This is a genomic window from Gemmatimonadota bacterium, assembly GCA_016712265.1.
Classification (GTDB): domain Bacteria; phylum Gemmatimonadota; class Gemmatimonadetes; order Gemmatimonadales; family Gemmatimonadaceae; genus RBC101.
In genome coordinates, this window is the sequence record JADJRJ010000031.1 from 1094303 (window position 1) to 1209645 (window position 115343).

A 115343-nucleotide genomic window follows, 5' to 3' on the forward strand; every position below is an offset into this window, starting at 1 on the left:
GCGCGCCGAGACGATCGCCACCCTGATGCAGGGGCTCACGACGTCGATGATCGCCCTCAACTACGACAAGGGGTATGTCGTCGATGAGAGCAGCGACCTGGCGAACCTGCAGTACTCGACGCGAAAGCAGTTGCGCGATGCCGCAGTCGCCAAGCTGCAGGCGGCGGCGACGCTGGCGCCAACACGTTCACGACGCCGGCAGGTTGGACCAACGGACGTTCGTACTCCAACTTGCAGATCCAGCGCATCGCCAACACAGCGGCCGCGATGACCCTGGCGATGTATCCGCGGAATGCGGCGGAGAACGCGGCGGTGAACTGGGGACAGGTCGCGACCTTTGCGACGAATGGCATGTCGTCCTCACCAATGCGGGCGCGAGCTTCGATTTCGTCTTCACCGGGGACGGATGCTCGTCCTGGTGCAATGAGCTGCTCCTGTGGTTCGACGGCATCGACGGCGGGCGCGTGCACACCCGGGTCGCCAACATGCTGGACCCGGCGACCCAGCGTCATCCGTGGCCGTCGACGGGCAACCCACCGCCCAATTCGCCGGACAAGCGGCTCGGTGACGGCTCCTTCGGCGACGAGACCCTCGTCGACGGTGGTTTCGGAACCAACCCGCGCACCGATGATGGCGGCTCCGATTTCGCGTGGTCCGGCATTGCGCCGTTCCGCCCGGATCGTGGGTCGTATCACCAGTCGAACATCGGTCACATGCGGTACGACCTGTCCGGCAATCAGGATCCGACCGGTATTTACGGCGGCTTTGGCCCTGCGCCCGTGCTCACGGCCACACTGAACGACCTGTTGTGGGCGGAGGCACTCCTGCGTTCCTCGGGGAGCACCGCCAACGCCGTGACCTTGATCAACCGGACCCGCGTTGGTCGTGGCGGCCTGCCCGCCGCGCTGGCCTCCGAGTCGCAGGCGCAGCTCCTCACGAAGCTGCAGTACGAGCAGGAAATCGAATTGATGGGTATTTCTTCACTGCCGTATTACAACCGTCGCCGCATCGACGGGCTCCTGCCGGGGACGCCGCGCGAAATGCCGGTGCCGGCCCGTGAGCTTGGCGTGCTCGGTCAGGCCCTGTACACCTGGGGCGGCACCAACCCGGCGGCGTCCCCGACGCCTCCGTGATGCACGACCGCTAGATGAGTGTTGCGAGGGCGTCGGCGAAAGCCGGCGCCCTTCGCATTTACGGCGCAGCTCGCCGCTGAGCGGTACGCCGCGCTGCGCTGTCCAGGCTGAGCATGCGCGCGTTCACGGTGCGGGCCCGGTCCAGCAACGAGTCGGTCGAGGCCGTCACGCGCGCCAGGGAGTCATCGAGCGCGGAGATCGAGTCCACGACGGCGCGCAGGGTGTCCACGCGCCCCTCCAGGCGAATAACGCTGGGGTTGGGGGGCGCAGGGCGCTCCGCCGCCAAGGCGGGGGCCGGCGGTCCTCCAAGGCGGCCGAGGCGCGCGATGATGGTGCCGACCCCAACCATGGCGACGAGCAGCACGGCGACCGCGCCGATTCCCGCAGCGCGGAGCGCGCGCTCCGTCACCGGAAAACTCTGCGGGGCTTCGCTGTCGTGCGAAACGACGAGGAGGGTCCAGCGGCGCACGGTCGGGATGGTGTCCCGGCTCGGACCACCCGGCCGGGAAGGGAAGAGGCATTGCGCCAGGGGGATCCGCAAGGACTTGCATCACGGCTGCCTCGGACCCACTCGCCACCTTCCGGGACGAAACGGCCGAGGTCGGCACGTTAGCTTCCGGATCGCCGACCTTCGTGCGCGCGCCGGCGCCGCCGTGTGCCCGCGCAGCGACCAGACCCCCGGACTCCATGGCCAAACACGTCGAACTCACCCTGCCCGACGACGCGCGCAAGCTGGCACTCAACTCCCTTCGCGAGTTTGCCTCGCAGCACCTGGACGAGGAACTGACCGAGCTGCAGGCCGTCCTGCTGCTCGATCACATCCTCGTGGACATCGGACCAGCGATCCACAACCAGACACTGCAGCACGCCCGCACCTTTGTCGAAGAGCGCGCCGCTGACCTTGACGCGGCCTTGCACCGCGCGGAGTTCCCGGTCACGGCGCGGCGGAGGCGTTAGGCATGCGCCGACTGGTCCAAGGCGCCGCGGCCCGAGGCGCGATGCTTGTGTTCGGCATATCCCTCACCGCCGGTGTTGCGGGGGCTCAGGGCGACACCCTGACGGTGGCGCGTGCTGCCCCCGCGTCCGCCGTTGCCTTCACCCGCGCCGACCTCAAGCGGCTGTCGGCGGACACCGTGCGCTGGGCGCCGCACGGTCGACCAGCGCGAGTGTATCGGGCCGTGACCCTCGCCGAGATCCTGCGGTCGGCCGGTGCCCCGCTGGACTCCATGCGGATCGGGCGGCGCGGATGGGTCATCCTCGCCGAAGCGCGCGACGGGTACGTGGTGGCGTTCTCCGCGGCGGAACTCGAGCCAGGACTCGGGCCGACGCGCGCCTGGCTCGCGTACGAACGGGTCGACGGTCCGCTGGACGCCGGCGAGGGACCGTTCAAGCTCCTCGTGCCCAGTGACGGTCGTCCGCCGCGGTCCGCGCAGCAGATCGTGCGGCTTCGGGTGGTCGCCCTCGCCCCGGGGGACAGCACGCCGCCGCCGGATGTGCTGGGCGACTTCGTCGATGACTACGGCAACACCTTCAGCCTGTCGCCGTCTCGGTTCCTCCAGCGTCCCGGCAACACGTACCACATCGAGGAGTGGCACCCGGGCGCCCAGTTCTTCGTGGCGCGGAACGACAGCGCGAACGTCGCTGATGCCGGAAAATGGACCCGAGTCGATTGGGTGATGCTGCCGGGGATGGAGCCGTACCGCTGGGGATTCTGCCTTACGGCCTATCGAGCGCGCACCCGTGAGGCAGCCCGGGAGACCGCATCGGCCGATCGCGCGTCGCCACGCACGGGGTGCAACGGTTTTCCGTTCTCGAGAATGCGGCCTGTGCCCGGTGGCGGATAGCGCTTGTTGGTGCTGCGACCCCGGGAGGAAGTGGGCCCGCCGCGACCTCCCAGCAGGGCCGCTACTGGGTGGCGGGTGTCTCGGTACCGTCGTTCCCTGCGGCAGGCGGCTCGCCGGTCGCATCGTCCTGGGGCGCGGTCTCGTCTGAGGCGCCTTCCTCGGCCCGTCGACGGGCCTTGGCCTCCTTCTTGGCCTTGCGTTCCTGTTCCTTCCGACGTTTTTCGAAGCCGTAATTGGGGGTGCGGGCCACCGGGGTCACTCGGGTCGCGGGGAGTCAAGCGGTCGCGCGGTTCCGGACGCTCCGGGCGCACTCCGCAACCTAGTCAGGTCCGGGGGGATGTGGAGTCGCGGCGCAGGAGCATCGGACGGGAGGCGCGCCAGGCGGGGGGCCTAACGAGTCCAGATGCCGATCAGTCCGCAGGCGCCCGAGGTGGCGTTGAGGCCGGCGGGGACGCGGCTTGGGCCTCCGTAATACTCGACGGCCGCGATCTCGCCCGGTTGGAGCGAGTTCACGTCAAACGCCGGCTGACCGGGAGCGCCATTGAACACCATGATCCCGTCCAGCAGCACGTTCACCAGGCAGATCGCTGGAGAGAGCCCGCGACCGCAGACCTGTGTTTGACTGGTCCGGGTCAATGACCCGCTGAAGCGGGTCGTCGCAATGAAGGCTTGCAGCCCGCATGGGCTGGAGACAACCCGCAGGCCCGGGACCCGTTGCCCGAGGATCTCGGCCGTGCGCGGGCTCCGCGCGTCGTCAAAGACGCCGCGGAGGAGAAAGGTGCCGATCCCCATCTTCCTGCGTTGGTAGAAGTCGTACAGCTTGCCGCGCGCGAGGGGATCGACCGCCGAGTCACGGACGGCGACCTCCTCCAACATCGTCGGTACCCGCTCAAGAGCGTACTCAACCACCTCGGCGGTGACCGGCGCCTCGGTTGTGAGGGAGCGAAAGCCCGGTCGGCGGATGGTCAGGACATGGGGCCCGTTCATTGGGACGCGAAAGGCGAAGGCGCCGGTCGCGCTCGTGCGGGTGGAGGCCGCGCCTCCGTTGATGATCACCTCCGCGTCGGCGATCGCGGTGTGCGTGGCATCGTCCAACACCACGCCGCGCACGTCCTGGCCGCGGACAGTTGCGGCCAGGACGGCAAGGGCGAGCACTGCGGGACGCACGGACATACGAGGCGGTTATCGGGAGCGCCTGCCTGTTGAATGTAACGCGCCGACCGCAGCGCGGTGCCGTCGCCGGCCTCGGCAACGGGTGTGGTGCCGTCACGGACGCACATCGGAGGCGCAGGGCTTACTTCAAGTGGTGCATTGCACCCGGTGAGTCGAGGGGAGTCGCGTGTCATCAGTACGGCGATCCCTTTCGGAGTGCGGTGCTGCCAGCGAACCGCGCACTGCCAATGTCGTGCGACGCAGCGGTCCGTTTACCTCGTGCATTGGTCCCGTCGACCTTCGCAGCGTCAGGTCTATTGGTCGCAGCGCTGCCGTGACGTGGCGCAGTGTTCCCGACCATCAGCGCGAAGTCTCGGAAATCCGCGACGCGGTCTCTTCGCGCAGTGCCTTGGGCCCGGCGAGTCGCGCACCGTCGCCGTCATTCGTCGCAGCGGTCCCTTCACGTTGCGCATTGGTCCCGGCGATCCGCGCAGTGTCATGTTTCTTCGTCGCAGCGGTCCCTTCACGTTGCGCACTGGTCCCGGCGATCGGCGCAGTGTGATGTTTCTTCGTCGCAGCGGTCCCGTCATGTCAGGCAACGTTCCCGTCTTTCTACGCAGTGTCCTGAGCGTTCGGCGCACTGGGGCCTTCACGTCGCGCAATGGCCCCGTTGCGTTCGTCAGTTTTTGCGGCGATCCGCGTAGCGTCGCGTTCAATCGGCGCGGCGATCCCTTCGCGTGGTACCCCGGTCTCGGCGATTGGCGCGCGGTCGCGGTTGCCTGGCGCAGCGCGCTCTTCACTCGGTGCCCTGGTCCCGGTGATCCTCGCAGAGTCGTGTGCGATGTGTGCGGAGGGTCGTTCACGGCGTGCGCTGGTCACGGCAAACCGCGCAGTGCCACCTTCAGTCGGTGCAACGGTCCCTTCAGGTTGTGCAATGGTCCCGGCGAACCACGCGGCGCATCATTGAACGTGCGGAGAGGTTCCTTCACTCTCGGCTCTGGCGCGGGTAATGCGCGCCGTGCGGCGTGCATTCCATGCACGGGCCCGTTCACGCCGTGCGGTGGCTCCGGCGATCGGCGCAGAGCCGTGTGCGTTGAGCGCCGTGGCTCCTTCATGCACTGCCATGGTGCCGGCGATCATGGGACGGCGACGTGTGAATCGCGCAGTCCCTGGTTCGTATCGCGCGGAGCCTCCGGAACGGCGCGCGCGATGTCATGCGATCTGCGCGGCGTCGCCGGAAGTTTCCGCCGAACGTCGGTCAATGGTCGCACAATGGCATTCAACGGATGCGCAACGACAGGCAACGGGCGCGGCTGGGGCGATCGGGCCGTTCAGGTTTGTCCACTTGCGCCTGGGCACCAAGAGCGTGCAGCCGGGACTTGAGCAATTGCGCGGTCCCAGCGGCGAACGGAACCGAACACCGGCGCGTGACCGGGCACGGCACAAACGGGTCCGACACTCTGACCGGATTGCCGCTGGCGTAGCGAGAGCGGTTGAGGCAGTCGGCGAGGCCGAGGGGACTTCTTGCATGAAGCGCCTCGCGACCCGCATGCCATCGAGTTGATGATCGCGACTTCAGCCGCGGGCACAACGGCCACGGGCGCCGCCGACCATGCGAACCAGGTTGGCTCTTCGGCCATGCTGTCGAGCAGTACGTTGCTGTCGACCGGTACGCGGCTACGACCTACTCCCCTCGTATGAGGGCCAGGATCTGCTCGGTCGTAAGTGGCACACTGCCGCGGCCGCGGAGGTGTGCGACCACCTTTTCCCCGCGCCGCGCACTCCGCCGCATCTTCCGCAGGACGGCGTAACCATCAGCGAGCACGATCTCCACGGTGGTGTTGGGGAGCAGGCCCAGCGCCTCGCGCACTGCGACGGGAATCGTGATCTGTCCTTTCGCCGAGACCTTCATCCGGCCTCTCGGGCATTACCTACTTGTGCAATACCGAGCATCCGAGTGGGAAACCGGTAAACGTGACGGGACGGCCCCTCGACCAGCGATCTTAACGCGAGCGCGTCTCGGCGGGCACCTATCCGTAGACGTCCTTTCGATCGCCCACCGCGCGGATCTCCACGACGAGGACTCCGTCATCCACCTGGTACACGACTCGAAAATTGCCGACGCGAAGGCGCCAGAGGTCGTGTCCGCCACGCAGCTTCTTGCAGCCCGCCGGGCGGGGATCATCCGCGAGGGCTTCAATCCGCGGGAATATGCGCTGCACCGCCGCGTCTGGGAGCGCCTCAAGCTCCTTGCGAGCGGAGCGAACGAATCGAACCGAGTACTTAGCCACCCCGTTTGAGGCGGCCGGAGCGCGTCAGGCGCGCGCGTACCGCGGCCAGCGACTCTTTTGGCTCGTCAGCTCGGCTGCGCGCGATCGCGACGTCGGCAAACTCCTCCCACAGCGCGCGATTCCGCCTGAGGTCGATGAGGACCGCGGTGCGCTGTCCTTTCGCGTCGCGCAGGTACTTCACTCCTCGAAGCGCTTTCATCCCAAGAACATTATAGGAGGAACTCGCCGTTGCCTATGCCTCCCTTGACGCGCCCTGGCTCCGGCGGCGCCATCACAGTCGCCGCCCGGACGTCAATCCGACTCGCCCCCGGCCCTTTCCGGGGCGGGTTCATTCGCTCAGACCGTCGACTTCAGGAGCAGTGATCTGAGCCACCTTCCACGCAACCCGCTACTCCTGTTGGAGAGCCACGAGCGGCGACACCCGCGATGCACGCAGGGCCGGAACCGCGGCAGCCGCAATTGCCGAGAGTCCAAGCACGGCCAGGGCGATCGAGAGCGACGGGAGGTCCACGGCCCCCAGGCCGTGCAACTGCGACTTGAGCAACTGAGCGGCCCCGAGGGCGAGAGGGACACCGATGGCAACGCCAAGTCCCACCAGCCGAAGTGCGCTGGCCAGGACCTGCCGCAAGACCTGCCCACGCGAGGCACCGAGCGCCGCACGCAACCCCAGCTCACCGGTCCGGCGTGTGACCGCGTAGGACATCACCCCGTACAACCCAATGGAGGCCAGCAGCAGGGCAAGGAGGCCGAACCCACTCGCCAGGCGGGCGAGGAGGCGCTCGCCCCCAACCGACTGTTGCATCAGCACCGACAGCGCGCTGGCCTCCTCGATCGGCAGGAGGGGGTCCACCGCGAGGACGGCGGCGCGGAGCTGCGGGAGAAGTCGCGCCGGGTCGCCTACGGTGCGTACCTCGAACGAGAGCGCCGTCGGGTCGCCGGACGCGCCCCGGATGGCCGGCAGGTAGAAACGACGCTGCACCTCGCCCGCGAGCTCATGGTCCCGGATGTCGCCCACTACGCCGACGATCTGGACGGTGCTGGAATCGTTGAGCTGGAGCGTCCGGCCGATGGGGTCGGCGTCGCCAAAGAAGAAGCGCGCGAAGGTCTGGTTGACCATCACGGCCGTGGATGGCCCGGCGAAATCCGCCGCTGTGAACTCACGACCGCGAAGCAGCTGCGCACCGAGCGCGCTGACGTAGCCGGGGCCGACGAGGTCGTAAGCGGCCGTGGTGTCGTCCTCGGCCTTCGCCGTGAACCCCGGCACCTGGAAGCTTTCCCCGCCCTCGGTGCCGCTGAAGATGCCGTTCTCGGACCAGGTGACGGCGGCGACCCCCGGAACCTGCCCCAGGCGTGCGGTCACCTCACGGGTGAAGGTCTCGAGCCGATCGCCTTCGTATCCACGGGCGCGCGCGTCCACGTCGATGATGGCGAGGTGATCGCGGTCCAGCCCGGTCGGCACGTCCATCAGGTTGTCCAGGCTGCGGACCAGGAGCGAGGCGCCGGTGAGGAGGACCAGCGAGAGGGCCACCTGCACGGCGATAAGCGCATGCCCCGAGGCGAGGCGGCCGGCACGCTGGCCTAACGAGCCACTCATCGACCGCGCGCTGCCGCGCAACGCGGACGCAAGGTCCACGCGTGCGCTGCGCAGGGCCGGCGCGAGGCCAAAGAGCACGGCCGCCACGAGGGACAGGCCGATGGTGAAGGCGAGGACCATCCCGTCGAGCCGGGTGTCGACCGGGATCGGGGTCGGGCGGTCGTTGGCCATGGTGACGAGTGCGCGACTCCCCCACTGGGCGAGCGCCAGGCCGGCGAGCGCACCCATCGCCCCCAGGACCAGGCCTTCGGTGAGCAGTTGCCGCACCAGCCGTCCCCGCCCGGCGCCAATCGCCAGGCGGACGGACATCTCACGCGTGCGGGCGAGCGCCCGGGCGAGGAGGAGGTTCGCCACGTTCGCACAAATCACCAGGAGCAGAACGCCGACGCCGAGCATCATGGTGATGAGCGCCCCGCCAAACGAGTCCCGCACGCGGGAGAAGCCGCGCGCTCCGTTCCCCACCGGGACGACCACTTCCTCCACGTCCTTGGCGTTCCCGATGCCGGCGGTCGTGAAGAAGGACTTCATTTCCTGCTGGACCTGGCTCGTCGCCTGGGCCATCGTCACCCCCGGTGCCAGTCGGCCGAGCAGGAGCAGCCAGTAGGCGTCGGACTCCTGGATCCACGGACGATGCGGACTCAGGACGGCCTGCATGCCGAGCGGGAGCCACAGGTCCGCCGACTGGCCGATCACCTCGCCGGTAAACCCTTCCCTGGTGATCCCGATGATCGTGAAGCGGGCCCCATTGATCAGCAGGTCGCGGCCGACCGCTCCAGGGTCCGACGCGAGCTTGCGCGTCCAGTAGGCGTGACTCACCACCACGACCGGCGAACCACCGACGTTGCGGTCTTCGCTGCCATCGAACGTGCGCCCCCGTGCGGCGGGCACGCGCAGGACCTGGAAGTAGCTCGCGCTGACGAAGCGACCACGCGGACTGTCGGGCTCCGCCTGCGACGACTCCGTCCGCACCTCGAGCCGATCGGCGCGGCCACTCGCGGCGAGCCCGCTGAAGGCGGAGGCGTTGCTGGCCAGGTGGCGATAGCCGTCCCAGGTAAACATGTCTCCCAGCGGGCCAGTCGAATGGGCCACGGCACCGACCATGCCCGGGTCGCCAACCGCGACCAGCGACCGGGCCCCGGGAACGGGGAGCGGGCGCAGGAGGACCGCGTTGACCAGGGAGAAGATGGCGGTATTGGCGCCGATGCCTAACGCGATCGTGAGGACGACGACGGTGGCAAACCCGGCGTTGCGCCGTAACGTGCGCAGGGCGTAGGCGATGTCCTGGCGCAGTTCGCCGAGGAAGGAGGCGCGGGACATGGTGGTCAATCGCTCATGGTCGTGGGTGATGCAGGCCAGGCGCACCCGGTCGAGGTCGCCAAACGCCTGCAGGGCCTGCGTGCGTGCATCGGACGGGGACAGCCCCGCCGCGATCAGCTGGTGCGTCCGCATCTCGAGATGGAAGGCGAGTTCGTCTTCCACCTCACGGGCGACCGATCGCCGGCTGGAGATCCCGATGACGCGGCGCATCCCGTAGCTAGGCTGGGCGGGGTGCGGTCATCGACAACGCGCGCGTCACCGAAGCGACATACCGTTCCCAGGCCGTCGTCTCGGCGCGGAGTTGCTGACGCCCGGCGCGGCTCAACTGGTAGAAGCGCGCCTTCCGGTTGTTTTCCGAGTATCCCCACTCGGAGGTGAGCCACCCCTGTTTCTCCAGCCGATGGAGGGCGGTGTAGAGCGGCCCCTCCTCCACGAGCAGGTGTTCATCTGTCGCCGTGCGGACCCACTCGGCCACGGCATAGCCATGGCGCGGGCCCCAGGACAGGGCCTTCAAGATCAGGAGGTCGAGTGTGCCGCGGAGCAGTCCGCCGTCTGGATCAAGCATCGGTTCCCCTCTGTGTTAGAGGGGAACGTAACCAAGGGCACCCGGGTTTCATGTCGGGTTCTATGTCGGGTTCCACCACTGCCCCGGCGGATGAGGGGGGGCGATATTGGTCGCCGTCGCGGGCCGCCCCGCGTCAACGACTGCTGTCAGCCTTCGTCCCCACGCCGTCATTTCGTGCCGCCGGCTCGTCGCACCGATCCTGACTTGCTGCGCCGCCTCCTGCGGGCGAGGGACCGCATGGACGCCGCGTCGCACGAGGCGTGGCCGGTCCGCCGCCTTGCACAGGTCAGTGGAACCTCGGAGGCGCACTTCGCCCGGTCCTTCAAGGAGGCGTTCGGCCTTCCACCCCATCGGTACTTGCTGACGCGACGGATCGAGCGGGCCACGGCGTTCCTGAGGGACACGGACCGGTCGATCACCGAGATCGCGATGGAAACCGGGTGGAGCAGCCTGGGGACCTTTGGCCGGATTTTCCACGACATCGTCGGCGAGAGTCCCGGCGCCTACCGAGCGCGCGTCCAGGAGGAGGCGCACGAGCTGACGCGCGTTCCGCATTGCTTTGTCAGCGCGGCGCACCGACCGGGCCTCATCATCGCAGTTTCGGAGAAGCGGCGGCGCGCCGGCACGCAGTAGGATGGGGCTCCCTCAACCAGCGCGAGATCTAGATGAGCCAAGGCATTGCCGTCGTCGGCCTGTACGTGCGCGACCAGGAGGAAGCCCTGCGTTTCTACGTCGACCTGTTGGGCTTCCGCGTCCACACGGATGCGAAGAACGGCGACTACCGATGGTTGACTGTGCAGCACCCGGAGCAGCCGTCGTTCCAGCTCGGCCTCTTCGCGCCCCAGCCGCCAACGATGGACGAGGCGACCGCGGCGACGGTCCGGGAGATTGTCGCGAAAGGGGCCATGCCACCGCTCGTCCTGATGGTGGGTGATTGTCGTGCCGTGTACGCGCAGCTGCGGGACCGGGGCGTTGAGTTCACGCAGGAGCCGGTGAGTCGGTACGGCAGCGTGGACGCCGGCTTTCGCGACCCGTCGGGTAACGGCTGGAAGATGATCCAGGCGAGGTCCGCATGATCCGGCGCCGTGGCTACGGGCTCGCGAGGGCGCGAGCCACGGGACTCCGCATCGCGCGCCAGGCCGGCCACGCACAGCTGACCACCGAAACCACCACGGCCACTCCGAGCCAGGTCCCGACATGCGGCGCGTAGGGGACCAGATGCACGGGGACGCGGAACATGATGCGGCTGAATGCCTCGCCTAACGCCAGGCTGAAGGGCAGGGAGAGCGGGATCGCGACCACCCACCCGAGGAGGGCGATGACCAAACCTTCGACCTGCACGAGCCCGAAGATGGCTCCGTGGCCGGCGCCAATCGCGCGCATCACGCCGATCTCACGGGTGCGTTCGAGGACCGCGAGGGCCATGGTGGACGCGAGCCCCATCCCCCCGACGAGGATCATCACCCAGCCCATGGCGCCGAGAAATTGCACCACCATGAGCAAGTGGTCCTCGGTGACACGCCGCGATTCCTCGATGCGCTGGGTGGAGGCGACGGGGATCCCCGCCGCCTCGAGCGCCGTCCGCACCCGGGAGATCAGGTCGACCTGGAGCGCGAGCCCCGTCAGCTCCGTTGCGACAACCATGGTGCCGCGCAGGGTATCGCCCCGCACCTCGGCGAGGGCCGCTGTCGTTGTGTAGGCTTGCGGCGCGGGCCCGCCCTCGAAGAGCCCGGTCACCGTCCACCACGCCGTGCGACCATTGATGGTGAGTGACAGGGAGTCGCCGCGCATGAGGTCGGGGAGCACCCGCAGGGTGGAGCGCGACACCACGAGCGGGTGAGCCACGCGCGCGCAGGGTGCCTCGGGGGCAAACGGCGCGCAGCCTCCGCGAATCATGGTGAGGGCGAGCAGGTCGCCGCCGGTAACCCCCACCACCGGGAGTTCCTCCACGCCACCCACCGGCGTTGGCACCGACGCCCGTGCACCGCTCCAGGATTCAGCCCCACGCACGCCGTCGACGGCGCGCACGACGCGCTCCACCTGTTCGGCTGGTTGCGGCTGTGCCAGTCGCACGCTGAAGGCATACCGCTGGCTCCCATAGATGAGGTCCATCGATCCGATGACGGCGCGACGCAGGTTGCCGGTCGCGACAAACACGGCACCGCCGGTGGCGAGGGTCAGCATCGTCAGCAGCATGCGGCGGCGACGTCGAAAGGCGTTGCGCAGCGAGAGCGCCAGCACCCGCGACCATCCCCCGAGTACCGGGAAGGACGCGGCGTGCACGCCGTCCACGAGCCCGAGGTCCCGCAGTGCCGCGGCCACCGGGATGCCGACGCCGTGCCGGACCGGCAGCCACGCCGCAGTCAGCGGTAGGCCGAGGCCAACGATGAGCAGCAGCGTGACGGACCACCACGGCACACCAAACGCCGAGATGTCAAAATTGAGCATGTCGCCACGGAGCGTGGCATACCGCCGCCCGGCGACCAGCGCCACGGGGAGCGCCATCGCCGTGGCCAGCGCCCCGATGAGCGCGCCAAACGCGAGGTAGATCGCCCGCAGCTGCGGTTCATCGGCACCGAGGGTCTTCATGATGCCCACCTGGCGCACCTCGCCCACCAACATCGCCGTGAGCAGGTTCACGATGAGGAAGGCGCCGACGAGCAGGGCGAGGAGGCCGAAGGCCCCCTGTGTCATGAGCATCGAGTCCATCTGCGCGGCATGGATATGCTCACCGGGCTCGGGGACCTCGACGTCACGTACGGTCAGGCTCGCGGCTTCCACGCGTCGCCGCACCTCGGCGGCCACGCCGATCACGTGCGCTCGCGTTGGCGCCGGATCGGAGACGAGGAGTTGCAGCTCGTCAGGCAGGGCCGGGAGGCCGAGTTGCGCGAGGGTTCGGGTCGATGCCCACGCGTACACGACGTGCTCCATCCACCCGGGGGCGAGCCCCACGTCGCGCACGATGCCCGCGATGCGCACCCGCCGCTGGGCGCTGTCTGCGCCGATCACCGTGACTGATTCGGCCACCGCGGCACCGGCGAAATCCACCGATGAGCGCTCGATGGCGATCTCGCCGTCCGGAGGGGGCCACGCACCGCCGGCTGCGGACAACTTGCCAATGGAGACATGCGACGGGTCCTCGACCGCGAACAGCACCACACTCTGCCAGGTGCCGCGGACCTCCATCGGGATCCCGAGGGTCCTGCGGGCCTGGACCGCCCGGACCCCTGGGGTCGCGCGGGCGATCGCCATGGCGTCGGCGGTGACGGCGTCCATGCGCAACGTGGCGGCGGCCGGCTCCGAGGCGTAAAATCCCTCCACCGTGGCGCGTCGCACGAGGGCCCACGAGATGAGCACCGTGCCGGCGCCGGCGAGCGAGACGGCCATCGCCACGGCCACGAGGAGCGTGCGCGGCAGGTGCAGCGTCGCGTCGCGCAGGACCTTGCGCCATCGCGTATCAACCACGGCGCGTATCCTCCGCGATGCGGCCGTCGACGAGCGTGATGATGCGCGAAGCCACGTCCATGGCGCGCCGGTCATGGGTGACCATCACGATGGTGCGGCCGGCGGCACCTAACGAAGCCAGGAGGTCGAGCAGGGAGCGGGCCGTGCGCGAGTCGAGGTTGCCCGTCGGTTCGTCGGCGAGGAGGAGCGCCGGGTCATTGGCCAGGGCGCGGGCCACGGCCACGCGCTGCTGCTGGCCACCGGAGAGGCGCGAGGGCAGCTTGTCGGCCTGGTCGGCAACACCGAGTTGGTCGAGGAGCGCGAGGGCTCGCGCGCGGCGTTCCTTGCGGGGCCAGGTGTCGCAGAAGTCCATGGGGAGCTGGACGTTCTCGCACGCGGTCAACGTTGGGATCAGCTGGAAGAACTGGAAGACCAGCCCCAGCGCACGTCCTCGCCACCGGGACAACTCGCGTTCGCTCTGGGTGCCCAGGTCAACGCCAGCCACCTCTACGGAGCCAGACGACGGTCGGTCGATCCCGGCGAGCAGACCCAGGAGGGTCGACTTGCCGCTGCCGGACTCGCCGATGATCACGGTGAAATCCCTGGCTTGCAGGTCAACGGTCAGGTCGGTCAATGCCGGAAAGCGTCCCGAACCCACGGGGTAGTCCTTCGAGACGTGTCGGAGAGAGGCGGCGAGGGTCACGGGCTAAATGGACGAGGAGGTGCGCGGCATGATCGGTGGCCCCCCGTGCGGCGGCCACTGGTTGGGCGGTTATTCACCCGTCCCAAACGCCCGCTGGGCGAACGCGAGCACCACCACGCGTGTCGAGGCGGTAGCGTGCAGTCGTCCTCTCCCCCCGCCATGCGTATTCTCTCAGGGCTCGTCCTCGCCGCCTCCCTCGCCAACGCCCAGCACCCGGCGCGCCCGGCCGCACCGCCGGCGTCGACCGTGTCGCGGGAGGTCTCGCAGTTCGACTTCCTCGTGGGGCACTGGGAGCTGACCGTTCGCCCGAAGGTCTCCGGCCTCGCGGCACGCATCCATGGAGCGCCGCGGCTACTCGGCAGCTGGAAAGCGTGGAAGGTGCTCGACGGTAATGGCATCGAGGATGAGCTGCGGATCGTGGACGGCTCGGGGAATCCAACCGCGCTCTCCCTCGCGGTTCGGGTGTGGAACGCCACGGACCGTCGATGGGTGACGACGGCCGTTGACGGACAACGTGGCCGGATCACAACGGGCACGGCTATGATGGCGCAGGGGCGAATGGAGCTGACGGGCAAGGGGAGCGAGCCCGGGTCGCTCACGCGTTCGCGCTTCACGGACATCACCCCGACGTCATTCAAGTTCGTGCAGGATCGTTCGAGCGACGACGGGAAGAGCTGGGACGAGGCAGCGCTCGTCATCGAGGCCAAGCGTATCTCGGCGACCGCCCCGAGATAGAAGAGCGACCCGCTGGCGCCGCGGCGTCTCTGTCGGCTTCCGCTGCAGGCTCCGCCTCTCGACCTTTCGTCATGTCGCGCACCTGGCTCTGGCTACAGATCATCATCGGGTGGCTCCCGGTCTGGGGGCTGTTCGCCCTGCTGGTCGTGACGGCGCATGGGATCCCCTGGCCCGAGGCCGCGGTGATAGGTGGCCGCATGGTCCTGGCGGGTGTGCCGATCAGCCCACTGGTCTCGATGGTCGTTCGTCGTTTGCCCTGGCCGCAGCCGATGCAATTGCGATTCGTCGTGTCGCACCTGGCCGCGGCCGCGGGATATGCGTTTTGCTGGTTTGTGACGAACAGTCTGATCGAGAGCCTGCTCCGTTGGCAGCCGGTGTTGGTGATTGGGTATGCGCTCGGTCCGTTCCTGATCATGGGGGTGTGGTTGTACGTCATGCAGGCGGGGATCGGCTACGCATCGGCAGCCACGTCGCGAGCCGGACGGGCGGAAGCGGCGGCGGCCGAGGCCCAGCTCGCGGCGCTACGCGGTCAACTCAATCCGCACTTCCTGTTCAACGCGCTGCACACCGTCGCCCAGTTGGCGCCGATGGCACCGGAGCGCGCCGCGCGTGCCGCCGAGGATGTGGCGGGGTTGTTGCGAACGTCGTTAGGCGCGCACCGGGACCTGGTGACTCTCGCCGATGAATGGGCCTTTGTGCGTCGGTACCTCGATATCGAGCGGATCCGGTTTGGCGATCGGCTGCGCGTGGAGGCGGACGTGTCGCACGAGGTGCAAGGCTGCGAAGTCCCGGCGTTTGCGCTGCAGACCCTCGTCGAGAATGCGGTGCGTCACGGGGCCGGGCCTCGGGTGGAGCCCACCACGCTCACCATTCGCGCCTCGCGCGACGGGAGAGAGCTGGTGCTCGCGGTGATGGACGATGGCGCGGGGACAACCACGGCGCAGCTGGCGTCGTCGACCGGGACGGGGCTCCGGCGGCTGCGCCAGCGGCTCGATGTGCTCCACGGCGCAGCCGCCACGCTGGAGGTGCTTCCGCTGGACCGTGGCGTCCAGGCCACCCTCCGCCTGCCCGTGCACCCATGAGTGGCTCGCGGGCGACGCTGGCCCCCATCACGGTGGTCGTGGCGGACGACGAGCCGGTCGCGCGCGAGGGACTGCGTCGCGCTCTGGAAGCGTTCAGCTGGGTGCGGTGGATCGGGGAGGCGGGGTCGGGGACGGCCGCCGTGGAAATGGTCGATCGCCTCAAGCCAGACCTGCTCTTTCTCGATATCGAGATGCCCGGGGGCACCGGGCTCGACGTGATGCAGCGACTCACGCACCATCCGATGGTGGTCTTCACGACCGCCTATGCCGAATACGCCGTGACCGCGTTCGAGTTGGGGAGCCTCGACTACCTGCTCAAGCCCTTTGGACCTGAACGGCTGCAGTCGGCCATGGAGCGAGTGCGCGCCGCCGTGGGTGAGCCCCGGGAGTCACCCGTGGAGCGGCTCGCGGCCGCGCTGGGTACCGGTCCGATCACGCGGCTCTTCGTCCGATCGGGGAACGCGGTCCTGCCGGTCGCGGTCGATGCGTTAGTGCATCTGGAGGCGTGGGGCGACTACGTCATCGCACACACGGCGACCTCGAAGTACGTGATCCACGTGTCGCTCCAGCGCCTGGAGGAGCGGTTGGATCCGTCGTGCTTCGTCCGTGTGCACCGGTCGCACCTGGTGCACCTCGCGTGTGTCGCGGCATTCCGTCCGGAGGGCGGTGGGCTGGTGGCGGAGCTCACGACGGGGGCGCGCGTCCCCGTGAGCCGCACCCACGCGCGGGCGGTGCGGCGGCTCGCGCGATGATCCAGGGTGCTGGGCCCTCGCGGTGATGGCGGATTCGCTGCCATCATTGGTGACATGCGACGGCATTTGCGTCGACCGATCACACGAGGCGATGGGGACCGAATTGGACCTGGGGATCCGGAAGTACCATGAGGCGCTCGGCGCCAACGACCGGGAGATCTGCGACCTGCTCGCCAGGGAAATCGGCCGCAGCCTGGTCGGCGCCGAGGGCAAGGTGTGGCATGCGCATCCGGTCTGGTTCCTCGACGGCAACCCGATCGTGGGCTACAGCCTCCAGAAGAAGGGCGTTCGCCTGATGTTCTGGAGCGGGGCCGACTTCGGTGAGCCGGCGCTCAACGTCGTGGGGAAGAAGTTCAAGGATGCCTCGATCTTCTTTACGGAGGCTTCCCAGGTCAACCGGAGCGCGGTGCGGCGATGGTTGAAGGCCGCACGGCGTATCCAGTGGGACTACAAGAACATCGTGCGGCGCAAGGGGAAGCTGGAGCGGTTGCCGTAGCGTTTGGCTCCGTGTGAACGGCCGTAGCCGCTCACCCCTTGGGGAACATCGCCGCGCCCTTCGCTACGCGCCACCCCGCGCAGTCCAACCCGGCAAGGTCAGCAAACCGTTGGTCGCCTAACGACGACGGTGCCCCCAGGGCCGCCCACAGCTCAGCGGCCTTGGTCGGCATGAACGGCGCAACCGCCACACACTGGCGCGCGAGGTGACGGGCCAGCGCGGCCATCGTCGCGGCCAGCTCGTCGGCGAGCGCCGGGTCCTTCGCGAGCTTCCACGGGGCCTGGCGATCCACATACTCGTTGCCGCGCGCCACGGTGGACCAGATCGCTTTCAGTCCCTCGTGGAGCAGGTACCCTTCGCGGCCGTCCATCGCGGCGTGATACGCGTCGTAGTCCGCGAGGTCCTGTGTGTCGAGCGCCGTGGACGGTGCCGAAGGCACCGTACCTCCATGGTACTTCTCGATCATCGCCAGCGTGCGCGACGCCAGGTTCCCCCACGCGTTCGCGAGGTCGGCATTGTAGCGCTCCTCGAACCGCTCCCAGGAGAAGTTACCGTCCGCATCAAACGGCACTTCGCGCATCAGGAAATAGCGGAACGCATCCACGCCAAAGCGGTCGATCGCCTCGCCCAACTCCAGCTTGACTCCCGCCGACTTGCTGAAGCGCTCGCCACCAAGGTTGACGAAGCCATGGACCCACACCTGCTCTGGCAGGGGAAGCCCCGCGGCCTGAAGCATCGCCGGCCAAACGATGGAGTGAAGCCGATTGATGTCCTTCCCGACCACGTGCAGCTGCGCCGGCCATCGCGCCTCGTATCCGGCGTCGGGAAAGCCGGTCGCGGTGAGGTAGTTCGGGAGCGCATCAAACCACACCCACGTCCCCTGCTGTTCGCCGCTGGAGGACGCGACGGGGAAGGGAATCGCCCAGGTCAGGCGGGAACGGGTGATCGACAGGTCTTCCAGCCCCTGGTCCAACAGCGCCAGCATCTCATTACGACGCGAATCAGGGCGCAGGAAGCGTGGGTGCGTCGTGATACGCTCACGCAGGACGTCGGCGTACTTCGTCAAGCGGAAGAAGAAGTTCTTCTCCTGCGTCCACACCAGCTCGCGGGTCGGATGGGTCACGCACCGCCCATCGACGATCTCCGCCTCACGCTTGAACAGCTCACAGCCCACGCAGTACCACCCCTCGTAGGCCTGCTCGTAGAAGTCGTCCGGATTGCGCTCGTGGATGCGCTCGATGAGCGCCCGCACGCCGACCTTGTGCGGGGCGTCCGTGGTACGGATGAATTGGTCAAACGAGATCTCGAGCCGCGCCCACATCGCGCGGAACCGCACCGCGAGTTCATCGACAAACGCCTGGGGAGCCACGCCACGGTCCGCCGCGGTCTGCGCAACCTTCTGCCCGTGTTCGTCGAGCCCGGTCAGGAAGTGCACGTCGTAGCCCGCGAGGCGATGATACCGCGCGATCACGTCGGTGCCGATCTTCTCGAAGGCGTGCCCCAGGTGCGGGTCGCCGTTCGCGTAGTCGATCGCCGTGGTGAGGTAGAACCGCGGTGCGCTCACGTGCTGCTCCCTCCGTCTCCGGTGGATGACCCGGGCGGGCCCGGTCGCCGCGTCCCGCGACGGCCACGACGCCTCCGGTTTTGCCGCTCGTCGTTTGTAGATCCCTCGCTCCCCCCGTCGGGCGGTGGCGTGATGGGATCCGCGGCACCACGCACGTCGCGCGGTGGGCGAGTGGCGTTAGGCGCTGGAACGCCCGGGCGTTCCGGGCGTCGGGGACCGCGCCCGCCGCGGTCGCCGCGTCGTGCCTCTGGCGCGGCGGCGTCCTTCACGGGAAGCCGGCGGCCTTCCCGCGTTGGCGCTGGCGGCGCTGCCTCCGGGAGCCAGGCGGGCATCTCCGCAGTGTCCTGCAGCCGAAGGACCTCATCGCTGATGCCCTCGTCGCCGGGGGGGGGCGTCCTCATCAGCCGCCTGCGCACTGGCGGGGGCGTTCTTCCACTCGCGGCGCAACTCCGCCAGCGGCACAATGCGCGTCTCCCCCTCGACATTGCGCAGGGTGACCCGCTCACGGAAGATGTCGTTCGCGACGACCTTTTCCTCCCCCTTTCCCGTCTCGATGATCTTCCCTTCCTTGGGAAAGCGCTTACGCTGCTGCACGTAGAAATCGTGTTCATACCGCAGGCAGCACATCAGCCGGCCGCAGGCACCCGAGATTTGGGTGGGATTGAGCGACAACCGCTGGTCACGCGCGACACCAAGGTTCACCGGGCGCAGGTCAGGAAGCCACGATGCCGAGCAGTACTCGCGACCACACCGGCCGATGCCGCCCAGCCGCTTGGCCTCGTCGCGCACGCCGATCTGCTTGAGCTCGATCCGGGTGCGAAACGCGGCGGCCAGGTCGCGGACGAGGTTCCGGAAGTCGACGCGCTTTTCGGCCGTGAAGTACAGCGTCAGCTTGCGACGATCCCATCGCCATTCCGCGTCCGTCACCTTCATCGCCAACCCGGCTGCGCGCGCCTTTTCCGCAGATTCGCGTCGGGCAACGTCATCCTCCGCGCGCAATTCTTCAACACGCTTCACTTCGTTGGATGTTGCCCGACGCCGGACGGAGAGCGTCACCCCGCCCTCCGGGGCGTGGGGCACTCCGGCCAGCCGCTTTTCGGCCAACTCCCCGGTGGCGTGCACATAGCCCAGGTCCTCGCCGCGGTCGGCCTCGACGATCACGGGGGCGCGCAACGGCAGGGCCTCCTCACCCTCCCAGGTGAAGAACTCCTTTCGGCTTCCCTTGAAGAGGACCTCAACGATCACGACGTCGTGGCGGATGGAGGGTAAGGTCGCGGCCTGGTTCGAGATCGCCGCCGCGCCGAGCCAGGGGACAGGGCGCGAGCGGCCCTGCGCGACGGGCCAGCGGCGAATCGACGAAAGCTAACCGGGGCGCCCGTTCCCTGGCGTGGTGCCGGGCAACAGTTGGCCGCCCTATTCCGTGAACTGCCCCATCTTGAGGAACTTCTCGCGTCGCCGACGCACCAGCTTCTCCGGCTTCAGCTTGCGCAGCTCCTCGAAGTTCTTGATCAGGGCTTCCTGCAACGCCGCGGCGGTCGCTTCGTGGTTGGTGTGCGCCCCCCCCGAGGGTTCGGGGACCACCTCGTCGATGATCCCAAGCTCCAGGAGGTCCGGGGCCGTGATCTTGAGCGCCGTGGCCGCGCGCTCGCGCATCTCCGGGCTCTTCCCGTCCTTCCACAGGATCGCCGCGCACCCCTCGACCGTGATCACCGAGTAGACGGAATTCTCCAGCATCAGCACGCGGTCCGCGATGCCTAACGCCAGTGCGCCGCCGGATCCGCCTTCGCCGATCACCGTCGCGACGATCGGGACCTCAAGGGAGCTCATCTCGAACAGGTTGCGGGCGATCGCCTCGGCCTGTCCGCGTTCCTCCGCGCCCAGCCCGGCCCACGCGCCCGGCGTATCGATGAACGTGAAGACCGGCACCTGGAACTTCTCGGCCAGCTTCATCAAGCGCAGCGCCTTCCGATAGCCCTCGGGATGCGGCATCCCGAAGTTGCGGCGGAGGTTCTCCTTGGTGTCGCGCCCGCGCTGGTGACCGATCACCATCACGGTCTCCCCGTCGAGTCGCGCCCAGCCACCGACAATCGCCGCGTCCTCGCGAAAGAGCCGGTCCCCGTGCAGCTCGACAAAGTCCGTGAAGCAGAGGCGCAGGTAGTCCAGCGTGAACGGGCGCTTGTTGCTGCGTGCCACCTGCACGCGTTGCAGCGGCGTGAGGTTGCGATAGACCTCGCCGCGCAATTGAGACAGCTTCTCCTGGAGCGGCGCGATTTCCTCGTCGACGCTCAGGTGCTGATCGCCGGCCGTGCGCCGCAGCTCATCGATCTGTTTCTCCAGCTCGAAGATCGGGCGTTCGAACTCGAGTGTCGGTGTATTCGCCATGTCGGGTTACCCTCCCACGCGGATCAATCGCACCCGGTCCTGCCCCAGCAGCGAGCGCAGCTCGCCCAGTGCCGCTCCAGACGCCGCGACCTTCATCGTCCGCGACCGCAGCCGCACTGCCCCCCCATTGTCATCCGACCAACGTACCTCAACCGGCGCCGTTCCGGGATGCCCCTCGAGCACGGTGCGGATATCCGCGAAGACTCCCGGTGTAAGGTCGGCGACAGGTGCAGCCCCAGGAGCCGCGGCTGCCCCCGCTCCTGCCAGGACCAGCTCCACCGCGACCTGGCCCGCGAGACGGAGCTCCTCAAATCGCTGGACGGAGTCCACAATGAAGGTGGGGTTGTCTGCTCCCTGGTCGCGTCGACCGTAGGCCCCCTTTATGAGGAGCGGCACATCCGGGCGAATCTTGTCCTGAAGGGCCGCCCAGGCCTCGGGAAAGACCAGCAATTCCGCCGTGCCGGAAAAGTCCTCGACCGTGATTCGTGCAAACTCGTTCCCGCTCTTCTTGGAGACCTGCCGCTTGATCGCTGACACGACGCAGCCGAGGGTCATACTCCCCTCCTGCCAGGTTCCCAGCGCGCTGACGAGGTGCGAGGCAAACAACTCACACTCCGCACGGTAGGGTTCCAGCGGGTGCCCGGAGATATAGAAGCCCAGGATTTCCTTCTCACGCGTCAGTCGCTCGGACTCCGACAGTGGCGCGATGTTCGGGAGCGTTGGGGCATGCGCCGGTGCTCCGCTCGCCGCGACCTCCCCAAACAACGATCCTTTCTCGCCAACCACGGTGAACTTGTACCCCGACTCGTTCACGTCGGGGGGGAGCACGGTGAGGCCGAGTTCGCGGGCCTCATTGATGAACTTCACCACGGAGTCGGTGTCGCCGATCGAAGACGACAGGAGCGCCGCCATGAACTCGGCCGGAAAATGGGCCTTGAGCCACGCGGTGTGGTACGAGATGACCGAGTAGGCCACCGAGTGCGACTTGTTGAAGCCGTACCGGCCGAAGGTCTCGATCTGGGCGGCGATGTCCTCGATGATCCGACGGTCGTGGCCCTTGCCGACCGCCTTCTCGGTGAACTTGCCGAGTTCGACCTTGATCAGGTCCGCGTCCTTCTTGCCGACCGCCTTGCGGAGCACGTCGGCTTCGGCGAGCGAGATCCCGGCGAGGACCTGCGCGATACGCATCACCTGTTCCTGGTAGGTGATGACGCCGTAGGTGGGCTCGAGGATCGGCTCGAGTTCCGGCAACTGGTAGACGACCGGTTCCTCCCCGCGCTTGCGCCGCTGGTAGACCTTGTGCATGCCAGCGTCCAATGGACCTGGGCGCATCAGGGCGTTCGAGGCGACGAGGTCGTCAAACCGGTCGCAGCGCATGGCGCGCAGCATGTCGGTGGCCAGCGGCGACTCGAATTGAAAGACGCCGACCGTCCGCCCCATGCGGAGCATTCGATAGGTCTCGGGATCGTCGAACGGGACCGTGTCCAGGTCGGGGACCGTCTTGCCCCCGGCACGAATTGCTTCGAGGGTGTCGTGGATGACGGTGAGGGTGGTCAGGCCCAGGAAGTCCATCTTGAGCATCCCGGCCTTCTCGAGCGCGTTCATGTCGTACTGCGTCACGATCACGCGTTCGCCGTCGCTCCCCCCCGATCCCTTGGTCTCCTGCGTGCAGACCGGTACGTAATCGTCCAGCGGTCCCGGCGCGATGACGACACCCGCGGCGTGAACCCCCGTGTGCCGAGACAAACCTTCCAGTGCTACCGCATAGTCCAGGAGTTGCCGGTAGCGGGGCTCGCTGTCGTAGAACTTCTTGACGTCGGCGATTTTCTCGATCGCCTCGCGCACCGTCAGCGAGAAGTTCGGCTGGTTGGGGACGAGTTTGGCCAGCGCGTCCGTCTCGGCCGGCGTGAAGCCCAGGACGCGCCCCACGTCCTTGATCGCCGCGCGCGACTTCATTGTCCCGAACGTCACGATCTGCCCGACCGCGTCCTTTCCGTACTTGTCCCGGACGTATTCGATGACCTCGCCGCGCCGTTCGAAGCAGAAGTCCACGTCGATGTCAGGCATCGAGACGCGTTCCGGGTTCAGGAAGCGCTCGAACAGCAGGTCATACTTGAGCGGGCAGACATCCGTGATGCGGAGCCCGTAGGCGACGAGCGAGCCGGCGGCCGAACCGCGCCCCGGGCCCACCGGGATCCCCCGGTCGCGTGCGGCCCTGATGAAGTCGGCGACGATCAGGAAGTACCCGGCGTATCCGGTCCGCGTGATGACGCCGAGTTCATAGGACAAACGCTCGGAAACATGTGCGGGCAGCGGGTCGCCGTAGCGGGCCTTGGCCCCGGCCGTGGCCAGCTGCACCAGCAGGTCGTTTTCGGTGTCGATCCCGCGCGGGAGCGGGAAGGCGGGCACGTGGTACTTCTTGCCGAACGTGATGTCGCACGCGTCGGCAATGGCGAGGGTGTTGGTAAGGACCTCGGGGTTGTTCGGAAAGCGGGCGGCCACTTCCGGGGCGCTCTTGAAGTAGAGCCCCTTGTCGTAGTGCATCCGCTCCTTGTCTTCGCGATCCTTGCCCAGCCCGATGCACAGCAGCACGTCGTGTGCGTCGTGGTCGCTGGCACCGAGGAAGTGCGAGTCGTTGGTCGCGATGACCGGCACCCCCGTGCGGCGCGCCAAGTCGAAGATTCCTGCGTTGAGGGTCGCCTGCCCCCCGGAGTCGTGCGCCTGCACCTCGAGGTAGTAGCGATCCCCGAAGACCTCGCGATACCAGTCGGTCACCGCCGCGGCACCCGCCACGTCCCCGTTCTCGAGGTGCGTGGCCACCTCACCGGCGAGGCACGCCGACGAAACGATGAGCCCCTCGCTGTAGGCCGCCAGCAGCTCGCGATCGATCCGCGGGCGCGTATAAAAGCCCTCCGTGAAGCCTAACGACGATAGCCGGATCAGGTTCTGGTAGCCCTTGAGGTCCCGGGCCAGCAGCACCAGGTGGTAGTAGGGCTTCTGGCCGAGGGCGCCGCGGGCCTTCAAGCGGCGGTCGCCGGGGGCGACGTAGGCCTCCATGCCGATGATGGGCTTGATCCCGGCCTTTCGCGCCTTCTCCTGGAACTCCCACGCCGCGTGCAGGTTGCCGTGGTCGGTGATCGCCAGCGCCGGCATCTCGAATTCCTTCGCGCGCCGGATCAGGTCATCGATACGGTTCGCCCCGTCGAGGAGCGAGTATTCGGAGTGGCAATGCAGGTGGACGAAGGACATGCTCTCAGTGGAAGACGGCAGACGGCAGGTTTCAGACGGCAGACGGCAGTCAGGTGCTGGTCGCACGTTGCTCGCTCGTTACGAACGCCCGATAGGGGCGCCGGGGCAAGGTCTTGCGAACGAGGCGGAGGCATCTCCAGGAGGTGTGGGATGGTGCGAGACGGCGCCCTCGTGACGTCGCGCCCCGGAGCGGGGAACAGCGCGTGCTGCTCGTGCCGCCCGGGCTGCTCGTGCTTCTCGTACTTCATCCGTTTATCGTCCCCCCATGTCCCCCCGTCCGCGCGATCTGGTACGCGCCTCGCTCCTCCTCGTCGCCGTCGTCGCCCTGGCGTTCCTGGCGTCCCCGATGGGTCGCTACCTGACGCGCGCGGCATGGGAGGAAGCCCGCATCCTGCGGAATCGCCGATCGATCGTCGCCCTGGTGGCGGATACCGCCGTGTCCGCACCACTTCGCCAGCGCTTGCAGCTGGTCCTGGACGCGCGCCAGTTCGCCGTCGACTCCATCGGACTGGTCGCGAAGGAGAGCTTCACGACGTACAGCGCCCTCGCGCGTGACACTCGTCCTGGTCCTGAGCGCGTCCCGGCGGGACACGCTCGCCGCCCACACCTGGTGGTTTCCGGTCGTCGGGCGCTTTCCCTACAAGGGATACTTCGACTTTGCAGAGGCGCAGCGCGTGGCCGCCGAGATGCGCGATCGGGGGTACGACACCTACCTGCGCCCGGCGAGCGCCTTCTCCACCCTCGGTTGGTTCAACGACCCCCTGCTCTCGACGACGGTGCGCCAGCCTCCGGAAGCGGTCGTGAACACCGTGGTGCACGAGCTGCTGCACAACACTGTCTTTGTGCGCGGGCAGGTGGTGTTCAATGAAAGCTTCGCGAGCTTCGTCGGCGCACATGGGGCGATGGCGTTCTATAGAAGCCGGGGTGACACGGCGGCCGTGCGGCGCGCCCGGGACGATTGGGAGGACGACAAGGCGCTGGCCGCCTTCTGGTCCGCGACCGCGCGGTCCATCGATTCCGTGCTGGCCATTCCCGGCCGTGACTCCGTCGCGCGTATCGCGGCGCGCGACACGGTGTACGCCCGCATGCGCACCTGGCTGATCGACGAGATCGCGCCACGGCTGCGCCTGGTTGACACCACACGCCTGCGCACGATCCAACTCGATAATGCAGCCCTGATCGCGCGACGGACCTACGCGTCGGACCTGGCCCTGTTCGATGAGCTCCATCGCAAGGCCGGTGGCGATCTCCGGCGGACGATCGCTGTGATTCGGTCACGGGCCGCCGACGCGGGGGATGCGTTTGCGGTGGTGAGGGGATTGGTGGGCGCTGGCTCGTGGTAGCGGGAGCCGTGTGTGTGAGGCTGGTGCTTGACACCGGCCACGCGCTCCCGCGCGCCATCGGTCTGCGGTCTGCGGTCTGCGGTCAGCCGTCAGTCTTGAACCGCCCCCGCATCAGCGCCCGCAGGTCAACACCGGCCGCGGGCTCGGGGGCTGTCTGCTGGAGTCCATCAAACTTCGGGACCACTCGCTCCATCAACGACCGCACCTCTCGATCGAGGAATCGCGAGAGCTGGTCAATCGAATAGTCGGCCCCGCGGCGCGAGTTGTACGAGTTGAGCGGGTACGTCACCGCGAGGTGGTTCCGGGCTCGGGTCATGGCCACGTACATCAGGCGGCGCTCTTCCTCCAACTCCTCTTCGTTGCCGATCGAGCGCGAGAGGGGAAACCAGCCATCAACCGCCCAGATCAGGAAGACGGCGTCCCACTCCTTGCCCTTGGCGCTATGGACGGTGCTCAGCACGAGGGCATCCGTCTCGTCGTCCTCGGTGCCTCTGCCGAGGTCTTGCGTGGATTGCGGGGGCTCCAGGGCGAGAGCCGCGAGAAAGGCGCCGCGTGACGGAAAGCCGGCGGCGATCCCCTGCAGTTGCTCCAGGTCGTTGAGCCGTGGCTCGGGGGTGTCGTACTTCTCGCGGAGCAGGTCGTCGTAGAGGGCGCGAATGCGGGCGATATCGCGTCCGACGTGCCCATCCCCTTCGGGGGCCTGGCGCAGGCGGGTGAGCAGGGTGCCTAACGACCGTTGGGCTTCCCGGGCACGGGAGGGAGCGGGGAGGTCGGCAAAGTCGTCGATCAGCCACCCGCGCTCCGACAGCTGGCGCATGAGGTCGCGCGCCGTGACCTCCCCGATCCCCGGGAGCAGGTTGAGGATCCGGTACCAGCTGACCTCATCGCGCGGGTTCTCGAGCACGCGAAGGAAGGCGAGCACGTCCTTCACGTGTGCGGCCTCGAGGAACTTGAGCCCGCCCCACTTGTCGAACGGGATATTGCGGTTGGTCAGCTCGATCTCGAGGTCGGCCGACATGTAGCCGGCCCGGAAGAGCACCGCCATCTCGCGCAGTGGCATCCCCTGTTCGTGCAGCTCGAGGATCCGCTCCACCACAAAGCGCGTCTGCTGTGGTTCGTCCTGCACGGCGACGAGCCACGGACGGTCGCCCCCGGTGCGCCGTGTCCAGAGGTTCTTGGTGAACCGCTCGGTGGCACGCGAGATGAGCACGTTGCTCACGTCGAGGATCGGCTGGACGGAGCGGTAGTTCTCCTCGAGCGTGACGATGGTCGTGCCGTCGAAGGTGCGTGGGAAGTCGAGGATGTTGCGAAACGACGCTCCGCGGAACGAGTACACGCTCTGGGCGTCGTCACCGACCACCGCGATGTTGGCGTGGCCGCGGCACATGCCCTTCAGGATGCGCGCCTGGAGGGTGTTGGTGTCCTGGTACTCGTCGACCAGGAGGTGGTCGTAGCACCCGGCAATGCGGCTGCCTAACGCGTCCGATCCCTCCAGCATCGCGAGCCAGAACAGGAGCAGGTCGTCGTAGTCGACCAGGTTGCGGGCCGCCTTGCGTTCCGTGTAGTCGGCGAAGATGCGCTCGATGGCGGCCTGGTAGTCGACAAACGCGGGATAGCCGGCGCCGAGGATGGTCGGGATGTCGAGGTCGGTGTTGACGTGGCGGGAGTAGATGTGGTGGAGGGACTCCTTCTTGGGGAAGCGCTTCTTGCGCGCCTCCACGCCCCCATGCTCGGCCCGCGAGAGGTGCATGAGGTCCTCGGCGTCGCCCTGGTCCATGATCGTGAAGTCGGCCGCGACACCGGCCGATGGACCGAAACGTCGCAGGAGGCGGTGCCCGGTGGCGTGGAAGGTGCCGCCGTGGACCTGCCGCCCGGCGCTCCCCACGAGGCGTTCAACGCGCGAGAGCATCTCCTCGGCGGCGCGCCTGGTGAAGGTGAGGAGGAGGATCCGCTCGGGTGGGGTGCCGCGCTGGAGGAGGTCGGCGACCCGATAGGTGAGGGTGCGGGTTTTCCCGGTGCCGGCCCCGGCAATGATCAGGAGGGGCCCGGTGCCGAAGGTGGCCGCCGCCGCCTGCTCGGCGTTGAGCTCGTCGCGCAGGTCTCGTGGCGCGCGGTGGGACTCGCGCGACGGGAGGGGGTAGCGGCGTGGGAGCTCGGAATCGGCCACGGGACAACTATAAGGGAGGGTTGCGGGGGTGGTGGTACCTCCGCAACGCATCGCCCGTGCCGCCCGTGCCGCCCGTGCCGCCCGTGCCGCCCGTGCCGCCCGTGCCGCCCGTGCCGCCCGTGCCGCCCGTGCCGCCGCCCGCCGTCTGCCGTCTGCCGCCCGCCGTCTGCCGTCCGCCGCCTGCCGTCCCCCGTTGCTCCCGGTCGTCCTGACTCGTCGTAGGGGGTCGGAGAAGCGCCTCTGGCGCGGAATGGGGGTCGGTCATACATTCGCGCCGCATTTTGCGACACCGTGACCGAATTGCGGAACCGCGCACCCCGGACGTAGGCGTGATTTGGGTCACGGAAAGGGGCAGGACCCCGTGGGAGTCGACGGGGGCGCACCACCCGAAAGGGGCAGGGCGAGGTACTGGGCTAAGTTGGCTCGGTGTTTCGCCTTGACCCCATTTCGGGCAATCGGTAGCTTTGCGGGCTTCGGGTCGACTGGAGTCTGTTTGGCGCCCGAGAAAAACTGATGGTGACCGATGGGAGTGAGGTGGGGTCTCCAGTCCAGACGGAGGCCGCGCTGCGCCTCCCGTCGGCGCTTGTCCGTCGGCGCGGAAGCGGTAGCCAGCAGACGCAGTGAAGTCAGCAGTTGTCGGTCAGTGGTACCGGATGTTTCCCGTGTTGTTCAACCGAAGTTCACGTAGCACAACCTCACTCTGCAGAAGGGGGAAAGAAATGCAGAAACTCTCTCGGTCGCTCATTGCACTCGGCGGGCTCGCTGCCCTTGCCGCTTGCGGTGACGACGTCTCCATCACCCCGCCGACGCCGACTCCGGTCGCCGTTGTTGGCGTAACGGTGAGCCCCGCGTCGTTGTCGCTGAAGGTTGGCGAGAGCGCCACGTTGGGCGTCTCCGTCGAGGCCACTGGCGGCGCTGGTACCAGCGTCACCTGGGCGTCCTCGAACAACGCAGTGGCGACCGTGTCGGCCACTGGTGCCGTGACGGCTGTCGCGGCTGGTAACACGACGGTTCGCGCGACCTCGACGGTCGACAACACGAAGTCGGGCGCGGCGCAGGTGACCGTGACGGCTCCGGCAGTTCGCAGTGTGGTCGTTTCGCCGGCGACGGTGAGCCTCCAGGTTGGTCAGTCGGTGACGGCGATTGCGACGGTTGATCGCGATGCCGGTGCATCGGGCGCCGTGACCTGGGCCTCCTCGAACGCGGCGGTTGCCACGGTCACGTCGGCCGGTGTCATCGCCGGTGTGGCGCAGGGTACGGCGGTGATCAGCGCGACCTCGACGGCTGACGCCACCAAGGCGGGCGCGTTGTCGGTGACGGTCGTCCCGGTCCCGAACACCCTGATCGCCCTCTCGGTTGCCCCGACCAACGCCAACCTCGGCGTCGGCAGCACCGTGCAGCTCGTCCCGAGCGCCACGACGGCTGGCAATGCGGCGGTGACCTACACCTACGCGTCGTCCAACGAGACGGTCGCGACGGTCAGCACCTCCGGCCTCGTCACGGCGGTTGGCAACGGCACCGCGGTCATCACGACCACGGCGGCGACTGCCACCAACAGCCTCTCGGTCGCCACGACGATCAACGTCGCGAGCGCCTCGGTCTCGATCAGCACGATCACCACGGGTGGCCTTGGAACTCCGGTCAACCTGGCGAACGTCGCCGGCCAGATCGAAGTCACCATGAACGTCTCCGCTGGCAACCAGACGCTGGACTCGGTCCGCGTGAAGCTTGGTTCCCAGGCGGCCGCTTCGCAGGGCTTCACGGTCAACGGTGCGCCGAATGCGCCTGTGACCCTGTCGATCAACACTGCGGAGTACGCGATCAACGCCGACTCGACCTCGACCGTCCGCTACCTGAACGGTTCGACGGGCGTCCAGGCTGAGCTGTTCGTGCGTGGTGCCTCGGGCCCGACGGCCTCGAACACCATCACGATCAACCTGAACAACACCGACACGTTCCATGCCCGTTGGGCCCTCCCGACCACCTCGGCGATCGCTCCGGCGACTGGCCTGCAGTGGTACGGTGGTCCGAGCACGACGACGACGATCAACGCGATCCCGGTCATGTACTCCGGGAACACGATCACGTCGGCCACGCTCCACATGGACGACTTCTCGGTCGCTGGTAACGCGTCGCTCTGCGGCGCTGCGGTGACGGACGCTGCTGCGCCGTTCACGGCCAGCTTCGCTTGCACGGGCATCACCAACACGACGGTGCAGCCTGGCGTTGCGGCTTCGCTCCGTGGCGATGGCAACCCGGGTCCGGCCGCCGTCGGTGGTAACTCCGCCGCTGGCTTCCACACGGTGCTGTTCGCCAACGCTGGTCCGCTCGTCCAGGGCGCCGCGATCCCGGTCCGCATCGACGTCGCGGGTCCGGCCACGGCCACCTACGCGTGGGTCGCCGGTACGACCTTCGATTACTGGGCGAACGCGAGCTTCCGCTTCGACACCAGCACCAGCGGTATCTTCTCCCGCGCTCGTGCGGCTGACGGCGGCGTTGGTGCCTCCGCTGCCTCCACGGACGTGTACGAGTTCGAGGATCGCGCCGTCTCCGGCACTGCCTGGGCCGTGCACACCGCGAACACGAACAACATCCCGGAGAACGCTGCCGACTTCACGGTCAATGCCTACAACGGCCGTGTGACGGAAATGGATCTCCTCGGCAACGCCACGATCACGTACCTCGGCAACACCACGACCTCGCCGGGCCAGAACTTCGGCGTGGACACGACGATGCCGACGTTGACGTACCTCACGACCGCGCTCGAGCCCCGTATCGCCCTCCCGGCGACGGACACGCTCGGCAACACCAAGATCCTCACGAACGATGGCAACATCGCGAACACCACTCGTGCGGACTCGGCGTACTTCGGCGTGCGTTACACCGATACCCGTTCGGGCTTCAACCTGAACAACGGTACGGAAGCGCAGTACATCCGCATCACGCGCATCGGCCAGCCGGGCGCTCCGGGTGCCAGCACCTGCGTCCTGGGTGTTGTCTCCAGCAGCGTTTGTAACTTCGCTCGCCGTGTGGGCGTCGTGGACGCCACGGACCTCACCCAGCGTCGCGACACCACTGGTGTCTACGGCTCTGGCGTGAACTTCTCGGGTGGTGGCACCGGTGACCTGTACACGCCGGCCACTGCTGGTGACTCGGCCGGTTACTACACGTACGAGACGTACGTTGTTGACCGCGCTGGCAATGCCACCGCGACGATCAGCAAGACGGTCGCCGTCGACGTTGACGCGCCGCTGGCTACTGGCCTCAACCCGGCCGCTGCTGGCCTGGTCGCTGGTTCGGCCAACGTCTGGTTGCCGATCGGCGCCGACGAACTCGAAGTGCTCGATGCCGCGTTCGGGTTGCGTTATCCGAACATGGCCGACGGTACGGCGCAGGATACGATCTACTTCGATCGCAAGTTCATCACCGACTTCAAGGCCGGCTTCTCCGGTCTGCCGCTCGCGGGCCTGGTTGGCCCGGGTCAGACCTACGGCAACAGCGGCATCACGCTCCCGGTGAACTTCTTCCGTGGCGTTGATACCGTGCTTGTCGCGGACTCGACCGCTCCGCTCACCGTGTCGGCGACCTACAAGCCGACCACGGCGATGGCCGAGATGTACGACATCCGCTCGTTCACCTCGAGCTCGGTGGTGTACCCGAACCTGTCGTCCGGCTTCTACAGCACGGTGATCCTCCCGAGCCAGGTTTCTAATGGCGCGGTGGTCTCGCTGGGTGCCGCCGGTTCGCAGTGGTATGTCTTCGGTACTGGTACGACGGGCAGCACGATTCAGGCGGAAGTCCGTCAGACCACCGTCATCAACAACGCTCCGTTCACCCAGGTCGCGTTCTTCCGCGCTCCTGCAGGTGGCACCGGGCGCTGGATCTACCTCGGGACGGTCGCGACGGCCAGCCCGAACGATCAGGGTGGCAATCGCTTCTGGCGCTACACGCTGTCCGGTGTTGCTCCGAGCCTTGCGACGGGCGATCGCATCCGCGCCATTGGTATCACGGCGTCGGGTGACGGCCTCTCGACGCAGACCCACGTCCAGCCGTAAGCAGTAACGCTCCACAAGTGGTAAGCAGCGGGCTCCGCCGAAAGGCGGGGCCCGCTGTGCGTTGGGCCCTTGGTGGGCTCCGGAGGCCCGCTATCGCGCCGCCACGCTGCCTTCGGGTGGCGTCGGGCCGCAATACGCCAGAGCAGTACCGCCTGACGGCGGGTACATGCGAAAAGGGCCGCCCCTCAGGGGGGCGGCCCTTTCGCAGTCTCTCTGTACCGTCAGCTACTTCTGCGTCGAGTCCGGCTTCGCAGAATCGGGCGCAGCGGGGATCGGATCCGACGGAGGCACCGGAACTACCTTTGCCGCGGCAGCGGCTGCCGCATCGGCAACGTCCCTGGCACGCATCAGGATTCCGTACTTGGACGTGACATCGTCCATGTGCCCCCAGCCCCATCCCTCGAGCTTGCCATTCACCACCACCACCGGGACGAGTTCCTTGTCCTCGACCTCCGGATCGGCCCAGAGACGGCGGTTCCCAGCATCAAACATGTAGATGTCAAACTCGCGTCCGTCGACGAGGAACCGCTTGCGGTTGTACACGTTCTGGATGGTGTCCCCACGCGGGGCGACTCCATCGGCCAGGATCCGCAGCGTCGAGTCGCGCGAAATCCCCTCATCGAGGGCGCGGATGTGCTGATCGCCACACGCGGCGGCGGCCAGGGCGGCTGCGGTGGCGAGGCAGGAGCGTTGTCTGCTGTTCATAGGGTCGGTCAAGGACTGGTACGAGGGCCACAATCTAGCAGTGGCCTTGGGTACACGCAGCCGACCGCGGTGTTTCCGATGGCGGCTACCCCCTGAAGCCAGCGGCCGTCATAGAGACCGGGGTGAGCTCGAAAACCCGCCCAAATGCCACTGCAATCGCCTCTCGGACGACGGTGGGCTCGACACGCATGGGCGCCAACTCGGTGGCCGCTGAGGTCATCTGGACGTCTGCAATGCCACAGGGAACCATCAGGTCGAAGAACGAGAGGTCGGTGCTGACGTTGAGGGCGAATCCGTGCCACGTCACCCAGTCCCGGGCATGGACGCCAATCGACGCGATCTTCCGTAGCCAACGGTCACCATCGGCACCGACCCAAACACCGGTATATCCGGGGTTCCGTCCTGCGGCGATCCCGAAGGTGGCGAGGGCGACGATGAGCGACTCTTCCACTTGGCGGAGGTACCAGTGGAGGTCCTTGCGGTGGCGCTTGAGGTCGAAAACCGGGTAACCGACCAGCTGTCCGGGGCCATGGTAGGTCACGTCGCCGCCGCGCTCGACCTCGAACACCTCGACGCCTCGCGCCCGCAACAACTCGGGCGTCGCGACGAGGCTGGCCTGCTTGGCGGCGCGACCGAGCGTCACGACATGCGGGTGCTCAACGAGCAGCAACACGTCCTGATCGATCTCGCCCGAGATCCGGCGACGGGCGACGTCCCGCTGCAGCTCCAGCGCCGCGGCGTACGGCATGGTGCCGAGGTCGGAAACGAGGAGGGAGGGGAGGGACATCTCAGCGTCGGTCATGGGCCCCGGCTTTCGCCGGGGACCCATGCGGTCAGGCGTGCAGCATCTTCCCCATCGAGTCGAGCACCGCCTCGGCCACCGCTTCCGACAGGGTCGGGTGCGCATGGATGGCGAGGTCGATCTCCTCGACGGTGTACTCGTTCTCGCGCGCGACCAGCAGTTCGTGAATCAGTTCCGTCGCGTGGGCCCCAACGATGTGAGCACCGAGGATTTCCCCATACTTCGCGTCGCGGATGATCTTGACGAACCCATCCGTTTCACCGGCCGTGCGGGCGCGACCGTTGGCCGAGAAGGGGAACTTGCCGACCTTGTAGTCGAGCTTCTTCTCCTTGCACTGCGCCTCCGTCAGCCCAATCGAGGCGACTTCCGGGTGGCAGTAGGTGGCGTTGGGGATGTTGCCGTAGTTGATGGCATGGGCATGCTGCCCGCCGAGGAGGTCGGCGAGGATGTGCCCCTCGCGTGAGCCCTTGTGGGCGAGCATGGGTGCGCCGATCACGTCGCCGATGGCGTAGATCCCCTTGGCCGTGGTCTCGTAGCTCTTTGGGTCGGCCTTGATGAAGCCGCGTTCGGTAAGCTGCACGCCAGCTTCCTTGAGCCCGAGCTGCTCAACGTTAGGTGCACGGCCGGCGGCGACGAGGACCTTCTCGACCTCGAGGGTTTCCTTCTTCCCGTTTTCCTCGACCGAGAACGTGACGGAGTCCTTGCCGACCTTCACATCGGAGAGCTTGGCCCCGAGGTGAAGCTGGATCTTGCGCTTCTTGAAGGCGCGGCCCAATTCGGCGGAGCAGTCGGCATCCTCGAGCGGCAGCAAGCCGGGCATCACCTCGATCAGGTGCACCTCGGAGCCGAACGCGTTGAACACGTCGGCGAACTCACAGCCCACCGCGCCCGCGCCGACGACGGCAATCGACTTGGGGGCCTTTTCCAGGACCAGGGCCTCGTCCGACGAGATCACGGTCGTCTTGTTGAGTTCGAGCCCAACCTGGGGGAGTCCTTTCACGCGTGAGCCGGTGGCAATCACCACGGCCTTCTTGGCCTCGTGGGTCTCCGTCTTTCCATCGGCCCCGGTGACCACGACCTTCTTGCCGCCGCCGAGCTTGGCGACCCCCTTGATCCAGGTGACCTTGTTCTTCTTGAACAGGAACTCGACCCCCTTGGAGTTTTGCGTCGAGACGTTGCGCGAGCGCTTCATCGCCACGCCGAAGTCGAGCTTCACCTCGCCGACAGTGACCCCGAAGTCGGCCGCATGTTTCACCTGGTTGGCGACGGCCGCGGAGGCGAGGAGGGCTTTGGCGGGGATACATCCCCACAGGACGCAGGTCCCGCCGAGGGCCTCGCGCTCGATGACCGCAGCCGAGAGGCCGAGTTGCCCGCAGCGAATGGCGCCGACGTAGCCGGCGGGTCCACCACCAATGAAAATGACGTCGTACGAAGCCATGACGAGAAGAGGTCGAGAGTCGGGGTCAGGTGCCGCTGGAAACTAATCGCGGCCCCATGGGTATCGGCCTCTCCCCTCGGGAATCGTCCTCCGCCTCACCGCCCCGCGTCCGAGCGCGGGGCAGCCCTTCGTCGGCCCGATCTAGCGTCGGTCGGGGGCTACGCGAACCCGGCGCGTCTGGCTGCGCACGCCATCCGACTCCGTAATCTCCAGCTCTGTGCCGGTCGTCATGACCAGTGCACTGGTGCCGCGGGCGAGCGAGAGGATGTCGCCGGTCCGGGCGTCGCGAACGAGGACTCCGGTGACGGAGTTATCGCCGCCTCGGACGCGAACGCCACGGCCTTCCCGCTCGATGGTCGGTCCGTCGGTCGCCTGGCGAGCAGCGGATGAGGCGCGTCGTTCTGCCTGACGCCCGTTCCCCGAGACCCTGATACGGGAGAGGTCCAGGTCCCGCAGCATGTCGGCGGGGATGACGAAGGCAAAGTGCCGAGCCGTCGGATCCGGACTGTCGCCAGGTACCTGGACGTCGAAGGCGAGGTTGAGGATGGACTCACCAGCGGGGCCGAAGGCCTCGAGGCGGTAAGGACCGGCGCGTTCCGGAAGGGCGGGCGGGGCGTTGACCTCGAAGGCGGGCTCAAGGATCAGCTGCCCGCGCTGGATGCGCCCCCACACGAGCAGCCCGCGCCGTGGGTTGGGGTTGCCCCCAAGAACGCGTGCGCTGCCCGAGAATCCGTTGGTGGTGCGGTAGTTGAGCACCGCGTTGTAGGTATAGTCGGAGATCCAGATGTTCGAGCAGTAGCCCATGAGGTCGGCCATCGACGGGGCCTTGAGGGCGGCGCTGGTCAGGGAGTACCCGTAGTGCCCGATGCTGCCCCCCGAGTGCGGGTAGGACGGATCCGGGTTCCCGGCGCCTCCGCAGGGGGCGTGAAACCGTCCGAAGTTGTGCCCCAGCTCGTGGGCAACCACTTCCGATGCACTCGGCAAGTGGTCCCAGGAGAGGGTGGCACGGCCCGGGACATACCCGAGGCCGGCGATGCCGGAGGTGTAGTTCACGCGGGCAATGCCGGCGTAGTAGCGGGTGGAGCCATCCGCCGTTCGGAGGGCATTCAGCTCGGACAGGACCTGGCCCCAGGCGCCGTTGCCGTCGTCGGCCTGCAGCACGGGCGCATTCGTCGTATAGGCGGCCCGCACGTCGATGTTGGTGGTCCCGATGGGGAACATGGCGAGCGAAGCCGAGAGGTAGGAGCCCGCGTTGCCCGCATTGACTCCCCCGGTGGTGCCATTGACGCTCTGGGTGACCGGGACCAGCCGCACATCAAAGGACGGCAGCGTCCGCACATCCATGGTGGCTGCGGCTCCCGAGACCGGGTACGTGTTGTCGCTCTCGGACGACTCGACGACGGCGTTGGTGGGATCGACGTCGGCGAGGATCTTGAGCCCCGGCTGCATCAGGGAGCCCGGGATGAGCGTGTTCCACGAGTTTGTCAGCGGGGATTGGCTGATACTCGTCGGCACGGCGGAGGACGGGGCGGCAATCGTGACGGTCGAGTGGAGCGTGGTGCCCTGATAGAAGCGGACACGGACGGCCGCCGACGTGGTATTGCTGGTATTGGCCTTGGCAAACACGCGCAGGAGGCCGTCCTTGCCCGCGACCAGTGGTACGCCGCCCGCGTAGGTCTGCACGACTTGCTGCACGTGCATGCCGTCGATCGAGAGGTTGAGGGCCGCGGGTGGTGGTGGGGGCCCGCCACTCGTGGTGTAGGTGACCGTGATGTTCGAGGTGACGCCGCCACCGACGGTGGCCAGCGTGCTGGCCGGGGTGACAGTGTAGGTGCTGGCACCGACCGTGACCGGTGCCGCGACCAGGGTGTACACCCCCTGAAGCAGACCGTTGAGTGTTGTGGATTGCGTGAGCACCTGTGAGAATCCGCCGGGCCCGGTCATGGTCACGGCGGCGCTCGTTCCTCCGGGGAGCCCAGCGATCGTGACGTTCAGGGCGCCGGTGGCCGTCACGTAGTTGACGGTGGCCTGCAGGGCGACCGTGGAAGCGACGACATTGAGGGTTTGCGAGGCGGGATTCGGCGCCCAATAGGAGTTGCCGCTTTGGGCGATCGCCGCGGAGAGCGTGTAGGCCCCTGGTGTGAGACCGGTGATGAGCGCCCCTTCCGTGAAGGGGCGGCTAAAGCCGCCAGGGCCGGTAAGCGTGAGGGTGGCGGGAACGCTGATTGGCAGGCCGGTCACGGTGAGGCTGACGAGGCCTGACGCGAGGGCATACGCGACGCTCGCCTGGGAGGGCGTGGCGCTGGCGGCGATGGTGACCTGCTGGCTTGCGTTCGAGCTTGCGTATACGTGGACGCCGGCCGGGGTGGCGCCAGCACTAATGGTGTAGGTGCCCGGCTTGAGTCCCGTGAGGGTGGACGTCGTCGCCACGGTCGCGCTGTAGTTCTCCGGCCCCGACACGGTCACGTTGGCCGGGATCGACTGCGGCAGGCCGTTGATCACGACCGACAGGGAGCCGCGCGTAATGGCGTACCGCACGGCCGCTTGCGCCGGCAGGCTCGACGCGGCGACAACGACGGTCAGGGGTCCGGTGCTCGGCCCCCAGGTGACTCCCGCGATGGCCACGGTGATGGGCGTAACGAAATAGGTGCCTGGGGCGAGGCCGAGGATGGTTTCGCTGGCCGTGAGCGTCCGCAGGAAGTTGTCCGGGCCGGTCACGCGCACCTGGGCGGAGGCACCGTTCGGGAGTCCGCTGACGTCAACCGCCAGGCGTCCGGTGGCGATCGCATACGTCAGGGTGGCGGGCATCGGCTCGAGCGAGGCGGCGACCACCAGTTGTTGGGCGGCACCGGCCTGGTATTGGTCGGGGCCGACGGCGACGGACGCCGCTGCAACGGTGTAGGTGCCCGGGGCGAGGTTGGTCACCGTCTCGCCGGACTGGACGGTGCGGCTGAAGGCGTTGGGGCCGGCCAGGGTGGCGGTGGCGGCAGCTCCACCCGGGAGGCCGGTGATGGCTACCGTGACGGCGCCCGTGGCCAGCTGCCAGGTGTGGGCGGCCGGCACCGGTGTCGTGCCCGCGGTGACCTGAACGGTCACTGGTGCGGTCGATGCCGTCCAGGTGTGCCCTTCGGCGGCGACGGGGGATGCTGTCACGGTGTAGGTCCCGGGGGCCAAACCACCCACGCGACCGGCGGCGTTGACGGTACGCGCGTAGCCGTTCGGGCCCGTGATGCCGACGATGGGGGCGGCCCCAGTGGGCAGCCCGGTGGCCTGAACGGCCAGGGCGCCGGTGGCGATGGTCCACGCGACGGTCGCCGTTGCGGACCGACCGGCACCGACCGTCACGCTTTGCGAGGCCGTGGTGGTGGCGTATCGGTCGTCACCGTCGACGACCTCGGATGCAACGATGGTGTAGGCCCCCGGGGCGAGGTCACTCAGGGTTTCGGTGGCAGCGACGGTGCGCGAGAACCCAGAGGGGCCGGAGACGATCGCGTTGCCGGCGGCGCTGGCGGGAAGACCACTCAGGGTGACGGTCAGGGTGCCGAGTCGATTCCCGCTTCCCCCACCGGCTGGTCCGCCCTCGCTGCCGCCGCAGGCGGCGAGCGTGGTCAAGGCGAGAAGGCGGAGGGCGAAGCGGGAGATTCGAGTCGTGGACATCATCGGCGCACGCGGAGGCAGTCCACGAAAGACGCCTCGCAAGCGGCTCCAGCAACGGCTGAGCCCGGCGTGTGACGGGCATCACATCGGTTGTTGGTCCGGGCGCGCGCCGCGGTCGAGACGAAGCACGGGAAGTACCCCCGTGCTGCTCGTGCCGCGTCTGAAGAAGCCGCGAACGACAAAGGCCCCAGCGTTCGCCGAGGCCCAATGTCTACCGTCGTCCGCCCACTGCCGTCTGCCCGTCCTAGTACGCCAGCATCAACGGATTCTCGATCAACCGCCGCAGCGTCTGGAGGAACTTCGCCCCAAGGGCTCCATCGATCACCCGATGATCACAGCTCATCGTGATGCGCATCCGACGGCGAACCTGCACCGCACCGTTCACCACGACGGCCTTGGCCTCGATCCCACCAACGGCAATGATCCCGGCCTCCGGGGGATTGATGATCGCCGTGAACTGGTCGATGCCAAACATCCCGAGGTTCGAGACGGAGAAGGTGGAGCCGGTGTATTCCTCGGGCTTGAGCTTGCGGTCACGCGCGCGGGCGGCGAGGTCGCGCGACTCCGCCGCGATCGCGCTCAATCCCTTGAGATGGGCGTCAAAAATCACCGGAGTGATCAAGCCATCGGGGATGGCCACCGCCATGCCGAGGTGTACCCGATCCCAGTACCGGATCGCGTCGCCCAGCCAGTGGGCGTTGCATTCCGGGTGTTGGTGCAGCGCCGTGGCGACGGCCTTCAGGACGACGTCGTTGAAGGACACCTTGTACGCATCCCCGAGTTCCGCCATCGCCGCGCGCATCTCGGCGACGCGCTCCATGTCGACCTCGGCGGTGAGGTAGAAGGTCGGGACCGGGCCGATCGATTCGGCGAGGCGGCGTGCAATTGTCTTGCGGATCTGCGTCAGGGGCACGTCCCGGTGCCCCGGCCCTGCGGGGGCCGCAGCGCGCGCCATGGCCGCGACAGGGGCGGCCACGGATGGGGATGTGGTCGGCGCCGTGTCGATATCGCGCTTGACGATGCGTCCGCCGGGGCCGGACCCCTGGAGGGTGCCGAGGTTGATCCCGCGTTCGGACGCCAGACGTCGGGCGAGCGGTGAGGAGCGCTGTCGTCCCGTGGGGGCGGCTTCCGGTTGCGGGGGGGCTGTGGGCGTTGCCGGGGCGACGGCGGTGGGCGCGACGGCGCTCGGTGCGGCTGGAGGGGGCGGGCTCGCGATGGGCGCTGAGCTGCCGACCAATGCATCGATGTTCTCGTCTGCGCCGGCGATCACCCCGATGAGGGCACCGACCGGTGAGGTGGTGCCATCGGCAAGGAGTCGTTTACGCAGCACGCCCTCCCCGCGGGCGACGAGTTCCATGATCGCCTTGTCGGTTTCGACCTCGGCGAGCACGTCGCCATTCTTGATGGCGTCGCCCTCGTTCTTGAGCCACTTGACGAGGCGGCCTTCCTCCATCGTGGGAGAGAGGGCCTCCATGAAGATCTTGGTAGCCATGAATGCTGGTCGCTGGTGGCGTGTAGCTGGATCTGGTAGCTGCGTGTTGCCTTCTGTTGCTCGTGCCGGGTGCTGCGCCCAAGACTGGTTGCGTGCCTGGTGCTGGAGGCGGCACCCGCGAATCGCCGTTTGCCGTCTGCCGTTAGTCCAGGTACATCACCTTGCGTACGGCGGCGACCGTCTTGGCGAGATCGGGTTTGGCCGCCTTTTCGATGTTCTTTGCGTAGGGCATGGGGACATCGGCCTGGTGAACGCGCACGACCGGGGCGTCGAGGTCGTCAAAGCAATCGCGCTGGCAGTAGTCCACGATCTGCGCGCCGACACCGCAGAACTCCCATCCTTCTTCGAGTACCACGACGCGGTTGGTCTTGCGAACCGAGGTGGTCAGGGCTTCGGTGTCCAGCGGGCGGATGGTGCGGAGGTCCAGGACGTCGAGTTGGATGCCATCCTTCGCCATCGTGTCGGCCACCTGCAGCGCGAGGGGGACGGACTTGCCGTAGGTCACGAGCGTGCAGTCGGCACCTTCGCGCTTGAGGTCGGCCTTTCCGATCGGGACGATGTAGTCCCCATCCGGGACCTCGCCCTTGTGGTTGTACATCATTTCGCCCTCAAAGAAGACCACCGGGTTGTCATCCCGGATGGCGGCCTTGAGCAACCCCTTGGCGTCGTACGGCGTGCCAGGGGAAACCACCTTGAGGCCCGGGATGTGTGCGAGCCACGATTCAAAGGCCTGGGAGTGCTGGGCGGACAACTGGAGCGCGGCGCCGTTGGGGCCGCGGAACACCATCGGCATGTGGTACTGGCCGCCGGACATGTAGAGCATCTTGGCCGCCGCATTCACGACCTGGTCGATGGCCAGCAGGGCGAAGTTCCAGGTCATGAACTCGATGACCGGGCGCAGTCCGACCATCGCGGCGCCGACGCCCACGCCGGCGAACCCCAGCTCGGTAATGGGGGTGTCGACGACGCGCATCTCGCCGAACTCCTGCAGGAGTCCCTTGGAGACCTTGTATGCTCCCTGGTAGACGGCGACTTCCTCGCCCATGAGGAAGACGCGGTCATCGCGCTGCATCTCTTCGCGGAGCGCCTGGTTGAGGGCGTCGCGGTACGTGATGATCGGCATCAGGTTGTCGTCTCCACCAGGACGTCCTCGTACAAACTCTCCAGTGCTGGTTCCGGGCTCGCCTCGGCGAAGTCCCAGGCGTCTTGCACCACGGCGCGGACCTCGTCATCCATCGCGGCCATGCGGGCGTCGTCCACCTCGCCGAGCGCCTCCATGTGCTGCCGCAGCACGTTAATCGGGTCGCGCTGCATGTACTCCTCGAGTTCCTGCTTCGAGCGATAGGTCCCGCTGACGGCATCCGACATCGAGTGCCCCATGAACCGGTAGGTCCGGACCTCGAGCAGCGTGGGCATCGACTCGGCGCGGGCGCGCTGGAGCGCCTCACCCATCGCCTGTCGCACGGCAAGGACGTCCTGACCGTCCACGACGCCGCGCGGCATGTCGTACGCCGCACCGCGCTGGTAGATGTCGTGGATGGCCGACGCACGCTCCAGCGCGGTGCCCATCCCGTAGCGATTGTTCTCGATGATGTACACCACCGGGAGCTTCCACAGCCCGGCCATGTTCAGGGCCTCATGAAAGGCCCCGGTGTTCACCACCGACTCGCCCATGAAACACGCGATGGCCTGATCGCCGCCGCGATACTTGATGGCGAAGCCGACCCCGGTGGCGATGGGGACGTGGCCGCCGACGATGCCGTGCCCGCCGAGGAAGTTCGTGTTCCGGTCGAACAGGTGCATCGATCCGCCCTTGCCGCGCACGCACCCGTCGCTGCGGCCGAACAGCTCGGCCATGACGGCGCGTGGCGTGATGCCGCGCGCGAGTGCCTGACCATGGTCGCGGTAGGTGGTGATGACGTAGTCGTCGGGGCGCAACATGGAGATCACGCCGGTGCCGCAGGCTTCCTGCCCGATGTACAGGTGGCAGAAGCCGCCGATGCGGCCGAGCGCGTACGCCTCGGCACAGCGTTCCTCAAATCGGCGTTGCAGCAGCATCGAGCGCAGGAGCTCCCCGCGCGTCGCAGCGTCGGTGGCGCCCGCGGTGCTGCCTGCCGGGGCGTCAGCTTTCTTCTTGGCCATTGGTGGTGTGGGCAACGATCCGTGGTTCTCCGCGGGATGGGTGTCCCGGGGAGGTGCAACGGAGCGGTGCGGTGCGGCCTATTGCCGCAGCGGCATCGCGGTCCGGTGGTGCGTGCTGGACTGCCGTATGGCGAACGAGGAAGCGGTACGCTTCCCTAGGTCGCCATCCCTGCCGCCTGGACCTGCTCCCAGGCGTGATAACTGGAGCGAACGAGCGGCCCCGCTTCCACGTGCCGGAATCCCATGGCGAGCCCCGCGTCGCGGAGCTGCCGGAACTCTTCCGGGTTGTAGTATCGGTCGATTGGGAGATGGGCGTCGGACGGGCGGAGGTATTGCCCGAGCGTGAGGATATCCACGTCCACTTCCCGAAGGTCGCGCATGACCTGCAGCACCTCCTCGACGACCTCGCCCAATCCGAGGATGATCCCGGTCTTGGTAGGGATCGCCGGCGCTATGCGCTTGGCGGTGCGGAAGATGTTCATCACCCGTTCGTAGCGGCCGCCCGGACGGGCACGCTTGTAGAGCCGCGGAACGGTCTCGGTGTTGTGGTTGTAGATCTCCGGTCCGGCGTCCAGCACCTTCCGGATCGAGTCTTCGTTCCCTTGGAAATCGGGGACGAGCACTTCGACCGAACATCCCGGGACCCTCTCGTGGACGAGACGGATGGTCTCGGCGAAGATGTGCGCCCCGAAATCCGGAAGGTCGTCCCGGTCGACCGAGGTGATCACGACATGTCGCAAGGACATCTGTTCTGCGGCGGACGCGACGCGGGCAGGCTCCTCGATGTCGTAGACGGGGGGCCGCCCATGGCTGACGGCGCAGTAGGCGCAGTTGCGGGTGCAGACGTCTCCAAGAATCATGAAGGTCGCCGTGCCGTGTTCCCAGCACTCACCCACGTTGGGACAATGCGCCTCCTCGCACACCGTGTTGAGCTTGAGTTCGCGCATCAAGCCCTTGAGGCGTATGTAGTTAGCTCCGCCTGGCGCCTTGACTTTCAGCCAGGGCGGCTTGCGTTCCGGCAACGGGACGGCGCGTTTCCGTCCCAGGATCTGATAGAGCTGTTCGGCCATTCTGGGATCTCAATGCGGCCCGGACTCCACGAGTTTCGGGCGCCAAGGGCGGGAATGTAGCCGCCGCGACACGCTCGGCGCCATTGGATAACCGCCTACCCGACGGCCGGGGGTTACACTGGAGAGGTACGAGCCTGGCGGGGGTTTGTGAAACGGAGCAGGGGGGTGGCGCGTATGCCCTTCTGTTGAGGGAATGGCTCCGGGTAAGACCGGAAAAACGAATTGCACGAGGGTGGTACGATGCTCCGCACAGTGTTCATGATCGGCTTGTTCGCCATTGGAGGGTTGTTCCTCCTCAAGGTGCTTTTTGGTGTGTTTGCGGTGTTTTTTGCCCTGCTGATCTCGCTGCTCAAGATGGCGATCTTCGTCGGGCTGGTCGGCGCGGCGATTTACCTGGTGGTCCGGATCCTGAGTCCGGATACCGCGCGCCGGATGCGGGAGAAGTGGGCGGGGATGGAGGGGTAGGAAAGCGGGGCTGTTGTCGGTGGCTTTTCGCTGCGACTGGTTGCCCGGGGCTGGAGCTGGGCTTTAGCTCCCGTCCCTCGTGCTCCGCACCTTCGGCTCGGTGACCGGGTGCCTGGTAGCACGGCGCTCCTCGCTCACGCCGGGCGCGCGAGTTCCTCGACGATCGCCCAAGCGAGCAGCGGCACCATGATCTCGTGGTGGCCGGTCAGCTCGTAGCCGTGGCCGCCTTCCAACGTGGGGCGCTGCACCACGTTCATCCGCGGCCGATAGTGCCGCTGCATATCCAGGTCGCAAGTGGTGAACCCGGTGGGTCGTCCGGCGCCGAGGTTGCGGGCGACGGTCAGCGCCTTGAGAAAGACCTCGGGCATGATGACGGCGCTGCCCAGGTTGAGCACGACGCCGCCTTCATGCAGCCCGTCGAGGGCGGCGGCCAGTCGCCGGAAGTCGCGATGTGAGGTGTCGCCGATGGCGGCTCCACTAGCGGCCGGGTGCTGGTGGATGATCTCCGCGCCTAACGCGGCGTGCACACTGGTCGTGACCCCCAGGCGTCGGGCCCCCAGCAGGACCGACAGTTCGGCGTTGACGAGGTCGGTGCGGGCTTCGAGGGCGCGGGCGACCGATTCGCCCATCCCCCACCCCTCCGCCATTCCGCGGACGAAGGCGTCGTTCAACTCACGTCCCGTCTCCTCCGCCATTCCGAACGTGCCGTCGCGCAGGCCGGCGGCCACATCCTCCGAGGTCGCCCCAAAGCGCGCCATCTCGTAGTCGTGGATCGCGGCGGACCCGTTCATCCCGATGTGGGTGATGACCCCGCGTTGCATGAGATCAATCAGGACAGGCGCCAGCCCCGTCTTGACGATGTGCCCGCCGAGCATGGCGACGACGGCGCGTCCGGTCCGGGTCGCCTGGGCGACGTCGCGGGCGACCTGGCGGAAGTCGCGGGCGACGAGGATGTCGGGGAGGGCGTCCAGAAAGGCGCCGAACGTGCGCTCCGCGTCGGGGACGGCGCGGGAGAAGTCGGTGGCGCTGACCTTGTTGGGCCGGGCCCGGACGGGAACGGTGCGAACCCGCGCGAGGTCGGCCTCGGGGGTGCCTAACGCGGTGTCGCGTTGGCGGGCGCGTGGCGGGCGGATGTGAGGTACAGGTTGAGGGAACCGATCTTCGTCTTTGACTTCATCTGCACCATCATGCGCTGCGCATCGTCGGTGAGCCAGATGCGCGCTTCACCCTTCTCCGAGAAGATGCCCTTCGACTTGATGACGGGCTGGATCACGACGGTCTGGAAGGTCCCCGCCGGGACCTTGATGGTCTCTCGACCCAGTACCTTGATGACCACCGGGTTGCGATCCGGCCGGAAGTAGCGATCGAACGAGTAGGTGTGCCCGGCCTCAAGTGGCAGCGTGCGGACGAAGTACAGGAAGGCGCCATCGTCGAGCGGCGCGGCGACGCTGGGCTGTTCCGGGGCATCGCCCTCACGAAAGGCCTGCCGTTCGGGGAACATCTCGTACCGGCGCTCGCGCACCTTGCCGCCCTCCTCCAGGTCCTGGACGAAGCGGAGCGAGTAGAGACCGTCGCGGGCGAACCAGCTTTCGAGGACGTCGTCCACCCGGTAGAACGGCACGCCGCCGCGCACGCGAAACCGCGTGTGCCAGGCCTCGATGCCGCGGATGGTCTCCAGGCCCAGGGTCTCCATGGTGCCTTCGCCGACCTTGATCTTGCCGAACTTGAGGTCGTAGGTAAAACGCTCGCCTAACGCGAACGGCACCGGCGTGCCGGCCTCCGCCGCCGGTGGCTGCGCGGCGAGTCCGGCGGGCAGGAACGCGAACAGGGCCACGAGCGAGAACCGCATCCTACGGCTTGGCGGGCAACTCGTTCAGCGAGCGGCGTCGCGCCGACCGGCCATACGTGAACAGCGCCCACGCATCGGACATGGGACGCAGGCGGGAGTCGCGCATGCGCAGGTCGTAACGCGGCTCGAGGGGGAGCAACTCCACTCGTCGCGCGTGGGGCACCGACGAGAGCAACACGTCGACATTGGTTGCCCAGCCGGTGCCTGCGAGCATCGGACCATCGCCTGCCGCCTTGAGGGCGTCCCGAAGCACCGAGACCCGATACAGGCGGAACGAGCCAAAGGGATCAGCGATTCCCGCGGTGCGGACAAACGGGCGCAGGGCGAACGGGGCGAGGCGTCGCAGTCGGCGCACCGGCACCGGCGTGGCGAGGGGTGCCGGCGCAGCGACTTCCCCCACGACGATGTCGGCACCACCCTCGAAGCGCTTCACGAACTCCGGAATCAGCTCGGGGCGATCGGTAAAGTCCCCCTGGAGGGTAATCACGGCATCCCGTCGGGCGTACTTGGTCCGGGCCGAAGCTGCCATGAACAACTCGGTCAGGGCGGCGGCATACCCAACGTGCTTGTCCCCGCCGAGGATCGTGAGGGGAAGCACCGACTCGTATCCGGCCAGCGTCTCCGCGGTCGCGTCCGTGCTGCCGTCGTTGAAGACGATGATCTCATACTCCCGCGCGTAGTCCTGGAACACGGCGCGGAGTTTCCAGAGGAGCACCCCGATGGTGGGGGCCTCGTTGTGGACGGGAATGCAGATGTAGAGCACGAGGGAAGGGTAATCGGCCAGACCCAAGGGGGGAAACGCAAGCGCCCCGCGGCTTTTACCCGCGAGCTGCGCCAGAGGTCTGGGCCGCCAAAACCGCACGATAGATGGACTCGTTGCCATCAACCATGGCATCCACGCCAAAGCGGGCGGCTTGACCGGGTCCGGCCTGACCGAGCGCACTGCGGACGGCGGGCTCCTCGATGAGTCGCGAGGCGGCGGCGGCAAAGGCCGTGACGTCGCCCGCCGGGACCAGGAGGCCCGATGTCCCCGCCGAGATCAACTCGGGGAGCCCGCCGACTGCGAAGGCAACCGGGGGGACACCGAGCGCCATGGCGTCAATCACCGAGGTCCCGAGCCCTTCAGCCGCAGACGGGTGCCACAAGACGTCCAGCCCGGCCACGGCGGGCCCGATGGCGTCGACAAAGCCTGCACGAAAACACGGCACGCCGCTCACCTCCTCGAGCCCTGCGCCCCGACCCCCAAGGAGGACCAGCCGACAGCGCGACCGTGCCGCAGGGCTCAGTTGGTGGGTGATCTCCTGCAGTAGCGATGTGCCCTTCTCGGAGGTCATGGCGCCGACCAGTCCGCAAATCACGGCGTCGCGCGGCCATCCGAGCTCGACGCGCCAATCGCGGGGCGGCTCCGGGCGCGGCGCCGGTACGCCCGAATACACGACGTCGATCCGATCCTCGGTCACGCCTCCTTCGACGAGCGCGCTACGGACAGCCTGAGAAATCGCGATGAACCGCGACACGCGTCGTCCGTACTTCAACCGCCCGCGAGGGACGAAGACCACGCGGCGGGTCACCACGAGGGGGATGCGAGGGAGGCCGAGCAGTGCGACCAGAGCGAGGGCGTGCGACCGCGCGTCGTGCGCGTGGACCACGTCCGGACGCCAGGCCTTGATGTGTGCGCGAAGCCGACGGGCGGCCCCGAGGTCCCAGTCGCCGCGCATGCGAAGCGACGATGCGGCCATGCCAGCGGCGCGAAGCCGCTTGACCAGGGGCGAATCCGCCTGGGCGATAACGAGTGGCTCCCCCCCGCGATCACGCTGTCCCCGCGCCAGGAGGAAGACCTGACGTTGGCCCCCCCGCCATTCGCGACCGGCATCGACATGCAGGAGGCGGAGCGGGGCGAGGGGTGCGAGTGGAGCAGCCATGTCGGAAAGGTGCGAGCGATCACGCGTTGCGGCAACGCGCGTTTCAAGTCTCCGTGGTCGCGCGTCGATACGACGAGCAGGAGGGGCGGGGCCGGTGGCGCATGGAACCTTGGAGCACGCCCCCACGCCTGGTGTACGGCAGCGCAGGTACGGGTCACCCACACAGTCACGGAGGATCACCATGTTGCTGGGCTCGATTCGCCAACGCCTCACCCGCAACGATGCGGAGCTGGCTCTCCAGCTGCTCGTGCGCCTCGATCCTGCCGGCGAACCCCAACTGCGCAAGGCGGTGCGGGATCGCGGGATCGACGTGTTGATCGACGACCCGCGACTGGGTGACGCGCTGCGCTCGCAGGAGACGGGGGCGCTCGCGTCACTTCCCCTCATGATCTACGTGCTCGTGCGCCGTGCGCTGCGCGAGGTGCGCGAGGACGACCGGACCGCCACCGACTTCGTGTCGTCCATTGTGCTGCATTTCGGCCTTGGGGATCGCGCGCGGCGCATCCGCGAACACGACGACGTGACGTACGGCACGCTCGCCGACCTGGCGGTCGATGCGGAGTGCGGGGATCCCACCCGCGCGTTCCTGGCGCGCGCACACATGGGGCACTACGCCCTGTGGCTGGCCGGCCTGTTTCCCGACCGGATCGAGGCGCAGCGGCACCGTCGCGGAGGCCCCGGCCTGGACTACTTCGACGAGATGGGACGGCGCGGCTACGAGATGGCGGCGCACCACCGGTTGGCGCACGCTCACGGCGTGGAGCACGTCTTTGAGCAGGCGGCCGAACACTTCCCGCAGTGGCGCCTTGCGCTCAATCGGCTCAGCGACCGGGTCTTCTTTCCGCATTTCCACTCGGCCGACAAGTTGATCCGCCAGGTGATGTGGAGCTGATCCGCGGGCGCCGCACCAGTTGAGCGGGCCGGAGAGGTTCTTCGAAAAGTCGGTGCGGGGCGGTGCCTCACCGGGGCGACCCATCTCGTGGGCGCGGCTGGTCGGCGCTATCATTTGCGCATGTTCGACGACGTCAAACAGGCGCTGCACGACCTGCTGCATGGCAACGTCTCTCCGGGCGACCGGCGGGAGGCGCTGCACCAGATGCGCGAGACCCTGGTGAGGGCCCGGATGGCGGTGGACGACCTCCGCGCCGGTCTTCGCCAGACGGAGGCACGGCTGGGGCGGGAGCGCACGGAACTGGAGACGGTGCAGCGGCGGCGATCGCTGGCCGAAGGGATCGGGGACACCGAAACGGTGGCCGTGGCGCAGCGGTTTGAGGCTCAACTCGTCGAGAAGGTGGCGCTGCTCGAGAAGCGGCTCGACGTGGAGCGTGGCGAGCTGGCCATGGTCGAGCGTGATGTCGAGGAGATGACGACGCAGTTCAAGGCGGCTCAGGCTGGGGTTGGGTCCGGGCTTCGTTCGGGGGCAGTCGACGAGGCGACGGGGGCGGATCCACTGTCGCGCGATGCCGCGCTGGACACGGAACTCGACGGCCTCGGGCGCGCGCAACGGCGCGCCACCCACGAGGCGGACGCGGACGCGAAGCTCGCGGAGCTGAAGCGCCGCATGGGGCTGTAGCTGCGCACCGTGGTGGCCGGCGCCCTGGCGCTGGCGTGCCCTCTGGCCGCGGTCGCGCAGGGCCGGACGCAGGTCCGGTGCGCGGGCCAGGTGATCACCGACGTGGTGGTGCGGACCGAGGCACCGTCGTTTGGGGCGTCGATGGACCGCCTTCCCTGGCTGGGCCGCGCAGTGACACATGTCCATCGCACGACCTCGGCCGGGGTGATTCGCGCCCTCCTGGTCCTCAAGCCTGGCGATCGCTGTACACCACTGCGTCGATCGGAGAGCGAGCGGTTGCTGCTCGCAATGCCGTTCATCGCGGACGCCTCGGTCACGGCCTACCCTGACGGGGCGGGCGTGCGAATCGAGGTCATCACGGTCGATGAACCACAGGTGGTGCTCGATGCCGGGATCAAGGGAGTGTCGCCCTTTGTGTCGCGTTTCACCCTGGGGAGCGCCAACCTTCTCGGGAACGCCGTGTACGCGTCGGGGCAGTGGCGTGATGGAGGCTTCTACCGCGATGTCTTCGCCGGGCGATACACGAACTACCAGCTCTTTGCCAAGCCGTACCAGCTGGACCTGCGAGGCGGGCGTCGTGAGCTGGGGTACGATTGGTCAGGCCAAGTGGCCTTTCCGTTCCTTACGGACGTGCAACGCGTGGCATGGCGTCTGTCGACAGGCGGCAGTCAGGAGTACACTCGGTTCTTTCGCGGGGGCGAACGGCCCGCCTCGATCCCGGTGCGTCGCGAGTTCATGGAGGGGAGCGTGATCGGGCGGATCGGGCCGTCGGCGCGCATGGGGTTGATCGGGACGCAGTTCTCGGTGGAGGACGTGGAGCCCGGACAAACACCTGTCGTCATCACCCCCGGGGGGATCGTGGCGGACACGACCACCGCGCTCATGGGCCGATATGCGCCGTTCCGCAGCGTTCGGTTGAACGCGCTGCTGGGGTTTCGTCGTGTACGGTTTCGTCGCGTGACGGGGTTCGATGCGTTGAATGCCCCGCAGGACCTGCGCACCGGGGTGCAGCTGAGTTCCACGATTGGCCGCAGCCTGCCGACCTCGCGCGGGGCCTCTCGCGGGGAGTCGTACGTGGGGAGTGAGCTGTACGCGGGGATTGCCGGGGCGCGCACGTTCGCGGCGATCGACGCTGATGTGGAGGCGCGTCGCAGTGACACCGGGGAGTGGAACGACCTGGTGACGAACGGCCGTGCGGCGGGGTACCTGCGCCCGCATCCGCGTCACCTGGTGACGGTGGACCTGAGCTGGTCAGCGGTGCGGGACTCGCGCACGCCGGTCCAACTGACGTTTGCCGACCGGCGTGGTGGGTTGCGCGGCTACCATCGTTCGTGGCTTGGTGGCGGGAGCCGCGTGATCGCCCGGGCGGAGGAGCGGTGGAGGATCGCCAACATCCGCGGGGCCGCTGCGGTTGGCGTGGCGGCATTCGTCGACGCCGGGATCATCGAGTCGGACGGGTCGCCGTTAGGCACGTCGAGCGGGTGGCGGCAGTCGGTCGGTCTCTCGCTGATCGCCGCAGCTCCGGCGCGTTCGCAGCGGATGTACCGCGTGGACTTCGCCCTGCCGACCAACCGCCGCGACGGCGCGCGCTTCGAGCTGCGCCTGACGAGTGAGGACCGCACCCAACAGTTCTGGCGACTGCCCAACGACATCCGCTCCGCGCGGGAGCGCGTGCTGCCGCAGTCGGTGTTCCGCTGGCCGTAAGTCGTCCCGGTCGCGGGGGCCGGATGCCCCCGCCACGGACCGCGCGGACCCGTTACGCCTTGGCCTGGCCCCCCGCCTTGTCCGCCATCATCCGGCGAATGGGCACGATGAGCAGGGCCAGGACGGCAGCTGCCAGGAAGAGGGCGAACGCGGTGCGCCGGAAGAGGTCGGGCATGGCGTTCAGCTGGTTGGGGTCCACGTCGCCCCCGACGATGCCGGCGAACAAGTTGCCTAACGCGATCGACGTGAACCAGACCCCCATCATCTGGCCGACGAACCGCTTGGGGGCCAGGAGGATCATGCTGCTCAACCCCACGGGCGAGAGGCACAACTCCCCGATCGACTGGAGGAAGTAACTCGCGGTCAGCCACCACACCGAGACCTTGAGGGTCCCGCCGCTGGCGGCGACCCGGTCGGCCGCGTTCACCATGAGCCAGAAGCCGAGTCCGGCGCCGATGAGGGCCACCGCGAACTTCGTGGGGCTCGAGGGGTTCCGTCCCTTCGCCCCCAGGCGTTCCCACACGATCGCAAGGACCGGAGCGAACAGGATGACAAACAGCGAATTCAGCGATTGCAGCCAGGAGACGGGCATGTCCCAGCCAAACAGGGAACGGTCGGTGAAGTCGGCGGCGAACAGGTTGAGCGACGTGGGCGCTTGCTCGAAGGCGCCCCAGAAGAACATGGAGAAGACAAACAGCACCATGATCACCGCGACACGCTTCTTCTCATCGGTCGTGAGTCCGGCGAAAAGGAACATGTAGGCGAAGTAGAGCGCCGACATCGTGAGCATGATCGTGCTCATCTGCCCCGCGATCACCACCGGGTCCGGCCGGAAGACGCCGAACATGGCCAGGATTACCACGAGGAAGGCCAGCGCAAACACCGCGAGGGAGATGGTGCGCGCCCGCGCCTGCTCGGCCGGTGTGCCCGAAGGATGCAGGCCATTGTCCCCAAGGCGGGGGCGCGCTTGCGCCCGGAACACGAAGAGACCGACCAACATCCCCAGGCCGGCCGTGCCAAAGCCCCAGTGCCAGCCGATCTTCTCGCCGAGGAACCCGGTGATCAGTGGCGCGATGAACGCACCGGTGTTGATCCCCATGTAGAAGATGGAGAATCCCGCATCCTGCCGGGCCCCACCTTCCGGGTACAGGCCGCCGACCAGCGCCGAGACGTTCCCCTTGAGCAGCCCGGTCCCCAGCACGATCAAGACGAGCCCGAGGAAGAATGCGGCCTGCTCGAACGCGGCGGAGAGTCCAATGGCGAGGTGGCCGAGCGCAATCAGCACGCCACCGACAAAGACGGCGCGCTGCAAGCCAAGCCAGCGATCCGCGACCCACCCGCCGGGAAGCGAGGCGAGGTACACGGACGCCGCGTAGATCCCGTAAATCGCCGAGGCCTCCGCGCGGTCAAAGCCGAACCCTCCGCTGGCGAGCGGGGCCGCCATGTACAACACCAACAACCCGCGAATGCCGTAATACGAGAACCGTTCCCACATCTCTGTCATGAAGAGTGTGGACAGTCCGCCGGGGTGGCCGAAGAAGGTCCGGGGTGAGGTCACGGGGCGTGAAGCGAGGAGGGGAAGGGAGGGAACGCGGCGCTGGGCGCGTCGTGTTCGTTGCCGCAGTTGGGTCAGCTACCAGAGGGATGCAGGGATTCGGAAGGCACGTGGCGCACCGGTTCGTGCGTGGCACCGGCCCGTTGCTGTTCGGGCCACGGCACCACCGTCGGCGGCTGCTTGAGGCAGGCCGTCCAGTGTGCCGGTGCCTTTTCTTCCAGCGGCGGCACGATGGACGCGCAGGCGGCATCCCGGGCCGGGTGATGACAGCGCGGATGAAAGACGCACCCAGCCGGCGGGTTGGCCGGTGAGGGTGGGTCGCCGGCGAGGACAATGCGGTTGCGCTTGCGCTCGGGATCGGGCACCGGGATCGCCGAGAGCAACGCCTGGGTGTACGGCATCAGCGGCTCACGATACAACGCATCCGCTTGCGCAATTTCCATGAACCGGCCGAGGTACATCACCCCAACGCGATTGGCCATGTGTTCGACGACGGAGAGGTCGTGCGCAATGAACAGGTAGGCCAGGCCACGCCGCTTCTGTAGGTCCTGCAGCAGGTTGATCACCTGGGCCTGCACCGAGACGTCGAGCGCCGACACCGGCTCGTCGCAGACGATGAGTCGCGGCTCGACGGCGAGAGCCCGGGCAATGCCAACGCGCTGCCGCTGGCCGCCCGAGAACTCGTGCGGGTACCGCGAGGCGTAGGCGGCTTGCAGGCCGACCTCATCGAGGAGCTGCGCCACACGCTGGTCGGCGGCGGCGCCCTCGGCGATGCGATGAACGAGCAACCCTTCCTTGATGGTCGTCCCGACCGTGAGGCGCGGGTTGAGCGACGAGAACGGATCCTGGAAGATGATCTGCAGGTGCCGGCGCATCGCCCGCAGGGCCTTGCCCTTGAGCGCCCGAAAGTCGACCCCGTCGAAGTGGATCGACCCGGCGGTTGGCTCGACCAGGCGCAGGATCGCGCGGCCCATGGTGGTCTTGCCGCATCCCGACTCCCCGACGATGCCTAACGTCTCCCCGGGATGGATGTCGAACGACACGCCGTCCACCGCCCGCACGGCTCCTGTCACTCGGCCAAACAATCCGGAGCGGACCGGGAAGTGGACAGCGAGGTTGCGCACACTCAGCAAGGGAGCGGTCATGCCGGGACTCCAGCCGCCGGGAGCGGCGTGCCGGCCACGTGGCAGCGCGTGGCGTGCGCCACCGTTGGTCCGGCGAGCTCGGGAGCCTCGGTGGCGCAGCGATCGAAGGCGAGCGCGCATCGGTCCCGGAAGCGGCAGCCGGACGGCCACGCCGTTGGTGACGGCACCGTGCCGGGAATCGTGAGGAGTCGATCACGTCCCTGGCCTACGCGCGGCATGGCTCGCAACAACCCCTGCGTGTACGGATGCTGCGGGCGCGCGAACAGCTCGCGCACCGCGGCGCGCTCCACCACCTGCCCCCCGTACATGACGAGCACGCGGTCCGCGGCTTCGGCGACCACGCCGAGGTCGTGCGTGATGAGGATGATGGCCGTGCCGAAGCGCTGTTGCACCGAGGCCAGCAGCTCGAGGATCTGGGCCTGGATGGTGACGTCGAGGGCGGTGGTCGGTTCGTCCGCGATCAGCACGGCGGGGTTCATCACCAGCGCCATCGCGATCAGGACGCGCTGGCGCATCCCACCGGACATTTCGTGGGGGTACTGCCGCGCCCGCTGGGCGGGATCGGGAATACCAACCAGGGACAACATCTCCACGGCGCGGTCCCACGCGGCCCGGCGACTCGCGCCGTCATGGATGCGCGCGACCTCGGCCACCTGGTCACCGACCGTGAAGACCGGGTTGAGTGCGGACATCGGCTCCTGGAACACCATGGCGATGCGGTTGCCACGGAGGCGGCGGACCTCCTCCTCGCTGGCGGTCATCAGGTCGCGCCCCTCGAAGACGATGCGCGAGCCGGCCTCGATGCGTCCCGGCGGGTCAATCAGGCGGAGCAGCGACAGCGCGGTCACCGACTTTCCGCTCCCCGATTCGCCGACGACGCACAACGTCTCGCCAGGGGAGACGTCGAACGACACGCCGTCCACCGCGCGGGCGACGCCGTCGCGCGTGTGGAACCAGGTGCGGAGGTTCTCCACGCTGAGGAGGGCGCGCGCGGAATCAGGGGTGGTCATCGGCGGTGAAGCTGGCGCGGGTTGATCGCGCTCCGCAAGCGGCCGGCGATGGTATTCACCGCCAAAGAGATCGCGATGAGGAAGAGGCCCGGGATCAGGGTCAGCCACCAGCGGGCGACCGGCGCTTCACGCCCGTCGAAAATGATGCTGCCCCAGCTTGCCTCGGCCCTTGGCACGACGCCGAGGAAGAAGAGCCCCGCCTCGATGACCACCACCTGTCCGACGGCTATCGTCGTCGCGACGATGACCGGCCCCAGGACGTGCGGGAGGACATGTCGTGCGACCAGCGCAGGCCATGACACCCCGAGGGCAACGGCAGCCGCCGTGAACTCGCGACTCCGGATTGCCAGGGCCTCGGTGCGTGCGAGGCGCGCGATCCCGAACCACCCGGTGCACCCGAGCACGATGATCAAGGCGCCCGGGCTCACGCTGGGCCAGAGGGCGACTACGGTGAGCACGAGCAGCAGTCGTGGGATGGACAGGAATGCGTCGACCGTGCGCATCAACGCCCCGTCGATGAGGGGGCGGGACATGGCGGCGACGGTTCCCCAGGCCAGCCCGATCGTTGCCGCCAAGGTTGCCGCCATCACGGCGATGCGGAGGGAAACTCGGGCGCCGTACAACATCCGGCTGAAGACGTCGCGAGAGCTGGGGTCGGTGCCGAACCAATGCGCACTCGACGGCGGCCGGTCTTTGAGGGCGACTGCATCCAGGATCTCGCCCGGTCCGTAGGAGGTGATGTATGGGGCCCCGAGGGCCGCGAGCGCCAGCAGGACGAGGAACGCGACCGCGATGCGGCCCGCGCGATCCGCGAGGATGGCGCGTCCCCACGAGGCGCGCGGCGCCGGCACGCGCGACACGGGGAGGCTGTCGATGGCCAGGGTGCTGGCGGGGGTCTCAGCCATGCCGGGTGCGCGGATCAGCGCGTTGCATCAGGAGGTCCGCCAGGATGCCACCCAGGACCACCATGCCACTGGCCACCAGGGTCACGCCCAGCACCACCGGATAGTCGCGCGCGGCAATGGCCTCGACGGCGAGTTGCCCCATCCCTGGCCAGCTGAACACTGACTCCACCAGCACGGCCCCCCCAACGAGCGCGGGCAGCGAGAGGCCGAACAAGGTGATGGTCGGGAGCAGCGCGGCGCGGAGGGCATGGCGGCGGACGACGATGGCCGGTGGGACCCCCTTCGCCCGGGCGGTCCGCACGAAGTCCTCCGGAAGGATGTCGAGCAGGGCCGCCCGCTGGTGCCGGGCCACCAGGGAGAGGATCAACAGCGCGAGTGAAGTCACCGGCAGCACGAGGTGGTGGCCGATGTCGCGCACGCGCTCGCCCAGGGACATGAAGTCATGCTCCACTGGCGTGGTCATCCCGCTAACCGGGAACGCGCGAAGCTCAAGCCCGAACAGAAGGAGCAGGGCGTACGCGATCCAGAAGTCGGGGACCGCGCCTAACGCCACGGTGATTCGTTCGGCCCAGCGGTCGCCCGTCGAGCTCACATGCGCCGCCTGCCAGGCCCCGAGGAGGATTCCCAACCCGAAGCCGACGATGAGGGCGGTCCCCATCACCAGCATGGTGCGCGGCAGGCGTTCGGCGAGCAGGGTGCGAACCGGGCGCCGCTTGGCGAACGAATCGCCGAGGTCGCCCTTGGCCAGCGCGCCGAGGTAGCGGATGTACTGGACCGGCACGGGGGCATCGAGCCCGGCTTGCGCGCGACGCAGGGCGCGTTGTTCCGGCGTGAACCGCGGGTCCTCAAGCTGGTCGGCGAATGGCTCTCCCGGTGCGGCGTGCAGGAGGACGAAGGTGGCGGTGGCGACCACGAACATCGTGGCCAGCCCCATCAAGAGGCGTCGCAGGAGGAAGTGTCCCACGTTAGCCCCGTCCTAGCGTCGCCACGTCCACCGCGGGTCGCGATAGCGCGCAACCAGCGGGTCCAGAATGTCGGGGGGGACGCATGCGTCAACGTGCACCGGCACTATGACCTCCTGCCAGACCTCGGGCACGGCGGCGGCGATCGCCTCCGACCACTCGACCGCGGACAGGTCGCGCCCGAGGAGGGCATGCACGGTGGCAGCTGGGGTGGTCGGCATGGGGATCGTGGCGAGTTCGCCAAGCCAGCCCTGGTCATCGTGGTTCAGCAGGGAACCGTGCTGAAGGAAGGCGCCCTCTTCGCGAAGCTGCGCAGAAGCCACCAACTTGCGCCCATCGACCACGAGTTCGTCGCGGGCTGGCAATTCAAAACAGGGCGCGGCGGCCGGGATCGGCATGCGTGACTGGGGAATGGCCGTCGTGGCGCCGATGCCCAGGAGCGCCAGGCTGCGCGCGAGGAGCGCTGCAATGGCGCGGTAGTCGTCGCGCAGGCCGACGTCCTCCCGCACCGGCGCGGCGACAGCGTACGTGAGTTCCCGGTGGTGCAGGATGGCGCGTCCCCCGGTCAGCCGACGGACCACGTCGACGCCGCGCGCCTCGCACCGTGCCAGGTCCCAGATCCCCTGCGCGGTCTGGTGGCGCCCAAGGGAAATGGTCGGTCGCGTCCAGGAATAGACCCGGATCGTCCGCCGGTGCGTTTCGCGAGCCCGCGCCAGGAGCGCCTCGTCAATCGCCATGTTGATGGCGCCAGGCAGTGGCGGGGTGACAAGGAGGTCCCAGGACACCGGGGAATCATAGCGCGGTGATCACGTTCCAGACCGGGAGTCCGCATCCAGGCCAACGTGAGGGCTTCGACACCACGTGCCGCACGCGGTAGCTTTCCCACGATTCGCCACCCGCCGCATTCATCCCACGATCCCGCGATGTCACTGCGCCACTACCTCACCGAGTCCGACACCTTTGTCCGACGGCACCTTGGCCCCTCGATGGACGAGGTGGATGCCATGTTGGGCGCCCTCGGCTATGCCTCGCTCGACGCCTTCATTGACGACGTCGTACCGGAGGGGATCCGGTTCCGCCGCACCCTGAACACGGGCCCCGCGCGCACGGAACACGATGTCCTCGACGAGCTGCGAGGGATGGCGGACCGGAACCAGACGTATCGGTCATACATCGGGATGGGGTACCACGACACCCTGGTTCCGCCGGTGATCCAGCGGAACATCCTCGAAAACCCGGGCTGGTACACGGCGTACACGCCCTACCAGGCGGAGATTGCCCAGGGGCGCCTCGAGGCGCTGCTCAATTACCAGACGATGGTGATTGACCTGACGGGGATGGAGATCGCGAACGCGTCCATGCTCGACGAGGGAACGGCGGCCGCCGAGGCGATGCACCTGGCATACGGGGTGAAGGGGAAGGAAGGGAAGGAGACGATCGTTGTGGACGCCGCGGTGCACCCGCAGACGATCGACATCATCCAGACCCGGGCCTGGGCGTCGGGGGTGCAGGTCGTCGTGACAGATGTGCGCACCGCGTCGATCGGCCCCGATGTGTTTGCGGTGGTGGTGCAGTATCCCGCCACGGACGGCGGGATTCACGACTATCGCGACGCGGCGGCGCGTGCCCATGCCGCAGACGCGCTGGTGATCGCCTGTACGGACCTGCTGGCGCTCACGCTCCTCACGCCCCCTGGTGAGTGGGGGGCGGACGTGGCCGTGGGTAACTCGCAGCGGTTCGGCGTCCCGATGGGATTTGGCGGCCCACACGCCGCATTTTTCGCCACGAAGGACGAGTTCAAGCGCCTGATGCCCGGGCGGCTGATCGGGGTTTCGCGCGACGCGCAGGGCCGCATGGCGTTGCGCATGGCCCTGGGTACACGCGAGCAGCATATCCGTCGCGAGAAGGCGACCAGCAACATCTGCACGGCGCAGGTGCTGCTCGCGGTCATCGCGGGGATGTATGCCGCCTGGCACGGCCCCCAGGGGCTGACCCGGATCGCGAAGCGCGTGCATCGGTTGGCGTCGCTGCTCGCCGCCGGGGCCACGCGTGCGGGGCACACGGTACCGCACGAGTTCTTCGACACGGTCCGCGTTGACCTGAAGGGCCGGACCGCCCAGGCGGTGTCTGACGCGGCATTGGCGAAGGGGATGAACATCAGGGTGCTCGACGCCACCTCCGTGAGCATGGCGCTCGACGAAACCACGACCGCGGCGGACGTCGCGGACCTGTTGTCTGTCCTTGGTGGAACCGCGGACGGACTGTCCGTGGATGATCGCTACGACGAGCGCTTCGCGCGGACGAGTGCGTTCCTGACGCATCCCGTTTTCTCGCGCTACCATGCCGAGCACGAGATGTTGCGCTACATCCGCAAGTTGGAGTCGCGCGACCTGTCGCTGTGCCACTCGATGATCGCGCTCGGCTCCTGCACCATGAAGCTCAACGCGACCGCCGAGATGTTTCCGGTGACGTGGGCCTCGCACGGTCGCATGCATCCGTTTGCACCGGCCGCGCAGATCGGCGGCTACGCGGAGATGTTTCGCACGCTGGAGGCCGACCTCGCGGAGATCACCGGCTTCGCGGCGGTGTCGCTGCAGCCGAACGCGGGCTCGCAGGGCGAATATGCCGGGCTGCTGGTGATCCGGAAGTATCACGAGGTGCGTGGCGACGCGCATCGCGATGTCTGCTTGATCCCGGCGTCCGCGCACGGGACCAACCCGGCCAGCGCGGCGATGGCGAGCATGAAGGTCGTCGTGGTGAAGAGCACGGCCAACGGGGAAATCGACCTCGACGACCTGAAGGCGCGTGCCGCCGAACACTCGAAGAACCTCGCGGCGCTGATGGTCACGTATCCCTCGACGCATGGCGTGTTCGAGGAGGGGATTCGCACCGTCTGCGAGATCGTGCATTCGCATGGCGGGCAGGTCTACATGGATGGTGCGAACATGAACGCGATGGTGGGGGTGGCGCGCCCGGGGGACATCGGGGCCGACGTCTGCCACCTGAACCTGCACAAGACGTTCTGCATCCCGCACGGTGGCGGTGGCCCGGGGATGGGGCCGATCGGCGTGGCCGCGCACCTCGCGCCGCACCTGCCGGGCCATCCCGTGGTCGCGCAGGACGGTCGCTCCACGTTAGGCGCGGTCTCCGCCGCCCCGTGGGGCTCGGCGTCGATCCTGCCGATCTCGTGGGTCTACATCAAGATGATGGGCGGTGAGGGGCTCGCCCTTGCGACCAAGCTCGCCATCCTCAATGCGAACTACGTCGCCCATCGCCTCAAGGACGCGTTCCCGACGCTGTACACGGGACGCAATGGACGTGTGGCCCATGAGTGCATCGTCGACCCGCGCCCGCTCAAGGCCGCCACGGGGGTCGAGGTCGAGGACATCGCCAAGCGCTTGATGGACTACGGCTTCCATGCGCCGACCGTCTCGTTCCCTGTGGCCGGGACGCTGATGATCGAACCGACAGAGTCAGAGTCGAAGGCCGAGCTGGACCGGTTCTGCGATGCGTTGATTGCGATCCGCGCCGAGATGGACGAGATCGCGGCCGGTGTGCTCGACAAGCAGGACAACCCGCTCAAGCACGCCCCGCACACGCAGGAGGTCGTGATCTCCGATGCGTGGAATCGCGCCTACTCGCGCGAACGGGCGGCGTTCCCGGCCCCGTGGACGCGCGACCGGAAGTTCTGGCCGGCGGTCTCACGCGTGGACAATGCGTACGGGGACCGGAACGTGGTGTGCTCTTGCCCGCCCATCGAGGCATACACGTAGGGGCGGCGATGGCCGAAGCGCGCAAAGTGGCCGCAAAAACGGCCACAGCGAGGCACGAGCGGCACGGGCAGTACGAGCGGCACGGGGGGCACGCGTCCGGCCGTAGGGGAGAAGCACGCTCAGCCTGATGTCGCCGCGCGTGCCGCTCGTGCTCCGCGTACTGCTCGTGCTGCTCGTACTTCGTAGTGGCAGTCCGTCCGCGCTATCCCCCGATTGTCGCCTTATACGCCGCGGCGTCCATCAGCCCTTCCATGCCGCCGGTCACCTTCATCTTGATCATCCAGCCGGCCCCGTACGGGTCCCGGTTGACCGAGGAGGGGTCGCCGTCCAGCGCGCTGTTGATCTCGACGACTTCGCCGGAGACGGGCGAGAACAGCTCCGACACCGCCTTCACCGCCTCGATCGTTCCGAAGGTGTCGTGGGCGTTGAAGGTGGCGCCCACCTTGGGCAGCTCGACGAAGACGATGTCACCCAGCTGGTCCTGGGCGTAGTCAGTGATGCCGACAAAGAAGACGTCGGCGGCGTCGGTCGCCTTGAGGTACTCGTGATCGGCGGTGTACTTGAGGTCGTTCGGGATATTGGCCACGGGATCGGTCGGGAGAAGGTCGCGCGGGTAGTCTAGGGCCGTGCGGACCGACGGGAAAGAGGAGTCGAGCGCCAACTCGCCCCGACCTGACCCGCGAGAGGCTCACCCGGCGAGGCCGCGCAGCGTAGGCCACAGCGCGAAGACCTGCTCGCGCAGGGCGTCGAGGGATCCGTTGTTCTCGATGACCCACGTCGCCCGTCGACGCTTTCCTTCGTTGGGAAGTTGGGTGGCCATCATCGCATCCGCCTCACCGACGGACAGCCCCCGCTTTTCGACGATCCGGGCCCGTCTGGTCTCGTCATGGGCTTCGACGAACACCACGGCATCGAACTCGTGATCGAGCTGCTTCTCGAAGAGGAGCGGGATGTCGCACACGATCACCGGTGCCCCGGCAGCCTGCGCCCGCGCGACGGCGGCGGCACGCAGCGCCTCGACGTCCGGGTGTACGATGGCTTCCAGTGCGCGCCGTTCCCCCGGATCCGCGAAGACGATGCGACGGAGGGCGGCGCGGTCCAGAGTGTGGTCGGCGGCGATGACGGACGGACCCCATCGCGCCTGGATGGCCGCCAGTGCGGAGGTGCCCGGGGCCACCGCGTCCCGGGCCAGCTGGTCCGCGTCGATGATGGTCGCCCCCAACTCCCGGAGCAGGGAGCTCACCGTCGACTTTCCGCTCGCGATGCTGCCGGTCAACCCAATGACGGGAGCGCGGGGCACGGGTGACGCAGGTTGCGGGGACACGAAGTCGGGGATGGGCGACACCCTGCAGGGGATCGCGCCTCAATCAAGCCGCACGACAGCCTTCGCGAAACCCGCCAGGCTAAGCGGCGTCGCTCTCCGCGTCGTTCTCGTCGCGCGAGTCGTCGGCCTGCATGCGCGTGAGCACCCACGCCGCGCCGCCGTTCTTGCGGATCTCGGATGGGGTGGCGCACAGGTACCGCTGGCAGGTGTTCCGGAACGAACTCCCCGACGGAAAGTGCAGCGCCAGGGCAATGTTGTCGGCCGAGCGTTCGGCGTCCTCGAGCAGGTGAGCCGCGACGAGGAGCCGGGCCCAGGTGATGAGCCGTTGCGGTGACGGGAGTCCGCCCTGTTCCAGGTGTTTGGCCAGGACCCGCCGGCTGAGCGAAAGGCGGCGGGCCAGGTCGTCCGGCGTGAGATGTTCGTGAGCGCGCGTCACGGCCAGGAGCAGGGCGTCGCGCGCGGTTGGACGGAGCCCTTCCAGCATGGTGCGGAGCACGCCGGCCACCCCACGAGCCTCGGCATGCTCGATCGTGGCGGCAATGTTCACGGCGTCGTCGTCGACATTCCCCACGATCAGGGCGTCCACCCCGGACCGACCGGCGTCGAACAGATCGCGACCCCGCTCGGCGGAGATATCCACGTAAGCCACAGTCGCCATTCGCGGGAACCGCCGCTTGAGCTGGCGCACCGGGTCGAGGTTCATGGCGCCGCCGTGGAAGAGGTCGACGATGGCCACGTGGACCGGACGAGTCTCGCACAGGCGGAGCACCTCGTCCCATGACGCGCACGGCTCCACGGCGTGCCGCCCGCGAATCGCGGAGCGCAGCCGGAAAAGTCGGGCAGGGTTGGGGATGAGGGCGGCGATGAGGCCCATGCGGCCGTGGAGTTGTCGGGTGACTCACGGACGGGCGAAAACCACTGGACGTCACCAGCCGAGCGGGGCCATGACGCGGAACGACAGGGGGCGGCGGCGTAACGGCACTCCCTTCGCGGAGGCGTAACCTGTGGTATGACCGGGCGTCAGTAGTCGTACGCGAGAGCACTGCTCGGTCATTTCGTCCGAGGAGCGCACGGCTGGCACGGTCTCCGCAAAGAGAGAAGGCATGCAGATCACACGACAACACCAACTGGAGCGCGGGGAGCGCCGCCTGGCTGTTCGGCCGCGGCGTGGTTTCACCCTGCTGGAGCTGACCGTGGTGCTGATCATGGTCGGGCTGATTGCCGGGATGGCGGTGCCACGGCTGAACTACGAGAAGTATCGGGCGGACGCGGCGATGCGCACGGTTCGTAGCATTCTGCAAGGGGCCCAGCGCAACGCGATCATGCGCCAGACGAACGTCGTCGTCGCGTTCAACATGGCCGCCGGCGTGATGGAGATCGTGGAAGACACGGACAACGACTGCAGCTACGACAGTGGCGAGCGGTTGACGACGCGGCCCCTGGAGGATGGGGCGAAGTTCTACCTGCCACCTGCCGCGTACGGATCGCCGGTGTCCCAGGCGGTCACCGGTCCGAATCTGTGCACGATTCGCGGATTGCCCGCGATCCAGTTCCTCCGTGACGGCGCGACGAGCACTGACATCGATGCGTACCTCACCTCGAGTCGGGGCACGGCGACGGACTTCCGACTGGTGCGCGTGACGATGGCGTCGGGTCGCACCGAAGCGTTCCGGTATGATGGCTCCGCCTGGAAGAGGACCAACTGATGCGAACGATTTCACGATCCCCGCGCGCCGGACTGTCGCTGCTTGAGGTGATGGTCGCGCTCACGATTCTCGGGACCGCCTTGATCGGCATGGCCGAGTACGGTCGTCGCTTTGCGAACACGAATGCCAAGGCGATGACGCAGAACACGGCGCTCGACATTGCGACGGACCGTCTGGAGCGGGTGAAGGCCGAGCGCAACTACACGTCCATGGACACGCTGGCGGGAACCCACACGGTCACGGTGAACACGGGTGGGGTGAACGTCTCGTACACCCGGACGACGACGATCCTGCGGACGCTGTCGTCCACGATTGACTACAAGACCGTCACCGTCTCGGTGACGAGGCCGACGATGGCCGTGCCGGTGAAGAAGACCAGCGCGGTGCCGCGCTTCTAGGAGAGATACTCATGGACCGACGACGTCGACGCTCGGGGTTCACGCTGGCTGAACTCCTGCTGTCCATCACCCTCACGATTGCCGTGTTCTCGGCTGCCGTGCCGTTCTTCACCCTGCAGATGCGCCAGTTGCAGCAGGACCTTGGCCGGTCGGACGCGCAGCAGACGGCGCGGTTCGCCCAGAACATGGTCGACCGCGAACTGCGCAACATCGGGATCGCGGTGACGCCGATGCAGCCTGCGCTCGGGATTCCACGGAACCAGCCCAAGATCGTGCAGGCGGCGGCCTTCGCCGTGACGTTCAACAGCAACCTGGTGGCCCATGACACGGTGGACATGAACGCCGTGTACTACGACCCGAACGTGCCGGCGAACCTGACGACGGCGCTGCCGAGCACAAACATGGTCGGGCTTCCGTTGGGAGGGCCGACGTATCCCGACTATGTCTACCGAGACAATGCCGGCATGATGAGCATGGCGGAGACGATTTCGTACTGGGCCACCGTCGACTCCACGGCCGGTGCGAGCGACCACTACGTGATCTTCCGGCGGGTGAACGATGGGCCGGTGCAGGTGGTCGCGCGCGGGATCAAGGTGCCCGCGGGACAGGCGATGTTCCAGTACAAGCGGGTGAAGGCCAATGGATCGATCGACTCGGTGACGACCGGGAGCCTGCCCATCTACTGGAACTCGACCAGCGGACTGGCCGACTCCATTCGCACCGTCACGATGAGTGTGCGTGGGGTGTTCCAGGGCTACGACCTGCAGAACAAGAGCAAGACCTGGGAGCGCAACGTCACCACCCAGACCAACATGCCGAATATCGGGTTGTCCCAGCGCAACTCGTGCGGCGACATCCCGCTGAATCCGGGGACGCCGACGGCGACGATCGTGCTGGACCTGGTGACAGGGGCCACGGAGCGGGTCCAGATCACCTTCGCAAAGTCGAACGACGAGACGAGCGGCGAGAAGGATGTCGAACGCTATGCCATCTTCCGCCGGTTGGTGGGAACCCCGTGGGACGAGCCCGTTGCGGTCGTGGGCAAGTCCGGTGGACCCTACCTCTGGGACGACTTCGACATCATCGCCGGGCAGACGTTCGAATACGGGGTGGCGGCGCAGGACTGTTCCCCGGCGAATTCGTCGATTCTTGGCAGTGCACCAGTGACGCACTAGGAGAGAACCATGACCCGTCCAGGACCTGACGCCCGCCAGCCGCCGCCGCCGCCCGCGCCGCGGCTCCGCGTTGATGTTGACGATGATCTTCACGCTCGCCCTCGGCGGACTGGCGATCTCGTCGATCTACATGGGCGCGAGCACGCAGATGCTCTCCAAGCTCTATGATCGCGAGCGCGACTACCGGTATGCGGCCGAGTGGGCCTTGGCGGTGGGGGAGTCGCGGATCACCGTCGACACGACCTTCACCCTGCCGGACTCGCTCTACGTGCAGCTCATGAACGGTCAGACGGTCACCGATGCTCTGGGACAGGCGGTCCCCAAGGTCAAGGTGGACCTCTATGCCGGCGTCGGCGGCCAGAGTTCCGGGCAGTACGGCCGCTTCGTTGAGCTGGTAGCGGTGGCATACGATAATGGTGGCGCACGGCACGTGCGGCGCCTGGAGCTGCAGGCCGAGAACTTCGCGCGGTACGCCATGTTCGTCGACTCGTGGGCGACCTCCGCCTGCTACGCGACCGGGGAAATCCTGCGTGGTCGCGCGCACTCCAACCAGGACTGGAAGAACTGCAGTTCCGCACCTGGCGTGATCCACACCGACACGGTGAGTGCCGTGGGGAACGTCACGGGCACCGGGCAATACCAGTCCGCCAAGCTCAACGGTGTCCCGCGGATCAACTTCCCGTCCGTGGCCAAGCTGTCGTTCATGCCGGGGTATGCGTCGTCCGCGAACCTCTCGTTTCTCCCCGGAACGCGGTGGGCGGGGCGGTGGCAGCTCGCGCATGGAGTTCGTCGGCGGTGGACCTGGATGGCGATAGCGCCCTCACCGGCCCGGCCGAGGGCTATTTCCGCGTGTTCGACTCGACCGAGACACCACGCGACCCACAGATCTGGACCGGGAACACGACAGCAGGTCGCCCCCGTGCTTGGGGGCGCACAGCGTCCTCAACGTACTCAATCACTGCCCGGTGGATACCTACCTGGCTGGTGCGAACAGCGTATCCAAGAGCGCCCTGCTGAATCAGTGCGGTGTCTTCTTCCCGATGGGCGCACGACCCCACGGTGGCGCGCTGCCAGTGATCGCCCTCGACACCCTCGATGTCCGGTACAAGTGGATCGTGGACACGCTCGGGACCGCGGCGGCAGCGCCCGGGGTCGCGCGGTTTGCGTCGCGGGCGGCGGCGGGACTAGGTCCGGGGCCGGACGGCGGCCACCATCGCCGCGTTCTGCTCAAACCCTGGCCTCGCCGGCGACTTCGTCTGCTATCCGGCCGGTGATCCGCGCCTGATGCCCGTCGAGCGCCGGGGCGCGCGGCCCGCGGCCTTCGGGGCACGTGGGACTCCGGAGCATCGACGCGGCGGCACGGACACCACCTTCAGCGCCGTCACCCTGACCGGGTCGTGGCGCATGGCCGGGGTGGGTTCGCAGGGACCTTCTTCACTGGCGCCACCGCGACGCCAGGGCGATCGAGGAGCCGTACCTCTGGCCGATGCACCGGACGCAGAACCTCAACTCGAAGGGTGTCATCTACGTGAATGGGGACATTTACCTGTCGGGCGCCTTCCGCGGGCGCGCCACCCTCTACATCTCGGGAACCGGCAAGTTCATCGACGACCTCACGTACGTCACGAATCCGGCGTCGTTGCCCATCTGCCAAAACCTGCTCGGGATCATTACCAGGGCAACATCTGATATCATCGACGGCAATCTGAACCGGCCGCGTCCTGGACGGCACCGGAGCGGCCAACACGCGGTTCCTGGATGACAATCAGGACTTCTTCCTGCACGCGGTCACCCTCTCCGGGCTGTCCAACACCTCCGCCACCTTCGGCGTGGAGGCCTACACCGCCGGCCCCAACGCCGGACGCCAGTGCACCCCGGTGGCTGGGTACACCGTCGTCACGTCCGGCGGCTGCATCTCCAATCCGGTGGCGTCATCCTCCGCGGCCTCACGGCGACGTTCGCCGGGTCCAACACGGGCTTCGCCGAGAATCGCGTCAAGGATGCGTGCCTGGACGTGGACTCCCCGCCGTATTTCCCGCTGACCGGGCGGTACGTCGACAACGAGTTCTACGAGATCGATCCTGCCGTCTTCAACCAGATCGGCGTCGCGCAGTTCTATCGCCGGCTGCAGTCGTCGCCGTAGGACCCGGCTCGCCGGGGCAGGCGATTGGCCTGACCCTTGAACCGAAACGAGTGCGGTGTCCGGACGTGCCGGGCACCGCACTCGTTCGTTGGCGACCGGGTTAGAACAGCCGACCCTGACTCTCGTCCTTGCGGCGCACGATGTGGCAGGCGCGACAGCGCGCTTCGTACGCCTCCGTGCCCCCCACCATGATCACCGGGGAGTCCCACGCGGCGGGCTCCCCGTCGATGAGTCGCTGGTTGCGGCAGGCCGGTGCACCACACAACACACAAATGGCGTGCAGCTTGTCGACCAGTTCGGCGATGGCCATCAAGCGGGCCATGGGGCCGAACGGCTCCCCACGGAAGTCCGTGTCAGTCCCGGCCAGGATCACACGCCTCCCGCGGGAGGCGAGGGTGGTGACGAGGTCGCAGACGCCCTCGTCGAGGAACTGCGCCTCGTCGATGGCGATCACGTGCGCCGTAGGGTCGATCCGCGCGGCGACCTGGGCCGAGGAGTCCACCGGAATGGCGTCCACTGAGCGGCCGTCATGGCTGCTCACGGCAAAGAGCCCGGCGTAGCGATCATCCAGGTGCGACTTGAAGACCTGCACCCGCTTGCGGGCGATGATCGCGCGGCGCACGCGGCGCATCAGTTCCTCAGACTTGCCGCTGAACATCACGCCGGCGATGACCTCGATCCACCCGCCGGTCAACTGCAGGGAAGTCATGATGCCAGGCTCCGAAACGAGGCTGGGCCCCGGAGATCTCCGGGGCCCAACGTCGATGCCAGCAGGGCTCGGTCGCCGAGTTGCTGTCCTTCGCTAGTCATCCCGGCGCGGACGACGGGTATGCTTGAGCCGTTCCCCGCGTTCTTTCCACTCGCGGGACTCGTCCATGGCCCGTGGGGCACGATTGCGATCACCATCCCGGAATGTGCGCGGTCCACCCACGTCATCGCGAGAGGGGCGACGCGGACGATCGCCGTCGCGGGTCGGGCGGCCGCCACGGGCTCCGCCAAACCCGCCCGAGCTGCCGCCGGCACGGGGTCCATCGTCACGGAAGGAGCGACGCGGACGATCGCCACCTCGCGTGGCGCCGCCACGTGCACCGGCCCCACCGCGGGATCCTGCGCCACCGCGGGCACCCGCACCGCTTCCAAACGAGGACCGACGGGGCCGATCGCCACCGCCATCCGGGCGCTCGCTGCCACGATCTTCGCGCACCGCAACCACACGGCCACGGATCGTCTTGCCGTTCAGCGTCTCGATGACGCGCGCGGCGACGCTGGAATCCACCTCGACCACGGTGAAGGTGTCCCGCATGTTGATCTTGCCGAGCAGCTCGGAGCTGATCCCGGCCTCGTTGCTGATGGCACCCACGAGATCACCCTTCCGGGCCCCGTCCTTCTCGCCAACGGTGATGAACAGCGAGGTGAACGCGCCCGTCGGTGCAGACGGGGCACGGGCCGGCGCCGCCGCGGGCGCCGCTCCGGTGGTGGCCGTGCGACGTGGGCGAGCCGACTCGGCCGACGGGGCCATCGACATCACTGGGGTCGCGGCCGGGATCGCCGTGCGTTCCGCCATGCGCAGCAAAGCAGCAGCGACTTCGGCGGCGTCGAATTCGGCAAAGAGAGGGGATAGGGTCACGAGGTGGTGGTGCAACCCACCCGCGGCGAGTTCCGTGCGGACGCCAGCGACCTGGTCGGCGGACGCACCAATCGCAACGCTGACGGCGCCAGGCAGGGTTGCCGGTCGCGCGCCCTTGCCGAAGACGCGCCGGAACGCGGCGGCTTCTTCCGGGGCGACCAACGCCACCACGCGCTGGGGCTCAAGCGCCACCAGCTCAGCGAGGTCACCAGGATCCGCCGGGGCCGTATAGAGGACCACAAGTGGTTCGCCCTTCGGGCACTCGCCCTCCGAGAACGACACGAGCGCGTCATCCGGACCGTACCCGAGTTGCGCCAGCGAGGCACAAGCGGCTTCTGCATCGGTCTCCGCAGCGACCAACGTTGCATGGGCCGGGTCCAGGGTGCTGAGGAGGTGCGACAAGGCGCGGGTGCGCTGCGCGACATCCACGACGACGTATTCGACGATCGCGTCGGACGGTGACGCGAGGTCGTAGGTCATCTGTCGAGCCTTGCGGGCATGCCGATCCAGGTATTCGGTGACGGCTGCCGTGATGACGCCCGTGCTGGCGACGGATTCCGTCCCCTTGGGCAGTTCGCCCATGACACCCTCCAGGGCGGAGGACATCTGGGCGATGAGCACGTCGAGTTCGAGGCAGGCCACGGTGGCCAGCGTGTCGAGCTTGAGGAGTGACTTGCGGACCAGTGCCTGCGCCAGGTCCGGGGTGGTGATGGCCGCCACGGCACTCGCTTCCAGTCGCCGGGCGCCGCGGAGGGCGTCGGTCACGGGCACGAGGAGTGGGCTGGACGGGTCGAGGCCTTCGTTCACTGTCGCCGCGAGGTGTGCGGCCTCTGCCGCAGTCGGGACGAGCACCAGCAGCTTGAGCTCCGTGATGGGCTCCGCATCTTCTTCCGTGGCATAGCGCTCCACCAGGGTGCGCACCACGTCCTGTAATCGCACATCATCAAAGGGGAGCACGTGCACGACGTGCCGGGCGCGCGCTGCGCCCTCATCCCGAAGGTCCTGCTCCACAATAGCCTCGCTTGTCAAAAAAAGAGGGAGCGTCCCGGACGTCGGGGCGCTCCGCAGGGCGAAGTATAGCGGAGGGCGGGGTGATCCTCCAACTTTGCTTCCTTTCACACTCTCGCCCTCCCGGCATGTCTTTCCCCTTTCGACCGTCCGAGAACATTGCCCTGTTGCGCGAATCCGCGACGATCGCGGTGTCGGCGCGGGCACGCGCCCTCAAGGCGGAGGGGCGCGCGATCATTGACCTGGGGGCGGGCGAGCCGGATTTCGATACGCCGCAGTTCATCCGCGACGCGGCAGCCGAGGCGATGCACGCCGGGGCAACGCGCTACACGGCCACCGAGGGGATCCTGCCGCTGCGCGAGGCGGTGGCGGCGACCATCAGGGACTACGGTGCGGTGGGCGCGGATGTCACGGCGCGAGAGGTGGTGATCTCCAACGGGTCGAAGCAGTCGATCTTCAATGCCTGCTTCGTGCTGTTTGGTCCGGGCGATGAGATCCTCGTCCCGACGCCGTCCTGGACCTCGTACTACGAGATCGTGCAGCTGGCGCGGGCGACCCCGGTGCCGGTGTACGGGGACCGGACGCGCGACCTCAAGGTGACGGTGGACGACCTGGTGCGTGCGGCCACGCCCCGCACCCGTGGGCTCATGCTGAACTCGCCGTGCAACCCGACCGGGGCCGTGTACTCGCCGGACGAGCTGCGTGCGTTGCTCGCCCTGGCGCACGAGCGCGGGTGGTGGGTGATCTCCGACGAGATCTACCGGAGGATCTGCTACGAAGGGGTGGCGGCGAGCGCGCTGCAGGTCGCGCCATCCCGTGAGAACCTCGTGGTGGTGGACGGCGTGGCGAAGGCCTACGCGATGACGGGGTGGCGCGTGGGTTGGTCGATTGCGCCGCTGGATGTCACCAAAGCGATGACGGCCTTCCAGTCTCACGCGACCTTTCACATGGCGTCGATGGCCCAACATGGGGCCGTTGCCGCACTCACCCGCCGTGCAGAAAGCGAGGCCGCCATCGCCGCGATGGTGGCCCAATACCGTAAGCGCCGCGACGCGGCGTTGCAGGTCTTTGCCACGGCCCCGCATCTCCCCCTCGTCCGACCGGCCGGCGCGTTCTACTTCTACTTTGACGTGTCAGCGGCCTGTCCTGGTGACGCCGATGCTGGCTCGACCTTCGCGAAGCGCGTGCTGGAGGAGCATGGCGTGGCCGTCGTTCCAGGTGCCGCCTTCAAGACGCCGGAGTGGGTCCGCGCGTCGTACGCGGCCCCGCAGGAGGTCGTCGTGGAGGGGGTCTCCCGCATTATCCGGCTGTATCGCGAGCTGACAGGGCGGTGACAGGGACGACGCTAGGCCCCGGCGTTCGCCGGGGAACCTCACCGGGCCAACGCGACGGAGCGACGGCCTTTCGCCGGCGAATTCACTCGGGCCCAACGGTGGGCACGGTGGGACGGGACTGACCATGCTCCCGGTCGACATCGAACGCGCGTTAGGCGCGCTGGCGTCACAGATCCCGGACCTGCGTCGTGCCCAATCGGGTGGCGCCTCCCTCGAGGTCGCCCTGGGGCGTGTTGAGCGGCCCGAGATGGCCAGTGCCAACGTGATCGAGGGTGGGGCATTGCGTGCGATCGCCGTGCCCAATCCGGCGGGTCCCACGGTGCGCGCCTTTCTCGACGGGATCCAGGAGAGCCGCGAGGTGGCCTGGATCGGTACCGTCCCTGTGGTGCTCGGTCGCGTGGCGGCCGTCGTGCGCGAGCGCGAGGGTTCGTCCCTCCGCACGTGGGACGCGCCGTCTCGACGCGAGGCGCTGTATGCCCCGTGGGCTCGACTCCCGCGCCGGGTGCGCGCCCTCGTCGAGGAATTCGGGCCCGAGGCTCGCGAGGTGTCCACCGACGATGGGGGGCATCCACTCCGCGCGATGCAGGACGCAACTAATGCGGTAAAGCAGGACCGCGAGGCGCTCGAACGTGCTCTCGCGGAACGGTATTGCGCCTCGGCGCGGGGACCCCTCTATGTGGACGGCCCGCTGCCACCCGCGGATGCCGTCGTCGGCTCCGATCAGGTCGTGGGGGTGATCAAGAGCCACCAGACGATGTACGTCTCGGGGCGGCCCTGGAAACGGTCCTGTCCCTGGGCGAGGGCGAGCGCACCACGGCGTTCGCGATCGAGAGCCGTCACCGGCCGCCGGTTGCGAGCTGGTACCTGCGCCTCCGGCCGACGACCGGGCACGGGCCCTTCTGGGGGCTCGTGCGCGTCGAGGTGCCCCGCTGGTCGTTTGAGGCGGGCGGCTCCGCCGTGGCCGACGAGCGTTCTCAGTGGGTCCTGGCGGAGCGCGCGCCACTCGCGCTCCCGGATGGCCGCTGGGACACGATGGCGTATGGGGTGAGGAGCTGCGAGGAGTACCTGCGCGCGGTGATGGGATAGGTCCGGGCAGCGTGGGGTGGGGCGAGGGCTGTAGCTTTCCTCGCGCCGCCGTGATCGTTCCCTCGCCGCTCTCCACCCGCCCCTTGTTGCCCGATACGCCAACCCCTCCGCGCCCGCTCGGCCGCGTGGTGGCCACCGAGAAGCGCCCGAACACGCCCCACCAGTTCCATTTCTGGACGGCCCTCGACTCCCCGGTCGGGATCGGGACGATCGTGCGCGTGGAAGGGCGGGCGGCGGCGAATGGCGCGATCACCCGCGTGTTTGGGGTGGTGAACGAAGGGGAGAGCTACAGCGACCTGATCTCGCCGCTGCACGACGTGCTCGGCTACGACGGCGACCCGGAGCGGGCGTCCACCGCGCACACCCAGCGCACCGAGATCCGGCTGTATACCGCCGCGGTGCTGCGCCAGCTCCCGGATGAGCCGCTGCAGCCAGTGCCGATGGGCGCGGTGTACCTGGCGGATGATGCGGATGTGCAGGTTGCGCTGCGAATGGACACCTACCTGCAGGCGGGGTCGAACACCGGGATCCCGATCGGCGTGTACCGCGGTGGCGGGATGGAGTCGCCGATCTACCTGGATGCCGACTTCCTGCTCGGGCCCGAGGCGGCGCACCTGAACATCACGGGCGTCTCGGGGTTGGCCACCAAGACGTCGGCCGTGGAGTGGCTCCTGTCGTCGATCTTTGCGCACTTCCCGGCGGCGAAGGGGAGCGTGGCGGCGGTGTGCTTCAACGTGAAGGGGCCGGACCTGTGCTTCCTGGACCAGGCGGCCGAGCTGGGCGACGACGACCGGGCGATGTACGACCGGCTCGGCGTGCCGGCGGCGCCATTCCAGAACGTGCGGTACTTCGCGCCCTACACCACGTCGGGGGCGGCGCTGAATACCCTGCGGTCAAATGACGCCCTGCAGGACAATGTCTGGCCGCTGACGTGGGGCCTCAACGAGGTCCTGCAGTATGCCGAGGTCCTGCTCAACAAGGACGACGTCGACGCCAAGGCCGACGCGCTCATCGACTTCATCGCGCAGCGTGTGGTGGGGATGCGCTTCTCCGATGACCTCCTGGGCAGCCAGCAATACGCGGTGCAGAGTTTCTCGGAGCTGGACCGCTGGTTCAAGGATGTCATTGGGGCGATGGAGTCGCGCAACAACGAGTCCTGGCGCACGCACCACATTGCGACGATCCGCAAGGTGCGCAACCGGCTCACCAACATCGCGACGCGTTGCCAGGGGCTGGTGACGAACGATGGGGCGTCGAGCGACCTGCCGTTCGGGGGTTTCGAGGACCGCGGGGTGTATGTCGTGGACGTGGCCAACCTCGAGGACGACGCGCAGGACCTCGTCTTTGCGCGGGTGGTGACCAAGTTGCGCGAGCATCTCGAGCGCCGCAGTCTGGGCGTCGATCACGTCGTGGTGTTTGTGGACGAGCTGAACAAGTATGCCCCGGGTGACGGGCATGAGACCTACGTACGCAAGATGTTGCTCGACATCGCCGAACGGGGACGCTACCTCGGACTCGTCCTGTTTAGCGCCCAGCAGTTCCGCTCACAGGTGCACCGTCGCGTGGTAGGGAACTCCGGGACCGCCGTGTACGGGCGGATGGATGGGGACGAACTCGCGACTCCGGGGTATGCGGTGCTGAGCCCAGCGATCAAGCTCAAGCTGGCCACCCTGGAGAAGGGGCAGTTGATGGTTCGTCATCCGCACTTCGCCCAACCGATCTTCGTGAAGTTCCCCCGCCCGGCCACGTTGACTGGCCGCGAGGGCGCACGCCGTTTTCCGCCGGCTCCCGAGGTCCCGTTTGCCGAGGGGATCCTGCGCACGCTCCGCAAGCTCGACGCATCCATCACCATGGCGTCCATCGAGCAGGTCTTCGCGCTGTACGACGAGGCCGAGGTGCTCCGCGCGCGCGATGCGACCGTCCGAACGCGTCCCAAGCAGGTGAAGGCGTTTTTCCTGGAGCAGTTCGGCCGCAAGATCGTGCCGCGTGACGTCGCAGCGGTCCCCTCGCGCACGCCGCTCCGGCCCACGCCGGTTGACGACCCCTACGGCGCCTGATGCACCCAACCCGTCGGTTGCTCCTCTTGGGCCTGGTCGCCATCCGGTTGTCCGCACAGGACGGAGGGACCGGGACCCGTCTCGTCCTCCGCCCGCACGCCGGCGACACCTTGCGGGTGCGCCTGGACCAGACCATCGAGAGCACTCGTGGGGTCGGTCCGACCGACCTGAATGCGCGCCCGGGGGACGTGGCGTCGCTTACGCTGCTCGCGCGTATCATCGTGGAGGCTACGGACGCGGCGGGAGCCACGGCCCTGGCCCATGCGGACAGCGTGCGAGTGACGGCCACGGGTTCGCTTGAGGCATCACCCACGTTGCGGGCCGCGCGTGCGTTGCAGGGACAACGCTTCCGCTTCCGGATTGCCCCGGATGGGGGGACGGCGCTCGCGACCGACGTCAACATGGCGGACGCCGGAGTGAGCGGACTGCTCTCGCAGCTTCCGGCCACCCTGCCCACGGAACCGATGGTGCCTGGGGCGTCATGGATTCGAGCCATTTCCCTGCCCATGGCGACCCTGCCGGACGGCAAATCAGTGGCCATGCTCAACGCCACCTTCCGATTTGACTCACTGGCTGGAGACTACGCCTATCTCTCGGTGCGGGGACGCCTGGTCCGATCGGGTCCCATGGCCGGGGTGAAGGGGGGATTCGTCCAGACGGCGGGCGACGTCACCGGGAAGATCCTGATCGACCTTCGCCGGGGATGGATCGCCGACGCCCGGAGTGCGGTGACCTTGCAGTCCCTGGTCACGAGTGATGGTGCGGCGTCCCAACGCCTCCGCGTGCGCATTACGCAGTGGATGCGGGTGATGTAGGCGGCCATCTTTCCGGCATGCGCCTGGTCCACCTTTCCGACCTGCACCTCGGGATCCGACAATTCCAGCGACAGACCCCTGCCGGGATGAACCAGCGGGAGGCGGATGTCGCGGGGGTCTTCACGCGGGTGGTGGACAAGGTCATCGCCCTCGCCCCCGACATGGTGGCCATTGCCGGGGACGTGTTCCACAGCGTGCGGCCGCCGAATCCGGCGATCCTGCATGCCTTCCACCAGCTGTCCCGGCTCCGCCACGCCTTGCCGGAGACGGTGGTCGTGATTGTGGCGGGCAACCACGACAGTCCGCGGGCCGTCGAGACCGGGTGCATCCTCCGCCTGTTCATCCCGTTAGGCGTGCATGTCGTCGACACCGAAACGCGACGTCTGGCCTTTCCTGAATTCGGGCTGAGCGTCCTGGCGATTCCCGATGTCCCGGGACACAAGCCATCGTTCGACGCGGATCCGGCGGCGCGGTACAACGTGCTGGTCGGGCACCTCAACATGCCCGGGGCCTTTCCGGACGTGGGGTACCAGGAGCCGGCGGCGGTGAACATCGCGCCGGAGGACATCCGCTACGAGGACTGGAGCTACTGCGCGTTTGGGCACCGGCACTCGTTCTTCCAGCTCGCGCCCAATGCGTACTACTCGGGGGCGATGGAGTACACGGGCTCCAACATCTGGGGAGAGAAGCGCGAGGAGGACAAGTCCATCAAGGGGAAGTGCCTGATCGAGTTCGACCTCGACACGCGCAAGCGCACGATCCACAAGATCGAGCCGTCGCGCGAGCTGTATGACCTCCCCCCGATCGATGCGCGCGGGCGCACGGCGAGCGAGATCGACGCGCTGATCCGCCAACACGTGGGCAAGGTGCGTGGCGGGGTCGACGGGAAGATCGTGAGACAAGTGGTGAACAACATCGCCGCCCACGTGGCGCGCGACCTGGACCACAAGCAGCTGCGCGAGCTGCGACACGCCGCGCTGCAGTACCAGCTGGACACGCGACGTCCGGAGTCCCTCCGCTCGCTCCCCCTGAGTGGCGGGGGGAGCCGGCGGCCCTCGCTCCAGGAGCTGGTGCGCGATCGGCTGCGGGCCATCCCGCTCGAGCCGGACATCGACCGCGAGGCGCTCGTGGACCTCGGGCTGCGCTACCTGTCCGAGGCCGAGGCGCGCGAGGGATCGCCCGGGGCCCCACCCGTGGAGCTCGAGGGATGAGGCTCAATCGCCTCGCCATGACCAACTTCCGCCAGCATGCGGAGTCGGTCCTCGTGTTCGACACCGGGCTGACCTTTGTGCTGGGCGACAACGGCACGGGGAAGAGCACGATCCTCGAGGCGATTGCCTGGGCGCTGTACGGACAAGCGGCGGCCAGAGGCACGCGCGACTCGATCCGTTTTGTGCGTGCCGGGCCGCGCGCCCCGGTTCGCGTGGAGCTGGACTTCGAGCTGGGCGGGCACCGCTATCGAGTGGTGCGCGGGCTGAACAGCGCCGAGCTGTTCCAGGATGGCGACGCGACACCGATCGCCAACTCGATCAGCACGGTGAATGACCAGCTGGTCCGGAAGCTCGGGATGACACGCACCGAGTTCTTCCACACGTACTTCACTGGCCAAAAGGAACTGAACGTCATGTCCTCCATGGGACCGTCGGAACGGTCCCAGTTCCTCTCGCGCGTGCTCGGCTACGAGCGCCTGCGGGTGGCACAGGAGAACGTGCGCGAACGCAAGCGCATGGTGCAGTCCGAGCTGATCGGACTCCGTGGCGGGATGCCGGACCCGGAGCTGGTGACGCGCGGGCTGAACGAATCCGGCCTGCGGCAGGTGGAGGCAGAGCGGCTGGCCGCCGATGCCGAGGCGGGATGGGTGACCACGTCGCGACGGGTCGAGGAACTCACCCCGGGGTGGGCCGCGGCCCAGGCCACGCGCGACCGTTTCCTGGAGGTCACGGCGGAGCTGCGCGTCATCGAGACGCAGCTCACGGCACTCCTCGCCGACCAGGAGCGCATCGACCGGGACCTCGACAGCACGGCACACGCCCGCGGCGACCTCGAGCGACTCAGCCTTGAGCTGGCCCCGATGGCGTCGTTCGCGGCCGAATACAACCGACTGGAAGAGCTCAACCGGGCGGAAGGACGGCGGCAGGCGCTGACGGACGGGGTGCGCGTGCTCTCCGAGGAAGTCGCGGAACGCACGGCCCGTCGACACCAGGTGGCCGATGCGCGTGAGCGCGAGGCCACGCTCATGGCACGACTGGTCGAGGAGCGCGCGCGGTTCGAGGAACTGGTCGCACGGCTGGAGCAACAGCGCACCGACTGGGTCCGCGACCGCCAGGAGGCAGAGACCAAGCGGGACGCGCTGCGCGCGCAGTATACCGAACTCAAGAAACAACGCGACCGCATCGTGGAGTTGGGCGAGGACGGGGCCTGCCCGACCTGCACGCGCGTGTTGGGGGAGAACTTCCGGACCGTGCTCGACCAGGTGGACGAACAGCTGGACACGATCACGGTGGATGGACGGTACTACGGGACGCGCCTCACCCAGCTCGAGGCCATGCCCGCGGAGGTGGCGCACCTGGAGGAGGATCGGCGCGAGATGCAGCGCCTGCTGGGTGACCTCGAGGGCCAGCTCGCGACCGCTCGCGGCGACGCGCAGGAAGTGCTCGCCCTGGACCGGGAGATCGAGGCCAAAGCCCAACGCCTGGCCGCCATGCAGCAGGAACTCGCCGGCATCCCCCAGGGGTACGACCCCGCCCGGCACGTGGAGTTGCGCGCGGAAATCGATCGGCTGGCGCCACTCAACGAGCGGGCCACCCGGCTCTCGACGCAGCTGGAGCGCGAGCCCGAGCTGCTCACGGCCCGCGAGGAGGTCCGCCGACGCGGCCACGACCTGCAGGAGCGGCTGGCGCACCTGCATACCGAACGCGACATCATGCGATTCTCCGAGCAGGACTTTGTGGCGGCTCGTCAGGCGCAGGAGGCCGCGGCCCAGGCGCTCCAGGAAGCCGAGGTGCGGCGCGCGAGTGCGGTCACCGAACTGAAGGCGGCCCGCCGCGCGGTGGACGGGGCGACGGTCGCCATGCGAGAGTTGCGGCGTGCGCAAGAGTTGGAGGCCGCGCTGTTGCGCGATCGCAAGTTGCACGAACAGCTCGACCGGGCGTATACCGACCTGCGGACCGACCTCAATCACGCGTTGCGTCCGGAGTTGGCGCAGCTGGCCGGCGAGTTTCTCGCGGAACTGACCGACCACCGGTACTCGGACCTGGCGATGGATGACGACTACAACGTGGTCGTGTCGGAAGATGGGAGTCCCAAGCCGGTCATCTCGGGTGGCGAAGAGGACCTGACCAACCTCGCGCTGCGCCTGGCCATCTCCCAGATGATCGCCGAGCGCAGCGGCCAGCGGCTGTCGCTCCTCGTGCTGGATGAGATCTTCGGGTCCCTCGACCAGCCTCGGCAGCTCAATGTGATAGGACTGCTGCGGCGCCTGCAGGACCAGTTTGAGCAAGTCATCCTGATGTCGCACATCGAGTCGATCAGCGACGGCGCGGGAGACCAGCGAATCTTGCGGTTGTCGTACGACGTCAAGACCGGGAGCTCCCTCGTGCAGGACGCCACCGATCCGTTGCCGGACGAAGGGCTGTTCCGCGGGGCCGCCCTGGCGGGGACCGGATCGTGACCCCGCCGTCCGGAACCACACGGGCCATCAGCGGTCCGCACCCCATGCGCGTCACCGATATCGATGCCGTGAACCGGGTCTTCGCCGACGCGTTCACCGAGCGGTACCGGCGTGACGGGATGGTCGGCGTTCGGGTGCCGCAGCTGAATCCGGCGATCTGGCGGTATGCCATCGAGGGCGCTCGCGCCGGAGCCATGGTCTGGCGGGATCCGTCGGGTGAGGTGGCCGCCTTCAACGTCGCCCATCGGTCGGGCACCGAGGGCTGGATGGGGCCACTCGCCGTGCGACCGGAATGGCAAGGACATGGCGTCGGTCGATCGATCGTCCAGGCGGGGGCAGCTTACCTCCTCTCCGAAGGCGCCACGACCGTCGGGCTGGAGACCATGCCTCGCACGGTCGACAACATCGGCTTCTACGCGGGAATGGGCTACGTCCCTGGACCGCTCACGATCACCCTGACCGTGGACGCGGCCGACGGACCGTTGGAGACCCTTGGCGCCCTTGGCTCCGCCGAGCGCGATAGCCACGTCGAGGCGTGCCGGGAGTTGGTGGGGCGCCTGATTCCCGGGCGCGATTTTTCCCGCGAGCTGCAGTTGACGCAGGAGCTTGGGATTGGCGACACCTGCGTCCTGCGTGGACCGCACGGGGTGCGCGGCTTCGCCGTGTATCATGCCGTGCCGCTGGTCGAAGGGCGAGCTCGGGAGGAACTTCGCGTGCTCAAGCTTGCGGTGGAGCACGACGACGATCTCGTGCCGCTGATGCTGATGGTCGGGTCGGCCGCCCGTCGTGCTGGGACGCTGCGGGCTGCGGTTCGCGTCCAGTCCGGCTATCAGGCCGCATGGGATACCCTGATCGGACTCGGGGCGCGCGTCCGCTGGACCGACCTTCGCATGACGCTCCGCGGCTACCCAGAGATCGTGGCGCGCAGCGGAGTGGTGTTCAGCAACTGGGAGATTTGAGGGCCGTCAGGCCTGTCGTCGCACGATCGGCGCCGGCGGGGCCGCGGCCTCCGGGCGGGATTCGCCATCGAGAATCGCCCGCCGGGCGGTGCGTTCCGCGTCTGCCAGGTCGATGAACGGGGCGATGGGCCGGAACAATTCATTGAATGCGGCGGCATTGAAGCCGGACGATTCTCGGAGGAACGCGGCGAGGACCGCACCACGGGCAATCGGGTTGCGAGGGTCCGTGGTGGGTGCGGCGATGAGGTCGACGTCGTTGAGGTGGGCGCGGACCACGGAAACGAGGTCGGTGCCAAACTCCTCGGACAGCTGCTCGACGGCGTGTTCCGCCAAGCCGAGCACCATCAGGTGCTGGTGGGGACGCTCGTCGCGCAGCCGCCGGGCATCATCCCAGGCGGCCGCCGGCAGCAGTCGGAGACGCACCAGGATCTGGTTGGCCAGCTCCGCCCGGTAGCTTAATGGCGTCGACACGCCGCTTAATGTGACCGACGTCACCGGATTCGGCAAGGATGCGGACCGAGACGGCAGACGGCAGGTGGCAGGGCGCAGCTGGCGTCACGCGTCGGTCAGCTGGCGTCATCAGGTCACGCGCCGGCGCCATCGGTCGCCAGCCAGCCGGCAGGCCTACTCCTTCACCTTTCCCTTCACCACGATGCGGTAGATCAGCAGGAAGACCCCGACGGTGAGGAGTCCATGTATCCAACCGGGGGCCTCAGTCGTAAAGGTGGCGAAGGCCCATACGCCCAGCATCACGAGGGCAGCTGCGATTCCAAGGTCCATTTGACGGAGGCCAGGCCAGGGGGTAGACTAGGTCAGCCCGAAGTATAAGGGGGCGGAGAGACCGATTTTTTGAGCCAACAAGTCCAACGTAGGGGTCCAACAGGTTGGTCGACGTCATGCCCCAGCGCGGGGAAGGCGGAAGGCTGGTTGCGGATCTTATTCCTATCGTCTGGGCTTCAAAAAACCCTCTTCGTTCCCGACCCTGGAAGGGCCCTGGCGTAGCCGGGGCCCTTCGTCGTTCCGGCCCCCGCGGGAACTCCACTCCCGGCGTCCGTGTTGGAGAGGGGCACCGCGGCGATGTTGGGCCCGGGCGCCTGATCACCCTCCAACCGGTCGCCCGTGCCCGTCGTTACCGTCACCCGTCGCCTGCGCTTCAACGCCGCCCATCGGGTGCACAACCCGGGGCTGAGCGATGCCGAGAACACGGCGCTTTTCGGCAAGTGTAACAACCCCAATTGGCACGGCCACAACTACACGCTGGATGTCTCGGTCACCGGTCCCATCGACCCGGTCACGGGCTATGTGATGGACCTGGGGCAACTGCGTGCCCTCGTGGAGCGCGAGGTGCTGGAAGAGGTCGACCACCGCAACCTGAACCTCGACGTGCCGTTCATGCGGGGGATCAACCCCACGAGCGAAAACCTGGTGGTGGCGATCTGGAACGTTCTGGCCCCCCAGGTGGCCCCGGCGACCCTCACACGGCTGCGGCTGTGGGAGACGGAGCACAACTTTGTCGACTATCATGGTGAGTCTGCATGACTTCCCCGATGCCCTGGCAAATTAAGCCTGTTGAGACCGACGACGCCCCGTTTGCCGGGGCGGAGTGCCTGGAGTTTGAGAACCTCGTCCGGCGCCAGCTGGAGCTCGTCGGGGAGGATCCCGCGCGCGAGGGGTTGGTGCGCACCCCGCATCGCGTGGTGAACGCGATGCGGTTCCTCACCCACGGGTACGGGCTCAAGGTCGAGGACGTGGTGGGCGAGGGAATCTTCGCCGAGGAGCACGAGCAGATGGTGATGGTGCGCGACATCGAGCTGTACTCGATGTGCGAGCATCACATGCTGCCGTTCTTTGGGAAGGCGCACATTGCCTACATCCCCAACGGCCGCATCGTGGGATTGTCCAAGCTGCCGCGCATCGTCGACATGTTCGCCCGTCGCCTGCAGGTGCAGGAGCGGCTCACCGGGGAGATCGCCAAGGCGATCCAGGACGTCCTGCAACCGCGTGGGGTGGGCGTCGTGATCGAGGCGTATCACCTCTGCATGATGATGCGCGGCGTGGAGAAGCAGAACTCCAAGACCATCACGTCGTCCTTGCTCGGCAACTTCCGCGACGACGCCATGACGCGCGACGAGTTCCTGCGGCTGGCGCACGGGTCGGGACCGCGGTGAGCCTCGAAGGACGCGTCGCACTGGTGACCGGGGCGTCCCGCGGCATCGGGGCGGCGGCCGCCGCAGCCCTCGCCGCGGCTGGCGCGCGGGTGGTGCTGGTGGCGCGGTCGCACGACGCGCTCCATGCGCTTGCCGCGTCGCTCCCTGGAGCGACGCCGCTGGTGGCTGACCTCAGCAATCCCGGGGGCGTCGATCACCTCGCAGAGGAGGTCCGCGGCCTGGTCGGCCACCCGGACCTGCTGATCCTCAACGCGGGGGTCTTTGCGCTGGGGGCCGTTGGGGAACTCGCGTTAGGCACCGTGGACCGGATGATCGACCTGAACCTGCGCGCGCCCTATCACCTCTTGCACCATTTCCTCCCGCCCATGCGCGCGCGTGGTTCCGGGCACGTCGTGACCATCGGGTCGGTGGCGGACCACGCGGCCTTCCCCGATAACGGCGGGTATGCGCTGACGAAATTCGGCACCCGCGGGCTCCACGAGGTGGTGCGCATGGAGCTGCGGGGGACCGGGGTTCGGGCCACGCTGGTCTCGCCCGGTCCGGTCGACACACCGATCTGGGACCCGCTGCATCCAGAGACCCGACCCGGCTTCCCGCCGCGGTCGGCGATGCTGCATCCCGCGGACGTCGCGGACGCCGTGCTGTGGGCCGCCTCGCGTCCCGCGCATGTCAACGTGGACGAGGTCCGGCTCGGCTACCGCTAGCGCCCATGTTCATTGAGCTGGTGGATGCCCTGCGCTGTCCGGTCGGGCACGAGGAGAGCTGGCTCGTCGCCGCCGTGGACCGCTACCACGGTCGCCATATCGCCGACGGGGCGCTGGGCTGCCCGGTCTGTCACGCCGTGTACCGGGTGCGCGATGGGGCGGTGCACTTTGCCGAGCCCGCAGGGTCAACAGGGTCGGCCGTGGGTGGGGATGCCGAACGTGTGCTGCGGGCGCAGGCATTGCTCGACTTGTCTGAGCCCGGTGGGCGCGTCGTGCTCGCGGGGGAGGCGGCGACCCTGGCTGACGCGCTCGAAGAGGCGACCGCCGCGGCGATCCTGCTGGTGAACCCGGTGGGCGTCGTGCCGACCCCCGGTCGGTCGACGATCTGGTGTGGTGCCACCGCGCCGTTGGCCGCAGGGACGCTGCGTGGCGCGATGCTCGGGGATGGGGTGGCGAGTGGGCTCGTCCCTTCGCTTGTTCGCGCCCTGCGGCCGGGTGGTCGGCTGGTGGCACCGGTCCACCTCCCCTTGCCGATGGATGTGGTGGAGCTGGCGCGCGACGACCAGGAGTGGGTGGCCGAGCGCGTCGCCGCCGTGACCTCGACCCCGGTCGGGCTCCGACGGAGGTAGGTGGGAAGGTCCCGGTCCGATCGTGGCGCAAGGGGCTGGCCGCAGATCGAACGACCGCCATCGGGAGTGCCATCGACGCTGCCGAGCGTTTGGATGACAAGGCACGACGCGACGCCCTGACGGCGCTCGCGTGAGGCAGCCTGGGTGAGCCCGCTATCCGTCGGCGTGCATGGCCTCACGTGCCTGGATCGCCAGGATGCGGCGCGTGGGCACGAGCCCCGAGCATAACCCCACGAGTGCCACGATGCCGCCGGCGAAGCCAAGCGCGAGCCCAAGCGACAGCGGCACCGAGCCGCCGCGATCCGGCGTACGAGAGAGCTCGAGCACGAATCGCGCGGCCAGCGGGAGCCCGAGCGCGGCCCCAACCCCCACCTGCAGGGCGGAACGTCGCAGGATCGTGAGCACCAGCGCGTGCCGCTGGGCCCCCAGTGCGGCCCGGATGCCGATCTCGCGCGTGCGCTCGGAGACCGCCAGCGAAAGCATCGCGTAGAGACCCGATGTCGCCAGCGCGATGAGCACCCCGACCAGGACGACCAGGCCCGCCGCGATCCCCATGACCAGGTACCAATCGCCCTGTCGCACGTCGCTGAGCGCGACGGCCCTTCCCACCACCAGGTCGGGATGCACCTCCTGCACCACGTCGCGCATGCGCCCGGCGAGTGAGGCCGGTGGCACCCTGGTGTGCACCGCGAGCTGCATCGGGTTGATGGTGCCGGGCGCTGCGGGCAGGTAGACCGCCGCGCCCTGGTCGGCATTCACCACGTTCACCCCCAGGGGCCCGATGACGCCAACGACCTCGTGCCACACGGCGCTGGTGGTGTCGGTTGGCGAGGGGAAGCGCACCCGCCGCCCCAGGGGAACGCGGCCGCCAAGCACACGCTCCACGAACGCGGTGTTCACGATCGCAACGCGCGTTCCGCCCTCCACGTCGGTTCGCACGAAGTCGCGACCGTTGAGCAGCGGGGTCCCGAGCGCCCCAAGGTAGCCCACGTCGATGTGCGCGACCCGGGTCCAGCGGGGCGGGGTGTCCGGTGCGCGTTCGACGCCATCCACTTCATACGGCATCGAGCGATGCTCCATGCGCGGGAGGACGTCAGCCACCGCGGCGCGCGTCACCCCGGGTTCCGCCTCGATCGCGGCGACGAGCGCACGCTGCGCCTCGGCCAGCTGTGCCTGGCGAAGGGCGGGGGCGCCGGCGTCCCCGGCCGTACCATCGGGCAATCGGACCTCGACCGCGAGGTATTCGGATGACGGAATGCCCGTTGCTCGGTTGGCGACCTGCAGGTCCGTGGCGTGGCTGGACACCGCGAACGCCATCCCGATCGCCGCCACTGATACCGCGATGTCTGCGACCACCAATGCGGCCGTGAGCTTGCCGAAGTGGAACCGCGCACCGCCGCGGATGTTCTGCGCGATGGCCCGGCCGGTGATGGCGATGGCTGGCAGGACGCCGGCGAGCGTCGCGCTCACGGCAGCCAACGCGAGCGCGGTGAGCGCCGTGGTCGCGGTCAGGTGCAGCGAGAGCCAATACGGCAACGCCGTCGCTTCGGGGGTCGCAAGGCTCGCAAGGTTCACATGTCGCAGCGCCCAGTCAAAGACCAGCACGCCGATCCCGGCCGCGATCACGGCCAGGAGCAAGGTTTCCACGAAGACCTGGGACACGAGGCGCGCGCGGCTCGCCCCAAGTGATGTGCGAATCGCGAGTTCTCGCGAGCGCGTCGCCGTTCGCGCAAACACGAGCATGGCGACGTTGCCGCACGCGACGAGGAGGAGCGCGAACATCATGGCCTGCGCATACCGGAATTCCGGCAGGCTGGCCAGCCCGCCCGCTGGCAGGTTGAGGAACAGGAGGCCGAACGGGACGACCTCCGCGCGCAGTCGCCGCCGTTCGGCCACGGCGGCCGCGCTGGTGGCGCTCGTGAGCTGGGGTTGGGCGAGAGCCGACACCTCGGCTTGCGCGCTGGACGCCGATACCCCATCGGCCAACCGGCCGATGACGTGCACGCGCACGCGCTCGTCGACGCCCCCGGTGGACGCGGGCCGCAGCGGAAGCCAGAGGATCTCGTTGGCGGGGAAGCCGAACCCCTCTGGCATCACGCCGACCACCTCGTACACGCGCCGCCCGATCCGCAGCCCCTGACCCAGGACGTGCGGATCCTGACCGAACCGGGAGGCCCACAGGGCGTAGCCAATCACGACGACGTCGGGCGCGCCAGTCGCGAAGTCCTCGTCGGCGAGGAGGCGCCCCATGGCCGGGCGCGCAGACAACATCGGGAAAACATTCGCCGAGAGCTGCGCGGCAGCGGCGGGCGTCGCCTGGCCGTCCCTCGTGGCGACGTTGTAGGTCAACGTGCGCAGCGCGCCCAGCGCCGAGAAGCCCTCGAGCGACGAGGCCCACGTCGTGAAGTCGGAGTCCCAGGTCGGCGCGACGGCAGACGACAGCGGGTCCCAATACCGGATGGCCCGGAGCCTGTCGTCTCCGTCACCCGGCAACGGCGCGTGCAGGGCACGCGCGAGGTGCGACGGTGCCAGCCCCACCGGAATGCCCACCGCGAGTGCGAAGATGGCCGCGAGGTTGAGCATCGGGTGCTTCCGCAGCAAACGCACGCCCACCTTCACGTCCAACCAGGAAAAGCGGAGCGGTGCGAAGGACTCGAGCCCCTTCGCCTCGCGGGACAACTCCCGGAACGTCCCTTCGTGGCCAAACTCGCGGCGCGCGCGGTCCCGGGCCGCCGCGGGAGCCAGGCCGTCCCGCATGAGGTGCGCGGCACGTTCGTCGAGGTGATGTCGAAATTCCTCCCGCACCTCTTGCTCGACCTCGGCCCGATGCCGGAGCGCGCGATACCAGGTGCTCACGCGGGCAACGACGGCGGATGCCGACAGCCATTCAGGGAAGCCGGGCATTTCAGATCTCCTGCGGGGTAGCCAGCAGCGAGCGGGATATCGCCTCGGCGAGGTGCTGCCAGCTGCGTTGCTCGTGGTCCAGCTGGCTCAGCCCCAATGGGGTGAGCTGGTAGAAGCGGGCGCGTCGGTTGTTCGACGAGGTCCCCCAGCGGCCCGCGATCATCCCCTTCTGCTCGAGGCGATACAGGGCCGGATACAGGGCGCCCTGTTGCACCAGGATGGCGCCACCCGAGATTTGCTCGATGCGCAGCAGGACGCCGTATCCGTGCACGTCTCCGAGAGAGATCGCCTTGAGGATGACGAGGTCGAGATTTCCTGGTAGCAGTTCGGCCGTGGACGCCACGGTCTCTCCTATGGAGGTTAGGAGAAGGATCGCCGCCTTCTCCTAACTCGTCAAGGAGAGCGGTCAGGCTGGCACCGGCACGATCCCCGCCGTCGAGGCCGATCGGGCAGTCCGCCGAAGACAATACGGACGGGAATCCGCGTTTCCGTCATCTCCGCCTGGAGCTGGACCTGGGGCTGGTCATCGGGTCCGGCGTGCCGACTGGCGGAAGCGTGATGGTCGCTGAACTTGAGGGGCTTGGCTGAACCTGGACAGCCGGGCGGCGGTCGACACGCTGCATCAACTCTGGAGCGGGCGCGGCGTGATATTGCGTTCAACGCCCGAGGCGAAGCCGTGGAAGCTCTATGAGTTCACGGCGGCCGATGGTGACGGCAACGAGTTTCGGGTCTTCTATGACTTCGGCTGGGAGGAGCGTGAGCGTGCCTCACGCGACTAGCGGCGCCCCGGCTGATGTACGACCGGCGTCTATGGCGACCTGCTGCGAAGACGAACCGCGATCAGCGGGCCAGGCGTCGCCACTCCATTGACATGCGGTCGCGAAGGGGGCCGCTCACGGGGGCGATACGGCCGGCGCCGAGGTTGTCGACGACGTGTGTGGCACGGCGCGTACCGGGGATCACACAGGTCACCTCGGGGAACGACAGGATCCAGGTGAGCATGAACTGCGCCCATGACGCAACGCCAAGCTCCGCGACCCACGCGGGGAGTGGCTGTGTGCGGACCCGAGCGAACGACCCACCGCCCCCGAAGGGGCGATTGACGATGACCCCGACGCCGTGCCGCGCACATGCGGCAAGAAGCGACGACGCGGCGTCTGGTTCATCCAATGACAGGTTGACCTGCACGAAGTCGACCGCCTCCGACTGGATGACACGAGCGAGGTCAGCGTGCGCGCCGGCCTGGTAGTGGGTGAGCCCGAGGTACCGCACGCGGCCCGCGGCCTTCCAGGCCCTCAGGGTCCGGAGGTGCGTCTGCCAATCCACCAGGTTGTGGACCTGCATGAGGTCGATCGGGTCGGCGCCCAGGCGACGCAGCGAGGTGTTCATCTGGTCGATGCCGGCGCGTTCGCCACTCGTCCAGACCTTGGTGGCGATCCATGCGTGTGAACCCGCAGGACGGGCGGCGAGCAGGTCGCCGACCACCTGCTCGGAGGAGCCGTACATCGGGGAGGAATCGATCACGCGCCCGCCGCCATCGAGGAAGGCGCCTAACGTGGACGCGCATTCGGCGCGCGCGGCGGGATCGGTGCCGACGTCGAAGGTCTGCCAGGTGCCAAGGCCAATGACTGGCAACATCTCGCCGGTTGAGGGAATGGGGCGGGTGCGCATGGGGCGAGTGGTCTGCAGGGCTGTTCGAGCGGTGCCCAGGCCGAGGGCGCCAAGGAGGAGGTCGCGCCGGTTCACGGCTCGTCGCCCGGCAACCTTGGGACGTCGCCGCGCGCGCTCGGGAGGTGTCGCCCGCTCCCCCGGGCGATGGCCAGGGTGCCGGCGGCGGATCCGGCGCAGAGTGCGGCCACCGGTGCGACCAGCCCAACTGCGCGAAGCCAGAATGGGGCGACCAGGGGCATAGCGCCCGCCGCAAGCGCGAGACCACCGAGCGCCCCACCGGCGATCGCCCCCCAGACGGCGAAGCGCGGCAGCGACAACTCATCGAAGCGACGGCGCCGTGCCGCAATCCCGAGGACGACGGAGAAGGCGACCCCACACAGGAAGCCCGGGATCGCGAGCGCCTGGGGCCACATGTCGAGGATGCGCCCGTCACGATCGACCAACCCCTCCATGATCAGGCCGCCGACGAGCCCCCAGGCCACGGCCCAGGTGGCCCCCATCCCCAGGGCGCCCCGAAGGCGCTTCGTCCACAGCTTCACCGGTATCCCCGGTGGCCCGGTTGGGCCCGGTCACGAGCGCAAGGCGCCGTGCGAACAGGTGGCGATGGCCTCATGGACGAATCGGGTCCGGCGGCACCCCCTCGAAGGTGATCTTTACCGGGAGGATCCGCCCGTCCGCATCGAACCTCAGGTGGTCAATGCTCACCACGCGGTGGTTGCGGTCCGTTTGTCCCAGCGGGCGGCGATGATACACGATGTACCACTGACCCGAGGCCGGAGCCTGGACCACCGAGTGGTGCCCCGCTCCGGTGGCGACACCAGGGTCCTGGGCAAGGATCTGTCCGACGCGCGCGAAGGGACCAAACGGTGAATCCCCCACCGCGTACGCGACCGCGTAGTCCGGACCGGTCCACCCGCCCTCGGACCACATGAAGTAGTACTTGCCAGCGTGCCGCAGCATGTAGGCCCCTTCCACGTATCCTGTCGGCGTGATCTCGCGGAACACCGATCCGTCCGGGAAGGGTTCGAACCCGGTGAAGTCCCGGTTGAGCTTGGCGATGTTGCAGTGCCGCCAGCCGCCGTACACGATGTAGTAACTCCCGTCATCGTCGCGAAACACCATCTGGTCGATGGGCTGCGCGCCGTGATGAAAGCGGTCGATGAGCGGCTTGCCGAGATAGTCGACGAAGGGGCCCGCGGGTGTGCGCGCGCGTGCGACGCCGATCCCGCCGTGCTCGCGGTCGCTCTGGATGTCGTTGGCGCCAAAGAAGAGGTAGTACCACCCGTCCTTCTCCACGATCGAGGGCGCCCACATCGCGCGTCGGGCCCATCGGACCCCCGTGGTATCGAGCACGCGGGCATGGCGTGTCCAGCTGACCAGGTCGTCCGAGGAGAAGGCGTCAAGGAACGTCTGCTGGTCGTACGGCGCAGAGAACGTCGGGAAGATCCAGTACTTCCCGTCGAAGACATGCGCCTCGGGGTCGGCGTACCAGCCCGGGATGACGGGATTGCCGGACGTGCGCTGCGCGGCGGCTGAACATGGCGCCAAGGCGAGGGCGGGAAGGAACAGGAGGGCGGCTCGGAGTCTCATACTCCAAACTGGCCTGCCCGCTCGCGCGACAATAGGGGGCGCGCTCCAGCTCCTGCATGGGGTCGGGCGTGTTTGCCGGAAAGCCTGTGGACTCCTACACTTTCGGCGTGCTGCATCCCACAGGTCACGTTCTCGGCCGGCGCGTGCGCCCCAGCGGAGTCGGTCGGGCGCCTCAACTGGGCTCGCGCCACTCCCAGCGACGACCTCCGTCGTGGCGCACCCTCGTGCCGTGGCTTGTCGTCATGGGGGCGTGCAACGCCCAACGCCCGGAGATTCGCACCGACATACCGCGCGTGGAGGCCGCCCTCGAACGATTGCGTGCCGCCACCCGCCCGTTTCATTCGCTTGATGCCGCCGTGGCCGCTGGCTATCCACGCACGGTGACCGAGTGCCTGGTGCACGAATCACATGGTGCGATGGGATATCACCACTTCAACCGCGCCAACGCGATCGCCGTACCAGAGGTGGAACGCCCGGCGATCCTGCTGTATGAACGACGCGCGGACGGCTCCTACCAGCTCAATGGGGTCGAGTTCATCGTGCCGTATCGGCTGGTGCCCCGCGACGCCGAAGCGCCGATCATGATGGGCCAGCGCATGCACCGCGAGGATAACCTGAACTTCTGGTACCTCCACGTCTGGGCCTGGCGCGAGAACCGGGAAGGCCTGTTTGCGAACTTCCATCCCGAGGTCTCGTGTCTCGACAAGGGGACGATATACCGACCCTACGAGCGCACCGGGTCGTTCGGTGGTTCCTGATGCTGCTCACCTGGCATAGAGCAGCCGCATCCCCCGGACGGCGGTTGTCCCAGGGGCGTCCGTATGGCCGAGGCCCTGAAGCATTTCACTGTGGAGCGTGAGTCCCGGGTAGCGTCGGCCCCGTAGCGCAGCGCTCAGCCGTGCCTGTCCGCTGACGATGTGCCCAATCCCCTCGAGTTCCGGGTCGTCGATCTCCAAGGTCCCCGATGCGAGGTACACGCGCACCGCGAGGTCCTTGTGTGACTGTGCGTAACGCGACTCCTGGCGAAGGACCTCGTCGTCCCCATACGCCATCGCCGGGCTCGAGATGATGTAGGTGCGAAAGGGTGACTGCTCCTGGAAGATTGCCCACGAGGCGAAGAAGCCACCGGCCGAAACGCCGAACAGGCCAAGGCGGTCGCTGTCGATGCGGTACCTGGCAGTGACGCGGGGCAGGAGCTCCTGGGTGAGCATGGAGAGGAACTTCGGCGCACCGCCCACGCAGTCGGACACGGCGAGCTTGAACGCGTTGCACCCGGCCTGCACGACCTGCCCGAACGGGTCCTTCAGGGCCCACTGCGGCGGCGAGAACTCGTGCACACGCCGACGGGTAAAGGCGTCCCGCCCCTCCTCGAACGGGGCGCCCACGCTGACGACGATGACCTCCTCGATTCCACCAACGGTGTTGGCGGCGTGGAAGACGAGGGGGAAGTAATCATTGCCATCGGTGACCAGCAGCAGCGGGTAACGCTTCGTGGCGCTGTCCACATAGCTGCGAGGGAGGCCGACGGTAATGTCGTATGTACGCCCCATGGAAGGCGACGCAAGGCGGTACGATTCGGTGTTCTGCGTGGGCACCGGCTGCGGGGCCAGCAGCTGGGCCGCGAGGGCCGGCGGCGTGCAGGCAGCCACCAGCGGCAGGGCGGCCAGGCGCAGCAAGCGAATCATGGATCCCGTCCAGGAGTGGGGGTGGGGTGGGCGAATTCACTATAGTGAATGACACGTTCGCGATAGTATATGCTACTTTCCGGGCACCGCCAGTACCCCAGCCGTCCCGGCAACTCCCCTCGCGGCACCCGACATGACCTTCGAAACCGCCATGCGTGAGCGACGTCGAACGCTCGGACTGAGTCTCCAGCAGCTCGCCGCGCGCAGCGGGGTCAGTGCGGCCATGCTGTCCGAGGTGGAGCGCGGGCGCAAGAGTCCGACCCTGCGTGTGGCCGCGCAAATCGCCGATGGACTGCAACTCGCCATCTCCGCGCTCCTTGGAGCGGAACCTGTCGCGCGGATGCAGGTGCGCCGCCGCGCTGAGCGCCGACGCCTGGTCGACTCACGGAGCGCGATCGAGCGCCACCTCCTGGCGCCCGCGCTCCTGGCCCAAGGCATCGAAGTCGTGTGGTATGTGGTGCCGCCGGGGAGCGAAAGCGGGACCTTTGCCCCACACCAGCATGGTACCCTGTCGCATGCCACCGTCGTACGGGGCACCGTGGAGTTCGATGCCGACGGTGAGCACATCGTCCTCCGTGCCGGCGACTCCATCGACTTTCCAGCGAGCATCACCCACGAGTTCCGCAACACGGGGCGCGCTCCATGTGAATTCCTCCTCGTGGTCGACACGCGCCGACCGTAGCCGACCCGACTGCGGCCCCAGGGGCCTCGTCACCGCATGGGACGACGCCCACGGGGACCAGCGCCGTCGCGCCGCGCCCGGACCTGAGGCCGACCAGCCCGGCCGGTCATATGAAACCCGCGCCCCCCTCACCCAGTCCGGGATGAGACTCGCACATTCACTGGATGGCCCACCCTGCCTTGCCAACCCCGGACCTCGAGGCATCGCTCGCCGCGCTGCACGAGGCGGGTTTTGCATGGGCACGGAGCTGCTGCCAGGGCGACCCGGATCTTGCCGCGGACGTCCTGCAGACGACCTACGTGAAGGTCCTGGCGGGGAATGCCCGGTTCGCTGGGCGTTCGTCCTTTCGGACCTGGTTGTTCGGCGTCATCCGCTTGACTTCGTTGGAGCTGCAGCGTCGCGGGGGACGCGAGTTGCCGTTCGATGCAGACACGGACGCCGAGTCCGGGGAAGCCAGCGCGGAACTGGAACTGATCCGCGCCGAGGAATGCGAGGCACTGCGCGCCGCACTGGGCCGGTTGCCCGACCGCCAGCGCGAAGTGTTGCACCTGGTGTTCCAGCAGGAGATGACGATTGCAGAGGCGGGGGTGGTGATGGGGGTGTCGCTGGGCTCGGCGCGCGTCCACTATGAACGCGCCAAGAAGCGCTTGCGGGCACTGCTCGTGGCCGGTGGCCATGGGCGTCGTGCCGACCAGGCGCACGCTGACTCGGAGGAATGACCGATGACCGACGACGATACACTTGAGCAGCAGCTGCGCCCCGCGTTCGACGGGTTGCGCCGCGCGGATGCGCAGGCGACGCCGTCGTTTGAGGCGATGATGGCCCGTGCGCGCGTTCCGGCGAACGCGCATGGCGACGTCCCGGTCGCTGGGGCTCGCCGACGCGTGTGGCGCTGGGCGGCGATCGCCGCACCACTCGCCGCCGCTGCTGGGGTGGCCCTGTGGCTCGGCCCGGACCGCGCGGGTGACCGTGAGTTCGAGCGCGCCGTGACCGAATGGTCGCGCACCGAACGTGCGTTACCTACCGATGGACTGCTTTCAGTACCTGGTTCAGAATACTTGCGACGACTCCCTGCCCTGGGTACCGGGGCGGTGGAGCGACGGAGACCCTCATGATGTCCCGAACGCCGTTCCCGCACCGCCTGACGGCGGCCGCGCTGGTCTGTGTGGTGTTGGCAAGCGCGCCCGCGGGTGCGCAAGCCGCGCCAACGATCGACGACCCGATCGCGAAGACCTTGTTCGAGCCGGAATTGATCATGAAGCACCGGCGGGCCATCGCGCTCACCGATGAGCAGCGCGATGCGATCAGCCGCCTGATTCGAGAGCTGCAGGGTCAGGTCGTCAGCCTGCAGTGGGAGTTGCAGGACCAAACCGAGGCGCTGGCAACGGAACTCGCCAAGCCCCGGGTGGACCTGGATCGCGCGAAAGACCGGCTGGATCGGGTGATGCAGACGGAACGGCGCATCAAGGAGGGCCACCTCACGCTGCTCGTCCGGATCAAGAACCTGCTCAACGCGCAACAGCAGGCGGCGCTGGCAAAGCTTCGGGCGGATCCATCGGCGGGAGTCGGGGGCGGTGAGGCGTCGTAGGGCTCGACGGTCGACAGGCCTAACGACAACGGGCCCCGGCCAGCGCCGGGGCCCGTTCCACATGATGACGCCGTGCGATCAGGCCTTCGGCCACCAGGTGAAGCCGATGCCGATCCTCGCTGAACCCGCTTCGATGTCGAGGTTGTTTACCGAAATCGGGCCGACATCCACCTTGTTGAAGGTGCCACCGGTGAGCTTGAGCGAGAGGTCCAGCGCCAGCTTACGCGTGAAGTAGGCAGAGAGCCCGCCGCCAAAGGTGATCGCGGCGCCACTGAAGCTCAGCTCGCCGACGGCCTGGCCGTTCACCTGTGCGTCGGCGACGCTCACCGACCGCCCACCTGCTGAGACTTCCAGATACGGCACCAGCCGCCGGAGCGAGTTGGCGAAGTGAAAGCGGGCTCCAACCTCCGCATGCGCCAAGTCCCATTGGCCTCCCACCCCTTGCCCTTCCTGCACCTCAACGCGTGAGCCATCGACGTGCACGAAGCCGGTGACGATGCGATTGAACCCGTAGCCGACGCGAAGACCGAATCCACCGCCGCCGCTGCGGTCCCCATTCTCGACCTCAAGCGAGGTGCCCATGAGGTGCGCTCCGAGCGAGAGTCCCCGGGTGGTCGAGCCTTGTGCCACGGCTGAACCGGGCGATGCGACGAGCGCCGCGACGGCAGCGAGGGCCATGCGGCGAAGGAGTGGCGAGGACAGGCGGCAGCGTGGTGTCATGACAGGACCTCGTGGCACGGAGAAGGGCGCGATCCCCCGGCGGCAGGGCCACCGGGGGACAACGCAATATAGGAAGGGAGCGGCGGTCGAGCCCACGGCGGTCAGAGGATCGTGCCCAGCAGCACCAGGTCCTCAACCGGTTCCATGAGTTCCTCGACGAGGTCGAAGACGTCATCGTTCAGTTGCATGACGTTGCGCACCATCAGGAGCTCGTCGCCGGTGAGCGGCTGCCCGGTCCGTCCGCGCAAGGTGGGGTTGGTGGCCGGACCGCTGATCGTGACGAACGTCGTGCCGTTCCACGTGATTGTGCCCTCGAGGATCCCCGCGGTGCCGGACACGGCACTGCGAAGGGTATTGTCCTGGTGGCGTGCGGTGACGGTGATCTTGCCTTCGCCCTCGCGTCCCTCTTCGACATCGCGCACCGTCCCGTTGATGCTGAAGTTCCGCGTGGGGACGGCGAACTGGAAGTCGGCATCCAGGAGCGTGCGCGTGCCCTCCGTTCGCGCATCGAGGCCGATAGTAAAGTCAAAGCGCGAAGCGCCGTCTACCGCGAATCCCGAGACGTCGATCGAGCCGCCGGTCGTGGAGACGTCGACGGTGGTCCGATAGTCGAGCGTGGTCACGCTGCGCGTCACGACCTTGAGCCGGAGGGCGATCGCGTTCCCCGTGCTGGCGCCCTCGTCGAGGAGGTCGGCGTACCCGATCTCGCGTCCGACGATCGGCTTCCCACCTGCATCCTGTTCATAGGCGATGAAGCGCACGCCGTTGGTTGGGGCGCCGGTGCGCGCGGAGTCAATGACGTAGTGGTCCAGCGTCGCGCGGTAGACGAGGGTGCGTCCGAGGTGGCGAGTGGAGATCACCGTCTTCGCGAACGTTGATGTCCGTGCCTGGAGATGGGCGGCCCGGAAGAGATTCACGGCGTACGCACGCCCTGCGCGGTCTTGCACGAGGGACGGCAGGTCCTGCATGGCGGCGACGAGTGTGCCGGTGCTCATCGGCGTGCGTCCGCCGAGCCCACTGACCGCGACGAATCCCTCGGAGCCCAGGAGCTGGCTCAGCGCCTGGTAGTCGGCCAACGCGGCACCCGGGTCGGGCGAATCGACGGTGGGTGCCGTGGACTGTTCACAGGCGGCGGTCATCGTGACCAAGGCGAACGTCAGGGCCGTGGTGACCCGCTGGTATGCTGCGCTTCCGGACATGTCAGTGTGCTCCCTCCCGACTCGGCGCGGGATCCTGGGTTGGTCAGGTACTCGGGAGTGTGTGCGCGGCCGTCCGCAGCGATATGACAGCGTTTGCGAGGCTATTCGTGGCGGATGGCGTCGATGGGGTCGAGGAGCGAGGCGCGCCGGGCCGGCCACGTGCCGAAGGCCAGCCCGACCAGCAGCGAGGCAGCCGCCGCCGCGGCCAGGGATCCGACGCTGAACGACGCCTGGATGAACGCCGCCTGGGCAAAGCGGCGGATGAGTGCGGTGATCCCGAACGACCCAATGAGGCCCAGCACGATCCCGACGGCCGCGCCAAAGGCGGAGATCGCCACCGACTCTGCGAGGAACTGCCACAGGATGTCGCGACGCGTGGCACCGGCGGCGCGCCGCAGCCCGATCTCGCGCGTGCGCTCGGAGACGCTGGCGAGGAGGACGTTCATGATCCCGATCCCTCCGACCGAGGAGGAAATGCCGGTAATCGCCCCCATGAGCAGCTTGAAGACCAGGATCCCCTGCGCCGCCTGCTCGGCGCGGGCTCGGTAGGTCTCGACCGTGACCGCGCGTCGCCCGCCATGCTCGCGGGCGTTAGTGTCGAACCATCCCTCAATGCGCTGCTGGAGCGGCGCGACGTCCTCGATGCTCGCGGCGAGCAGCTGAATGGACGGGAAGGCTGTCCCGCGTGCCGCGGCGATCCGTCCGGCGACCGGGTAGGGAACCTCGGCCATTGCGGCTGGCGGCCCCGGGGCCGCCGCCAGTACACCAACGACCAGCAGGGAGTCGTTGCCCATCGAGAGCCAGTGCCCCACGAGGGAGTCGGGTTGGCCGGGCCGGAGTCGCCGCGCCAGGGTCCACGACGAGACCAGCACGGGGGATGCACTGTCGGCGGGCGTGAGGGCCCGGCCCGCGCGAAGGGGCAAGGCCGGCGGCGTGGCCCCGAGCGTTCCCCGGAGCGTGACGAGTCGCCGCACGGTGTCGAGGCGTGCCTGCGCCCGCGCCTGCACCATGATGGATGCCGACGCAACGCCGGGGAGTCCACGCAGCGCGTTCCACATGTCGACGGTGAGCGCCATCGTATCCGGGCGTGAGAAGGCATCGCCGTCGACGGTCTCTGTCATCCGGGAGGAGATGCCGATCGCCTGGATGGGCGAGGTCGACTGGAGTTGCTCACGGGCGGACCGCTCCATGCCATCGCCGAGGGAGAGGACCGCGACCAGGGCCGCGACGCCGATAATCATCCCGAGGGTGGAGAGGGCAGTGCGCAGGGGGTTGATGCGGAGGGCATCGGCCCCGATGCGGGCAGCATTGAGAAGCACGGGCGAGGAGGAGGAGAACGCGGGACATGGCGGTGCGAACTACACCGGTGGCGCGAGTCCCGCCCTTCGTGAGGGCGAACATCGAACCAGGGGTGCAGGCGGACCCGGGGATGGTACGGGCCTGGGGACTCCTACGGCAGCCGGGTGCGGCGCGTTTCCTCGCCGGGGGTTGATGTGCAGGCGTCTCGCCACGGTGGCCCGGGCGATGGCGCGCCGCGCCCTCCCTCTTGCTGTCGAAACCCGACACCAGCAACTTCCGTTGTGTAGAAACCCGACACAACACACCATGCCGCCACACGAAGCCGATGTCCTGCGGGGCACCCTCGACCTCCTGATCCTCAAGGTCCTCCTGCGCGAACCGATGCACGGCTGGGGGGTGAGCCAACGCATCCAGGAGCGCTCGCGCGGCGTGCTGGACGTCAACCAGGGGTCGCTGTATCCCGCGCTCCAACGCCTGGAGCAACGCGGGCTGGTGCGCAGCGAGTGGCAACAGACCGAGGAGAACCGGCGGGCGAAGTACTACGCGCTGACGCCTGCCGGGCGGAGAGCGGTGACGGCGGAGACCAATAGCTGGCGGCGCTATGTCCAGGCCGTCGAGTTCATCCTGGAGGGTTGAGCGATGCCGATGAGCTGGCGCGGACAGTGGTTGCGGCTGCGGGCGTTGATCGCGCCCCGAGTCGCGGAGCGAGACCTGGATGAGGAGATGACGTTCCACCTGGAACAGGAAACGGCGCGCTGGCGTCGCGAGGGGTTGGGGGCGGTCGAGGCCCGGCAGCGGGCGCTGGCGTCTTTCGGTGGGATGGAGGTGACAAAGGAGGCGCTGCGCGATGGACGCGGAGGCCGTCCGCTGCACGACGCAGGCCGCGACCTGCGGTATGCGTTCCGCCTGTTTCGTCGGCAGCCGCTGCTCGCTGGGACGGTGCTGCTCGTGCTCAGCCTGGGGATCGGGGCCTCGGTTGCGGTCTTCACGGCGGTGAACGCTGTGCTCCTTCGGCCGTTGCCGTTTCCCGAGCCGGAGCGCCTCATCTCGCTGTGGGAGAGCAATCCACTCAAGGGGTGGGTGCAGGAGACGGCGGCGCCGGCCAACATGCTCGACTGGGAAGCCCAAGTACCGGCCCTGGATGGTGTGGCGGCGTGGGTGCCCTTTGACGACGAGGTGTCCGTGGTCACCGGCGACCGCGCCACGTCCCTTTCCGTCACTGGCGTCACGGGTGGCTTCTTCTCGGTGCTTGGCGTGGCACCGATCCTCGGGCGTGGCTTCGAGCCCCGGGAGACCTGGTCCACGCCGACACGGGTCACGGTGCTGAGTCATGCCACGTGGCGCGACCACTTCGGGAGCGACCCCAACATTGTGGGTCGGACGATCCGCGCCGATGGACACGATGTGGAGGTGATCGGCGTCATGGGACCGGACTTTGCCTTTCCGTCGGCGTCGACCGAGCTCTGGGTGCCAACGCGGTGGGAGGCGGCGAGCCGTGACCAGGACTGGTTTCGTCGCGCGCACTTCGTGCGGCCTTTTGCCCGGCTCCGTGCGGGGGCCACGGTGGCGCAGGTCAATGCGCAGCTCGATGGGGTGATGCGCCAGCTGGAGGCGCGACACCCGGTGATCAATGAGCAGATGCGCGCCGGGGCGGGGCCCCTGCAGGAGTTCCTGGTTGGCGCGTCACGGACGCCCCTGCTGGTCCTGCTCGGCGCCACCGTGCTGCTCCTGGTCATTGCGTGCGCGAACGTCGGGACGTTGCTCCTGGTGCGGGCGACGACGAGGGAACGCGAAGTGGTCATGCGCCGGGCGTTAGGCGCGAGCCGCGGGCGGATTGCGCGTCAGGCGTTCATGGAGAGCGGCGTGCTGGCCCTGGCGGGTGGGGCCGTGGGGATGTGGCTGGGGGCCATGGGCCTTCGGCTGATCGCGACGTACCAGCCGCCGGGGCTGCTCCCGGTGACCGACCTCTCGATTGACGCCCGCGTGGTCCTCGTGGTGGCGGTGGCGTGCCTCGTCTGCGCGGTGGTGTTCGGCGCCGTGCCGGCCCTCTGGTCCGCCCAGCGTCCGGCGGCGGACGCCCTGCGGGAGGCGACGCGCTCCACGAGTGCGTCACAGCGCGCGCGCCGGTGGGTGACGACCCTGGTGATGGCGGAGGTCGCGTTAGGCGTGATGCTGACCGTTGGCGCCGGGGTCTTCGTGCGGAGTTATCGGTCCCTCCTGCGTGTCGATCCGGGGTTCGATCCACGCGGGGTCTCGGTGGTCTCGCTCACGCTCCCCGGGGCGAGGTACGAGACCGGGGAGCAGATCAATGGGTTTTACGACGCGCTGCTGGAGCGGGTGCGCGCCTTGCCCGGTGTGGAAGGCGCGGCCTTGACGACGGTCCTCCCCCTGACCGGCGGCGGATACACGTCGGACTTCGTGATCCAGGGGATGGGCGAGGCCGGGACCGGGCGTGAGGTCCGGCACCGGCAGGTGTCGGCGGACTACTTCCATGTCATGAAGGTTCCCCTTCTCACGGGGCGCGTGTTTGAGCCGGGTGACGTGCGCACGGCGGAGCCCGTGGTCCTGATCAACAGGGCCATGGCCGAGCGGTACTTCAAGGGACGCGACCCGATCGGGGCGTTCATCACGCAGGACCTGGTGCCAGACAGCGCGTCCACCTGGCGACGGGTGGTCGGCGTGGTCGGGGACGAACGGGGACGCGATGTCACCGCGGAGCCGGGACTCGACATGATCGAGCCGATCGCCCAGGACCGTTCCAACGGCTTTCACCTGATGGTCCGCTCGGCGAACCCCGCCTCGGTGGTATTGCCGGCGATCCAGCGCACGATCGCCAGCCTGGATCCGACCATCGCGCCAAGTGCCATGCGCACGATGGAGGATATCCGGGGGCTTTCGGTGTCACGCAACCGGTTCCTCGCCCTCATGATCACGCTGTTCGCTGCGGTGGGCGGGGTGCTGGCGGTCGTTGGGGTCTATGGCGTTGTGGCACATGCGACCCAGCGCCGACTGCCGGAGATGGGAATTCGCCTGGCGCTCGGCGCGCCCGTGGCTGGGCTGCGCTGGCTCGTCGTGCGCCAGGGGCTCGCCTTGGCGGCCGGAGGGGTGGCGCTGGGGGTTGCTGGGGTGGTCGCCATGCGCGGTGCCATCGTGGGTTTCGTCCACGGTGTGTCACCACTGGATCCGTTTACGGTGGGCTGGGTGACCATGGCTGTGCTTGGGACAGCGGTCCTGGCGGCATGGCTGCCGGCCCGGCGCATGAACCGAAGTGACGTCCTGAGCCAGAGCCTGCGGGGGTGACACGGAGCCTTGACAATAATAATTGTCAAGGCTAACATCCTCGCATGCACGACATCCAGGTCATTGACGATCCGGCGGTGGCGACCGTGGCCCTGGAGCCGACGCGTAGCCGCCTGCTCGCTGAACTGGCTTCGCCAGCCTCGGCGGCCACCCTCGCGGCCCGCGTGGGGCTTGCCCGGCAAAAGGTCAACTACCACCTGCATGCGCTCGAGACCCACGGGCTGGTCCAGCTCGCGGAGGAGCGGAAGTGGGGTGGGTTGACCGAGCGCCTCCTCGTGGCGACCGCCGCGTCGTATGTGGTCTCGCCGGGGGCGCTCGGCCCGGTTGCTGTTGACCCGCAGCGCCAGGTGGACCGTCTGTCCGCGAGTTACCTCATCGCCCTGGGGGCCCGGCTGACGCGCGAGGTCGGAAGCCTCGTACGCCGCGCCCGCGATGCGGGCAAGCGCCTCGCGACGCTGGCCGTCGACGTCGAGGTGCGCTTTCGATCGGCGGCCGAGCGGGCCGCGTTCACTACAGAGCTGTCCGAAGCCATCGCGACACTCGTGGCGAAATACCACGATGCGTCCGCTCCCGGCGGTCGCGCCTTTCGCCTGGTTGTTGTCGCGCATCCACTCCCGCAGCACCCCACCTCCGAGGGATCCTCATGAGTGTCAACAAAGGAAGCGACGGACGCCGTTCCGTCGAGGTCGAGATCGAGGTTCCGGGCACCCCGGAGGACGTGTGGCAGGCGATCGCCTCTGGGCCAGGGCTCTCCGCGTGGTTCGTGCCGGCCGTCTTCGAAGAGGAGCAGGGTCGGCCGGTCGCGGTTACCCTGGATTTTGGCCCGGGGATGGCGTCTCGCTCGGTTGTCACCAACTGGGATCCACCACGAGTCTTCGCGCGAGAGGGTTCGGGCTGGGTTGCCGGATCGCCACCGCTCGCGACGGAGTTCATCGTCGAGGCGAGGGCGGGTGGGGTGTGCCGCGTGCGCATCGTCCAGAGCCTGTTCGCAAGCACCGACGATTGGGACGGGCAACTGACTGGTGCCGAAGAGGGGTGGCCGAGCATCCTCCGCATCCTGCGGATCTATCTCGCCCATTTTCGCGGGCAACGCTCGGCGATCACGAGGGTCATGGCGGCGGTGCCTGGGACGGGCGCGGAGGCATGGGCGGCGCTGACTGGTGCACTTGGCCTGACGGGGGTTGTGAGTGGGCAACGATGGTCGGTTCCGGCTGGCGTTCCCGCGCTTGGCGGTGTTGTGGAGCGCATCGACGACCATCCCAAGGGCGCGCTGCTCCGACTGGACGCGCCGGGTGCCGGCATTGCTGCTGTAGGCACGATCGAGTTCGGTGACACCGTGATGGCGACGCTCACCCTCTTCCTGTACGGCGATGAGGCGGAGGCCACGGCCGCCCGTGTTACGCCGGTCTGGCAAGCGTGGATGCAGGAGCGCTTCCCAATGCCGACGTCAGGATAGCCGCCGCGTCCGACAGGGAACGGCTGCGACTCGGGCCCTCGCTCCGCGTTGGCGACACACGGCTCGTCCCCGAGAGCACGAAGTGGTCCCAGCGCAGCAGGTGGCACCGTGGAGCGAGATGCCGACGTGGATTCCGGCAAGCGATCCGAGTTGGTCACTGCGCGCACAGATATCGCCCGCGCTCTCGCGCCGGGCTCACGTTTCGCTCGCTGGCGACGACCACCCTCGATGGAAGGGCGTGGTTCAACGGGCTGTCGGAGGCGGGCAGGACCCAGATGTCGCCTAGCGCGCGGCTTCCGGACGCCAAGAAGGCCGTGCTCGCTGCCTGGCGGGCTCAGCCGAAGTAGGGCGGCGCTGACCGACAGGCCAGGACGGCCGCCGTTCCCGATCGCTGCGCGAGCGCCCGGCTCCCTCCTGTTGGTCCGGGGCAGGGCCAGTTAACGTTGCCTGCAATCGAGGGCACCAGTTCCGGCCAGCCCCGCACCCACGGTCGACATGCAACTCGGCGCCTTCTCCGTCAGCCTTGCCGTGAAGGATATCGCGGCCTCCCGGGCGTTCTACGAAGCCCTCGGCTTCACCCAGATGGGCGGCAACCAGGCCCAGGGGTGGTTGATCCTCAAGAACGGGTCAACGCTCATCGGCCTGTTCCAGGGGATGTTCGAGAAGAACACCCTGACCTTCACCCCGGGTTGGGACAGCAATGCGCAGTTGGTCCCGGGTTTCACGGACGTGCGTGAGCTGCAGCGCCAGTTGAAGGAGAAGGGGCTGGCGTTCACGCTGGAAGCGAAGGACGGTACGGGTCCGGCTCACTTCGTCGTGGTGGATCCCGACGGCAATCCGGTGTTGGTCGACCAGCACGTGTGACGGCATCCATCGACGCGACGATCCGGCCGATCTCGCACCAGAGCACCAACGACGCGACCTTTCGCCTCGTCGAGCCATTGCTTGTGGCGGGGGTGCGCGTCCTCGATCTCGGCGCTGGCAAGGGTTACTTCTCGCAGTGGGTGGGCGAACATGTGCGCCAGGCGATGCACGTGGAGCCCGCGACGATCGTGGCGGCGTGCGACGTGACGCCAGAGATCTTCAGGTATGGCGCCATCACATGCAACCGCATCGGGGCGGACGGGCGCCTCCCATACGCCGATGCGTCGTTCGATGTCGTGTGCAGCCTCGAGGTCGTCGAGCATGTCGAGGACCAGTACGCGTTCTGCCGGGAGATACTGCGCGTGCTTAGGCCCGGCGGGCGTGCCATCGTCAGCACGCCCAACGTGCTCAACATGAATTCCCGGTGGCGTATCTTCGGGACCGGATTCGCCACCCTGTTTGACCCGCTCTCGCTGAGCGAGGTGGACGTGGTCCACACCTCCGGGCACATCCATCCGGTCAGCTACTACTACCTCGCCTTTGCCCTGCTCCGCGCGGGCGCGTCAGAAGTGAGCCCGAGGTACGATCGCACCAAGCGCTCCGCCGTGGCGCTGTGGCTGCTGTCCTGGCCGCTCATGGCCTGGCATCGCTGGCGATTCCGGCAACGTTTGGCCCGACGACAGCCCCAGGTCGCCATGGAGAACGCGGCCCTGCTTGACGCGTGCGAATCGCGCGCGATGTGCTGCGCGCGGAGCATCATCGTGGTCGCGCGAGCCGCGTAGCGCTTCGCAGCATCCGGCACGGGGCGGGTACGTCATCCTGGCATTGCGGCGCCCGACGTACGCGCGAAGGAGCACGCTCCCGCCGCGCTGCGACGATCAGTCGGATCCCTTGAGTCCCTTGAGCTGCGCGTCCACGGCAGTCGGCAGGAAGAGATTGTCCGCAATCGACGCGATCTCCTCGGCGTCGTGCCAAGCTTGTTCCAGGCTGGCGAGTTCACCCTCGAGGGCCCGGCGCTCCGATTCCTCATGCAGGGCCATCTCCAGCGCGAGGCGCTGGGCGACGGGCAGCGAGAAGAGCCCATACTTGTGGAACTCGCTTTCCTGCCGTCGTCTGGCGCCTTTCGTCACGCCATCCGTGGTCATCGCTTTCATCAGGTGGCGCGAGCGGCCGCCCAGCATTGAAAGGTACTTCGCGGGGTGCCCGTAGCTTTCGATCTCGCGCACGGCCGCCGAGACGTCCTTACGCTTTCCGCCGAACCGATTGACCTGCGGGAGGATGAGCGCCGCTACCCGTTCCGCGTCGGGACCACGGAACACCTCCTCCCCGCCCTTGAATCGGAGACGGAGCCCGAGTGACCCATCGGCCTCGGTCTGCATCTCGGTTTCGGCAAGGTGTCGTCGGCGAACCTCGACCAAGCCGTTCTGCGCCGTGCGAAGCCGCGCCACGATGGCCTGCGGACTTCCAAAAACGGCCCGCCGGCCCAGCTGCGCGAGTACGCCGGTGAATCCCGCCATGCCCACGCCGGCGGCCGTTCCCCCCGCAAAGACGGCGGCGGCCGCGGCGACGCCCGCGCCACTCCAGAGTAGTGCACGCGTCCGGCGGCGTCCGAATTGGTCGCCGTAACGCCAGGCGGCGAACTCCGGGCGCTGCGGTTCTCCGATGCGCACCAAGGTCGTGCCGTCGCGCAGTTGGGCAAGTCCGATGTTGTCGGTCGACACGCGTCGCCGGGTGTCGCTGTACAACCGCTCGGCCTGCTCAATCGCCTCCCACCGTTCTTCCAGCGGTGTGAGGTTCCACCGCTCGCAGCTGCGACACACCACCCACAGCCGCCCCCGTGATGGATCAAACGCAAGGCGCTGCCCGACCGGGAACGCCTCCAGCGATTCGTTGGAGCCGAGCGGTTTGTTACAGAAGATGCAGGTGGAGTACATGCGGGAGGAGCGTCGACGCACCTCCTACGGACGTCGCCGCGCCCAAGGTTCAGCCGACGCGCCGCCGGGAGTCCAGGCCGTTCGGCCTTCACCCTCGCCGGCCACGCCCGGCTGGGACGTCGGCGCCACCACATGCGTGCCCCGGGTGTCAGGAAGACGTCGGCGGTTGGCCCGCCTGCCGAGCGGAAGTGCTCCCTGAGGGGGCGCAGGAGCGGTCAGGAAGGCGGAAATTTGATGCCGGGGGTCCGAGGCGGCGATATCACAGCGTTGCCGGCGTGGTGAGATCGGGTGAGACTTCCGCATGATCCATTTCCGTTGCTTCGGTCGTGCGCTGCCTCGTTTCCTGGCGGCCCTCGTCTCCCTCGCCGCGCCGGCGGCCGCCCAGCAGTCCGTCGTTGGGTATGACGACACGCCACTCCAGCCCGATGGCAAGTGGCGCGTGCACGACAGTCGTCGCCCGCGCCCGCTGGTGGTTACTCCGGGCCCCGGGGTCTTTCCCGCGCCGCCAGGCGACGCTGTGGTGCTCCTTGGCCCGCGCTCGACGACGGCGTCGTGGCGCATGGCGAGCGATTCGGCGATGACCTGGAACATCACCAACGGCGTCCTCTCCCCAGGGCGTGGGTTGATTCGGAGCAGCGACGAGTTTGGGGACGTGCAGGTGCACGTGGAATTCCAGACGCCGACGCCAGCGAAAGGTGAGGGGCAAGGGCGTGGTAACAGCGGGGTCTTTCTCGCGTGTACCTTCGAGATCCAGGTGCTGGACAGCCATGAGAACCAGACGTATGCGGACGGCCAGGCCGCCGCGATGTACGGACAGTTTCCCCCGCTGGTTAACGCATCGCGACCGCCGGGAGAATGGCAATCGTATGACATGGCCTTCACCGCACCGCGATTCGAGGGCGAACGACTCGTGGCGCCAGCGGTGATCACGGTGTACCACAACGGCGTCCTGGTGCACCACGCGCGCCAGTTCTGGGGACCGACTGCCCATCGCCGTATCGATCCGTATGCCCCGAAACACGCACGTGGCCCGCTCTGCCTCCAGGATCATGGCAACCCGGTGCGCTTTCGCAATATTTGGGTTCGCCCCCTCGTTACGCAGCCGTGATGCCTGTGGTGAGTCACGCCCCGTTCGGGCTGGCGTCGGGGTGTGCCGTGCTGGCGCGTACCCCTGCGGTGCTGGATGTGTGGCTGCGTGACCTGCCTGACGAGTGGCTCTCCGCCACCGAAGGAGGCGAGACCTGGAGCGCGCGCGACGTCCTGGGCCACCTGATTCACGGGGAGCGCACCGACTGGATCCCGCGGGCGCGCCTGATCCTCGCCCAGGAGGGCGACCGGCGGTTTGTGCCGTTCGACCGCACGGCGCAGTTGCGCACCACGCCTCCACCGCTCGACGAGCAACTCGCCACCTTCGCCGCGCTGCGGCGCTCCAGCCTCGAGGAGCTGCGGTCGTGGTCGCTCGACGCGTCGCAGCTCGACCTGGAGGGGGTGCACCCCGAGTTTGGTGCCGTGACCCTGAGACAGTTGCTCGCGACGTGGGTGGCCCATGACCTGGGGCACCTGGCCCAGGTGGCGCGGGTCATGGCGAAGCGGTATCGCCAGGCCGTGGGGCCCTGGCGCGCCTACCTGTCTGTGATGGATCGTTAGGCTCGCGGCGCGCGAACGGAACGCCTGGCGCCGCGTGATGTCTGACGGATCCGGGACGGAGGGCATCCGTACTCGGCGCGAAAGGCGTCGGTAAAGTGCGAGTGCGACGCGAAGCCCAGGTCGAGGGCCAGGGTCGCCAGGTGTTCGGGGCTGTCCGCCTCGGCGACGCGTTCGAGCGCTTCCCGCAGGCGAAGAGTGAGGACGTGACGATAGAGCGACGTGCCCACCGTCCGCCGGACGAGTCGCGACAAGTGGAACGGAGACACCGCGGCCGCCTGCGCCACCTGGGCGATGGTGAGGGGGCGCCGGAACTCGGCGGCCATGAAGTCGAGCGCCCGGTCCACCACGGGCTGTGTGCCACGGCGGGACGTGAGCGCGTGGCCTGCACTGATCCGCTGCAGGAACACGGTGCCCGCTTCCTCGATGGCGAGGGGATCGCCAGGGCTCCGCGCGGCGTCCAGCGCCCGCCGATGCAGGAAGTGTGTGGGTCCATCGATGGCCCGGCTGCGCGTCTCCCGCGCGTCCCCCCCGGGGATCGTGCCGCCGGCGTCCATCAGCGCGTCGCGCCCCGCGGCGGTGAGGCGGAACACCGTGCACTGGTCGCGCCCGCCGATCGGGTGCCGGACGCGGTACGGGGTCTCGCGCGGCCAGAAGGTGACGGCCGTGGGGTCACACCGTTGCGCCTGTCCCGCCACCTCGAGGTCCCACACGCCGCGCCGGGTGACCACGACGCGATCTTCACCGCACCACTCCTCGTGGCCGCGCGGGGTGTCATGTCCGTGGCACAGCCAATCATCGAGCGCGAAGAGGGTCCCGCGGTACAGGCCGGGCGGGATCGCGCAGGATTTCGGAAGCGGGGCAATCGGCATCGTCGCCAGAATATACTGTCGCCACCATCCGTACATCCATGCGTCCACTGCTCGCCCTCTTAACCCTCTGCGTCATCATGACCGTTCCGGCCGACGCCCAGTCCCTGGGGCCACAACCCGAGGCCACCACCCAGGCAGAGCTTCTCCACCTGCGTGACGCGGTCTGGCGCGCGTGGTTCAGCAACGATGGCGCCGCGTTCGAGCGCATCGTCCCCGACGAACTGCTCGCGATCGGTTGGGACGGCGGTCCCTGGAACGACCGGGCACGCACCATGGAACGCATGCGCGAGTTTGCGGCGACGGGCCAGGTGTTGCGAAGCCTCGCGTTTCCGGAAAACGCCTTCCAGCAGTACGGCGACGTCGTCCTCCTGTACTCCACCTTCAGGCTCGTTGTGGGCCAGAAGGCGGGGGAAGGGTCCACCACGACGACGGGTCGTGCGAGCGAGGTGTTTGTGCGGCGGCATGGTCGCTGGATCCACACCGCCTGGCACCTCGACGCAACACCAAACAACTAGGGGGTGCGTTCGGCCTCGAGGCGTCGCGCCAGTGCGGTGCGCGCGTTGGTGGCGTAGCCCCGACACGCCTCGCGATCGACGAGGGCGTCGGCGGCACCCGCGGCGCGCGCATCGACCCGCTGCCAGAAGCGCGACGCGTCCGGATGCGGGGTGACGAGGATGTCGCACGAGAGTGACTCAAGCCGCGCGTAACCCGCGCGGAACAGGGTAGCGGCCTCTGATCCGGAGAAACGGAAGCCATCGGACGAGATCGGGCTTTGCGAGTCGGCATACACGATCTCGCGACACGTCACGGAGTCGCATGCCGACCACGTCCATGTCGTACCGCCAGGTGTATGGCCGCCGGTATGGTGTGCCGTGATCGCGAGTCGTCCGACGCGGACCGTGTCGAGGTCACGAACTACTTCCACCCGGCGCACCGGCGTGATGCCGAGCGGCTCGCGGTGCTGTGGATCGTTCGGTTGGCTGCGACCGGTGCGGAGCACCGCGGCGGCCGGTGGCAGTGCCGCCACCCGCGCCTGGGTCGCGCGCTGGAGGAGGGACAGCCCGCCGGCGTGGTCGTAGTGCACATGGGAGTTGAGGAGGAACTTGATGTCCTCGAGGCGAAACCCGGCGGCGCGCACGCTGGCGGCAATCAGTGGTGCGGACTCCTCGAGACCCCCATCAATGAGGACATGGCCCTCGGCTGAGGTGATGAGGATGGCCGCCAGCCCCCGGGTGCCCACATACCAGGTGTTCCCGTGAATGCGCACCGGTGGTTGTGGCGTGTTCCAGGTCGCGCAGGAGGCGCACGGCGCGGTCGCACGGAGTGGCGATTGGGCGCCCGCGGCAGGGATGGCCACCGTGGCGAGAAGGAGGAGGGACGAAGCGCCGCGCAGGGCCGGGCGGAATGGAGTCGTCATTCCCGCAACGTAGCCGCGCACCCGGGAGAACTTCCACCGGGAACCGCGCCACCGCCGGGACATCAAACCTTGACGACGCGAGCCGCGGTGTCACCTTCCGTTGACGGTCTCACTGTGCGTCTCCTTTCCCCGGCCCCGTGGAAGCTTCCGCCTGCGATTGCTCTCGGAACGGGTGCTCCTGGTCGAGGTGGGGGACCCGGGAGCCATGGACGCGATCACGCGTGCGCGCGTGCGAGCCGTTGTCGAGCTGCTGCGTCGTCGACCGGTGCCAGGCATCATCGACATCGTCCCGGCCTATAACACGATAGCATTGCATGCCGCAGGCCCGCTCGGTGACGACGTCGTCGGCGAGGTCCGGTGTCGGTTGGCCGATCTGGTGGGCGTCACGCCACCCCCGGGTCGACTGGTCGACGTCCCGGTGCGGTACGGCGGCGCTGACGGTCCGGACCTGGAGGAGCTTGCCGCCCATGCGGGGCTGTCCGCATCGGAGGTGATCACCCTCCACGCGGGGGCGGTCTACGAGGTCGCCATGGTCGGGTTCAGTCCCGGCTTTCCGTACTTGGCCGGTTTGCCGGAACGCCTGGCCATGCCGCGACGGACGTCGCCACGCACCCAGGTGCCGGCGGGATCGGTGGCGATCGGTGGACGCCAGACGGGGATCTATCCCCTCGCGTCTCCCGGCGGGTGGCGTCTGATCGGTCGGACGAGTGTGTCGCTGTTCTCGCCGACGCAGGATCCACCGACCTTGCTCGTGCTAGGTGACCGGGTGCGCTTCGTTCCGGAAGGATGACGTGACACTGCGCGTGGAGCGAGCCGGCCTCTTGACCACCGTCCAGGATCTGGGGCGATGGGGATACCAGCACCACGGCGTGTCACCCGGCGGCGCCATGGACCCGACGGCATTACGTGTCGCCAACCTGCTGGTGGGTAACCCGGAGGGTGCGGCGGGACTCGAAGTGACCCTCACCGGGCCGACTCTCGTCGCGGAGGCGCCCGCCCTGATCGCCGTGACGGGTGGAGATCTCGGCGCGCAGGTGAACGGTGTCGGAGTCCCCGGGTGGCGGGCGGTGCTGCTCGCGCCTGGCGATGCGCTCTCCTTCGCCGGCGGGCATTCCGGGGCCAGGGCCTACATTGCGATAGCTGGCGGAGTTGCGGTGAGTGGCGTGATGGGGAGTCGGGCGACGGATCTCACGGCCGGCATGGGCGGCCATGCCGGTCGGGCCCTGCAGCGCGGCGATGTGATTCCGGTGGGGGTCGAAACGGCAGGGGCGACACGGACCAGGGCTCGATTGGTAGGTGCCGGTCGTCGCGTGGCGTGGTGGGGCGCGTCGCCGCACGTCGCCAGGGCGACCTTGCGCGACCCGCTCATCCGAATCGTGCGCGGGCCGGAGCATGACTGGTTCCCCCTGGAGGCCTGTCGCGCCTTGCGGGACACCCGCTGGCGCGTGACGGATCGATCGAACCGGATGGGGATTCGGCTCGACGGCGGGGCGGTTCGGCTTGCGGAACCGCGGGAACTGGTGTCGTCGCCCGTCACGGCGGGCACGATCCAGGTGCCACCGGGCGGGGAACCGATCATCCTCATGGCCGATCGCCAGACGGTTGGAGGTTACCCACGAATCGCGCAGGTGGCGGAGGTTGACCTGTCGCTGCTCGCGCAGTTGGCCCCCGGGGCGAGCCTCCAGCTGGTGGAGGTCACGCCGGCGGCGGCGGCGGCGCTCTTACTGGCCCGCGAGCGGACCATGCATGATCTTGTCACGGGGCTCGCCATCCACCACCTGTGAGGGGCGGCATGCGACACGTCGATCTGAACTGCGACATGGGGGAATCGTTCGGGGCGTGGCGCATGGGCGATGACGACGCCATCCTGCCCCACATCTCCTCGGCCAACATCGCGTGTGGCTTTCACGCGGGAGACCCGACGGTCATGCGGCGCACGGTGGAGGCGGCGGCCGCGCACGGGGTGGCGATCGGGGCGCATCCCGGGTTGCCGGACCTGGCGGGCTTCGGGCGTCGCGTCATGGAGGTCACGCCCGAGGAAGCCTACGACCTCGTGGTGTATCAGATGGGCGCGCTCGCCGGCGTTGCGCGCGCCTGCGGGTCGCGGGTTGCCCACGTGAAGGTGCATGGCGCGCTGTACAACATGGCCGCGCGGCGTGCGCCACTTGCCGCGGCGATCGCCCGGGCGGTGCGTGATGTCGACCCCACGCTTTTCTTCTTTGGTCTTTCGGGGTCCGTCATGGTCGCGGAAGCGGAGCGGTGTGGCCTGGTCGCGGTCCACGAGGTCTTTGCCGACCGAGCGTATGAACCGGACGGCTCCCTGACCCCTCGGCACGTCCCCGGGGCGTTGGTCGCCGACGCCGGTGTGGCCGCTGCACGAGTGGTGCGGTTGGTGGAGTCCGGTGAGGTGGTGGCGCGCGATGGGAGTGTCATTCGCCTGCAGGCGAATACGGTGTGCGTCCATGGCGACGGCGCGGACGCCGTGGGCGTCGCGTCGGCGCTGGCGCACCAACTGCGCGGGGCGGGGATTGCCGTGCGCGCGCCGGCCAGGAGCGAACCTGCGACCCGGGCGGAGCGTAGTGCCTGACGACGGGCAGGGCGCCAGCGCCGGCGACGCCGGTCGCCGACCACCGGGCGACGCGCCGGTCGGCGTCCCTCGATCGGGCGTACCGACGCGTGAAATCGTCGCCAACCTCGGGCTCGCTGCGGTCTACGCCGGGGTCGGGATCCTGACCCTGCTGCTCGGCGAGACCGGTGGTGTTGAGCTGCGGCGGGTGATCTGGAGCTCGAGCGGTCTCGCGGCGATCGCGGGACTGGTCGCGCCGTTTCCGGTCTGGTGGGGCGCCGCGCTTGGCGGGGCGATCGCCACTGCCGTCACCGGCGGGGGGATCGTGATGGTGCTGGGGACCGGGGTCGCCAACGGCGTCGAGGTGTTCCTGCTGGTGCACCTCCTGCGGCGCGCCGGCTTCGACCGGCGGCTCGGGCGGGTGCGGGATGTGCTGCTGCTGATCGCGCTGGGGTCCGGCGTCGCCGCCGGGACGGCCGCCGCCATCAGCGTAGCCGCGTTAGGCATGGTGGGCGGCATTCCCCCGGACGGTGGGGTGCGGCTGTTCCTCATGTGGTGGTTGACGCACGCCATGGGGATCCTCGTGATCACGCCGGTCGGGCTCACCCTGGGACGACGGGACACCACGGCACCGGGGACGCCGTGGGAGGGGCTCCTGGTGCTGGTGTGCGTGGCCGCGACCGCCTTCGTTCCCTTTCGTGGGCGACCTGAGGACGACGCGATCACCCATCTGGTCTTCCTGCCGTTGCCGTTTCTCCAGTGGGCGGCCTTGCGACTCGGTGGGTTCGGAGCCGCCGTGTCGGGGTTCCTCGTGGCGGGGGTGGCGATGGCGGCCGCGGTCGTGAGCGCCGGACCTCTCGCGGTGCCGGTTCCCACGACGACCCTGGTCCTCACGTGGCTGTACGCCAATGTGGCCATTGTCCCCACGCTGATTACGGCCGCACTCGTTGGGAGCGGCCGACGCGCCGAAGCGGACCGTCGCGCCATGCAATCGCGGCTCATGCAGAGCGAGAAGATGGAAAGCTTGGGCTTGCTCGCCGGCGGGATTGCGCATGACTTCAACAACCTGCTCGCGGCCATGCGGGCCAGGGCGGAGCTGATCGACGAGGTTCCTGGCCTCACCGATGGGGTGCGCGAAGATGCCCTCGGGATCGTCCGTACGGCCGACGAGGCCGCAGCGTTATGTCGCCAGATGTTGACCTATGCCGGTCGCGGCCTCATGGCGCCGACCACGATCGATTTGTCGGAGTCCGCTCGGGAGATGCAGGAGCTGTTGCGAGCCACCACGCAACGTCGGGTGACGGTCGTGCTCGAGCTGGCCACCGAGCCGCTGTGGATTTCCGCCGATCCCAGCCAGGTGCGACAGGTGGTGCTGAACCTCGTCGTGAATGCATCCGAAGCGGTTGACGCGGCGCGCCGGCACGGTCGCGTCTTCCTGCGAACGCGGCGGGCCGAACTCGACGCGGAGTGGCTCGCACGGTCGCGGACGGGGGCCGTGGGCCAACCGGGAACGTACGCCGTGCTCGAAGTGGTCGATGACGGCATCGGGATGGACGAGGCCACGATGCAGCAGGTGTTCGACCCCTTTTATTCATCGAAGGGCACGGGCCGTGGACTCGGGCTCTCGACGGTCGTCGGGGTGGTACGCGGACACCGCGGGGCACTCGTCGTCTCCAGTCACTCGGGGCGCGGGACGACCTTTGCTGCGGCCTTCCCCTTGGCAGACGCCCCCGGGCCTGCCCCGTCGCATGTGCCTCGTGCACCCGGTGGCCTTGGGGGGCGTACGGTGCTCGTCGTGGACGACGACGATGGGGTGCGGGCACCGGTCGTTCGGCTGTTGCGCAAGCGGGGCGCGGTCGTGCTCGAGGCAGGCGACGGCGCCACGGCGTTAGCCATGATGGAACGGAAGCCGACGCACGGCATCGACCTGGTCCTTCTGGACATGACCATGCCGGGGAAGAGTGGTGCGGACACCCTGCGCGAATTGCGCGGGAGCGGCGATGACACCCCGGTGATCCTGGCGAGTGGGTTCTCGTCGGAAGCGATGCCCGCCGACCTGTCCATCCAGGGGTTCATGCAGAAGCCGTTTGATGCCGCTCGGTTGATTGCCGCGATCCAGGCCGCCTTCGACCAGTAGTTCGGAGGTACATTGGCGCCCATGGGTCATACGGGATTCCCCGAGACACGTCCTTCGCTCGTGCGCGAGGTGCTGGCCCCCGACGATGCGGCGCGCGCCCGCGGGCGCGAGGCCTTGGCCGCCGCGTACTGGCGACCCATTCACGCCTACCTCTGCTACCGGTGGCAGGTAGACGCCGAAGCGGCCCGCGACCTGACCCAGGAGTTCTTCGCCCAGGCCTTCGCGCGTGACCTGTTTGCACAATACGACCCATCGCGGGCGCGCTTGCGCACCTGGGTCCGCTTGTGCGTTGACTCTCACGTGCGGAATGCGTTCAAGGCCGACGGGCGTCTCAAGCGCGGGGGGGACGTCGTGCTGGTGCCGGTGGACACGCCAGGGCTGGCACTCCCATCGACGGACGGGGACGTTGAGGCCTGGTTCGAGCGGGAGTGGTTGCGCGGACTCTTCGAGGAGGCCCTGTCCGCGCTCGCAGCTGAATGTGAGCGCCTGGGCAAGGTCGTGCCACTCGCCGTGTTCCGCGCGGCCGATGTCGACAGTGGCCCTGAGCGACCGGGATATGCCGAGCTGGCGACGCGCTTCGGCATCCCCGTGACCCAGGTGACCAACCACCTGCACTGGTGCCGCCGCCGATTGCGTGGTCATGTGCTCGATCGCCTCCGGGCCCAATGTCGAACGGAAGAGGAGTTCCTTGCCGAGGCGCAGGCCGTATTTGGGGTACGACCGTGAGCTCGTTGAGTGATGCGGCGCTGGATCATCTCCGTGAGGTGGCCATGCCCGGAACACCGGTCGTGCCGGAGCGGTATACCCTGCTCGGAGAGCTCGGGCGTGGCGGGATGGGCATTGTCTACCACGTGCGGGACCGGGTGCTCGCACGCGAGGCGGCCCTCAAGGTGATGCGCGACGCCGTGCCGGAACGCGCACTGCTCCGGCTCCAGCGCGAAGCCGCGGTGCTCGCCATGCTCGAGCATCCGGGGATCGTCCCGGTCCATGACCTCGGGGTGCTGTCCGACGGGCGTCCCTACTACGTCATGAAGCTGGTGCGCGGCGAGACGTTGGCGGCGTGTCTCGCGAACGGCATGGCACACGGCGACGCCTTGCGTGCGTTCATCCGGGTGTGCGATACCGTGGCGTTTGCGCATGCGCGCGGCGTGGTCCACCGCGACCTCACGCCGCGCAACATCATGTTGGGGACCTTTGGTGACGTGCTGGTCCTCGACTGGGGTGTGGCCAAGGTGACGGGGCGGGGCGACGCCGATGATGACTGGACGGCGGAGGGTGAGGGGACGGGCGACGGTGCGGTGCTTGGCACGCCGGGGTTCATGGCGCCGGAGCAGCACGGGGCCGCGCGCGATGCCGATGGTCGGTCTGACGTGTATGCCCTGGGCCGCATCCTGGCGACGATGGTCACGCAGGTCCCGCCTCCACTGCAATCGATCATCACCCGGGCAACGGCGATGGAACCGGCCGGGCGCTACGCGGACGTGACGGCGCTCGGTCGAGACGTGGGTGCCTACCTCGACCGGGAGCCGGTTGCCGCGCACCGTGAGCGGTGGTGGGAACGCGTCGGTCGGTTCGCCGACCGCCATCGGCTGGCGCTAAGCCTGGTCGGCGTATACCTCGTGGTGCGCGCGCTGATCCTCCTGTGGTTTCGGCGCTAAAGGACTGCGGTGGTGCCGTTGTATCAGGGGACGAACCTCACGGAGCGTATCTCATGAAGAAGCCGGTTTATGGCATGGCATTGGGCGCGGTTCTCGGCGCCCTCGATGGCCTCAGTTCACTCGTCTCGGCGCCAGAGAGCGCGCCGGGGATTCTCGGGATCGTGGTTGGCTCGACGTTCAAGGGGGTGCTCGCCGGCGTGCTCATCGGCTGGTTCGCGACTCGGGTGAAGTCCCTTACGATGGGGATGGTGTTCGGGCTCGGGGTGGGCGCCGCCCTGGCGTGGGTGATCGTCTACCTGCAGTCGCTGGAGCCCAACAGCCCGGGCTACTTCTGGGAGATCATGCTCCCGGGATCCCTGGTCGGGTTGTTGGTGGGGTATGCGACCCAGCGCGAACGCCGGGCCGCATAACCTGCCAGCGCCTAACGCGGAGGGGAGCCGGGCGTCGCAGGCGGGACGACCGGCTTGCGCCGGAAGACGCTGCGGCTGACGAACCCATCGTATTCGGCGGACTCGCGCCGGACGTCATTGATACCGCCGGCCAGGTACCGGAGGAGGGCGGTGCTGTGGGCCAGTCCTGCACCAGCCACCGTCTGCAGCCACGCGCCGCGCGCCGTTTCATCGGGTGCCTCGGTGGTGATGTTGATGTAGTTCACCCGCGGGTTGTTGACCCCTACGCCGGTGGCCTCCCGTGCGCCACGCAGGGCGAGCGACACGAGCACCCCGTTGTGGAAGTACTCCCGGAAGTTCTCCACGTCCTGCTGGCCGTACTTCCGGTACCTGGCGTACTGGCGTCGGTTGATGGCCTCCATGTCGGGAAGTCGAGTGATCGACGCCGCGAGCGAGTCGAGCACAGCAAACTGGGCCGTCTTCAGTTCGGGGTATCGGGGGTCGTCGACCCAGGAGTATCCCGGGATGAACCACCCGCGCGGGGCCCACCACGAGCGCTGTGCGCCCTGACGGCTGCGCACCCAGGCGCTGTATCCCGCGAAGTACTGAACCCACTCGTGGGTGGGGTATCCGTGCATGTTGACGAAGACATCGGGCAACCAGGTGTCCATCAGTCGTGGACGCACGCGCGATTCGGGGTAGAGACCATCGGGATTGTTGGCCCCGGCCGTAGCGTCCACGCCTAATGCACCGAGGTATCCGGCATGGAGCATGAAGTCCGGGTTGGTGCGCTGCATCTCGACCGCCAAACGCGCCCCGTCCGGGTTGGTGATGGGGTGCAGGACCACATTGACCTTGTCCAGCATGCGTCGATACGTGGAGTCCGTCGCCAGCAGTTCGCCAAAGCGCAGGATGTGGCTTGTGCTCG

109 protein-coding genes (2 of these 109 running past the window's edge) are annotated in these 115343 nt (G+C 68.1%); 56 read left to right on the forward strand and 53 right to left on the reverse strand.

What is annotated here, in order from left to right:
- Together IPK85_25585 and IPK85_25590 are read left to right on the forward strand one after the other, a co-directional pair.
- On the forward strand, positions 1-271 hold the 3' portion of the coding sequence (locus IPK85_25585; protein MBK8250736.1) for a RagB/SusD family nutrient uptake outer membrane protein. The gene continues 161 nt to the left of window position 1, outside the view; the window shows 271 of its 432 coding nt (coding positions 162-432); its start codon lies off the left edge, out of view; the stop codon is at positions 269-271.
- Positions 272-464: 193 nt separating this feature from the next.
- Entirely contained in the window at positions 465-1133 is a 669-nt protein-coding gene (locus tag IPK85_25590) for a hypothetical protein (GenBank protein ID MBK8250737.1), read from the forward strand.
- 58 nt (positions 1134-1191) lie between these two features.
- On the opposite strand, the gene IPK85_25595 is transcribed toward IPK85_25590, so the two are convergent.
- The gene (locus tag IPK85_25595) at positions 1192-1602 is read right to left on the reverse strand and encodes a hypothetical protein (protein MBK8250738.1); all 411 of its coding nucleotides are present in this window, start codon (positions 1600-1602) and stop codon (positions 1192-1194) included.
- 218 nt (positions 1603-1820) lie between these two features.
- Here IPK85_25595 and IPK85_25600 point away from each other — a divergent pair, with 218 nt between their 5' ends.
- Positions 1821-2090, forward strand: coding sequence for a DUF2164 family protein (locus IPK85_25600; GenBank protein MBK8250739.1), 270 nt, complete (start codon positions 1821-1823; stop codon positions 2088-2090).
- Between the two features lie 2 nt (positions 2091-2092).
- Entirely contained in the window at positions 2093-2977 is an 885-nt protein-coding gene (locus IPK85_25605) for a hypothetical protein (GenBank protein ID MBK8250740.1), read from the forward strand.
- A 61-nt stretch (positions 2978-3038) separates the two neighbouring features.
- On the opposite strand, the gene IPK85_25610 is transcribed toward IPK85_25605, so the two are convergent.
- The 7 genes from IPK85_25610 to IPK85_25640 form a co-directional block, all read right to left on the reverse strand.
- The gene (locus tag IPK85_25610) at positions 3039-3227 is read right to left on the reverse strand and encodes a hypothetical protein (protein ID MBK8250741.1); all 189 of its coding nucleotides are present in this window, start codon (positions 3225-3227) and stop codon (positions 3039-3041) included.
- Positions 3228-3367: 140 nt separating this feature from the next.
- A complete protein-coding gene (locus IPK85_25615) occupies positions 3368-4150 on the reverse strand; it encodes a carboxypeptidase regulatory-like domain-containing protein (protein ID MBK8250742.1) in 783 nt (260 codons plus the stop codon).
- A gap of 1663 nt (positions 4151-5813) precedes the next feature.
- Positions 5814-6041, reverse strand: a complete 228-nt coding sequence (locus IPK85_25620; GenBank protein ID MBK8250743.1) for an AbrB/MazE/SpoVT family DNA-binding domain-containing protein — start codon at positions 6039-6041, stop codon at positions 5814-5816.
- A 118-nt stretch (positions 6042-6159) separates the two neighbouring features.
- Positions 6160-6420: a type II toxin-antitoxin system RelE/ParE family toxin gene (locus IPK85_25625; GenBank protein MBK8250744.1), complete on the reverse strand. Its 261-nt coding sequence runs from the start codon at positions 6418-6420 to the stop codon at positions 6160-6162.
- Positions 6413-6619 (reverse strand): hypothetical protein, encoded by a 207-nt coding sequence (locus IPK85_25630; GenBank protein ID MBK8250745.1) that lies wholly within the window; start codon positions 6617-6619, stop codon positions 6413-6415. Before IPK85_25630 ends, IPK85_25625 begins: the two co-directional genes overlap by 8 nt.
- A 189-nt stretch (positions 6620-6808) precedes the next feature.
- The gene (locus tag IPK85_25635; GenBank protein ID MBK8250746.1) at positions 6809-9541 is read right to left on the reverse strand and encodes an ABC transporter permease; all 2733 of its coding nucleotides are present in this window, start codon (positions 9539-9541) and stop codon (positions 6809-6811) included.
- 7 nt (positions 9542-9548) lie between these two features.
- Positions 9549-9896 carry a PadR family transcriptional regulator gene (locus IPK85_25640; protein ID MBK8250747.1) on the reverse strand — a complete coding sequence of 116 codons (348 nt, stop codon included), beginning with the start codon at positions 9894-9896 and terminating at the stop codon, positions 9549-9551.
- 90 nt (positions 9897-9986) lie between these two features.
- Between IPK85_25640 and IPK85_25645 the strand changes: the two genes are divergently transcribed.
- Positions 9987-10529: a helix-turn-helix transcriptional regulator gene (locus tag IPK85_25645; protein MBK8250748.1), complete on the forward strand. Its 543-nt coding sequence runs from the start codon at positions 9987-9989 to the stop codon at positions 10527-10529.
- Positions 10530-10561: 32 nt separating this feature from the next.
- Entirely contained in the window at positions 10562-10972 is a 411-nt protein-coding gene (locus IPK85_25650) for a VOC family protein (GenBank protein MBK8250749.1), read from the forward strand.
- 13 nt (positions 10973-10985) lie between these two features.
- On the opposite strand, the gene IPK85_25655 is transcribed toward IPK85_25650, so the two are convergent.
- Together IPK85_25655 and IPK85_25660 are read right to left on the reverse strand one after the other, a co-directional pair.
- Positions 10986-13361 carry an ABC transporter permease gene (locus tag IPK85_25655; protein MBK8250750.1) on the reverse strand — a complete coding sequence of 792 codons (2376 nt, stop codon included), beginning with the start codon at positions 13359-13361 and terminating at the stop codon, positions 10986-10988.
- On the reverse strand, positions 13354-14043 hold the full coding sequence (locus tag IPK85_25660) for an ABC transporter ATP-binding protein (protein ID MBK8250751.1): 690 nt from the start codon (positions 14041-14043) through the stop codon (positions 13354-13356). Before IPK85_25660 ends, IPK85_25655 begins: the two co-directional genes overlap by 8 nt.
- 159 nt (positions 14044-14202) lie before the next feature.
- Between IPK85_25660 and IPK85_25665 the strand changes: the two genes are divergently transcribed.
- From IPK85_25665 to IPK85_25680, 4 genes are all read left to right on the forward strand, one after another.
- Complete coding sequence (locus tag IPK85_25665) at positions 14203-14778, forward strand: hypothetical protein (GenBank protein MBK8250752.1); 576 nt, start codon at positions 14203-14205, stop codon at positions 14776-14778.
- 71 nt (positions 14779-14849) lie between these two features.
- Positions 14850-15860 carry a histidine kinase gene (locus IPK85_25670; GenBank protein MBK8250753.1) on the forward strand — a complete coding sequence of 337 codons (1011 nt, stop codon included), beginning with the start codon at positions 14850-14852 and terminating at the stop codon, positions 15858-15860.
- Positions 15857-16612: a response regulator gene (locus IPK85_25675; protein MBK8250754.1), complete on the forward strand. Its 756-nt coding sequence runs from the start codon at positions 15857-15859 to the stop codon at positions 16610-16612. The genes IPK85_25670 and IPK85_25675 overlap by 4 nt, the downstream gene beginning before the upstream one ends.
- Before the next feature lie 103 nt (positions 16613-16715).
- Complete coding sequence (locus IPK85_25680; GenBank protein ID MBK8250755.1) at positions 16716-17108, forward strand: DUF1801 domain-containing protein; 393 nt, start codon at positions 16716-16718, stop codon at positions 17106-17108.
- A 31-nt stretch (positions 17109-17139) separates the two neighbouring features.
- Here the strand turns inward: IPK85_25680 and IPK85_25685 are convergent, their stop codons facing one another.
- The 4 genes from IPK85_25685 to dnaE form a co-directional block, all read right to left on the reverse strand.
- Positions 17140-18672: a methionine--tRNA ligase gene (locus IPK85_25685; protein ID MBK8250756.1), complete on the reverse strand. Its 1533-nt coding sequence runs from the start codon at positions 18670-18672 to the stop codon at positions 17140-17142.
- A gap of 360 nt (positions 18673-19032) precedes the next feature.
- Positions 19033-19917 (reverse strand): stage 0 sporulation protein, encoded by an 885-nt coding sequence (locus tag IPK85_25690; protein ID MBK8250757.1) that lies wholly within the window; start codon positions 19915-19917, stop codon positions 19033-19035.
- Positions 19918-20085: 168 nt separating this feature from the next.
- A complete protein-coding gene (locus IPK85_25695; protein ID MBK8250758.1) occupies positions 20086-21054 on the reverse strand; it encodes an acetyl-CoA carboxylase carboxyltransferase subunit alpha in 969 nt (322 codons plus the stop codon).
- 6 nt (positions 21055-21060) lie between these two features.
- Positions 21061-24303: a DNA polymerase III subunit alpha gene (gene dnaE, locus IPK85_25700; protein ID MBK8250759.1), complete on the reverse strand. Its 3243-nt coding sequence runs from the start codon at positions 24301-24303 to the stop codon at positions 21061-21063.
- A gap of 265 nt (positions 24304-24568) precedes the next feature.
- On the opposite strand from dnaE, the gene IPK85_25705 reads away from it, so the two are divergent.
- Both IPK85_25705 and IPK85_25710 read left to right on the forward strand, forming a co-directional pair.
- Complete coding sequence (locus tag IPK85_25705) at positions 24569-25171, forward strand: aminopeptidase (GenBank protein ID MBK8250760.1); 603 nt, start codon at positions 24569-24571, stop codon at positions 25169-25171.
- Positions 25104-25646, forward strand: a complete 543-nt coding sequence (locus tag IPK85_25710) for an aminopeptidase (protein ID MBK8250761.1) — start codon at positions 25104-25106, stop codon at positions 25644-25646. The genes IPK85_25705 and IPK85_25710 overlap by 68 nt, the downstream gene beginning before the upstream one ends.
- Positions 25647-25728: 82 nt before the next feature.
- Here IPK85_25710 and IPK85_25715 read toward each other — a convergent pair whose 3' ends face one another.
- Positions 25729-27813, reverse strand: a complete 2085-nt coding sequence (locus tag IPK85_25715) for an ATP-dependent helicase (protein MBK8250762.1) — start codon at positions 27811-27813, stop codon at positions 25729-25731.
- A 719-nt stretch (positions 27814-28532) separates the two neighbouring features.
- Between IPK85_25715 and IPK85_25720 the strand changes: the two genes are divergently transcribed.
- Positions 28533-31868: an Ig-like domain-containing protein gene (locus IPK85_25720; protein MBK8250763.1), complete on the forward strand. Its 3336-nt coding sequence runs from the start codon at positions 28533-28535 to the stop codon at positions 31866-31868.
- Between the two features lie 225 nt (positions 31869-32093).
- On the opposite strand, the gene IPK85_25725 is transcribed toward IPK85_25720, so the two are convergent.
- From IPK85_25725 to lipA, 8 genes are all read right to left on the reverse strand, one after another.
- Positions 32094-32573: a hypothetical protein gene (locus tag IPK85_25725; GenBank protein ID MBK8250764.1), complete on the reverse strand. Its 480-nt coding sequence runs from the start codon at positions 32571-32573 to the stop codon at positions 32094-32096.
- Positions 32574-32658: 85 nt separating this feature from the next.
- Positions 32659-33360: a lipoyl(octanoyl) transferase LipB gene (gene lipB / locus IPK85_25730; protein MBK8250765.1), complete on the reverse strand. Its 702-nt coding sequence runs from the start codon at positions 33358-33360 to the stop codon at positions 32659-32661.
- A 46-nt stretch (positions 33361-33406) separates the two neighbouring features.
- Positions 33407-34813 carry a dihydrolipoyl dehydrogenase gene (lpdA, locus tag IPK85_25735; GenBank protein ID MBK8250766.1) on the reverse strand — a complete coding sequence of 469 codons (1407 nt, stop codon included), beginning with the start codon at positions 34811-34813 and terminating at the stop codon, positions 33407-33409.
- A gap of 141 nt (positions 34814-34954) precedes the next feature.
- Positions 34955-38473, reverse strand: coding sequence for a hypothetical protein (locus IPK85_25740; protein ID MBK8250767.1), 3519 nt, complete (start codon positions 38471-38473; stop codon positions 34955-34957).
- A gap of 241 nt (positions 38474-38714) precedes the next feature.
- Positions 38715-39962: a 2-oxo acid dehydrogenase subunit E2 gene (locus tag IPK85_25745; protein ID MBK8250768.1), complete on the reverse strand. Its 1248-nt coding sequence runs from the start codon at positions 39960-39962 to the stop codon at positions 38715-38717.
- Positions 39963-40104: 142 nt separating this feature from the next.
- Positions 40105-41085 carry a pyruvate dehydrogenase complex E1 component subunit beta gene (locus IPK85_25750; GenBank protein MBK8250769.1) on the reverse strand — a complete coding sequence of 327 codons (981 nt, stop codon included), beginning with the start codon at positions 41083-41085 and terminating at the stop codon, positions 40105-40107.
- The gene (pdhA, locus tag IPK85_25755) at positions 41085-42104 is read right to left on the reverse strand and encodes a pyruvate dehydrogenase (acetyl-transferring) E1 component subunit alpha (protein MBK8250770.1); all 1020 of its coding nucleotides are present in this window, start codon (positions 42102-42104) and stop codon (positions 41085-41087) included. Before pdhA ends, IPK85_25750 begins: the two co-directional genes overlap by 1 nt.
- A 155-nt stretch (positions 42105-42259) precedes the next feature.
- Positions 42260-43174, reverse strand: coding sequence for a lipoyl synthase (gene lipA / locus IPK85_25760; GenBank protein ID MBK8250771.1), 915 nt, complete (start codon positions 43172-43174; stop codon positions 42260-42262).
- Positions 43175-43414: 240 nt separating this feature from the next.
- Here lipA and IPK85_25765 point away from each other — a divergent pair, with 240 nt between their 5' ends.
- Positions 43415-43639: a hypothetical protein gene (locus IPK85_25765; protein MBK8250772.1), complete on the forward strand. Its 225-nt coding sequence runs from the start codon at positions 43415-43417 to the stop codon at positions 43637-43639.
- A gap of 134 nt (positions 43640-43773) precedes the next feature.
- Here IPK85_25765 and IPK85_25770 read toward each other — a convergent pair whose 3' ends face one another.
- Genes IPK85_25770 through IPK85_25785 form a run of 4 tightly spaced genes read right to left on the reverse strand, consistent with a single transcriptional unit; the run spans position 43774 to position 47410 of the window.
- Positions 43774-44772, reverse strand: a complete 999-nt coding sequence (locus IPK85_25770; GenBank protein MBK8250773.1) for a hypothetical protein — start codon at positions 44770-44772, stop codon at positions 43774-43776.
- Positions 44733-45488, reverse strand: a complete 756-nt coding sequence (locus IPK85_25775) for a DUF3108 domain-containing protein (protein ID MBK8250774.1) — start codon at positions 45486-45488, stop codon at positions 44733-44735. Before IPK85_25775 ends, IPK85_25770 begins: the two co-directional genes overlap by 40 nt.
- Before the next feature lies 1 nt (position 45489).
- Positions 45490-46251, reverse strand: a complete 762-nt coding sequence (locus IPK85_25780; protein MBK8250775.1) for a glycosyltransferase family 2 protein — start codon at positions 46249-46251, stop codon at positions 45490-45492.
- A 55-nt stretch (positions 46252-46306) separates the two neighbouring features.
- The gene (locus tag IPK85_25785; protein ID MBK8250776.1) at positions 46307-47410 is read right to left on the reverse strand and encodes a glycosyltransferase family 4 protein; all 1104 of its coding nucleotides are present in this window, start codon (positions 47408-47410) and stop codon (positions 46307-46309) included.
- Positions 47411-47591: 181 nt separating this feature from the next.
- Between IPK85_25785 and IPK85_25790 the strand changes: the two genes are divergently transcribed.
- The 3 genes from IPK85_25790 to IPK85_25800 all read left to right on the forward strand — a co-directional run bounded on the left by IPK85_25790 (position 47592) and on the right by IPK85_25800 (position 50687).
- Positions 47592-48302, forward strand: coding sequence for a hypothetical protein (locus IPK85_25790; GenBank protein ID MBK8250777.1), 711 nt, complete (start codon positions 47592-47594; stop codon positions 48300-48302).
- A gap of 120 nt (positions 48303-48422) precedes the next feature.
- Positions 48423-48983, forward strand: coding sequence for a hypothetical protein (locus IPK85_25795; protein MBK8250778.1), 561 nt, complete (start codon positions 48423-48425; stop codon positions 48981-48983).
- 12 nt (positions 48984-48995) lie between these two features.
- Positions 48996-50687 (forward strand): BamA/TamA family outer membrane protein, encoded by a 1692-nt coding sequence (locus IPK85_25800; protein MBK8250779.1) that lies wholly within the window; start codon positions 48996-48998, stop codon positions 50685-50687.
- 52 nt (positions 50688-50739) lie between these two features.
- On the opposite strand, the gene IPK85_25805 is transcribed toward IPK85_25800, so the two are convergent.
- From IPK85_25805 to IPK85_25830, 6 genes are all read right to left on the reverse strand, one after another.
- Positions 50740-52191, reverse strand: coding sequence for a peptide MFS transporter (locus tag IPK85_25805; GenBank protein MBK8250780.1), 1452 nt, complete (start codon positions 52189-52191; stop codon positions 50740-50742).
- A 125-nt stretch (positions 52192-52316) separates the two neighbouring features.
- Positions 52317-53387: an ABC transporter ATP-binding protein gene (locus IPK85_25810; GenBank protein MBK8250781.1), complete on the reverse strand. Its 1071-nt coding sequence runs from the start codon at positions 53385-53387 to the stop codon at positions 52317-52319.
- Positions 53384-54397, reverse strand: a complete 1014-nt coding sequence (locus tag IPK85_25815) for an ABC transporter ATP-binding protein (GenBank protein ID MBK8250782.1) — start codon at positions 54395-54397, stop codon at positions 53384-53386. The genes IPK85_25810 and IPK85_25815 overlap by 4 nt, the downstream gene beginning before the upstream one ends.
- Positions 54394-55302 (reverse strand): ABC transporter permease, encoded by a 909-nt coding sequence (locus IPK85_25820; GenBank protein MBK8250783.1) that lies wholly within the window; start codon positions 55300-55302, stop codon positions 54394-54396. The genes IPK85_25815 and IPK85_25820 overlap by 4 nt, the downstream gene beginning before the upstream one ends.
- The gene (locus IPK85_25825) at positions 55295-56266 is read right to left on the reverse strand and encodes an ABC transporter permease (GenBank protein MBK8250784.1); all 972 of its coding nucleotides are present in this window, start codon (positions 56264-56266) and stop codon (positions 55295-55297) included. The genes IPK85_25820 and IPK85_25825 overlap by 8 nt, the downstream gene beginning before the upstream one ends.
- Before the next feature lie 12 nt (positions 56267-56278).
- Complete coding sequence (locus tag IPK85_25830; GenBank protein ID MBK8250785.1) at positions 56279-57049, reverse strand: lipoate--protein ligase family protein; 771 nt, start codon at positions 57047-57049, stop codon at positions 56279-56281.
- A gap of 138 nt (positions 57050-57187) precedes the next feature.
- On the opposite strand from IPK85_25830, the gene gcvP reads away from it, so the two are divergent.
- Positions 57188-60037 (forward strand): aminomethyl-transferring glycine dehydrogenase, encoded by a 2850-nt coding sequence (gene gcvP, locus IPK85_25835; protein MBK8250786.1) that lies wholly within the window; start codon positions 57188-57190, stop codon positions 60035-60037.
- 202 nt (positions 60038-60239) lie between these two features.
- Here gcvP and gcvH read toward each other — a convergent pair whose 3' ends face one another.
- The 3 genes from gcvH to IPK85_25850 form a co-directional block, all read right to left on the reverse strand.
- Positions 60240-60623: a glycine cleavage system protein GcvH gene (gcvH, locus tag IPK85_25840; protein ID MBK8250787.1), complete on the reverse strand. Its 384-nt coding sequence runs from the start codon at positions 60621-60623 to the stop codon at positions 60240-60242.
- A gap of 102 nt (positions 60624-60725) precedes the next feature.
- Positions 60726-61337: a dephospho-CoA kinase gene (locus IPK85_25845; GenBank protein ID MBK8250788.1), complete on the reverse strand. Its 612-nt coding sequence runs from the start codon at positions 61335-61337 to the stop codon at positions 60726-60728.
- A 103-nt stretch (positions 61338-61440) separates the two neighbouring features.
- On the reverse strand, positions 61441-62235 hold the full coding sequence (locus IPK85_25850; GenBank protein ID MBK8250789.1) for a helix-turn-helix domain-containing protein: 795 nt from the start codon (positions 62233-62235) through the stop codon (positions 61441-61443).
- Positions 62236-62464: 229 nt separating this feature from the next.
- Here IPK85_25850 and IPK85_25855 point away from each other — a divergent pair, with 229 nt between their 5' ends.
- The 6 genes from IPK85_25855 to IPK85_25880 all read left to right on the forward strand — a co-directional run bounded on the left by IPK85_25855 (position 62465) and on the right by IPK85_25880 (position 66783).
- Positions 62465-63067, forward strand: a complete 603-nt coding sequence (locus tag IPK85_25855; GenBank protein MBK8250790.1) for a prepilin-type N-terminal cleavage/methylation domain-containing protein — start codon at positions 62465-62467, stop codon at positions 63065-63067.
- Positions 63067-63465, forward strand: coding sequence for a prepilin-type N-terminal cleavage/methylation domain-containing protein (locus IPK85_25860; protein ID MBK8250791.1), 399 nt, complete (start codon positions 63067-63069; stop codon positions 63463-63465). Before IPK85_25855 ends, IPK85_25860 begins: the two co-directional genes overlap by 1 nt.
- An 11-nt stretch (positions 63466-63476) precedes the next feature.
- Positions 63477-64640 carry a hypothetical protein gene (locus IPK85_25865; protein MBK8250792.1) on the forward strand — a complete coding sequence of 388 codons (1164 nt, stop codon included), beginning with the start codon at positions 63477-63479 and terminating at the stop codon, positions 64638-64640.
- Positions 64641-64722: 82 nt separating this feature from the next.
- A complete protein-coding gene (locus tag IPK85_25870) occupies positions 64723-65925 on the forward strand; it encodes a hypothetical protein (protein ID MBK8250793.1) in 1203 nt (400 codons plus the stop codon).
- A gap of 201 nt (positions 65926-66126) precedes the next feature.
- Positions 66127-66402: a hypothetical protein gene (locus IPK85_25875; protein ID MBK8250794.1), complete on the forward strand. Its 276-nt coding sequence runs from the start codon at positions 66127-66129 to the stop codon at positions 66400-66402.
- Positions 66403-66507: 105 nt separating this feature from the next.
- Positions 66508-66783, forward strand: coding sequence for a hypothetical protein (locus tag IPK85_25880; GenBank protein ID MBK8250795.1), 276 nt, complete (start codon positions 66508-66510; stop codon positions 66781-66783).
- Between the two features lie 100 nt (positions 66784-66883).
- Here IPK85_25880 and IPK85_25885 read toward each other — a convergent pair whose 3' ends face one another.
- Positions 66884-67492, reverse strand: coding sequence for a thymidine kinase (locus IPK85_25885; GenBank protein MBK8250796.1), 609 nt, complete (start codon positions 67490-67492; stop codon positions 66884-66886).
- Positions 67493-67585: 93 nt separating this feature from the next.
- Complete coding sequence (locus IPK85_25890) at positions 67586-69421, reverse strand: DbpA RNA binding domain-containing protein (GenBank protein ID MBK8250797.1); 1836 nt, start codon at positions 69419-69421, stop codon at positions 67586-67588.
- Between the two features lie 125 nt (positions 69422-69546).
- Between IPK85_25890 and IPK85_25895 the strand changes: the two genes are divergently transcribed.
- The 7 genes from IPK85_25895 to IPK85_25925 all read left to right on the forward strand — a co-directional run bounded on the left by IPK85_25895 (position 69547) and on the right by IPK85_25925 (position 79339).
- A complete protein-coding gene (locus IPK85_25895; GenBank protein ID MBK8250798.1) occupies positions 69547-70752 on the forward strand; it encodes a pyridoxal phosphate-dependent aminotransferase in 1206 nt (401 codons plus the stop codon).
- Positions 70753-70876: 124 nt separating this feature from the next.
- Positions 70877-71800, forward strand: coding sequence for a hypothetical protein (locus tag IPK85_25900; GenBank protein MBK8250799.1), 924 nt, complete (start codon positions 70877-70879; stop codon positions 71798-71800).
- A gap of 88 nt (positions 71801-71888) precedes the next feature.
- Positions 71889-73895, forward strand: coding sequence for an ATP-binding protein (locus tag IPK85_25905; protein MBK8250800.1), 2007 nt, complete (start codon positions 71889-71891; stop codon positions 73893-73895).
- Positions 73895-74710 carry a hypothetical protein gene (locus IPK85_25910; GenBank protein ID MBK8250801.1) on the forward strand — a complete coding sequence of 272 codons (816 nt, stop codon included), beginning with the start codon at positions 73895-73897 and terminating at the stop codon, positions 74708-74710. Before IPK85_25905 ends, IPK85_25910 begins: the two co-directional genes overlap by 1 nt.
- A 17-nt stretch (positions 74711-74727) precedes the next feature.
- Positions 74728-75921 carry a metallophosphoesterase gene (locus IPK85_25915; GenBank protein MBK8250802.1) on the forward strand — a complete coding sequence of 398 codons (1194 nt, stop codon included), beginning with the start codon at positions 74728-74730 and terminating at the stop codon, positions 75919-75921.
- On the forward strand, positions 75918-78380 hold the full coding sequence (locus tag IPK85_25920; protein MBK8250803.1) for an SMC family ATPase: 2463 nt from the start codon (positions 75918-75920) through the stop codon (positions 78378-78380). Before IPK85_25915 ends, IPK85_25920 begins: the two co-directional genes overlap by 4 nt.
- Positions 78381-78424: 44 nt before the next feature.
- Positions 78425-79339, forward strand: a complete 915-nt coding sequence (locus IPK85_25925) for a GNAT family N-acetyltransferase (GenBank protein MBK8250804.1) — start codon at positions 78425-78427, stop codon at positions 79337-79339.
- A 6-nt stretch (positions 79340-79345) separates the two neighbouring features.
- On the opposite strand, the gene IPK85_25930 is transcribed toward IPK85_25925, so the two are convergent.
- The gene (locus IPK85_25930) at positions 79346-79810 is read right to left on the reverse strand and encodes a hypothetical protein (GenBank protein ID MBK8250805.1); all 465 of its coding nucleotides are present in this window, start codon (positions 79808-79810) and stop codon (positions 79346-79348) included.
- Positions 79811-79963: 153 nt separating this feature from the next.
- On the reverse strand, positions 79964-80119 hold the full coding sequence (locus IPK85_25935; protein MBK8250806.1) for a hypothetical protein: 156 nt from the start codon (positions 80117-80119) through the stop codon (positions 79964-79966).
- A 339-nt stretch (positions 80120-80458) separates the two neighbouring features.
- On the opposite strand from IPK85_25935, the gene IPK85_25940 reads away from it, so the two are divergent.
- Genes IPK85_25940 through IPK85_25955 form a run of 4 tightly spaced genes read left to right on the forward strand, consistent with a single transcriptional unit; the run spans position 80459 to position 82840 of the window.
- On the forward strand, positions 80459-80878 hold the full coding sequence (locus IPK85_25940) for a 6-carboxytetrahydropterin synthase (protein MBK8250807.1): 420 nt from the start codon (positions 80459-80461) through the stop codon (positions 80876-80878).
- An 8-nt stretch (positions 80879-80886) separates the two neighbouring features.
- Positions 80887-81507: a GTP cyclohydrolase I FolE gene (gene folE / locus IPK85_25945; GenBank protein MBK8250808.1), complete on the forward strand. Its 621-nt coding sequence runs from the start codon at positions 80887-80889 to the stop codon at positions 81505-81507.
- On the forward strand, positions 81504-82211 hold the full coding sequence (locus IPK85_25950; protein ID MBK8250809.1) for an SDR family NAD(P)-dependent oxidoreductase: 708 nt from the start codon (positions 81504-81506) through the stop codon (positions 82209-82211). The genes folE and IPK85_25950 overlap by 4 nt, the downstream gene beginning before the upstream one ends.
- A gap of 5 nt (positions 82212-82216) precedes the next feature.
- Positions 82217-82840 (forward strand): hypothetical protein, encoded by a 624-nt coding sequence (locus IPK85_25955; protein MBK8250810.1) that lies wholly within the window; start codon positions 82217-82219, stop codon positions 82838-82840.
- 153 nt (positions 82841-82993) lie between these two features.
- On the opposite strand, the gene IPK85_25960 is transcribed toward IPK85_25955, so the two are convergent.
- From IPK85_25960 to IPK85_25980, 5 genes are all read right to left on the reverse strand, one after another.
- Positions 82994-85744 carry an ABC transporter permease gene (locus IPK85_25960; GenBank protein MBK8250811.1) on the reverse strand — a complete coding sequence of 917 codons (2751 nt, stop codon included), beginning with the start codon at positions 85742-85744 and terminating at the stop codon, positions 82994-82996.
- 1 nt (position 85745) lies between these two features.
- Complete coding sequence (locus IPK85_25965) at positions 85746-86087, reverse strand: PadR family transcriptional regulator (GenBank protein ID MBK8250812.1); 342 nt, start codon at positions 86085-86087, stop codon at positions 85746-85748.
- A 497-nt stretch (positions 86088-86584) separates the two neighbouring features.
- On the reverse strand, positions 86585-87415 hold the full coding sequence (locus IPK85_25970) for an aldo/keto reductase (protein ID MBK8250813.1): 831 nt from the start codon (positions 87413-87415) through the stop codon (positions 86585-86587).
- A gap of 71 nt (positions 87416-87486) precedes the next feature.
- Positions 87487-87954 (reverse strand): hypothetical protein, encoded by a 468-nt coding sequence (locus tag IPK85_25975; GenBank protein MBK8250814.1) that lies wholly within the window; start codon positions 87952-87954, stop codon positions 87487-87489.
- Between the two features lie 70 nt (positions 87955-88024).
- Entirely contained in the window at positions 88025-89005 is a 981-nt protein-coding gene (locus IPK85_25980; GenBank protein MBK8250815.1) for a family 43 glycosylhydrolase, read from the reverse strand.
- Positions 89006-89229: 224 nt separating this feature from the next.
- Here IPK85_25980 and IPK85_25985 point away from each other — a divergent pair, with 224 nt between their 5' ends.
- The gene (locus IPK85_25985) at positions 89230-89763 is read left to right on the forward strand and encodes a hypothetical protein (GenBank protein ID MBK8250816.1); all 534 of its coding nucleotides are present in this window, start codon (positions 89230-89232) and stop codon (positions 89761-89763) included.
- A gap of 6 nt (positions 89764-89769) precedes the next feature.
- Here the strand turns inward: IPK85_25985 and IPK85_25990 are convergent, their stop codons facing one another.
- Positions 89770-90690 carry an alpha/beta hydrolase gene (locus tag IPK85_25990; protein MBK8250817.1) on the reverse strand — a complete coding sequence of 307 codons (921 nt, stop codon included), beginning with the start codon at positions 90688-90690 and terminating at the stop codon, positions 89770-89772.
- Between the two features lie 133 nt (positions 90691-90823).
- Between IPK85_25990 and IPK85_25995 the strand changes: the two genes are divergently transcribed.
- The 4 genes from IPK85_25995 to IPK85_26010 all read left to right on the forward strand — a co-directional run bounded on the left by IPK85_25995 (position 90824) and on the right by IPK85_26010 (position 92960).
- On the forward strand, positions 90824-91372 hold the full coding sequence (locus IPK85_25995; protein MBK8250818.1) for a cupin domain-containing protein: 549 nt from the start codon (positions 90824-90826) through the stop codon (positions 91370-91372).
- Positions 91373-91536: 164 nt separating this feature from the next.
- Complete coding sequence (locus IPK85_26000) at positions 91537-92091, forward strand: RNA polymerase sigma factor (GenBank protein MBK8250819.1); 555 nt, start codon at positions 91537-91539, stop codon at positions 92089-92091.
- Positions 92092-92094: 3 nt separating this feature from the next.
- On the forward strand, positions 92095-92487 hold the full coding sequence (locus IPK85_26005; GenBank protein ID MBK8250820.1) for a hypothetical protein: 393 nt from the start codon (positions 92095-92097) through the stop codon (positions 92485-92487).
- Entirely contained in the window at positions 92484-92960 is a 477-nt protein-coding gene (locus tag IPK85_26010; protein ID MBK8250821.1) for a hypothetical protein, read from the forward strand. The genes IPK85_26005 and IPK85_26010 overlap by 4 nt, the downstream gene beginning before the upstream one ends.
- A gap of 78 nt (positions 92961-93038) precedes the next feature.
- On the opposite strand, the gene IPK85_26015 is transcribed toward IPK85_26010, so the two are convergent.
- The 3 genes from IPK85_26015 to IPK85_26025 all read right to left on the reverse strand — a co-directional run bounded on the left by IPK85_26015 (position 93039) and on the right by IPK85_26025 (position 96198).
- Positions 93039-93638: an outer membrane beta-barrel protein gene (locus IPK85_26015; GenBank protein MBK8250822.1), complete on the reverse strand. Its 600-nt coding sequence runs from the start codon at positions 93636-93638 to the stop codon at positions 93039-93041.
- A 143-nt stretch (positions 93639-93781) separates the two neighbouring features.
- Entirely contained in the window at positions 93782-94879 is a 1098-nt protein-coding gene (locus tag IPK85_26020) for a hypothetical protein (protein MBK8250823.1), read from the reverse strand.
- 101 nt (positions 94880-94980) lie between these two features.
- Positions 94981-96198, reverse strand: coding sequence for an ABC transporter permease (locus IPK85_26025; GenBank protein ID MBK8250824.1), 1218 nt, complete (start codon positions 96196-96198; stop codon positions 94981-94983).
- A 286-nt stretch (positions 96199-96484) separates the two neighbouring features.
- Here IPK85_26025 and IPK85_26030 point away from each other — a divergent pair, with 286 nt between their 5' ends.
- The 6 genes from IPK85_26030 (at position 96485) to IPK85_26055 (ending at position 102580) form a co-directional block, all read left to right on the forward strand.
- Positions 96485-96814, forward strand: a complete 330-nt coding sequence (locus IPK85_26030) for a PadR family transcriptional regulator (protein ID MBK8250825.1) — start codon at positions 96485-96487, stop codon at positions 96812-96814.
- A gap of 9 nt (positions 96815-96823) precedes the next feature.
- Entirely contained in the window at positions 96824-99478 is a 2655-nt protein-coding gene (locus tag IPK85_26035; protein ID MBK8250826.1) for an ABC transporter permease, read from the forward strand.
- Between the two features lie 44 nt (positions 99479-99522).
- On the forward strand, positions 99523-100125 hold the full coding sequence (locus IPK85_26040) for a helix-turn-helix transcriptional regulator (protein ID MBK8250827.1): 603 nt from the start codon (positions 99523-99525) through the stop codon (positions 100123-100125).
- Positions 100122-100934 carry an SRPBCC domain-containing protein gene (locus IPK85_26045; GenBank protein ID MBK8250828.1) on the forward strand — a complete coding sequence of 271 codons (813 nt, stop codon included), beginning with the start codon at positions 100122-100124 and terminating at the stop codon, positions 100932-100934. The genes IPK85_26040 and IPK85_26045 overlap by 4 nt, the downstream gene beginning before the upstream one ends.
- Positions 100935-101429: 495 nt before the next feature.
- Positions 101430-101798 (forward strand): VOC family protein, encoded by a 369-nt coding sequence (locus IPK85_26050; protein ID MBK8250829.1) that lies wholly within the window; start codon positions 101430-101432, stop codon positions 101796-101798.
- Positions 101795-102580 carry a class I SAM-dependent methyltransferase gene (locus IPK85_26055; GenBank protein MBK8250830.1) on the forward strand — a complete coding sequence of 262 codons (786 nt, stop codon included), beginning with the start codon at positions 101795-101797 and terminating at the stop codon, positions 102578-102580. The genes IPK85_26050 and IPK85_26055 overlap by 4 nt, the downstream gene beginning before the upstream one ends.
- Before the next feature lie 96 nt (positions 102581-102676).
- Here IPK85_26055 and IPK85_26060 read toward each other — a convergent pair whose 3' ends face one another.
- Positions 102677-103753: a hypothetical protein gene (locus IPK85_26060; GenBank protein MBK8250831.1), complete on the reverse strand. Its 1077-nt coding sequence runs from the start codon at positions 103751-103753 to the stop codon at positions 102677-102679.
- 280 nt (positions 103754-104033) lie between these two features.
- Between IPK85_26060 and IPK85_26065 the strand changes: the two genes are divergently transcribed.
- Together IPK85_26065 and IPK85_26070 are read left to right on the forward strand one after the other, a co-directional pair.
- Complete coding sequence (locus IPK85_26065; protein MBK8250832.1) at positions 104034-104840, forward strand: DUF1080 domain-containing protein; 807 nt, start codon at positions 104034-104036, stop codon at positions 104838-104840.
- Positions 104840-105379 (forward strand): DinB family protein, encoded by a 540-nt coding sequence (locus IPK85_26070; GenBank protein ID MBK8250833.1) that lies wholly within the window; start codon positions 104840-104842, stop codon positions 105377-105379. Before IPK85_26065 ends, IPK85_26070 begins: the two co-directional genes overlap by 1 nt.
- Here IPK85_26070 and IPK85_26075 read toward each other — a convergent pair.
- The gene (locus IPK85_26075; GenBank protein MBK8250834.1) at positions 105376-106248 is read right to left on the reverse strand and encodes a helix-turn-helix transcriptional regulator; all 873 of its coding nucleotides are present in this window, start codon (positions 106246-106248) and stop codon (positions 105376-105378) included. The two genes, IPK85_26070 and IPK85_26075, sit on opposite strands and share 4 nt — an antisense overlap.
- A 38-nt stretch (positions 106249-106286) precedes the next feature.
- On the opposite strand from IPK85_26075, the gene IPK85_26080 reads away from it, so the two are divergent.
- A complete protein-coding gene (locus IPK85_26080; protein MBK8250835.1) occupies positions 106287-106763 on the forward strand; it encodes a nuclear transport factor 2 family protein in 477 nt (158 codons plus the stop codon).
- On the opposite strand, the gene bla is transcribed toward IPK85_26080, so the two are convergent.
- A complete protein-coding gene (gene bla / locus IPK85_26085; GenBank protein ID MBK8250836.1) occupies positions 106760-107665 on the reverse strand; it encodes a subclass B3 metallo-beta-lactamase in 906 nt (301 codons plus the stop codon). The genes IPK85_26080 and bla overlap by 4 nt on opposite strands.
- A 151-nt stretch (positions 107666-107816) precedes the next feature.
- Here bla and pxpB point away from each other — a divergent pair, with 151 nt between their 5' ends.
- Genes pxpB through IPK85_26120 form a run of 7 tightly spaced genes read left to right on the forward strand, consistent with a single transcriptional unit; the run spans position 107817 to position 114436 of the window.
- Entirely contained in the window at positions 107817-108455 is a 639-nt protein-coding gene (gene pxpB / locus IPK85_26090; GenBank protein MBK8250837.1) for a 5-oxoprolinase subunit PxpB, read from the forward strand.
- Position 108456: 1 nt separating this feature from the next.
- Entirely contained in the window at positions 108457-109449 is a 993-nt protein-coding gene (locus IPK85_26095; protein MBK8250838.1) for a biotin-dependent carboxyltransferase family protein, read from the forward strand.
- Positions 109450-109457: 8 nt separating this feature from the next.
- The gene (locus IPK85_26100) at positions 109458-110252 is read left to right on the forward strand and encodes a LamB/YcsF family protein (protein ID MBK8250839.1); all 795 of its coding nucleotides are present in this window, start codon (positions 109458-109460) and stop codon (positions 110250-110252) included.
- Entirely contained in the window at positions 110245-112368 is a 2124-nt protein-coding gene (locus IPK85_26105) for a response regulator (protein ID MBK8250840.1), read from the forward strand. The genes IPK85_26100 and IPK85_26105 overlap by 8 nt, the downstream gene beginning before the upstream one ends.
- 21 nt (positions 112369-112389) lie before the next feature.
- Positions 112390-113094 carry a sigma-70 family RNA polymerase sigma factor gene (locus IPK85_26110; GenBank protein MBK8250841.1) on the forward strand — a complete coding sequence of 235 codons (705 nt, stop codon included), beginning with the start codon at positions 112390-112392 and terminating at the stop codon, positions 113092-113094.
- Positions 113091-114026 (forward strand): serine/threonine protein kinase, encoded by a 936-nt coding sequence (locus IPK85_26115; protein MBK8250842.1) that lies wholly within the window; start codon positions 113091-113093, stop codon positions 114024-114026. Before IPK85_26110 ends, IPK85_26115 begins: the two co-directional genes overlap by 4 nt.
- Before the next feature lie 53 nt (positions 114027-114079).
- The gene (locus tag IPK85_26120; GenBank protein ID MBK8250843.1) at positions 114080-114436 is read left to right on the forward strand and encodes a hypothetical protein; all 357 of its coding nucleotides are present in this window, start codon (positions 114080-114082) and stop codon (positions 114434-114436) included.
- Positions 114437-114447: 11 nt separating this feature from the next.
- On the opposite strand, the gene IPK85_26125 is transcribed toward IPK85_26120, so the two are convergent.
- Positions 114448-115343, reverse strand: the 3' end of a protein-coding gene (locus tag IPK85_26125) for a hypothetical protein (GenBank protein MBK8250844.1). Its footprint extends 3298 nt past the window's final position; the window shows 896 of its 4194 coding nt (coding positions 3299-4194); its start codon lies off the right edge, out of view; it ends in the stop codon at positions 114448-114450.

What these genes read in the sequence shown, in the direction of transcription:
- IPK85_25600 (MBK8250739.1), top strand. Translation starts at nt 1,821, where the DNA reads ATGGCCAAACACGTCGAACTCACCCTGCCCGACGACGCGCGCAAGCTG.
- IPK85_25605 (MBK8250740.1), top strand. Translation starts at nt 2,093, where the DNA reads ATGCGCCGACTGGTCCAAGGCGCCGCGGCCCGAGGCGCGATGCTTGTG.
- IPK85_25615 (MBK8250742.1), bottom strand. Translation starts at nt 4,150, where the DNA reads ATGTCCGTGCGTCCCGCAGTGCTCGCCCTTGCCGTCCTGGCCGCAACT.
- IPK85_25620 (MBK8250743.1), bottom strand. Translation starts at nt 6,041, where the DNA reads ATGAAGGTCTCGGCGAAAGGACAGATCACGATTCCCGTCGCAGTGCGC.
- IPK85_25630 (MBK8250745.1), bottom strand. Translation starts at nt 6,619, where the DNA reads ATGAAAGCGCTTCGAGGAGTGAAGTACCTGCGCGACGCGAAAGGACAG.
- IPK85_25635 (MBK8250746.1), bottom strand. Translation starts at nt 9,541, where the DNA reads ATGCGCCGCGTCATCGGGATCTCCAGCCGGCGATCGGTCGCCCGTGAG.
- IPK85_25640 (MBK8250747.1), bottom strand. Translation starts at nt 9,896, where the DNA reads ATGCTTGATCCAGACGGCGGACTGCTCCGCGGCACACTCGACCTCCTG.
- IPK85_25645 (MBK8250748.1), top strand. Translation starts at nt 9,987, where the DNA reads ATGAGGGGGGGCGATATTGGTCGCCGTCGCGGGCCGCCCCGCGTCAAC.
- IPK85_25650 (MBK8250749.1), top strand. Translation starts at nt 10,562, where the DNA reads ATGAGCCAAGGCATTGCCGTCGTCGGCCTGTACGTGCGCGACCAGGAG.
- IPK85_25665 (MBK8250752.1), top strand. Translation starts at nt 14,203, where the DNA reads ATGCGTATTCTCTCAGGGCTCGTCCTCGCCGCCTCCCTCGCCAACGCC.
- IPK85_25670 (MBK8250753.1), top strand. Translation starts at nt 14,850, where the DNA reads ATGTCGCGCACCTGGCTCTGGCTACAGATCATCATCGGGTGGCTCCCG.
- IPK85_25675 (MBK8250754.1), top strand. Translation starts at nt 15,857, where the DNA reads ATGAGTGGCTCGCGGGCGACGCTGGCCCCCATCACGGTGGTCGTGGCG.
- IPK85_25695 (MBK8250758.1), bottom strand. Translation starts at nt 21,054, where the DNA reads ATGGCGAATACACCGACACTCGAGTTCGAACGCCCGATCTTCGAGCTG.
- dnaE (MBK8250759.1), bottom strand. Translation starts at nt 24,303, where the DNA reads ATGTCCTTCGTCCACCTGCATTGCCACTCCGAATACTCGCTCCTCGAC.
- IPK85_25705 (MBK8250760.1), top strand. Translation starts at nt 24,569, where the DNA reads ATGTCCCCCCGTCCGCGCGATCTGGTACGCGCCTCGCTCCTCCTCGTC.
- IPK85_25720 (MBK8250763.1), top strand. Translation starts at nt 28,533, where the DNA reads ATGCAGAAACTCTCTCGGTCGCTCATTGCACTCGGCGGGCTCGCTGCC.
- IPK85_25725 (MBK8250764.1), bottom strand. Translation starts at nt 32,573, where the DNA reads ATGAACAGCAGACAACGCTCCTGCCTCGCCACCGCAGCCGCCCTGGCC.
- lipB (MBK8250765.1), bottom strand. Translation starts at nt 33,360, where the DNA reads ATGTCCCTCCCCTCCCTCCTCGTTTCCGACCTCGGCACCATGCCGTAC.
- lpdA (MBK8250766.1), bottom strand. Translation starts at nt 34,813, where the DNA reads ATGGCTTCGTACGACGTCATTTTCATTGGTGGTGGACCCGCCGGCTAC.
- IPK85_25740 (MBK8250767.1), bottom strand. Translation starts at nt 38,473, where the DNA reads ATGATGTCCACGACTCGAATCTCCCGCTTCGCCCTCCGCCTTCTCGCC.
- IPK85_25745 (MBK8250768.1), bottom strand. Translation starts at nt 39,962, where the DNA reads ATGGCTACCAAGATCTTCATGGAGGCCCTCTCTCCCACGATGGAGGAA.
- IPK85_25750 (MBK8250769.1), bottom strand. Translation starts at nt 41,085, where the DNA reads ATGCCGATCATCACGTACCGCGACGCCCTCAACCAGGCGCTCCGCGAA.
- pdhA (MBK8250770.1), bottom strand. Translation starts at nt 42,104, where the DNA reads ATGGCCAAGAAGAAAGCTGACGCCCCGGCAGGCAGCACCGCGGGCGCC.
- lipA (MBK8250771.1), bottom strand. Translation starts at nt 43,174, where the DNA reads ATGGCCGAACAGCTCTATCAGATCCTGGGACGGAAACGCGCCGTCCCG.
- IPK85_25765 (MBK8250772.1), top strand. Translation starts at nt 43,415, where the DNA reads ATGCTCCGCACAGTGTTCATGATCGGCTTGTTCGCCATTGGAGGGTTG.
- IPK85_25775 (MBK8250774.1), bottom strand. Translation starts at nt 45,488, where the DNA reads ATGCGGTTCTCGCTCGTGGCCCTGTTCGCGTTCCTGCCCGCCGGACTC.
- IPK85_25785 (MBK8250776.1), bottom strand. Translation starts at nt 47,410, where the DNA reads ATGGCTGCTCCACTCGCACCCCTCGCCCCGCTCCGCCTCCTGCATGTC.
- IPK85_25790 (MBK8250777.1), top strand. Translation starts at nt 47,592, where the DNA reads ATGTTGCTGGGCTCGATTCGCCAACGCCTCACCCGCAACGATGCGGAG.
- IPK85_25795 (MBK8250778.1), top strand. Translation starts at nt 48,423, where the DNA reads ATGTTCGACGACGTCAAACAGGCGCTGCACGACCTGCTGCATGGCAAC.
- IPK85_25805 (MBK8250780.1), bottom strand. Translation starts at nt 52,191, where the DNA reads ATGACAGAGATGTGGGAACGGTTCTCGTATTACGGCATTCGCGGGTTG.
- IPK85_25810 (MBK8250781.1), bottom strand. Translation starts at nt 53,387, where the DNA reads ATGACCGCTCCCTTGCTGAGTGTGCGCAACCTCGCTGTCCACTTCCCG.
- IPK85_25815 (MBK8250782.1), bottom strand. Translation starts at nt 54,397, where the DNA reads ATGACCACCCCTGATTCCGCGCGCGCCCTCCTCAGCGTGGAGAACCTC.
- IPK85_25820 (MBK8250783.1), bottom strand. Translation starts at nt 55,302, where the DNA reads ATGGCTGAGACCCCCGCCAGCACCCTGGCCATCGACAGCCTCCCCGTG.
- gcvP (MBK8250786.1), top strand. Translation starts at nt 57,188, where the DNA reads ATGTCACTGCGCCACTACCTCACCGAGTCCGACACCTTTGTCCGACGG.
- IPK85_25850 (MBK8250789.1), bottom strand. Translation starts at nt 62,235, where the DNA reads ATGGGCCTCATCGCCGCCCTCATCCCCAACCCTGCCCGACTTTTCCGG.
- IPK85_25855 (MBK8250790.1), top strand. Translation starts at nt 62,465, where the DNA reads ATGCAGATCACACGACAACACCAACTGGAGCGCGGGGAGCGCCGCCTG.
- IPK85_25860 (MBK8250791.1), top strand. Translation starts at nt 63,067, where the DNA reads ATGCGAACGATTTCACGATCCCCGCGCGCCGGACTGTCGCTGCTTGAG.
- IPK85_25865 (MBK8250792.1), top strand. Translation starts at nt 63,477, where the DNA reads ATGGACCGACGACGTCGACGCTCGGGGTTCACGCTGGCTGAACTCCTG.
- IPK85_25870 (MBK8250793.1), top strand. Translation starts at nt 64,723, where the DNA reads ATGATCTTCACGCTCGCCCTCGGCGGACTGGCGATCTCGTCGATCTAC.
- IPK85_25875 (MBK8250794.1), top strand. Translation starts at nt 66,127, where the DNA reads ATGCACCGGACGCAGAACCTCAACTCGAAGGGTGTCATCTACGTGAAT.
- IPK85_25885 (MBK8250796.1), bottom strand. Translation starts at nt 67,492, where the DNA reads ATGACTTCCCTGCAGTTGACCGGCGGGTGGATCGAGGTCATCGCCGGC.
- IPK85_25895 (MBK8250798.1), top strand. Translation starts at nt 69,547, where the DNA reads ATGTCTTTCCCCTTTCGACCGTCCGAGAACATTGCCCTGTTGCGCGAA.
- IPK85_25900 (MBK8250799.1), top strand. Translation starts at nt 70,877, where the DNA reads ATGCTCCCGGTCGACATCGAACGCGCGTTAGGCGCGCTGGCGTCACAG.
- IPK85_25910 (MBK8250801.1), top strand. Translation starts at nt 73,895, where the DNA reads ATGCACCCAACCCGTCGGTTGCTCCTCTTGGGCCTGGTCGCCATCCGG.
- IPK85_25915 (MBK8250802.1), top strand. Translation starts at nt 74,728, where the DNA reads ATGCGCCTGGTCCACCTTTCCGACCTGCACCTCGGGATCCGACAATTC.
- IPK85_25920 (MBK8250803.1), top strand. Translation starts at nt 75,918, where the DNA reads ATGAGGCTCAATCGCCTCGCCATGACCAACTTCCGCCAGCATGCGGAG.
- IPK85_25925 (MBK8250804.1), top strand. Translation starts at nt 78,425, where the DNA reads ATGCGCGTCACCGATATCGATGCCGTGAACCGGGTCTTCGCCGACGCG.
- IPK85_25935 (MBK8250806.1), bottom strand. Translation starts at nt 80,119, where the DNA reads ATGGACCTTGGAATCGCAGCTGCCCTCGTGATGCTGGGCGTATGGGCC.
- folE (MBK8250808.1), top strand. Translation starts at nt 80,887, where the DNA reads ATGCCCTGGCAAATTAAGCCTGTTGAGACCGACGACGCCCCGTTTGCC.
- IPK85_25955 (MBK8250810.1), top strand. Translation starts at nt 82,217, where the DNA reads ATGTTCATTGAGCTGGTGGATGCCCTGCGCTGTCCGGTCGGGCACGAG.
- IPK85_25960 (MBK8250811.1), bottom strand. Translation starts at nt 85,744, where the DNA reads ATGCCCGGCTTCCCTGAATGGCTGTCGGCATCCGCCGTCGTTGCCCGC.
- IPK85_25970 (MBK8250813.1), bottom strand. Translation starts at nt 87,415, where the DNA reads ATGCGCACCCGCCCCATTCCCTCAACCGGCGAGATGTTGCCAGTCATT.
- IPK85_25980 (MBK8250815.1), bottom strand. Translation starts at nt 89,005, where the DNA reads ATGAGACTCCGAGCCGCCCTCCTGTTCCTTCCCGCCCTCGCCTTGGCG.
- IPK85_25990 (MBK8250817.1), bottom strand. Translation starts at nt 90,690, where the DNA reads ATGATTCGCTTGCTGCGCCTGGCCGCCCTGCCGCTGGTGGCTGCCTGC.
- IPK85_25995 (MBK8250818.1), top strand. Translation starts at nt 90,824, where the DNA reads ATGACCTTCGAAACCGCCATGCGTGAGCGACGTCGAACGCTCGGACTG.
- IPK85_26000 (MBK8250819.1), top strand. Translation starts at nt 91,537, where the DNA reads ATGGCCCACCCTGCCTTGCCAACCCCGGACCTCGAGGCATCGCTCGCC.
- IPK85_26005 (MBK8250820.1), top strand. Translation starts at nt 92,095, where the DNA reads ATGACCGACGACGATACACTTGAGCAGCAGCTGCGCCCCGCGTTCGAC.
- IPK85_26010 (MBK8250821.1), top strand. Translation starts at nt 92,484, where the DNA reads ATGATGTCCCGAACGCCGTTCCCGCACCGCCTGACGGCGGCCGCGCTG.
- IPK85_26015 (MBK8250822.1), bottom strand. Translation starts at nt 93,638, where the DNA reads ATGGCCCTCGCTGCCGTCGCGGCGCTCGTCGCATCGCCCGGTTCAGCC.
- IPK85_26020 (MBK8250823.1), bottom strand. Translation starts at nt 94,879, where the DNA reads ATGTCCGGAAGCGCAGCATACCAGCGGGTCACCACGGCCCTGACGTTC.
- IPK85_26030 (MBK8250825.1), top strand. Translation starts at nt 96,485, where the DNA reads ATGCCGCCACACGAAGCCGATGTCCTGCGGGGCACCCTCGACCTCCTG.
- IPK85_26035 (MBK8250826.1), top strand. Translation starts at nt 96,824, where the DNA reads ATGAGCTGGCGCGGACAGTGGTTGCGGCTGCGGGCGTTGATCGCGCCC.
- IPK85_26040 (MBK8250827.1), top strand. Translation starts at nt 99,523, where the DNA reads ATGCACGACATCCAGGTCATTGACGATCCGGCGGTGGCGACCGTGGCC.
- IPK85_26045 (MBK8250828.1), top strand. Translation starts at nt 100,122, where the DNA reads ATGAGTGTCAACAAAGGAAGCGACGGACGCCGTTCCGTCGAGGTCGAG.
- IPK85_26050 (MBK8250829.1), top strand. Translation starts at nt 101,430, where the DNA reads ATGCAACTCGGCGCCTTCTCCGTCAGCCTTGCCGTGAAGGATATCGCG.
- IPK85_26065 (MBK8250832.1), top strand. Translation starts at nt 104,034, where the DNA reads ATGATCCATTTCCGTTGCTTCGGTCGTGCGCTGCCTCGTTTCCTGGCG.
- IPK85_26070 (MBK8250833.1), top strand. Translation starts at nt 104,840, where the DNA reads ATGCCTGTGGTGAGTCACGCCCCGTTCGGGCTGGCGTCGGGGTGTGCC.
- IPK85_26075 (MBK8250834.1), bottom strand. Translation starts at nt 106,248, where the DNA reads ATGCCGATTGCCCCGCTTCCGAAATCCTGCGCGATCCCGCCCGGCCTG.
- IPK85_26080 (MBK8250835.1), top strand. Translation starts at nt 106,287, where the DNA reads ATGCGTCCACTGCTCGCCCTCTTAACCCTCTGCGTCATCATGACCGTT.
- bla (MBK8250836.1), bottom strand. Translation starts at nt 107,665, where the DNA reads ATGACGACTCCATTCCGCCCGGCCCTGCGCGGCGCTTCGTCCCTCCTC.
- IPK85_26100 (MBK8250839.1), top strand. Translation starts at nt 109,458, where the DNA reads ATGCGACACGTCGATCTGAACTGCGACATGGGGGAATCGTTCGGGGCG.
- IPK85_26110 (MBK8250841.1), top strand. Translation starts at nt 112,390, where the DNA reads ATGGGTCATACGGGATTCCCCGAGACACGTCCTTCGCTCGTGCGCGAG.
- IPK85_26120 (MBK8250843.1), top strand. Translation starts at nt 114,080, where the DNA reads ATGAAGAAGCCGGTTTATGGCATGGCATTGGGCGCGGTTCTCGGCGCC.